Source organism: Pseudoxanthomonas jiangsuensis (assembly GCF_010093185.1).
Lineage (GTDB): Bacteria > Pseudomonadota > Gammaproteobacteria > Xanthomonadales > Xanthomonadaceae > Pseudoxanthomonas > Pseudoxanthomonas jiangsuensis.
Window position 1 is genome coordinate 1 of the sequence record NZ_PDWL01000006.1, and the last position, 107,008, is coordinate 107,008.

General features: G+C 69.7%; 121 protein-coding genes and 2 tRNA genes (1 of these 123 cut by a window edge). 74 read left to right on the forward strand and 49 right to left on the reverse strand.

The genetic code is table 11. The annotated features are described in order from the left end of the window. The first annotated feature begins 210 nt into the window (after positions 1 to 210). Positions 211 to 759, forward strand: a complete 549-nt coding sequence (gene purE / locus CSC62_RS05165; RefSeq protein WP_162405108.1) for a 5-(carboxyamino)imidazole ribonucleotide mutase — start codon at positions 211 to 213, stop codon at positions 757 to 759. A gap of 10 nt (positions 760 to 769) precedes the next feature. Next, the gene (locus CSC62_RS05170; RefSeq protein ID WP_162405109.1) at positions 770 to 1,924 is read left to right on the forward strand and encodes a 5-(carboxyamino)imidazole ribonucleotide synthase; all 1,155 of its coding nucleotides are present in this window, start codon (positions 770 to 772) and stop codon (positions 1,922 to 1,924) included. 19 nt (positions 1,925 to 1,943) lie between these two features. On the opposite strand, the gene CSC62_RS05175 is transcribed toward CSC62_RS05170, so the two are convergent. Beyond that, positions 1,944 to 2,522: a superoxide dismutase gene (locus tag CSC62_RS05175; protein ID WP_162405110.1), complete on the reverse strand. Its 579-nt coding sequence runs from the start codon at positions 2,520 to 2,522 to the stop codon at positions 1,944 to 1,946. A 112-nt stretch (positions 2,523 to 2,634) separates the two neighbouring features. On the opposite strand from CSC62_RS05175, the gene grxD reads away from it, so the two are divergent. From grxD to CSC62_RS05235, 12 genes are all read left to right on the forward strand, one after another. Further along, on the forward strand, positions 2,635 to 2,955 hold the full coding sequence (gene grxD / locus CSC62_RS05180; protein WP_162405111.1) for a Grx4 family monothiol glutaredoxin: 321 nt from the start codon (positions 2,635 to 2,637) through the stop codon (positions 2,953 to 2,955). A gap of 2 nt (positions 2,956 to 2,957) precedes the next feature. Then, complete coding sequence (locus tag CSC62_RS05185; RefSeq protein WP_246194223.1) at positions 2,958 to 3,716, forward strand: SDR family NAD(P)-dependent oxidoreductase; 759 nt, start codon at positions 2,958 to 2,960, stop codon at positions 3,714 to 3,716. Beyond that, entirely contained in the window at positions 3,713 to 4,312 is a 600-nt protein-coding gene (locus CSC62_RS05190; protein WP_162405113.1) for a YhgN family NAAT transporter, read from the forward strand. Before CSC62_RS05185 ends, CSC62_RS05190 begins: the two co-directional genes overlap by 4 nt. Positions 4,313 to 4,526: 214 nt before the next feature. Further along, on the forward strand, positions 4,527 to 7,877 hold the full coding sequence (locus CSC62_RS05195; RefSeq protein WP_246194207.1) for a TonB-dependent receptor: 3,351 nt from the start codon (positions 4,527 to 4,529) through the stop codon (positions 7,875 to 7,877). Between the two features lie 131 nt (positions 7,878 to 8,008). Continuing rightward, on the forward strand, positions 8,009 to 9,394 hold the full coding sequence (ppnN, locus tag CSC62_RS05200; protein WP_162405114.1) for a nucleotide 5'-monophosphate nucleosidase PpnN: 1,386 nt from the start codon (positions 8,009 to 8,011) through the stop codon (positions 9,392 to 9,394). 126 nt (positions 9,395 to 9,520) lie between these two features. Continuing rightward, positions 9,521 to 10,024: a GspH/FimT family pseudopilin gene (locus CSC62_RS05205; protein ID WP_162405115.1), complete on the forward strand. Its 504-nt coding sequence runs from the start codon at positions 9,521 to 9,523 to the stop codon at positions 10,022 to 10,024. Beyond that, complete coding sequence (pilV, locus tag CSC62_RS05210) at positions 10,021 to 10,509, forward strand: type IV pilus modification protein PilV (RefSeq protein ID WP_162405116.1); 489 nt, start codon at positions 10,021 to 10,023, stop codon at positions 10,507 to 10,509. The genes CSC62_RS05205 and pilV overlap by 4 nt, the downstream gene beginning before the upstream one ends. A gap of 5 nt (positions 10,510 to 10,514) precedes the next feature. Then, a complete protein-coding gene (locus CSC62_RS05215; protein WP_162405117.1) occupies positions 10,515 to 11,576 on the forward strand; it encodes a PilW family protein in 1,062 nt (353 codons plus the stop codon). 13 nt (positions 11,577 to 11,589) lie between these two features. Next, positions 11,590 to 12,111, forward strand: a complete 522-nt coding sequence (locus CSC62_RS05220) for a pilus assembly PilX family protein (RefSeq protein ID WP_162405118.1) — start codon at positions 11,590 to 11,592, stop codon at positions 12,109 to 12,111. A gap of 22 nt (positions 12,112 to 12,133) precedes the next feature. Continuing rightward, complete coding sequence (locus CSC62_RS05225) at positions 12,134 to 15,922, forward strand: pilus assembly protein (RefSeq protein WP_246194209.1); 3,789 nt, start codon at positions 12,134 to 12,136, stop codon at positions 15,920 to 15,922. Then, positions 15,919 to 16,380, forward strand: coding sequence for a type IV pilin protein (locus CSC62_RS05230; protein ID WP_425501993.1), 462 nt, complete (start codon positions 15,919 to 15,921; stop codon positions 16,378 to 16,380). Before CSC62_RS05225 ends, CSC62_RS05230 begins: the two co-directional genes overlap by 4 nt. Positions 16,381 to 16,467: 87 nt before the next feature. Then, positions 16,468 to 16,544 (forward strand) — tRNA-Asn (locus CSC62_RS05235). A 165-nt stretch (positions 16,545 to 16,709) separates the two neighbouring features. Here the strand turns inward: CSC62_RS05235 and CSC62_RS05240 are convergent. After that, entirely contained in the window at positions 16,710 to 17,240 is a 531-nt protein-coding gene (locus CSC62_RS05240) for a GspH/FimT family pseudopilin (RefSeq protein ID WP_162405120.1), read from the reverse strand. A gap of 196 nt (positions 17,241 to 17,436) precedes the next feature. On the opposite strand from CSC62_RS05240, the gene uvrB reads away from it, so the two are divergent. Beyond that, entirely contained in the window at positions 17,437 to 19,458 is a 2,022-nt protein-coding gene (uvrB, locus tag CSC62_RS05245) for an excinuclease ABC subunit UvrB (protein ID WP_162405121.1), read from the forward strand. A 78-nt stretch (positions 19,459 to 19,536) separates the two neighbouring features. After that, positions 19,537 to 19,611, forward strand: a tRNA-Val gene (locus CSC62_RS05250). Positions 19,612 to 19,644: 33 nt separating this feature from the next. Here CSC62_RS05250 and CSC62_RS17830 read toward each other — a convergent pair. From CSC62_RS17830 to CSC62_RS05370, 25 genes are all read right to left on the reverse strand, one after another. Beyond that, positions 19,645 to 20,562 (reverse strand): tyrosine-type recombinase/integrase, encoded by a 918-nt coding sequence (locus tag CSC62_RS17830; RefSeq protein WP_246194225.1) that lies wholly within the window; start codon positions 20,560 to 20,562, stop codon positions 19,645 to 19,647. Further along, positions 20,559 to 20,876: a helix-turn-helix domain-containing protein gene (locus tag CSC62_RS18000; protein ID WP_162405122.1), complete on the reverse strand. Its 318-nt coding sequence runs from the start codon at positions 20,874 to 20,876 to the stop codon at positions 20,559 to 20,561. Before CSC62_RS18000 ends, CSC62_RS17830 begins: the two co-directional genes overlap by 4 nt. Further along, positions 20,863 to 21,090: a hypothetical protein gene (locus CSC62_RS05265; RefSeq protein WP_162405123.1), complete on the reverse strand. Its 228-nt coding sequence runs from the start codon at positions 21,088 to 21,090 to the stop codon at positions 20,863 to 20,865. Before CSC62_RS05265 ends, CSC62_RS18000 begins: the two co-directional genes overlap by 14 nt. Before the next feature lie 2 nt (positions 21,091 to 21,092). Continuing rightward, positions 21,093 to 21,353, reverse strand: a complete 261-nt coding sequence (locus tag CSC62_RS05270; RefSeq protein WP_162405124.1) for a hypothetical protein — start codon at positions 21,351 to 21,353, stop codon at positions 21,093 to 21,095. Beyond that, positions 21,346 to 21,828: a hypothetical protein gene (locus CSC62_RS05275; protein WP_162405125.1), complete on the reverse strand. Its 483-nt coding sequence runs from the start codon at positions 21,826 to 21,828 to the stop codon at positions 21,346 to 21,348. The genes CSC62_RS05270 and CSC62_RS05275 overlap by 8 nt, the downstream gene beginning before the upstream one ends. Next, positions 21,812 to 21,979 (reverse strand): hypothetical protein, encoded by a 168-nt coding sequence (locus CSC62_RS05280; RefSeq protein WP_162405126.1) that lies wholly within the window; start codon positions 21,977 to 21,979, stop codon positions 21,812 to 21,814. Before CSC62_RS05280 ends, CSC62_RS05275 begins: the two co-directional genes overlap by 17 nt. 50 nt (positions 21,980 to 22,029) lie before the next feature. After that, positions 22,030 to 22,422, reverse strand: coding sequence for a hypothetical protein (locus CSC62_RS05285; RefSeq protein ID WP_162405127.1), 393 nt, complete (start codon positions 22,420 to 22,422; stop codon positions 22,030 to 22,032). A gap of 71 nt (positions 22,423 to 22,493) precedes the next feature. Further along, entirely contained in the window at positions 22,494 to 22,895 is a 402-nt protein-coding gene (locus CSC62_RS05290; RefSeq protein ID WP_162405128.1) for a hypothetical protein, read from the reverse strand. Positions 22,896 to 23,037: 142 nt separating this feature from the next. After that, the gene (locus CSC62_RS05295) at positions 23,038 to 23,337 is read right to left on the reverse strand and encodes a hypothetical protein (RefSeq protein WP_162405129.1); all 300 of its coding nucleotides are present in this window, start codon (positions 23,335 to 23,337) and stop codon (positions 23,038 to 23,040) included. After that, on the reverse strand, positions 23,327 to 24,157 hold the full coding sequence (locus CSC62_RS05300; protein ID WP_246194211.1) for a 5' nucleotidase, NT5C type: 831 nt from the start codon (positions 24,155 to 24,157) through the stop codon (positions 23,327 to 23,329). The genes CSC62_RS05295 and CSC62_RS05300 overlap by 11 nt, the downstream gene beginning before the upstream one ends. Continuing rightward, positions 24,150 to 24,725, reverse strand: a complete 576-nt coding sequence (locus CSC62_RS05305) for a hypothetical protein (protein ID WP_162405130.1) — start codon at positions 24,723 to 24,725, stop codon at positions 24,150 to 24,152. Before CSC62_RS05305 ends, CSC62_RS05300 begins: the two co-directional genes overlap by 8 nt. Next, on the reverse strand, positions 24,722 to 25,000 hold the full coding sequence (locus CSC62_RS05310; protein WP_162405131.1) for a hypothetical protein: 279 nt from the start codon (positions 24,998 to 25,000) through the stop codon (positions 24,722 to 24,724). Before CSC62_RS05310 ends, CSC62_RS05305 begins: the two co-directional genes overlap by 4 nt. Next, the gene (locus tag CSC62_RS05315) at positions 24,997 to 25,266 is read right to left on the reverse strand and encodes a hypothetical protein (RefSeq protein ID WP_162405132.1); all 270 of its coding nucleotides are present in this window, start codon (positions 25,264 to 25,266) and stop codon (positions 24,997 to 24,999) included. The genes CSC62_RS05310 and CSC62_RS05315 overlap by 4 nt, the downstream gene beginning before the upstream one ends. Beyond that, positions 25,263 to 25,430 (reverse strand): hypothetical protein, encoded by a 168-nt coding sequence (locus CSC62_RS17765; RefSeq protein WP_170298353.1) that lies wholly within the window; start codon positions 25,428 to 25,430, stop codon positions 25,263 to 25,265. Before CSC62_RS17765 ends, CSC62_RS05315 begins: the two co-directional genes overlap by 4 nt. Further along, complete coding sequence (gene ssb / locus CSC62_RS05320; RefSeq protein WP_162405133.1) at positions 25,430 to 25,897, reverse strand: single-stranded DNA-binding protein; 468 nt, start codon at positions 25,895 to 25,897, stop codon at positions 25,430 to 25,432. The genes CSC62_RS17765 and ssb overlap by 1 nt, the downstream gene beginning before the upstream one ends. Next, the gene (locus tag CSC62_RS05325) at positions 25,897 to 26,514 is read right to left on the reverse strand and encodes a lambda exonuclease family protein (protein WP_162405134.1); all 618 of its coding nucleotides are present in this window, start codon (positions 26,512 to 26,514) and stop codon (positions 25,897 to 25,899) included. The genes ssb and CSC62_RS05325 overlap by 1 nt, the downstream gene beginning before the upstream one ends. Beyond that, the gene (locus tag CSC62_RS05330; protein WP_162405135.1) at positions 26,498 to 27,343 is read right to left on the reverse strand and encodes a hypothetical protein; all 846 of its coding nucleotides are present in this window, start codon (positions 27,341 to 27,343) and stop codon (positions 26,498 to 26,500) included. Before CSC62_RS05330 ends, CSC62_RS05325 begins: the two co-directional genes overlap by 17 nt. Before the next feature lie 167 nt (positions 27,344 to 27,510). Beyond that, positions 27,511 to 27,747: a hypothetical protein gene (locus tag CSC62_RS05335; RefSeq protein WP_162405136.1), complete on the reverse strand. Its 237-nt coding sequence runs from the start codon at positions 27,745 to 27,747 to the stop codon at positions 27,511 to 27,513. A gap of 45 nt (positions 27,748 to 27,792) precedes the next feature. After that, the gene (locus CSC62_RS05340; protein WP_162405137.1) at positions 27,793 to 28,035 is read right to left on the reverse strand and encodes a hypothetical protein; all 243 of its coding nucleotides are present in this window, start codon (positions 28,033 to 28,035) and stop codon (positions 27,793 to 27,795) included. Next, complete coding sequence (locus CSC62_RS05345) at positions 28,032 to 28,358, reverse strand: hypothetical protein (RefSeq protein ID WP_162405138.1); 327 nt, start codon at positions 28,356 to 28,358, stop codon at positions 28,032 to 28,034. Before CSC62_RS05345 ends, CSC62_RS05340 begins: the two co-directional genes overlap by 4 nt. Then, the gene (locus CSC62_RS05350; RefSeq protein ID WP_162405139.1) at positions 28,355 to 28,741 is read right to left on the reverse strand and encodes a hypothetical protein; all 387 of its coding nucleotides are present in this window, start codon (positions 28,739 to 28,741) and stop codon (positions 28,355 to 28,357) included. The genes CSC62_RS05345 and CSC62_RS05350 overlap by 4 nt, the downstream gene beginning before the upstream one ends. After that, positions 28,738 to 28,971, reverse strand: coding sequence for a hypothetical protein (locus CSC62_RS05355; protein WP_162405140.1), 234 nt, complete (start codon positions 28,969 to 28,971; stop codon positions 28,738 to 28,740). Before CSC62_RS05355 ends, CSC62_RS05350 begins: the two co-directional genes overlap by 4 nt. Then, a complete protein-coding gene (locus CSC62_RS05360; RefSeq protein WP_162405141.1) occupies positions 28,968 to 29,369 on the reverse strand; it encodes a hypothetical protein in 402 nt (133 codons plus the stop codon). Before CSC62_RS05360 ends, CSC62_RS05355 begins: the two co-directional genes overlap by 4 nt. A 143-nt stretch (positions 29,370 to 29,512) precedes the next feature. Continuing rightward, positions 29,513 to 29,830 (reverse strand): hypothetical protein, encoded by a 318-nt coding sequence (locus tag CSC62_RS05365; RefSeq protein WP_162405142.1) that lies wholly within the window; start codon positions 29,828 to 29,830, stop codon positions 29,513 to 29,515. Then, complete coding sequence (locus CSC62_RS05370; protein WP_162405143.1) at positions 29,790 to 30,320, reverse strand: helix-turn-helix domain-containing protein; 531 nt, start codon at positions 30,318 to 30,320, stop codon at positions 29,790 to 29,792. The genes CSC62_RS05365 and CSC62_RS05370 overlap by 41 nt, the downstream gene beginning before the upstream one ends. Between CSC62_RS05370 and CSC62_RS05375 the strand changes: the two genes are divergently transcribed. Next, positions 30,319 to 30,561 carry a helix-turn-helix domain-containing protein gene (locus CSC62_RS05375; RefSeq protein WP_162405144.1) on the forward strand — a complete coding sequence of 81 codons (243 nt, stop codon included), beginning with the start codon at positions 30,319 to 30,321 and terminating at the stop codon, positions 30,559 to 30,561. The genes CSC62_RS05370 and CSC62_RS05375 overlap by 2 nt on opposite strands. 5 nt (positions 30,562 to 30,566) lie before the next feature. On the opposite strand, the gene CSC62_RS05380 is transcribed toward CSC62_RS05375, so the two are convergent. Together CSC62_RS05380 and CSC62_RS05385 are read right to left on the reverse strand one after the other, a co-directional pair. Continuing rightward, positions 30,567 to 30,842, reverse strand: coding sequence for a hypothetical protein (locus CSC62_RS05380; protein ID WP_162405145.1), 276 nt, complete (start codon positions 30,840 to 30,842; stop codon positions 30,567 to 30,569). A 76-nt stretch (positions 30,843 to 30,918) separates the two neighbouring features. Then, positions 30,919 to 31,152 (reverse strand): hypothetical protein, encoded by a 234-nt coding sequence (locus CSC62_RS05385; RefSeq protein WP_162405146.1) that lies wholly within the window; start codon positions 31,150 to 31,152, stop codon positions 30,919 to 30,921. Positions 31,153 to 31,243: 91 nt separating this feature from the next. On the opposite strand from CSC62_RS05385, the gene CSC62_RS05390 reads away from it, so the two are divergent. From CSC62_RS05390 to CSC62_RS05560, 35 genes are all read left to right on the forward strand, one after another. Then, positions 31,244 to 31,636, forward strand: a complete 393-nt coding sequence (locus CSC62_RS05390) for a hypothetical protein (RefSeq protein ID WP_162405147.1) — start codon at positions 31,244 to 31,246, stop codon at positions 31,634 to 31,636. Continuing rightward, positions 31,636 to 31,782, forward strand: a complete 147-nt coding sequence (locus CSC62_RS05395) for a hypothetical protein (RefSeq protein ID WP_162405148.1) — start codon at positions 31,636 to 31,638, stop codon at positions 31,780 to 31,782. The genes CSC62_RS05390 and CSC62_RS05395 overlap by 1 nt, the downstream gene beginning before the upstream one ends. Positions 31,783 to 31,784: 2 nt before the next feature. Then, complete coding sequence (locus CSC62_RS05400) at positions 31,785 to 32,108, forward strand: helix-turn-helix domain-containing protein (RefSeq protein ID WP_162405149.1); 324 nt, start codon at positions 31,785 to 31,787, stop codon at positions 32,106 to 32,108. After that, the gene (locus CSC62_RS05405) at positions 32,105 to 32,284 is read left to right on the forward strand and encodes a hypothetical protein (protein ID WP_162405150.1); all 180 of its coding nucleotides are present in this window, start codon (positions 32,105 to 32,107) and stop codon (positions 32,282 to 32,284) included. Before CSC62_RS05400 ends, CSC62_RS05405 begins: the two co-directional genes overlap by 4 nt. Further along, positions 32,281 to 32,484, forward strand: coding sequence for a hypothetical protein (locus CSC62_RS05410; protein WP_162405151.1), 204 nt, complete (start codon positions 32,281 to 32,283; stop codon positions 32,482 to 32,484). The genes CSC62_RS05405 and CSC62_RS05410 overlap by 4 nt, the downstream gene beginning before the upstream one ends. Continuing rightward, entirely contained in the window at positions 32,484 to 33,206 is a 723-nt protein-coding gene (locus CSC62_RS05415) for a hypothetical protein (RefSeq protein ID WP_162405152.1), read from the forward strand. Before CSC62_RS05410 ends, CSC62_RS05415 begins: the two co-directional genes overlap by 1 nt. Next, entirely contained in the window at positions 33,203 to 34,483 is a 1,281-nt protein-coding gene (locus CSC62_RS05420; protein ID WP_162405153.1) for a replicative DNA helicase, read from the forward strand. The genes CSC62_RS05415 and CSC62_RS05420 overlap by 4 nt, the downstream gene beginning before the upstream one ends. Further along, a complete protein-coding gene (locus tag CSC62_RS05425; protein ID WP_162405154.1) occupies positions 34,480 to 34,659 on the forward strand; it encodes a hypothetical protein in 180 nt (59 codons plus the stop codon). Before CSC62_RS05420 ends, CSC62_RS05425 begins: the two co-directional genes overlap by 4 nt. Beyond that, positions 34,656 to 35,081 (forward strand): recombination protein NinB, encoded by a 426-nt coding sequence (locus CSC62_RS05430; protein WP_162405155.1) that lies wholly within the window; start codon positions 34,656 to 34,658, stop codon positions 35,079 to 35,081. Before CSC62_RS05425 ends, CSC62_RS05430 begins: the two co-directional genes overlap by 4 nt. After that, the gene (locus CSC62_RS05435; RefSeq protein ID WP_162405156.1) at positions 35,081 to 35,470 is read left to right on the forward strand and encodes a Ref family recombination enhancement nuclease; all 390 of its coding nucleotides are present in this window, start codon (positions 35,081 to 35,083) and stop codon (positions 35,468 to 35,470) included. Before CSC62_RS05430 ends, CSC62_RS05435 begins: the two co-directional genes overlap by 1 nt. Next, on the forward strand, positions 35,467 to 36,162 hold the full coding sequence (locus CSC62_RS05440; protein WP_211368933.1) for an HNH endonuclease signature motif containing protein: 696 nt from the start codon (positions 35,467 to 35,469) through the stop codon (positions 36,160 to 36,162). Before CSC62_RS05435 ends, CSC62_RS05440 begins: the two co-directional genes overlap by 4 nt. Next, positions 36,149 to 36,403: a hypothetical protein gene (locus CSC62_RS05445; RefSeq protein ID WP_162405157.1), complete on the forward strand. Its 255-nt coding sequence runs from the start codon at positions 36,149 to 36,151 to the stop codon at positions 36,401 to 36,403. The genes CSC62_RS05440 and CSC62_RS05445 overlap by 14 nt, the downstream gene beginning before the upstream one ends. A 4-nt stretch (positions 36,404 to 36,407) precedes the next feature. Continuing rightward, complete coding sequence (locus CSC62_RS05450; protein WP_162405158.1) at positions 36,408 to 36,752, forward strand: DUF1064 domain-containing protein; 345 nt, start codon at positions 36,408 to 36,410, stop codon at positions 36,750 to 36,752. After that, positions 36,749 to 36,925, forward strand: a complete 177-nt coding sequence (locus tag CSC62_RS05455) for a hypothetical protein (RefSeq protein ID WP_162405159.1) — start codon at positions 36,749 to 36,751, stop codon at positions 36,923 to 36,925. The genes CSC62_RS05450 and CSC62_RS05455 overlap by 4 nt, the downstream gene beginning before the upstream one ends. After that, complete coding sequence (locus CSC62_RS05460; protein ID WP_246194213.1) at positions 36,922 to 37,353, forward strand: hypothetical protein; 432 nt, start codon at positions 36,922 to 36,924, stop codon at positions 37,351 to 37,353. The genes CSC62_RS05455 and CSC62_RS05460 overlap by 4 nt, the downstream gene beginning before the upstream one ends. Positions 37,354 to 37,641: 288 nt before the next feature. Next, on the forward strand, positions 37,642 to 38,106 hold the full coding sequence (locus tag CSC62_RS05465) for a lysozyme (protein WP_162405160.1): 465 nt from the start codon (positions 37,642 to 37,644) through the stop codon (positions 38,104 to 38,106). Continuing rightward, positions 38,103 to 38,396, forward strand: coding sequence for a hypothetical protein (locus tag CSC62_RS05470; RefSeq protein WP_162405161.1), 294 nt, complete (start codon positions 38,103 to 38,105; stop codon positions 38,394 to 38,396). The genes CSC62_RS05465 and CSC62_RS05470 overlap by 4 nt, the downstream gene beginning before the upstream one ends. Then, on the forward strand, positions 38,396 to 38,821 hold the full coding sequence (locus CSC62_RS05475; protein WP_162405162.1) for a hypothetical protein: 426 nt from the start codon (positions 38,396 to 38,398) through the stop codon (positions 38,819 to 38,821). Before CSC62_RS05470 ends, CSC62_RS05475 begins: the two co-directional genes overlap by 1 nt. A 112-nt stretch (positions 38,822 to 38,933) precedes the next feature. Next, positions 38,934 to 39,329, forward strand: coding sequence for a hypothetical protein (locus tag CSC62_RS05480; RefSeq protein WP_162405163.1), 396 nt, complete (start codon positions 38,934 to 38,936; stop codon positions 39,327 to 39,329). Between the two features lie 2 nt (positions 39,330 to 39,331). Further along, the gene (gene lysC, locus CSC62_RS05485; RefSeq protein ID WP_162405164.1) at positions 39,332 to 39,607 is read left to right on the forward strand and encodes an Rz1-like lysis system protein LysC; all 276 of its coding nucleotides are present in this window, start codon (positions 39,332 to 39,334) and stop codon (positions 39,605 to 39,607) included. Positions 39,608 to 39,713: 106 nt separating this feature from the next. Then, positions 39,714 to 40,100 carry a hypothetical protein gene (locus CSC62_RS05490; protein WP_162405165.1) on the forward strand — a complete coding sequence of 129 codons (387 nt, stop codon included), beginning with the start codon at positions 39,714 to 39,716 and terminating at the stop codon, positions 40,098 to 40,100. Next, positions 40,097 to 40,498 (forward strand): terminase small subunit-like protein, encoded by a 402-nt coding sequence (locus tag CSC62_RS05495; protein WP_162405166.1) that lies wholly within the window; start codon positions 40,097 to 40,099, stop codon positions 40,496 to 40,498. The genes CSC62_RS05490 and CSC62_RS05495 overlap by 4 nt, the downstream gene beginning before the upstream one ends. Continuing rightward, positions 40,495 to 41,814 carry a phage terminase large subunit gene (locus CSC62_RS05500; protein ID WP_162405167.1) on the forward strand — a complete coding sequence of 440 codons (1,320 nt, stop codon included), beginning with the start codon at positions 40,495 to 40,497 and terminating at the stop codon, positions 41,812 to 41,814. The genes CSC62_RS05495 and CSC62_RS05500 overlap by 4 nt, the downstream gene beginning before the upstream one ends. Before the next feature lie 50 nt (positions 41,815 to 41,864). Next, on the forward strand, positions 41,865 to 43,868 hold the full coding sequence (locus tag CSC62_RS05505; RefSeq protein WP_246194215.1) for a portal protein: 2,004 nt from the start codon (positions 41,865 to 41,867) through the stop codon (positions 43,866 to 43,868). A 27-nt stretch (positions 43,869 to 43,895) separates the two neighbouring features. Beyond that, positions 43,896 to 44,849, forward strand: a complete 954-nt coding sequence (locus CSC62_RS05510; protein ID WP_162405168.1) for a hypothetical protein — start codon at positions 43,896 to 43,898, stop codon at positions 44,847 to 44,849. Between the two features lie 20 nt (positions 44,850 to 44,869). Beyond that, positions 44,870 to 46,075: a P22 phage major capsid protein family protein gene (locus tag CSC62_RS05515; RefSeq protein ID WP_162405169.1), complete on the forward strand. Its 1,206-nt coding sequence runs from the start codon at positions 44,870 to 44,872 to the stop codon at positions 46,073 to 46,075. 15 nt (positions 46,076 to 46,090) lie between these two features. Beyond that, a complete protein-coding gene (locus CSC62_RS05520; protein ID WP_162405170.1) occupies positions 46,091 to 46,294 on the forward strand; it encodes a hypothetical protein in 204 nt (67 codons plus the stop codon). A 49-nt stretch (positions 46,295 to 46,343) separates the two neighbouring features. Next, positions 46,344 to 46,592 (forward strand): hypothetical protein, encoded by a 249-nt coding sequence (locus CSC62_RS05525; protein ID WP_162405171.1) that lies wholly within the window; start codon positions 46,344 to 46,346, stop codon positions 46,590 to 46,592. Between the two features lie 47 nt (positions 46,593 to 46,639). After that, positions 46,640 to 47,038, forward strand: a complete 399-nt coding sequence (locus CSC62_RS05530; RefSeq protein ID WP_162405172.1) for a packaged DNA stabilization gp4 family protein — start codon at positions 46,640 to 46,642, stop codon at positions 47,036 to 47,038. Further along, complete coding sequence (locus tag CSC62_RS05535; protein WP_162405173.1) at positions 47,038 to 49,401, forward strand: putative Ig domain-containing protein; 2,364 nt, start codon at positions 47,038 to 47,040, stop codon at positions 49,399 to 49,401. Before CSC62_RS05530 ends, CSC62_RS05535 begins: the two co-directional genes overlap by 1 nt. A gap of 3 nt (positions 49,402 to 49,404) precedes the next feature. After that, complete coding sequence (locus CSC62_RS05540) at positions 49,405 to 49,626, forward strand: hypothetical protein (protein WP_162405174.1); 222 nt, start codon at positions 49,405 to 49,407, stop codon at positions 49,624 to 49,626. Next, on the forward strand, positions 49,623 to 50,066 hold the full coding sequence (locus tag CSC62_RS05545) for a hypothetical protein (protein ID WP_162405175.1): 444 nt from the start codon (positions 49,623 to 49,625) through the stop codon (positions 50,064 to 50,066). Before CSC62_RS05540 ends, CSC62_RS05545 begins: the two co-directional genes overlap by 4 nt. Beyond that, complete coding sequence (locus CSC62_RS05550; RefSeq protein WP_162405176.1) at positions 50,063 to 50,665, forward strand: hypothetical protein; 603 nt, start codon at positions 50,063 to 50,065, stop codon at positions 50,663 to 50,665. The genes CSC62_RS05545 and CSC62_RS05550 overlap by 4 nt, the downstream gene beginning before the upstream one ends. Next, a complete protein-coding gene (locus tag CSC62_RS05555; protein ID WP_162405177.1) occupies positions 50,665 to 52,173 on the forward strand; it encodes a hypothetical protein in 1,509 nt (502 codons plus the stop codon). The genes CSC62_RS05550 and CSC62_RS05555 overlap by 1 nt, the downstream gene beginning before the upstream one ends. Next, positions 52,163 to 54,244 (forward strand): hypothetical protein, encoded by a 2,082-nt coding sequence (locus CSC62_RS05560; RefSeq protein ID WP_211368934.1) that lies wholly within the window; start codon positions 52,163 to 52,165, stop codon positions 54,242 to 54,244. The genes CSC62_RS05555 and CSC62_RS05560 overlap by 11 nt, the downstream gene beginning before the upstream one ends. Here CSC62_RS05560 and CSC62_RS05565 read toward each other — a convergent pair. Further along, on the reverse strand, positions 54,179 to 54,373 hold the full coding sequence (locus CSC62_RS05565) for a hypothetical protein (protein WP_162405178.1): 195 nt from the start codon (positions 54,371 to 54,373) through the stop codon (positions 54,179 to 54,181). The two genes, CSC62_RS05560 and CSC62_RS05565, sit on opposite strands and share 66 nt — an antisense overlap. A gap of 58 nt (positions 54,374 to 54,431) precedes the next feature. Here CSC62_RS05565 and CSC62_RS05570 point away from each other — a divergent pair, with 58 nt between their 5' ends. The 4 genes from CSC62_RS05570 (at position 54,432) to CSC62_RS05585 (ending at position 60,453) form a co-directional block, all read left to right on the forward strand. Continuing rightward, positions 54,432 to 55,247 carry a hypothetical protein gene (locus CSC62_RS05570; RefSeq protein WP_162405179.1) on the forward strand — a complete coding sequence of 272 codons (816 nt, stop codon included), beginning with the start codon at positions 54,432 to 54,434 and terminating at the stop codon, positions 55,245 to 55,247. Beyond that, on the forward strand, positions 55,247 to 56,248 hold the full coding sequence (locus CSC62_RS05575; RefSeq protein ID WP_162405107.1) for a hypothetical protein: 1,002 nt from the start codon (positions 55,247 to 55,249) through the stop codon (positions 56,246 to 56,248). Before CSC62_RS05570 ends, CSC62_RS05575 begins: the two co-directional genes overlap by 1 nt. Positions 56,249 to 57,217: 969 nt before the next feature. Next, positions 57,218 to 57,712, forward strand: coding sequence for a type II secretion system protein (locus CSC62_RS05580; RefSeq protein WP_162405180.1), 495 nt, complete (start codon positions 57,218 to 57,220; stop codon positions 57,710 to 57,712). Between the two features lie 5 nt (positions 57,713 to 57,717). After that, complete coding sequence (locus tag CSC62_RS05585) at positions 57,718 to 60,453, forward strand: putative bifunctional diguanylate cyclase/phosphodiesterase (protein ID WP_162405181.1); 2,736 nt, start codon at positions 57,718 to 57,720, stop codon at positions 60,451 to 60,453. A 39-nt stretch (positions 60,454 to 60,492) separates the two neighbouring features. Here the strand turns inward: CSC62_RS05585 and CSC62_RS05590 are convergent, their stop codons facing one another. Further along, positions 60,493 to 62,949 (reverse strand): glycoside hydrolase family 127 protein, encoded by a 2,457-nt coding sequence (locus tag CSC62_RS05590; protein ID WP_162405182.1) that lies wholly within the window; start codon positions 62,947 to 62,949, stop codon positions 60,493 to 60,495. A gap of 105 nt (positions 62,950 to 63,054) precedes the next feature. Then, entirely contained in the window at positions 63,055 to 64,779 is a 1,725-nt protein-coding gene (locus CSC62_RS05595) for an IlvD/Edd family dehydratase (RefSeq protein WP_162405183.1), read from the reverse strand. 152 nt (positions 64,780 to 64,931) lie between these two features. Between CSC62_RS05595 and CSC62_RS05600 the strand changes: the two genes are divergently transcribed. Further along, positions 64,932 to 65,885 (forward strand): Gfo/Idh/MocA family protein, encoded by a 954-nt coding sequence (locus tag CSC62_RS05600; protein ID WP_211368936.1) that lies wholly within the window; start codon positions 64,932 to 64,934, stop codon positions 65,883 to 65,885. A gap of 45 nt (positions 65,886 to 65,930) precedes the next feature. Here the strand turns inward: CSC62_RS05600 and CSC62_RS05605 are convergent, their stop codons facing one another. Then, positions 65,931 to 66,911: a LysR family transcriptional regulator gene (locus tag CSC62_RS05605; RefSeq protein ID WP_162405185.1), complete on the reverse strand. Its 981-nt coding sequence runs from the start codon at positions 66,909 to 66,911 to the stop codon at positions 65,931 to 65,933. 119 nt (positions 66,912 to 67,030) lie between these two features. Here CSC62_RS05605 and araD1 point away from each other — a divergent pair, with 119 nt between their 5' ends. From araD1 to CSC62_RS05650, 9 genes are all read left to right on the forward strand, one after another. Then, complete coding sequence (araD1, locus tag CSC62_RS05610) at positions 67,031 to 68,038, forward strand: AraD1 family protein (RefSeq protein WP_162405186.1); 1,008 nt, start codon at positions 67,031 to 67,033, stop codon at positions 68,036 to 68,038. Between the two features lie 37 nt (positions 68,039 to 68,075). Then, positions 68,076 to 69,515: an aldehyde dehydrogenase family protein gene (locus CSC62_RS05615; protein ID WP_162405187.1), complete on the forward strand. Its 1,440-nt coding sequence runs from the start codon at positions 68,076 to 68,078 to the stop codon at positions 69,513 to 69,515. 88 nt (positions 69,516 to 69,603) lie between these two features. Next, positions 69,604 to 70,578 (forward strand): ABC transporter substrate-binding protein, encoded by a 975-nt coding sequence (locus tag CSC62_RS05620; protein WP_162405188.1) that lies wholly within the window; start codon positions 69,604 to 69,606, stop codon positions 70,576 to 70,578. A 123-nt stretch (positions 70,579 to 70,701) separates the two neighbouring features. Continuing rightward, entirely contained in the window at positions 70,702 to 72,201 is a 1,500-nt protein-coding gene (locus tag CSC62_RS05625) for a sugar ABC transporter ATP-binding protein (RefSeq protein ID WP_162405189.1), read from the forward strand. Continuing rightward, the gene (locus CSC62_RS05630) at positions 72,201 to 73,277 is read left to right on the forward strand and encodes an ABC transporter permease (protein WP_162405190.1); all 1,077 of its coding nucleotides are present in this window, start codon (positions 72,201 to 72,203) and stop codon (positions 73,275 to 73,277) included. Before CSC62_RS05625 ends, CSC62_RS05630 begins: the two co-directional genes overlap by 1 nt. Next, on the forward strand, positions 73,274 to 74,281 hold the full coding sequence (yjfF, locus tag CSC62_RS05635; RefSeq protein ID WP_162405191.1) for a galactofuranose ABC transporter, permease protein YjfF: 1,008 nt from the start codon (positions 73,274 to 73,276) through the stop codon (positions 74,279 to 74,281). Before CSC62_RS05630 ends, yjfF begins: the two co-directional genes overlap by 4 nt. After that, the gene (locus tag CSC62_RS05640; RefSeq protein WP_246194216.1) at positions 74,278 to 76,386 is read left to right on the forward strand and encodes a glycoside hydrolase family 43 protein; all 2,109 of its coding nucleotides are present in this window, start codon (positions 74,278 to 74,280) and stop codon (positions 76,384 to 76,386) included. Before yjfF ends, CSC62_RS05640 begins: the two co-directional genes overlap by 4 nt. 100 nt (positions 76,387 to 76,486) lie before the next feature. Then, positions 76,487 to 77,053, forward strand: a complete 567-nt coding sequence (locus CSC62_RS05645; RefSeq protein ID WP_162405192.1) for an ECF-type sigma factor — start codon at positions 76,487 to 76,489, stop codon at positions 77,051 to 77,053. Between the two features lie 25 nt (positions 77,054 to 77,078). Next, positions 77,079 to 79,841 carry a serine/threonine-protein kinase gene (locus CSC62_RS05650; RefSeq protein WP_162405193.1) on the forward strand — a complete coding sequence of 921 codons (2,763 nt, stop codon included), beginning with the start codon at positions 77,079 to 77,081 and terminating at the stop codon, positions 79,839 to 79,841. A gap of 6 nt (positions 79,842 to 79,847) precedes the next feature. On the opposite strand, the gene parE is transcribed toward CSC62_RS05650, so the two are convergent. After that, complete coding sequence (gene parE, locus CSC62_RS05655; RefSeq protein WP_162405194.1) at positions 79,848 to 81,737, reverse strand: DNA topoisomerase IV subunit B; 1,890 nt, start codon at positions 81,735 to 81,737, stop codon at positions 79,848 to 79,850. Between the two features lie 222 nt (positions 81,738 to 81,959). On the opposite strand from parE, the gene CSC62_RS05660 reads away from it, so the two are divergent. From CSC62_RS05660 to truD, 8 genes are all read left to right on the forward strand, one after another. Continuing rightward, positions 81,960 to 82,232 (forward strand): hypothetical protein, encoded by a 273-nt coding sequence (locus CSC62_RS05660; protein WP_162405195.1) that lies wholly within the window; start codon positions 81,960 to 81,962, stop codon positions 82,230 to 82,232. Between the two features lie 153 nt (positions 82,233 to 82,385). Beyond that, positions 82,386 to 84,062, forward strand: a complete 1,677-nt coding sequence (pyrG, locus tag CSC62_RS05665) for a CTP synthase (protein ID WP_162405196.1) — start codon at positions 82,386 to 82,388, stop codon at positions 84,060 to 84,062. After that, entirely contained in the window at positions 84,059 to 84,892 is an 834-nt protein-coding gene (gene kdsA, locus CSC62_RS05670; protein WP_162405197.1) for a 3-deoxy-8-phosphooctulonate synthase, read from the forward strand. Before pyrG ends, kdsA begins: the two co-directional genes overlap by 4 nt. Before the next feature lie 170 nt (positions 84,893 to 85,062). Further along, a complete protein-coding gene (gene eno / locus CSC62_RS05675; RefSeq protein WP_162405198.1) occupies positions 85,063 to 86,355 on the forward strand; it encodes a phosphopyruvate hydratase in 1,293 nt (430 codons plus the stop codon). 12 nt (positions 86,356 to 86,367) lie between these two features. Continuing rightward, positions 86,368 to 86,733, forward strand: a complete 366-nt coding sequence (ftsB, locus tag CSC62_RS05680; protein WP_162405199.1) for a cell division protein FtsB — start codon at positions 86,368 to 86,370, stop codon at positions 86,731 to 86,733. Next, positions 86,733 to 87,428 carry a 2-C-methyl-D-erythritol 4-phosphate cytidylyltransferase gene (gene ispD / locus CSC62_RS05685; protein WP_162405200.1) on the forward strand — a complete coding sequence of 232 codons (696 nt, stop codon included), beginning with the start codon at positions 86,733 to 86,735 and terminating at the stop codon, positions 87,426 to 87,428. Before ftsB ends, ispD begins: the two co-directional genes overlap by 1 nt. Positions 87,429 to 87,854: 426 nt before the next feature. Then, on the forward strand, positions 87,855 to 88,349 hold the full coding sequence (ispF, locus tag CSC62_RS05690) for a 2-C-methyl-D-erythritol 2,4-cyclodiphosphate synthase (protein WP_162405201.1): 495 nt from the start codon (positions 87,855 to 87,857) through the stop codon (positions 88,347 to 88,349). A 29-nt stretch (positions 88,350 to 88,378) separates the two neighbouring features. Next, entirely contained in the window at positions 88,379 to 89,419 is a 1,041-nt protein-coding gene (truD, locus tag CSC62_RS05695; protein WP_162405202.1) for a tRNA pseudouridine(13) synthase TruD, read from the forward strand. A 187-nt stretch (positions 89,420 to 89,606) separates the two neighbouring features. On the opposite strand, the gene bamA is transcribed toward truD, so the two are convergent. From bamA to CSC62_RS05770, 15 genes are all read right to left on the reverse strand, one after another. Further along, positions 89,607 to 92,060: an outer membrane protein assembly factor BamA gene (gene bamA, locus CSC62_RS05700; protein ID WP_162405203.1), complete on the reverse strand. Its 2,454-nt coding sequence runs from the start codon at positions 92,058 to 92,060 to the stop codon at positions 89,607 to 89,609. Between the two features lie 71 nt (positions 92,061 to 92,131). Next, positions 92,132 to 93,490, reverse strand: coding sequence for an RIP metalloprotease RseP (rseP, locus tag CSC62_RS05705; protein ID WP_162405204.1), 1,359 nt, complete (start codon positions 93,488 to 93,490; stop codon positions 92,132 to 92,134). A gap of 27 nt (positions 93,491 to 93,517) precedes the next feature. Next, positions 93,518 to 94,717 (reverse strand): 1-deoxy-D-xylulose-5-phosphate reductoisomerase, encoded by a 1,200-nt coding sequence (locus tag CSC62_RS05710; protein ID WP_162405205.1) that lies wholly within the window; start codon positions 94,715 to 94,717, stop codon positions 93,518 to 93,520. A gap of 17 nt (positions 94,718 to 94,734) precedes the next feature. Then, positions 94,735 to 95,598 (reverse strand): phosphatidate cytidylyltransferase, encoded by an 864-nt coding sequence (locus CSC62_RS05715; RefSeq protein ID WP_162405206.1) that lies wholly within the window; start codon positions 95,596 to 95,598, stop codon positions 94,735 to 94,737. Then, positions 95,595 to 96,341, reverse strand: coding sequence for a polyprenyl diphosphate synthase (gene uppS / locus CSC62_RS05720; RefSeq protein ID WP_162405207.1), 747 nt, complete (start codon positions 96,339 to 96,341; stop codon positions 95,595 to 95,597). The genes CSC62_RS05715 and uppS overlap by 4 nt, the downstream gene beginning before the upstream one ends. A 25-nt stretch (positions 96,342 to 96,366) precedes the next feature. Continuing rightward, a complete protein-coding gene (gene frr, locus CSC62_RS05725) occupies positions 96,367 to 96,924 on the reverse strand; it encodes a ribosome recycling factor (RefSeq protein ID WP_162405208.1) in 558 nt (185 codons plus the stop codon). 87 nt (positions 96,925 to 97,011) lie between these two features. Further along, positions 97,012 to 97,734, reverse strand: coding sequence for a UMP kinase (gene pyrH, locus CSC62_RS05730; protein ID WP_162405209.1), 723 nt, complete (start codon positions 97,732 to 97,734; stop codon positions 97,012 to 97,014). 89 nt (positions 97,735 to 97,823) lie between these two features. Next, positions 97,824 to 99,323 (reverse strand): GGDEF domain-containing protein, encoded by a 1,500-nt coding sequence (locus tag CSC62_RS05735; protein ID WP_162405210.1) that lies wholly within the window; start codon positions 99,321 to 99,323, stop codon positions 97,824 to 97,826. Positions 99,324 to 99,500: 177 nt separating this feature from the next. Beyond that, positions 99,501 to 100,376 (reverse strand): translation elongation factor Ts, encoded by an 876-nt coding sequence (gene tsf, locus CSC62_RS05740; protein WP_162405211.1) that lies wholly within the window; start codon positions 100,374 to 100,376, stop codon positions 99,501 to 99,503. Positions 100,377 to 100,533: 157 nt separating this feature from the next. Then, positions 100,534 to 101,358: a 30S ribosomal protein S2 gene (gene rpsB, locus CSC62_RS05745; RefSeq protein WP_162405212.1), complete on the reverse strand. Its 825-nt coding sequence runs from the start codon at positions 101,356 to 101,358 to the stop codon at positions 100,534 to 100,536. Positions 101,359 to 101,680: 322 nt separating this feature from the next. Beyond that, on the reverse strand, positions 101,681 to 102,409 hold the full coding sequence (locus CSC62_RS05750; protein ID WP_162405213.1) for a fimbrial biogenesis chaperone: 729 nt from the start codon (positions 102,407 to 102,409) through the stop codon (positions 101,681 to 101,683). Beyond that, the gene (locus CSC62_RS05755; protein WP_162405214.1) at positions 102,409 to 102,717 is read right to left on the reverse strand and encodes a hypothetical protein; all 309 of its coding nucleotides are present in this window, start codon (positions 102,715 to 102,717) and stop codon (positions 102,409 to 102,411) included. Before CSC62_RS05755 ends, CSC62_RS05750 begins: the two co-directional genes overlap by 1 nt. 162 nt (positions 102,718 to 102,879) lie before the next feature. Further along, on the reverse strand, positions 102,880 to 103,881 hold the full coding sequence (locus tag CSC62_RS05760; RefSeq protein WP_162405215.1) for a Csu type fimbrial protein: 1,002 nt from the start codon (positions 103,879 to 103,881) through the stop codon (positions 102,880 to 102,882). Next, complete coding sequence (locus tag CSC62_RS05765) at positions 103,878 to 106,307, reverse strand: fimbria/pilus outer membrane usher protein (protein ID WP_211368937.1); 2,430 nt, start codon at positions 106,305 to 106,307, stop codon at positions 103,878 to 103,880. The genes CSC62_RS05760 and CSC62_RS05765 overlap by 4 nt, the downstream gene beginning before the upstream one ends. After that, positions 106,264 to 107,008: the 3' portion of a fimbrial biogenesis chaperone gene (locus CSC62_RS05770; protein WP_162405217.1), read on the reverse strand. It continues 86 nt past the right edge of the window; only the last 745 of its 831 coding nucleotides appear in the window; its start codon lies beyond the right edge, outside the window; it ends in the stop codon at positions 106,264 to 106,266. Before CSC62_RS05770 ends, CSC62_RS05765 begins: the two co-directional genes overlap by 44 nt.

A 107,008-nucleotide genomic window follows, 5' to 3' on the forward strand; every position in this document is an offset into this window, starting at 1 on the left:
GCGGGCGCGGACACTGGCGGCAGGTTTCCTCCGACGCCACCACTGGGGATGCCGCGCCCGCCGGGTGGTGCGCCACGTGGCCGGCGTAACATCCGCCATCGGCGGCGCCGTTCGGTTCCCGGCGGGGGATTGCCGCGGCCCGCGGGTGCAGCACAAGGAGATCGCGATGTCCCGTTCCTCCCCCCGCGCCGTCCGCCGGCTCATGCCGGCATGGCCTCGCGCCCCGCCCGCATCGCCCGCTGTGGCTGGCCCGGGCCCGCAGCCTCCGCCACGGCCCCCCTGGTCGGGGTGGTGATGGGGTCCCGTTCCGACTGGGAGACCATGCAGCACGCCGTGCAGAAGCTCGACGCGCTGGGCGTGCCGCACGAAGTGAAGGTGGTCTCCGCCCACCGCACGCCCGACGTGCTGTTCGACTACGCCGCCAGCGCCCAGGCGCGCGGCCTGCGCGCGATCATCGCCGGCGCCGGCGGCGCGGCCCACCTGCCGGGCATGCTCGCCTCCAAGACCGCGGTGCCGGTGCTGGGCGTGCCGGTGCAGAGCAAGGCGCTCAACGGCATGGACTCGCTGCTGTCGATCGTGCAGATGCCGGCCGGGATCCCGGTGGCGACCTTCGCCATCGGCAATGCCGGCGCGGCCAACGCCGGGCTGTTCGCCGCCGCCCTGCTGGCCGCCGACCACCCGGCGATCGGCGAGGCGCTGGCCGCCTTCCGCCAGCGCCAGACCGACGACGTGGTCGCCCACGACGATCCGCGGCAGTGAGGCGCCCGGCATGAGCACCCGTACCACCGTCGGCATCCTCGGCGGCGGCCAGCTGGCCCGCATGCTGGCCCTGTCCGGCGCGCCGCTGGGCCTGCGCTTCCTGGTGATGGACACCGTGGCCGACGCCTGCGCCGGGCAGTTCGCGCCTTTGCTGGTCGGCGACTACCGCGACGAGGCCGCGCTGGCGCAGTTCGCCGGCAAGGTCGACGTGGCTACCTTCGATTTCGAGAACGTGCCGGCCGAGAGCGCCGAGTGGCTGTCGGCGCGGGCGCAGGTGTTCCCGAACCCGCGCGCGTTGGCCGTGGCCCAGGACCGGCTGGCCGAGAAGACCCTGTTCCGCGAACTGGACATCCCGGTGCCTGAGTTCGCCACGGTCGCCAGCCGCCAGGACCTGGAGCGGGCGCTGGACGCGGTCGGCGTGCCCTGCATCCTCAAGACCCGCCGCCTGGGCTACGACGGCAAGGGCCAGTTCCGGATCCGCGGCTACGGCGACGCCGACGCGGCCTGGGAGGCGCTGGGCGCGCAGGCGGCCACGGTCGGCCTGATCGTCGAGGCCTTCGTCCCGTTCGAGCGCGAGCTGAGCGTAGTGGCCGTGCGCGGCCGCGACGGCGAGTTCCGCACCTGGCCGCTGACCGAGAACTGGCACGTCGATGGCGTGCTCTCGGCCAGCCTGGCGCCGGCGCGGGTCGAGCCGGAACTGGCGCGGAGGGCGGTGGAGCACGCGCGCAGCCTGGCGCAGCGGCTGGACTACGTCGGCGTGTTCGCGCTGGAGCTGTTCTGCCGCGGCGGCGAACTGCTGGCCAACGAGATGGCGCCGCGGGTGCACAACTCCGGGCACTGGACCATCGAGGGCGCGCAGACCTCGCAGTTCCAGAACCACCTGCGCGCGGTGCTGGGCCTGCCGCTGGGCGATACCGGCGCGATCGGCCACGCCTGCATGCTCAACTGGATCGGGCAGATGCCGGACGCGGGCGCGGTCCTGCGCGAGGCCGGCGGCCACTGGCACGACTACGGCAAGGAGCCGCGCGCCGGGCGCAAGGTCGGGCACGCCACCCTGCGTGCGGATGCGCCGGCGGCGCTGGCCGATGCCCTGGAGCGGGTCGGTCGCACGCTGGGCCGCGAATCGCAGGTCGCCCCGCCGGTCGCCGCGCTGCGCGGCCTGTAGCCGCCGGCTTGCGGTTGCCTCAGCGCAGCCGCGCCGTCACCGCGTTCCAGTCCACGACCTTCCAGAACGCTTCCAGGTACTGCGCCCGGTCGTTCTGGCGGTCCAGGTACCAGGCGTGTTCCCACAGGTTGCAGGCCAGCAGCGGCCGGTCGCTGCCGGTCAGCGGGTTGTTGGCGCCGTGGGTGGCGACGATGCCCGGCGAACCGTCCGCGCGCTGCACCAGCCAGACCCAGCCCGAGCCGGACAGGCCCATCGCCACCCGCGCGAACTCGTCGCGGAAACGCGCGTGGTCGCCGTACTGGCGCGCCAGCAGTTCGCCCAGGCGGGCGCCGGGTTCGCCGCCGCCGCGCGGCGACAGGCAGGTCCAGTAGAACCCCAGGGTCCAGGCCTGCGCGGCCTGCTCGAACAGCGCGCCGCGGGCCCGGCGGACGATCTCCTCCAGCGCCAGCTCCTCCAGGCCGCTGCCCGGCAGCAGGCCGTTGGCCGCGTCCACGCAGGCGCGGTGCACGCCGCCGTGCAGCGCGTCCAGGGTCGCGGCCGAGAGGTGCGGCTCCAGCGCGGTGCGGGCGTAGGGCAGGGCGGGCAGTTCGATCGGCATCGGGACGGCGGTTCCGGTCGGGGGGCGTCGGCGCGGCGGCGCGCAGGGATTACAATTGCAACTTCAGTTTAGCCGACGGCGGGCCGGTCCCCGCCGTCCAGGGAGAGTCGCAATGGCGGTGATGGAGCGCATCCAGGCCGAGGTCGAGGGCCACCCGATCGTGCTGTTCATGAAGGGCACGCCGGCGTACCCGATGTGCGGCTTCTCCGCGCGCGCGGTGCAGGCCCTGCAGGCCGCCGGCGCCGATGGCCTGCACACGGTCAACGTGCTCGAGGAGCCAGAAGTGCGCGCCAACCTGCCGCGGTTCTCCAACTGGCCGACCTTCCCGCAGCTGTTCCTGCATGGCGAGCTGATCGGCGGCTGCGACATCACCCTGGAGCTGCTGGAGTCCGGCGAGCTGCAGCGCATGGTCAGCGAAGCGCAGTCGCAGTGAGCCTGCTCGACCTGCCCGTCGCCTCGCCCCGGCCGCTGGCCGGCCGCGTGGTCCTGCTCAGCGGCGCCCATGGCGGCCTCGGTGCGGCCGCGGCCGAGGCCTGCGCCGCCGCCGGCGCCACCCTGGTCCTGCTCGGACGCCGCCTGCCCAGGCTCAACCGGGTCTACGACGCCGTGGCCCAGGCCGGCCCCGAGCCCCTGCTGTATCCGCTGGACCTGGAAGGCGCCGGCCCGGACGACTACGCCGAACTGGTCGACCGCCTGCAGGCGGAGCTGGGCCGGCTCGACGGCCTCCTGCACTGCGCCGCCGACTTCCGCGGCCTGACCCCGCTGGAACACATCGATCCGGCCTCCTTCGCCCGCAGCATCCACGTCAACCTCACCGCGCCCTGGTGGCTGGTCCAGGCCTGCCTGCCGCTGCTGCGGCAGGCGGACGATCCGGCAGTGGTGGTCACGGTCGACGATCCCGCCCGGGTCGGCCAGGCCTACTGGGGCGCCTACGGCGTGGCCCAGCACGGCCTGCGCGCGCTGGTCGGGATGCTGGCCGCCGAACTGGCCGGCACCCCGGTACGGGTCGCCGGCCTGCAGCCCGGGCCGATGCGCACGCCGCTGCGCGCCCGCGCCTACGCCGACGACCTCGGCGAGGGCGTGGCCGACGCCCGCGACCGGGCCGCGGCCTGCGTCATCCTGCTGTCGGCGGCCGGCGCCGCCCATCGCGGCGCCATCTGGGATGCCGCCGCCACCGGGAGCCTGCCCGCATGACCATCCTGTCCGCGGCCCTGCTGCTGTTCCTGATCCTGGACCCGCTGGGGAACGTTCCCGTGTTCCTCAGCGTGCTCAAGCCTTTGCCGCCGGCCCGGCAGCGGGTGGTGCTGATCCGCGAGCTGCTGATCGCCCTGGCGGTGCTGATGCTGTTCCTGTGGTGCGGCAAGTACGCCCTGGAGCTGATGCACCTGCGCCAGGAATCAGTGTCGATCGCCGGTGGCATCGTCCTGTTCCTGATCGGCATCCGCATGATCTTCCCGCGCCCGGAAGGGCTGATGGGCGAGATCCCGGATGGCGAGCCGTTCATCGTGCCCCTGGCCATTCCCCTGGTCGCCGGCCCGTCGGGCATGGCCGCGGTGATGCTGATGGGCAGCAGCGAGCCGGACCGGCTGGGGGAGTGGAGTCTGGCCCTGCTCCTGGCCTGGGGCGCGACCTCCGCCATCCTGCTGGCGTCCCCGTTCCTTTACCGGCTGCTGGGCCGGCGCGCGCTGTCGGCGATCGAGCGCCTCATGGGCATGCTGCTGGTCGCCATCTCCGTGCAGATGCTGCTGGATGGCCTGACCGCTTATCTCGGCCTGACCCCCGCCTCCTGAGAACCCGCACCGGCGGCCCGGGGAACGCCACCATGCACGCGACGGATCGGCTTGCTGCACCGCAATAGAAATTTGTCATATCGCGGTCACACCCTGTCATTAGCATGTTAATCTGGTGTTAACCCCTGCGCCTCCGTATGCAGGGAAGCCCTTGATTCGCATAGCCCATTCCGGGCACGCCCCTTTTCCAGCCATCCTGTCAGAGGCAGATCCCATGACCGATTCCCGTCGACTCCGGATGTCCAAGCTCACCCTGGGCCTGGCCATCGCGCTCGCCGCCGCCCCCGCCTTCGCCCAGAGCACCTCCTCCGGCGTCGGCGGCACCGTGACCTCGGCCGCCGGCCAGCCGGTCGCAGGCGCCGAAGTCACCATCACCCACGTCGAGTCGGGCACGGTCAGCCGCGCCACCACCGATGCCAGCGGCCGCTACAGCGCCCGCGGCCTGCGCGTCGGCGGTCCCTACACCGTCACCATCAACAAGCCGGGCGAGGGCACCAAGACCGAGGAAGGCATCTACCTGAGCCTGAACCAGGTCAGCACCGTCAATGCCGCCCTGACCGGCGACGTGACCACCCTGGAAAGCGTCAGCGTGGTTGGCGTGTCCGGTGGCTCGGCCGTGTTCAGCGCCACCAAGATGGGCTCCGGCACCAGCGTCGACCGCCAGGAAATCGAGGCCCTGCCGTCCGTGGGTGGCAACATCCAGGACTACATGCGCATGGACCCGCGCGTGGCGTTCACCGACCGCGCCTCGGGCAGCATCAGCGCCGGCGGCATGAACCCGCGTTACAACAAGATCACCATCGACGGCGTCTCGGCCAGCGACACCTTCGGCCTGGAAGGCAACAACATGCCGACCATGCGCCAGCCGGTGTCGATGGAGGCCATCGAGGCCATCGACGTCAACCTGTCCAACTATGACGTCACCATGTCCGGCGCGGCCGGCGCCAACGTCAACGCGGTCACCAAGTCCGGTACCAACGAGTTCCACGGCTCGGTGTACGGCAAGTACCGCGACGGCGACTGGTTCGGCGACTACCCGGCCCGCGTGGCCGGTGCCAGCACCGACATCACCGGCCTGCCGTTCGACGAGTTCACCAAGGACACCACCTACGGCATGACCCTGGGCGGCCCGGTCATCCAGGACAAGCTGTTCTTCTTCGCCAACTACGAGAAGACCGTCCAGGCCGACATCGGCACCCCGGGCGGCAGCCAGGGCACCAACCCGCTGGATGCCGGCGCGGACTTCAACGCCGCCGACGTGGCCGAAGTGCAGCGCATCGCGCGCGAGGAGTGGGGCTTCGAGCCGGGCGCGCTGAGCGGCAGCGGCGACACCGAGCTGGAAGAGTACGCGCTGAAGCTGGACTGGAACATCAACGAGGACCACCGCGCCAGCCTGCGTTACAGCAAGCTGGAGCAGAACCGCGTCCGTCCGGAGGCGTCCACCAGCAGCGTGCTGGCGCTGAGCTCGAACTGGTACAACCACGCCAAGACCGTGGAAAGCTACGTCGGCCAGCTGTTCAGCGACTGGAGCGACACGTTCTCCACCGAGTTCAAGGCCTCGTACCGCGACTACTCGGCCATCCGCATCAGCCCGACCACCGCGCCGACCATCCAGGTCTACTTCGACGACGGCAACGCCACGAACCAGATCACCAACGGTGACCTGATCCGCCTGGGCACCGAGCGCAGCTCGCCGGGCAACACCCTGCTGACCGAGACCTGGAACTACTTCGGCGCCGCCACCTGGACCCTGGGCGACCACGACGTCAAGTTCGGCTTCGAGTACAACGAAAGCGACATCTACAACTACTTCCTGCAGGATTCGTGGGGCAACTTCAGCTTCTACGTGCCGCGGGTGAACGGCGTGGCCGATTTCGGCAACCTGATCCGTGGCCAGTACTTCGACTACGACCTGCAGGCCAACCCGACCGATCCGGACGCGATCGCCGCGCAGTACAAGAACAAGAGCCTGGGCTTCTTCGTCCAGGATACCTGGTATGTCACGCCGAACCTGACCCTGACCCTGGGCCTGCGCGCCGACAAGCCGGAGGCCAGTCCGGATGCGCCGTACAACGAGTGCTTCGCCGCTGCGCCGGGCACCGCCAACGCCGCCTGCGGTACCGGCTACACCGGTGGCTTCGGTCTGGACAACAGCAACACCTACAACGGCGACTACATCATCCAGCCGCGCTTCGGCTTCAACTACACGTTCGACACCGAGCGTCCGATGCAGCTGCGCGGTGGCGTGGGCCTGTTCCAGGGTGACGCGCCGCAGGTGTGGGTGGGCAATGCCTACAGCAACACGGGCATGAACTACATCTCGTACCAGAACCTGACCGACTGGCAGAACATCCCGTTCAGCGCCAACGGCCTGAACCCGACGATCCCGGCGACGGGCACGGGCGTGCGCAACGTCAACGTGATCTCCGACGACTTCGAACTGCCGTCTGTGTGGAAGGCGAACCTGGGCATCGACGTCGAGACCCCGTGGTACGGCATCGTCGCTTCGGCGGAACTGCTGCTGACCGACGTCAAGAACGGGCTGTTCTACCGTTCGCTGAACGTCGGCCCGGGCTACGAGGGCCCGGATGGCCGCACCCTGTACTGGAACCCGGCCTACCGCGGCACCCTGCCGAGCTCGGGCTCCGCGTACACCAACAACTCGCGCTACGGCCGCAACACCTACTTCGGTGACGTGTACCTGCTGGAGAACTCCAACAAGGGCAAGGGCCAGCAGCTGACGTTCTCGCTGAGCCGTCCGTTCAGCGAAGAAAGCGACTGGTCCTGGATGCTGGGCTACACCTACACCAATGCCGAGGAAGTGGGCGCGCTGACCAGCTCGACCGCCGGTTCCGGCTTCGGTGGCCAGTACGGCTTCAACATCAACGAAGTGGCTTCGTCCACCGCCCGCTACGAGATCAAGGACCGCATCAGCGGCGCCCTGAACTGGTCGCACAAGTTCTTCGGTGACCACGCCACCCAGGTCGGCCTGTTCTATGAAGGCCGCAGCGGCCGTCCGTACAGCTACATCTTCACCGGCGACGCGAACGGCGACGGTCGTACCTTCAACGACCTGTTCTACGTTCCGAACCGCGGCGACGTGCTGTTCGGCAGCCTCAGCTCGACCGGCGCCTTCACCGCCAACCCGGCGATGGAGCAGGCGTTCTGGAACTGGCTGGACGCCAACCCGGAGCTCAAGAAGTACCAGGGCACCTACGCGCCGGAGAACGAGTTCCGCGCGGGCTGGGTGAACACCTTCGACCTGCGCATCAGCCAGGAACTGCCGGGCTTCTTCGACGGCCACAAGTCGAAGGTCTGGGTGGACATCCAGAACGTCGGCAACCTGCTGAACAAGGACTGGGGCCACATCGTCGACTACGGCTTCAACGCCAACGAGGCCGTGGCCGCCCTGCAGGGCATCTACAACGGCAAGTACGTGTACGGCTACCGCAGCGGCACCCAGTTCGGCCAGCCGACCGCCGAAGGCATGCCGACCTCCAGCGACGGCCAGACCAACGGCGTCTCGCAGTGGTCGGTCCAGGTGGGCCTGCGCTACGACTTCTGATCCCCTGATCGGAGTCGATGCTTGATGGAACGGCCGGGGCGACCCGGCCGTTTCCTTTTGTGGGGGAGGGCGCCCGGCCTCGCCTGGGTTACAGTCCGCGACCGGATGCGGAAGACAGGACAGGACGAACAATGAACGAGACGGCGACCACCAGCACCCTGCCCGTGCAGGACGCACGCATCTACCCGCGCGGTGGCCTGGACGTGCTTTCGCGCACCGAGGTGGCCCGCCTGCGCGATGCCTCCAGTGGCGGCATGCACGAACTCCTGCGCCGCTGCGCGCTGGCCGTGCTGACCAGCGGCAGCGCAAGTGACGACCCGCGCGCGGCGCGCGACCTCTATCCCGATTTCGACATCCAGGTCGCGCAGCAGGACCGCGGCGTGCGCATCGACCTGAAAAGCGCGCCGGCCATGGCCTTCGTCGACGGCGAGATCATCCGCGGCGTGGCCGAACTGCTGTTTGCCGTGGTCCGCGACCTGGCCTGGACGGCGATCGAGCTGGGCCCGGAGTACGCCCAGGACCTGGAGACGCCGGCCGGGATCACCGACGCGGTGTTCGGCCTGCTGCGCAACGCGCGGGTGCTGCGCCCGGCCGATCCCAACCTGGTGGTGTGCTGGGGCGGGCATTCGATCTCGCGCGAGGAGTACATCTACACCAAGCAGGTCGGCTACGAGCTGGGCCTGCGCGGGCTGGACATCTGCACCGGCTGCGGCCCGGGCGCGATGAAGGGCCCGATGAAGGGCGCCACCATCGCCCACGCCAAGCAGCGCAAGGCCAGCAGCCGCTACATCGGCATCACCGAGCCGGGCATCATCGCCGCCGAGTCGCCCAACCCGATCGTCAACGAGCTGGTGATCATGCCGGACATCGAGAAGCGGCTGGAGGCGTTCGTGCGCCTGGGCCACGGCATCATCGTGTTCCCCGGCGGCGTCGGTACGGCCGAGGAGATCCTGTACCTGCTCGGCATCCTCATGCACGAGGACAACGCCGACCTGCCGTTCCCGTTGATCCTCACCGGGCCGACCATCGCCGCGCCGTACTTCGAGCAGATCGACCGCTTCCTGCGCCTGACCCTGGGCGAGGCGGCCACCTCGCGCTACGAGATCATCGTCGGTGACCCGGCCACGGTGGCGAAGAAGATGGCGGCCGGCATCCGCAAGGTGCGCGAGGCGCGCATCGCCCACAAGGATTCGTTCTACTTCAACTGGGCCCTGCGCATCCCGGCGGAGTTCCAGCACCCCTTCGTGCCCAGCCACGAGGCCATGGCCGCGCTGGACCTGCACCACGGCCGGCCGCCGTCGGCGCTGGCGGCCGACCTGCGCCGCGCCTTCTCCGGGATCGTGGCCGGCAACGTCAAGGAGGAGGGCATGCGCCGGATCGAGGCCCATGGCCCGTTCGAGATCCATGGCGCGCCGGACATGATGCTGGCCCTGGACGGCCTGCTGCGCGCCTTCGTCGAGCAAAGGCGGATGAAGATCGCCGGCGAGTACCGGCCGTGCTACCGGGTGGTGGCCTGAGGGCGGCGCCGGCCTCCCCCGGGCAGGCGACCGTCCCTCCCGCCACTCCGACCGCTCGTCCCGGCGCGCCTTGCGCCGGGCCCGGGCCCGGCTAGGCTGCTGGCATCACGCTGGGGAGCGATGCGCATGCGGCCCGACCGCCAGACCGGTTTCACCCTGATCGAGCTGATGGTGACCCTCGCCATCCTGGCGGCCCTGCTGTCCCTGGGCCTGCCGAGCTTCCAGGGCAGCCTGCGTTCCAACCGGGTGGCCACCACCACCAACGAAATGCTGGCCTCGCTGTCGCTGGCCAGGACCGAGGCGCTCAAGGGCCTGGGTCCGGCAGGGGTCTGCGCTTCCACCGACGGCGCCACCTGCGCCGCCGCCACCGACTGGTCGGGCGGCTGGCTGGTGTGGCGCGAGGAGCGCACGGCCAGCGGCGTCGACACCGTGGTGGTGCGCTACATCCAGGCCAAGTCGAAGATGACCGTGACCGGCCCCGAGGACGGGATCGAATTCACGACCCAGGGCCGGTCGGAAACCGGGGCCGAGCAGATCGACCTGGCGCCGGACGACGCCGGCACGCCGCTGCGCTGCATCGCGCTCAACGCCACCGGCCAGACCCGCACCCTGCAGGAGGCCTGCCCATGAACCGGCGTTCCATCGGCCGCGGTCACGGCCGCGCGGGCGGCTTCAGCCTGATCGAGGTGATGATCGCCATCCTCGTGCTCGGCGTGGGCCTGCTCGGCTTCGCCCTGCTGCAGACCATGAGCGTGCGCTTCACTCAGAGCGCCAACCAGCGCACCCAGGCCACCAACCTGGCGTCGGACATGCTAGACCAGATGCGCGCCAACCGCCTGGTCGCCGCCCAGTACGCAGGCGATTACGATGCCAGCACCACGGCCAGCGAATGCGAACCCGACGACGACATCAGCGTCGAAAAGTACAAGACCATCTGGGAATGCCGCTTGGGCATGGCGCTGGGGGCCGACGCGAGCGCTAGGGTGACCTTCAACGACGGCGTGGCCAACGTCGACATTACCTGGGGCGACCAGCGCTGGAACGACGCCGACAACGACGGCACGGTGTCCGATGCGGAGAAGAACGTCAGCTTCGCTACGGAGACCCGCCTGTGAAGCCGATGCCATCCTCCCGCCGGCAGCGCGGACTTTCCTTGGTCGAGTTGATGGTGGCGCTGGTCATCGGCCTGATCCTCGTGCTGGGCCTGGTTGAGGTGTTCGGGGCTTCGCGCGCCGCCTACCAGCTTTCCGAAGGCATGGGCCGGGCGCAGGAAAATGGGCGGTTCGCCATCGATTTCCTGCAGCGCGACATCCGCATGGCCGGTCATTTCGGGTGCGTCAACGACCAGGCGCGGCGCCTGACGGACGACGCATTCAACTCCCACTTCGGCGTGGACGGCGCCCTCGACTTCGGCTATTCGATCCGCGGCTATGAAGATGCGTCACCGGACGACATCGACCTCAGCCCCGAGCGCATCGACGGGACCGACACCCTGGTGCTGCGCTTCCTGCGCGGCAACGGGGCGCCGATCCTGACGGTCGATACCAGCAACCCGGCGGCGCCGTTCGCCACCGTGGATCCGGCGAAGTGGAGCGTGCTGCAGGACAGCGGCGTGGCTTCTCCGGAGATGTTCGGGGTTGCCGACTGCGCCTATGCGGACGTGTTCTCGGCCGACGCGGTGGATGCCGCGTCCGGCAAGGTCACCGCGCCGGCGGGCGTGGACCTGGGCCGCTACGGCACCAGCCCCGGCGGTGGGCCGGCGATGCTGTACCGCGCCGAGGTGGTCGTGTACTACATCGGCTTGGGCGCCGGCGGACAGCCCTCGCTGTGGCGCGCGCGCCTGAACGGCGATGGGGACGTTGCGTCGGAGGAGCTGGTCGAGGGCATCGAGAACCTGCAGTTGCGTTATGGGATGGACCGCAACGACGCCACCGATCCGACCGGATTCATGGACACCCAGGGCACGGCCGACGATGTCGGCGATGCCGACCTCGACTGGCGGGCGGTCGGCCAGGTCCAGGTGGCGCTGCTGGCAGCCAGCCCGGCACCGGCGGCGGCCGCGCAGGCCAGCCAGGTTGAGCCCAACCTACTCGGCGAGGCGGTCGATGCCCCGGACGACGGTCGCTATCGCGCCGTCTATGAAACCACGATCGCCCTGCGTAACCGCCTGTATGGCAACTGAGCGGACCATCACGATGCGCGCACAACGCCTCCTTCCCCGGCATGCCCGACCCGCCACCCGCCAGGGGCAGCAGGGAGCGGCGCTCTACGTCGCTCTGATGATGCTGATCCTGCTGGCGCTGATCGGCATCGTCGGCATGCAGGTGGCCGGCCTGCAGGAGCGCATGGCCGCCAATTACCTCAACACCAACCTGGCCTTCCAGACCGCCGAAGCCGATGCGCGCGAGCACGAGTGCTACCTGGAAGGCCTGGTGAACCGCACCGGCACCTGCGCCGCGGCGGCCGTGGACGTCAGCCAGATCTGCGATGACGGCTTCGATGCCGGGAGTTGGGCTGCGGCGAAGTCGGTCGACGTGCCGCAGGCCAACCGGGTGAGCGTGCGCGAGATCGGGCCATGCATATCCGGCAACAGCAGCCTTGCGATGGGCACGGCACCGGTCAGCGAGGACCCCAACCCGGTCTACCAGATTACCGTCTATGCCACCAACGAGGCCGCGTCCGCGAACGCCGCCATCGATACGATCTTCAGGCCCTGAGGACACTATGCATACCCGGACCATGAAACTGCTCGCACTGGCATCGTTCGCCGTGCTGGGAACGGCAGGTTACTACCTCTACTCCGTGCGCGCCCAAGCCACGCCTCCCGACCTGGCGCAAGCTCCGCTGCATGTTTCCAAGACGATTCCCACGGCTTTCATCATGGCCTTGGATGATTCGGGTTCGATGGTCTGGGAGATGCTCAACAACACCCGCGACGGCGTGTACGTGTGGAACGGGACGAGCTTCTACAACGGCAGCGAGGCGTGGGGTTACGACAGCGCGCCCGCGGGTGATGCGCGCTTCTATTACAACTTCCCGGTCGCCGGGCATAGCGATGATTCGGTCATGCCGCCGATCGACGCCTTCGGCTTCGCCCGCTCGCCGGACGTGAATACGGCGTACTTTGACCCTCGCATCACTTACTCGGCTTGGAAGAATGGAGATGGAACCAATTACCTCGCTTCGATCGATCCTGCCGCCGCACCTGTTGATCCGCGTCCCACGGGCTCGGAGGGCAAGACCACCGCGACCCTGGACCTGACCAGCGTCGTGGCCTACACGGGGAACGACAACAACCGCAGGTTTCGTGTCCGCGCTGGCATGGTCCTGCCGGTGGGCGCCGAAGTGCGTGGCAACTGCAACAGCACGCCGGCACTGCCGGCCTACACCGGTGACTGGCGGATCCTGACCCAGGTCACCACCATCAACCAGAGTTGCCGGCTGTCCTTCAAGTACTACCCGGCGACGTTCTACTTGGCCGACCCCGATACCTTGCCGGCCAGCTACGGCTATACCGCCACGCCGGTGGCGGTGACCGACCCGGCCGGTGGCCGGCCCGGGACCTTGTACCGCTATGAAATCAAGCTGGCGAACTTCAATAACGACACGGCGGCCTATGGCGCGGCGATGCAGAACTTCGCCAGCTGGTTCAGCTACTACCGCAGCCGCCGTGAGGGCCTCATCGGCTCGGTCACCAATGCACTGGGCGACGTGTCGAAGATGCGGGTCGGTTGGTTCAGGATTAGCAACCGTGTCGACGTCACCATGCGTGACATGTCGGACACCACCGAGCGCAATGCGCTGTTCTCCGAGATCCACCGGATGCGTGCGTCCGGGTCGACGCCGAACCGTCGCGCGGTGCGCCATATCGGCGAGCAGTTCAAGCGCAGCACCGGGACCAACCTGCCGGTGGTGTCCGCCTGCCAGAAGAACGCCGGCATGCTGTTCACGGACGGCTACATCAACGAAGAGGGCAACAGTCCCGATGTCGGCGGCAACTTGGATGGGACGCGCATGCCGACCGCGCCGTTCAGCGATACGGTCGACAACACCATGGCCGACATCGTGGTGCCGTACTACCTGGACTCGCTGCGCCCCGACATCGACACCAACGAAGTGCCGGTGCCCGGGGGCTGTTCGGCCACGACGCCGGACCCCAAGCTGGATTGTCAGACCAACCTGCACATGAACTTCTACGGCATCACGCTGGGTACGCGTGGCCGCCTGTTCGACGTGAGCTATTTGGCGGATGCGAACGATCCCGCCAAGGTCACGCCGGATCCGTATGCCAATCCGCCGACTTGGCACACCGCGCGCGAAGACCTCAATCCCAACGCCGTGGACGAGATGTGGCATGCCACCCTCAACGCGCGCGGCATGATGGTCAATGCCCGCTCGCCAGCGGCGGTGACCGAGGCCATGCGCCGCATCCTGGCCTCGGTGGGCGATGGCTCGTCGCCGTCGGGCACGCTGTCGCTCACCGGCTCGCGCATCGGCACCGGCTCGCTGGTGGTGGAACCCAGCTACACCGCGTTGGCCGATGGTGACACCCCGCCGCTGGACTGGTACGGCGAACTGAGGGCGAGTACCGCGATCGCCAATCCGCTTACCGGCCATGTCACCACGACTCAGGCGTGGGAGGCTGGCAACGAGCTGCCGGCGCACGGTGCGCGCAACATCAGATTCGGCATGACGTCCAGTTCCGTGGTTCCGACGGTTGCGGCATTCAGCGATACCAACCTGACGGCCGCCGGCGTCGATCTGGCGGGACTCTGCGCGGGCGAACTGGCACCCGGTGCATGCGCCACCTATATCGGCAGCCTCGGTGTCAACCTCGGGCAGGCGGTCAACTACCTGCGCGGCGACCAGTCGCTGGAGGGCACCCGTTTCCGCACCCGCACCAAGGTGCTTGGCGACATCGTCAACTCCACTCCGGTGGTGACGGCAGGCCGCGTGATCACCTCAACGCCTACCGTCGTGCGAACCGTTGACGATTACGGCTATCGCGCGCTGGGCGGGACGTATGCGACCACCTACGCCGCCTACCTGGCAACCAAGCGCAGCTCCGGTAAGCAGATGGTCTACGTCGGCGCGAATGACGGCATGCTGCACGCATTCGATGGCGAGACGGGCGAGGAGACCTTCGCGTACATCCCCGCGACGGCCGTCGGGCACCTGGGCAACCTGCTGTTTCCCTATGACGCCGCCCGCGGCGCCAACCAGAACTTCCAGCACCGGTACTACGTCGACGGGCCGGTAACCATTTCCGACGTCTTCGACGGAACGTCCTGGAAGACCGTTCTGGTAGGCACGTCCGGCGCTGGCGGCCGCAGCGTGTTCGCTCTGGATGTGACCGACCCCGATGACATCTCGGTGCTGTGGGAAGTCAACGACCTGATCACCGGCCATACGACCATCAGCGAGAACATCGGTTACGTGCTGGGCAAGCCGGTGATCGTGCCGATCAAGGGCGTGGATGGGTCGGGTAACCCGGTCGTCTCCTGGAAGGTGGTCTTCGGCAACGGCTACAACAGCGCCAGCCAGACCGCGTCGCTATTCGTCGTGGATGCGATCACCGGGGCCACCAGCGTGGTTACCGCCGCCGAAGATCCGGACGGGAACGATCTGCTGGGCTACAACGGCATGGGCAACGTGGTGGTGGTCGACATGCAGCGTCGCACCTATGCCAATGATGCCTGGACGGCGGGCCGCGACGGCTTCGCCGATACGGTGTACGCCTCCGACCAGAACGGCGCCGTGTGGAAGTTCAACCTGGTCTCGAGCACCACCGGCCTCACCGAGCCGTTCTACGTGGCCCGCGACGCATCTACCCAGCGCCAGCCGATTACTGGTGGGCTGGATGTCGCCGCCGGCCCGGGTACCGCCTCGATGGTGTTCTTCGGCACCGGTAGCTATTCGTTCGAGAACGACAGCGGCAGCAGCGGCGTGCAGACGTTCTACGCGATCATGGACCGGCCCGTTACAGGCTATTCGGTCAGCGGTCGCGGCGACCTGCTTGCGCAGTCCGTGGGCTCGGATACCGGTGACTTCAGGGCTACCAGCACCAATGCGATCACGGGCGCTCACAAGGGCTGGTACATCGACCTGCCCGCGGGCGAGCGCATGATCGGGTATCCAAGGGTGGAGAGCGGCGTCATCTTCTTCCCAACCTATGCTCCACCGGCCGGTTCGAGCAGCCTGTGTGGCCTGGGGGGCGACAACTACCTCTACGGCCTCAATGCCCTGAGTGGTGCTGCGGCACTGACCCGCGTGCGGATGGGCTCGCCCGATGGAACCCAGCCCGCGAGCAGCACCGGTGCGATCAAGCTGGATGCAGGCGATGCACCGGTGAAGGACGTGGCGGTGATGACCACCCCGCGCGTGTCGCCGCTGTCCGGGGCGGCCACGGACGATGACGTGGACGACGCCCTGGGCGCCCGCTGCTCAATGGTGATCAACGTGGCCGGTGCACCGCTGATGTACCTGCCGCGCCCGTGCGGGCGCCAATCCTGGAGACAGGTGCGATGAGCGCGGCCATCATCAGTTCACCCCTGCCTTCCAACGCCTTGCGGAACGCGCGTATGCACACCAGGTCCAAGGGCTTCACCTTGATCGAACTTATGATCGTGATCGCGGTGATCGCGATCCTCACCGCGCTGGCATACCCGGCCTACCAGGACCAGGTGCGCAAGTCGCGGCGGGCGCAGGCCAAGGCGGACCTGGTGGAGTACGCGCAGGAGGCGGAACGGTGGTTCACCGCGAACAACACCTACACCGGCTACGTGCCGCCCGCGCAGTCGCCGCGCCAGGGAACGTCCTTCTACACGATCTCGCCCACGCCGTTCGGCGCCACCGAGGCGTCCGCATTCACCCTTACGGCCACGGCGACCGGTGACCAGGTCAAGGACCGGTGCGGCAACCTCACGCTCACCAGCACCGGGCTGAAGGGCCGGTCGGGTTCGGTGGACCTGTCGGAGTGCTGGTAAGGGCTGCGTGGGCGATGTCGGACCGGAAGGAATTCTTGTCCGGCGTCTTGCCCACCGCCGCGATCTGCCCTTACAATGCGCGCCCCCGCCCGAATAGCTCAGCCGGTTAGAGCACTTGACTGTTAATCAGGGGGTCGTTGGTTCGAGTCCAACTTCGGGCGCCAGAAAAATCAAGGGCTTGCGAGTGATCGCAAGCCCTTTTTCTTTGCCCAGGAAGCGTCCATCTGGCGGGCTGGGGACTGGATCGGCAGGGCTCTAGCCGCCGCAGGAGCGGCAGGGCGCGCAACGCAGTTGGTACGGTGCATTTCGGTTGCGATCAGGGAGGCAGTTCAGCTGGCCGGGCAGGGCGTAGCGACCACCGGCTTCCGGGTCCTCACCCGGCCTACGTTGTTCACGATCACCTCGCCGTCCAGGCGTGCGTCCTGGCACACGCGCAGGGTCAAGTTGCTGCCGCCGCTGCGGCCATCGGGCTGGTAACGGACTCGCAGGCGGCCGCCGCTGGAGTGGACCTGGACCGAGGCCGCAAACGGCTGTCGCACGTCGCGCAGGATGTCCGCTGCCGTCACGGGCTGGTTGCGCCGTTGCGGATCGCGGTAGAGCAGCCACCCGCCGCTCCAGTCGGGCGCATCGTGGCAGCGGCCGTCACCCTGGGAGGGGCACAAGGTCACCGGCTGGCGCTGCATGACCGCCGTCGCCCGCGCCTGAGCCAGCTGCGCGCTGACCAGGTGCAGAGCGGTGGTGGCGCGCTGGCGCCGGAGGGTGTCCTGGAAGCCGGGCAGGGCCAGGCCGCAGAGGACGGCGAAGATGGCGAGCACGGTGAGGCACTCGACCAGGGTAAATCCCGGCGCATCCTTGCGCATGGGCGAATCCTTTCGCTCGGGAGCGGGAACAGGATCGCGCCGCGACCGGGCGCCGGTAATCGCCGCGCCGCCGAACCGCCTGTAGGAATTCGCGGCGCTCTTTTGTAAGGGCCGGAGCCCAGCCCGCCCCCACCGACACGGCCTGCACCCGGCGCCTGCCTATACTGTCCGGTCCCCTCCAAGCTCCGTCCTACCCATGAGCGAGCGTTTCGAACTGGTCTCCCCCTACGCGCCAGCCGGCGACCAGCCGCAGGCGATCGAGAAGCTGGTGGCTGGCTTCGACGCGGGCCTGGCCAGGCAGGTTTTGCTCGGCGTGACCGGCTCGGGCAAGACCTACACCATCGCCAACGTGGTCCAGGCGGTGCAGAAGCCGACCCTGGTGATGGCGCCGAACAAGACCCTGGCCGCGCAGCTGTACGGGGAGTTCAAGGCCTTCTTCCCCAACAACGCGGTCGAGTACTTCGTCAGCTACTACGACTACTACCAGCCCGAGGCCTATGTCCCCTCGACCGACACCTTCATCGAGAAGGACAGCTCGATCAACGACCATATCGAGCAGATGCGGCTGGCGGCGACCAAGGCGCTGCTGTCGCGCCCGGACGCGCTGGTGGTCGGCACCGTGTCGGCGATCTACGGCCTGGGCGCGCCCGAGGACTACCTGTCGCTGCGGCTGATCCTGTCGCGCGGCGAGCGTCTGGACCAGCGCGACCTGCTGCGCCACTTGACCCAGCTGCAGTACACCCGCAACGAGTACGAGTTGCAGCGCGGCACGTTCCGCGTGCGCGGCGAGGTGATCGACGTGCATCCGGCCGAAAGCGACGCCGAAGCGGTGCGCATCGAACTGTTCGACGGCGAGATCGAGAACATCGCCCTGTTCGACCCGCTCACCGGCGAGGTCCTGCGCCGGCTGCCGCGCTACACGATCTACCCCAAGACCCACTACGCGACCACCCGCGAGCGGGTGCTCACCGCGATCGAGACGATCAAGGTCGAGCTGAAGGAGCGGCTGGAGCAGCTGTACGCGCAGAACAAGCTGGTCGAGGCGCAGCGCCTGGCCCAGCGCACCCAGTTCGACCTGGAGATGATGGCCGAGGTGGGCTACTGCTCGGGCATCGAGAACTACTCCCGGCACCTGACCGGCAAGGCCGCGGGCGAGCCGCCGCCGACGCTGTTCGACTACCTGCCCGCGGACGCGCTGCTGGTGGTGGACGAGTCGCACGTGACCATTCCGCAGATCGGCGCGATGTACAAGGGCGACCGCTCGCGCAAGGAAACACTGGTGGAATTCGGCTTCCGCCTGCCGTCGGCGCTGGACAACCGGCCGCTGAAATTCGAGGAATGGGAGGCGAGGGCGCCCCGCTCGATCTACGTGTCGGCCACGCCCGGCCCGTACGAGAAGCGCGAGGCGGCCGACCAGGTGGTCGAGCTGGTGGTGCGCCCGACCGGCCTGGTCGACCCCAAGGTCGAGATCCGCCCGGTCGCCACCCAGGTCGACGACCTGATGTCGGAGATCAACCTGCGCGTGGCCGACGGCGACCGCGTCCTGGTCACGACCCTGACCAAGCGCATGGCGGAGAACCTGACCGACTACCTGTCCGAACACGGCATCCGCGTGCGCTACCTGCATTCGGACGTGGACACGGTCGAGCGCGTGGAGATCATCCGCGACCTGCGACTGGGCAAGTTCGACGTGCTGGTCGGCATCAACCTGCTGCGCGAAGGCCTGGACATGCCGGAGGTGTCGCTGGTGGCGATCCTGGACGCGGACAAGGAGGGCTTCCTGCGCTCGACCGGCTCGCTGATCCAGACCATCGGCCGCGCCGCGCGCAACCTGCGCGGCACCGCGATCCTCTACGCCGACACGATCACCCGCTCGATGCAGGCGGCGATCGAGGAGACCAACCGCCGTCGCGAGAAGCAGGAGGAACACAATGCCGCCCACGGCATCGTGCCGCGGCAGGTCGTTCGCCCGATCATGGACGTGATGGAAGGCGCCCGCGCCGAGGCGGGCGAAACCCGCGGCAAGGCCGGCCGTGGCAAGGCCCGGCAGGTGGCCGAGCCGGCTGCCGACTACGCGGTCATGGACCCGGCGAAGGCGGCCGCGCGCATCCAGGAGCTGGAGCAGCGCATGTACCAGCACGCCCGCGACCTCGAGTTCGAGGACGCAGCGCGGATCCGCGACCAGATCCGCAAGCTGAAGGAGGCCAGCCTCGGGTGAGGGCTGGTTGTGCCGCCCCGGCCGCCGGGGTAGAATGCGCGCCCTGCCGCGGGCAATCCGCGCGGGAATGCAACATCCGGGCGGTTAGCTCAGCGGTAGAGCACTACCTTGACATGGTAGGGGTCACAGGTTCGAACCCTGTACCGCCCACCAATCCTATCAGGCACTTACGGCCGGTGGATTGGGTTATGACTCCGGGACTAGCACGGCGCTAACACGAAGCCGTGACATGTACCCCTCGATCACGCCGACGGCTTCGCCCAGGTAATCCGGGCGGTACTTCGCGTACACCTCCGTCCGGCCGCCGTAGGCCCGGTGCCCCAGCATCCCCTGAATCTCTGCCTCGGGCACGCCAGCGGCGCGCAGCTCGGTCGCCATCGTGTGCCGGATCGTCTTGGGCACCACCTCCTGCCCCAGCCCGGCCCGGCGCCGGATGCCCCGCCACGCGGTCTTGAAGCTGGCGATGGGCTTGCCGCGCCACTGCACCAGCGGGCCGGCAGGGGCCGCTTCCAGCAGCGGGCGAAGGAATGGGGTCACCGGGACGGTTGGGCGGTACTTGCGCGTCTGCTTCCGCCCTGGCGGGTTCTGGGCCAGCAGCCACCGGTCGAAGTCCACCGATGCCCGGGTCAGGTCCAGGGCCGCCTCAGGGCGCGCCAGCGTGCCGTACAGCAGGGCGAGCATCATCCGCTCGTGCGGCAGCTCCGTCGCGCGCCACAGGGCCGCAGACTCGGCCACGGACAGCACCCGGTCGCGCGGCGGTGCATCCTCTCCGGGCAGGATGTACGGGACGGTCGATATCTCGCCCTCGCGGTAGGCGTGGTTCAGCGCCGCCTTGCCCACGGTCAGAATCCGCTTGATGTAGCCGGGCGACTTGCCGGCCAGTGACGCGACGAACTCGCGCTGTCTCGCGGTCGTGACCTCGGCCACCGTTGCCTCGCCCCAGAAGTCTGCCCAGTACCGCAGGGCGATCTTGGCGAACTCAGCGGACGGCAGCGCGTTGGCGTGCCGCTCCCAGTACCGCACCAGCACCATCGCCAGTGCCGCGTCCTGCGGCTGCTGCTGGCCGATCCTCCCGTGCTTGGCGAACCACTCCCACAGCCTCAGCTTGCCTTCCTGAAAGTCTGCTGTGCCAAGAGACTCGCGGCGTGTCTGTCGAGTGGCGGCGTCGTACCAGGTTCGACACCACTGCTCCGACCCGCGGCGCTTGCTGAGCCAGTAGTCTCCGATTTGGCCGGGGCGTTCCTGCATTGCTGGCGATACTCGTCAAGGATCTCGTCGGTGTAGCGGATGATGCGCGGGCCGATTCTCATGGGGTGAATCTGGCCCGCCAGTCTCAGGCGCGCCAGGGTGGGCTTGCTGATACCCAGCTTGCGCGCTGCCTCGGCCTCGCTAAAAGGGATTTTCTCAGCGGCCCCCATCGGGCACCTCCTGCGGGGTGGGGTAGTCGGGTATGTAGGACAGCTCCCAAGTTGGATGGAAAGGCATGGTGTGCTTTACCCCATCCAGCTGCACATTGAGGCGACCATTGCTGGCGGACTTGATCGTGCCGTACTCGGCGCGGCCACAGCCGGTATAGAGGACGCGCCCGCCGCGCTTCGCCGGGACGCGGTAGTTCCTGCGGACCCACGCCATGCTCACTCCCCACCCCCCTTCCCAGCCTCGGGCACGAGGCGGACGCGCTTGCCGTCCAAGCCCCACCTCTCGGCGGCCGCGGCGCTGATCGTGAGGGTGGCGCCATACAGCGCCGGCCCGGGGCGTGTGGGCAGCTCGATGACCGGTGCCCACTCGACCCTGCGCGCCAGTTCCTCGCACTCGCGCAGCACTGCCGCGAGGCTGGACGTGCTCGGCCAGCAGCCCATCTCCGACCGGATGCGTTCGCTCAGCTTCTCAGCCATTCCCGTTCTCCTTCCCGCGCGCCTGGTCGATGGCGTCCTTCATGGCGGCATAGGTCAGTGGAGCCTTACGGCCCTTCGACCAGTCGATGCCAACCTCGCCGGCCATCGTCGTGGCAAGCTCGTCCCACCGCTCCGCAAGCGCCGCCCAAATTGGCGAGTACCGCGCCATCTCCCCCATGCGGGGCTTCCACTCCGGGAACAGCTCCAAGAGGCGCAGGCACCGTCCGAGGTCTGCGGGATCCCACGGGAAGCTGCCGTCCGACTCCATGCCCAGCATGTGGTGGCAGATCGCCTCGCTCGACATGCCGCTATCGCCGCCCGCAAGCCACAGCAGCGCGCGCTTCTCCGTGGACGCATCCTCCCGCGCCGCTTCGAGGGCGGCGGCGGCTTCGCGGAGTAGGGCGGCTAGGTCGGTGCTGCCCATCTTGTTCGCGTGGACAAGCTCGGCCGATAGCCTCTCACTCAGCGTCTTCATCGTTCCTCCTGGCTGCGTCGATGGCGGCGAGCCGCTTCTCCGCCCACAGAACCACGTTGACGGGCACGCCGTCGCCGTCCGGAGTCTCCCCGCCTGCCAGGATGCGCAGGTCGGCGATCAGGGCCAGCGCCTCATTAGTCGTCATCTCCATAAATAGCCTCTGTTATCCGATATCGGGGGGTGTAGGGGGTCTATTGCGTGTTAGCGCCTATCTCGCTCTCGTTTGAACGCTTCGCCTTCCGTGATTCCATCTCGCAACAACATGCTGCCGTCGCGGTTGAAGTAGCGGACGCCATCCCACATACGCCCAAGAATCTCGGCGCACTTCTCGGCGTCTGCCCGTTCGGTAAACATCCACGTTGCCCATATATGGGGGAGCTGGTGATCCGGAATCCACGCAGCGCGAAAGTTCGCCAGCCGCTTGTAGTGCGTGTATTTGGTCATCGTTCGCCCGCCCTTCGATAACCCACGTACCTGCGGGCAGGATGCGTCGCCATTGCAGCCCAGCACCCACACTTTCGCGCCCGTCCTCAGAACCCGGTCACTCTGCACGTTCGCGACAACACCGTAGCTTCCAAACTCACGCCTATCCATCGCTTCGCCTCCTACGGCGCTAACAATTCGGTGCAGGCTAGGCCGGTTCATTGCCTCGCCAAGTTGTGGGTTCACGCCGGCCCGCCTGACCTCAGGCGTTGGGCCGGCGATTCCTCCGGTGGGATGGGAAGGTGCATCCAGTGGGTCGCATAGGTGAACTTGTAGACGCCGCCAACCGTGAATTGGTTCTTGCGGTAGTCGTACACGAGGACCAGCTCATCCCTCGGCGCCGTCTCGATGGGCCGCCACTCCGGCACCTGCGCAGAGCGGAGGGCGGCGGCGATGCGCTCGACAGACTGGGCGGGGTACACCCAGAAGTTGCCATTGCCATCGGTCACCTCGTAGAACTTGCCGGGGTTCATTCGGCCTCGGCGGATGATGGTGCGCACATACATGCCGTCACGGCGCGGGTTCGATTCGGAGGCATAGATTCCGCGCAGCCATTCACCGAACTTCGGCTCGATCTCGTCCATTACTTCGGCTCCTTTGGTTGCTCAATCTCGATGCGCTGCGTCCCGAGCAGCACAAGCATCCCGGTCAGGAATATGGCGCAGTCAGTTGAGTTGGCCGCGACGTGAGAAAGCCAGCACAGGGCTGCGATTGCGATCCACCTGCTCACGACGCCTTCCCCTGTCCGATGGGTGCGCGGTATTCCACCGCGAACCAATAGTCAGTTTCACCCCATCGCGGGCCGCTGTAGGCTGGCGCACCCACCGCCCTGTAAACCAGAACCGATTTGAAGTGATGCTCTTGACCGCCCAACTTCAGCACGCGGTCACCAGAGGTGTAGGTGTGGTTGGTATCGTTTAAGAAGTGGTGCGACGTCCGAACCGCCTTATACGCAGCCTCTTCAATGGTTTCCGCGTCAACTTCGTACTGCTCCCATCCGTAGTGGTGCTTGAGTTCAACCAACATGGGCCTTCCCCTGTCCGAGCGCGGCGTCCAGGGCGACCGATGTCGCGTTCCAGTCCCCTTCGTGCTTGATCGCCACGCCCCCGGCATCGGCCCATGCAGCGCAGTTCTTCTCGAAGTCATCGATCAGGATGTCGCCGGGCTGGTGCATGAAAAGTGGCTTGTGCCGACCTCCCAACACCGGAAGAACCAGGCACGTCGCCGACAGGTGCTCGCGGACCCACGCGCGCTTTTGGCCTGCGACGTGGGCGTAGTTCGACCTCGGACACGCGGTTAGGATCACCGGGCTCAGGTGCTCGATGCTGCGGAAGAACTCGACGGCGCCAGCCATCGGAGGCAGGTCGCGGAAGAACGATGCGTGGCCGTTGATGTGCCCCCACATTTCGTCGTCCGCGAGCGAGCGGTGATCGAGGCCAAACACGGCCGGAAAGGCGCCGTCGAAGTCAGCCATCACTCCGTCCAGGTCCACGTAGAGCGTGCGCCCCGGAGCCTCGGGCGCAGTCACCCGCACCGCAGGCGCTTGGGCGAGGGCGGATTGCAGCATCCCTGCAAAGCCTAGATAGTTGGCACGTTCGGAAACGGTCAACGTCTCGTCTCTCGATAGCCTGAGCCAGCGAGCCTCCAACTCCCGCACCGCTCCCAGCGCATCGGCGGCGGGTGGCTTGGGTATGTCCCAGAACGTCGGCTCACCCTTCGCCTCCTGCTGCACCTGCGCGGCTGGCGGGGCGGTGAGGGCGTCGTATTCCCGGCGGGCGAGATGTGAGGCAGGAAGGCGCTCCACCCACTCACGCAACGTCATTTCTCTTTGGGCGTTCTCAGCCATGGTCGGACTCCTTAATGCGGCGACGCACCGGGACGAACGCGGCGGGGTCGTAGGCCATCCCTCGCTCCCATCCGCAGAGCGGCCCCCATTCGACACAGTTGTCCTCTAGTATTTCGTCTCCGCGCTGGATGGCCTCCCCTTTTTTCAGGAGCCGCCACTTCCCCTCCGGGATGGCGGGCTGCGGGGCGGTATAGAGGGCCAGATACTGAACACACGGGGTGTCCGCAGGCGGCGGTCCAAACTTGAAGTTCACTCCGGGGCCAATCCACGGCCCGTCGCGCGTCGCCGGAATTTGGGGAGATACGATGCGATACAGATAGCCGAAAGCCTCCTGCGCCGGGGCTTCGGGCTGCTGGGCGAGGGCGGCGCGCACGTAGTCCCATTCCTCAGCCGTCAGCGACGCGAAGCCGCAACTCCCGGGACGCAGGGTGTCCAGCTTCCACTGCAGGTCGCCAGGAAGCGCCCGCACCGGGTCGGTCGTGTTGACCGTCCGCACGCCAGCGGCGTTGAGCGCGTCGGCGGCGCGGAGAAGGTTGGCCTGCTCGCGGTCGTAGGTCGGGGTGGTCATGGCTGCTCCCTCGCCGCGATCAGCGTCGCGCGCTTCTTTTCCAGGGTGGTCTGCCGCTTCGTCAGATTGGCCTGCTGCGCGTCGAGCGCGTCGAGGCCGGCCGCGATGGCGGCGTCCTTGGTCGGGTGCAGGTTGTCGATGTGGTAGGACTTTCCGGAGTCAGAAATGTCCCAAGATACGTCCAGCCAGCTGTCATAGGTCTCAACAAGAGTGACCTCCTTGGGCTTGCCCGACGGCTGGATCACCCACGCCTTGTAGGGGTACGTGCGGCTCATGGCTGGCCTCCGGTGGCTTTGGCGATTGCGGAACGTGCCGCGTCGAACTCATCGGTTGCACGATCCGCAACGCGGAGTACGCCGATCAACGCCTCCAACAACTCCGGCGCGGCGGCGATGAGGCGGGCATTGGCAGATGCTGGCTCGTCATCGCTCCAGCACCCGGAGGCGCTGCGGCATTCGCCAATTGCAGATTTGTGATTAAAGGTGCCGATGTATCGCCCACTTGCGAACCACGGCCCCGGCGTATGCTTCATCTCGCTCATGCTCTCTGCGCCTCCAGGCGCTCAGCCTCGGCCAGGTAGTGCTGGTACCTGGCGGTGTCGTTGGGGAACTGGCGCAGGCTCGTCTCGGCCTGGATTCGGTACAGCTCGGCCATCCGCCGCGGGTCGTCCCGGTAGAGGTCGCGCTGGGTGGTGTCGGATCGCATCACCAATTACCCATCTGGCGGACGAATGGGATGTCCGTATCCTCGAAGGCATCCACCGGGGCATTCGTCGCCCGTTGCGGCCGCTCAGTCGCGCGCGGTGCCGACTGGCGCGGGGTGCCGTTGCCGGAATCCTGCCGACCGCCAAGCATCTGCATCTCGTTGGCGACGATGTCGGTGGTGTGCTTCTCGACGCCATCCTGGCCGGTGAACTTGTCGTAGCGGATTTCGCCCTCCACGTACACCTGCGAACCCTTGCGCAGATACTCGCCAGCGATCTCGCCGAGCTTCCCGAAGAACACCACCCGGTGCCATTCGGTCTTCTCGACTTGGTTGCCATCCTTGTCCTTCCGCACGCTGGTGGTGGCCAGGCTGATGCGGGTCACGGCCATGCCGCCCTGGGTGTACTTGGTTTCCGGGTCGTTGCCGAGGTTGCCGACGAGGATGGCTTTGTTTATTCCGCGGGCCATTAGGCGGCTTCCTTCTTCAGGTCGTGGAGGATGGATTCGATTTCGCTGTTGGCCTGCTCGCACTCGGCGGCGAGCTGGGCGATAGCGCCCTCGTCGCGCTGGACGCGGCAGATGGCGAGCTGAAGGTGTGGCGGGAACCGGGGGTCGAAGCTCACGGCGTCCACCCATGCGCGCCCGGTCACCCAAAGCTGGCCCTGTAGCTGCCAGCGGTACTCCTTGGCGTGGTCATTCGACCGCAGCGCATCCAGGTGCTTGGCCATGTTGGCCGGGCACTTCAGCTCGACCAGCCCGTCATCGCCGAGCAGGCCGTCCGGGGAGACGCCTACGTAGGGCAGGGTGGCGTGCTGGACGAATCCAACTTCCTCGACCAGCTCGCCCGTGTGCGCCTCGTAGGCCGCCCGCGCCGCCGGCTCCAGCTCCGTCCCGCGCCGCATGGCGTCGTTCTGGAACGTCTCGACGCACTCGCCGGTCAGGCGCTCGACGGCCAGCAGGGTGACCAGCTGGCGGCGATTGGCTCCCGGGGATCCGTCCTTCAGGACGTTCATCACGTCCGCGAACTTGGAGGCCGTGAGCTTGCCGGCGCGGGCGCGGAACCAGTCGTCACTGCGCTGCTGCATCGGACACCTCCTCCAGCATCACGTCCGCCGACTCGGCCGACGCCTTGAACTCGGCCATGCGATCGGTCACCAGTGCGCGGCTCTCCTTCGGCCACGCGCCCCAGAAGGCCCGGAAATGTTCGGTGCCCTTGGCTGCTGCCGCCCGCGCCTCGGTCAGCGCGGAGTCGCGCTCGGGGCTGTCCTGCGGCGTTGGGGCCGCGTACTTCGGCGGACGCTGCTGCCCGACAATCTCGGCCACCACGTCCTCCGGCAAATCCTCGATGTCCTGGGTAAACAGGTCGGACGCAGCCGTCACCGTCAGCACGCCGTCGATCAGGCCGCGCTTCTTCGCCATCTTCAAGACGGTGTTGGACACGTCCGCCGGGTTGGTGCGGATCTGCTTCTTCTTCTCGACCTTCCCTTGCCACTTGGAATACTTGATCCGGCGGCGGTTCTCCGGCGTGTCGTCCCATTCCTCGTCGCACAGCGCTGCACGCCAGGCGTACTTCTCTTCGTTGCTGCTGCACTCGCCGATGCCTGCGCCCAGGAACAGGCCGCCGGCCGACATGATCCGCACCTTTACCCGGTAGTGGACCTCACCATCTACGCCCACCTGCTCGACCTCAGGGTCTGCCGAAAGGCGGAAGGTGGACATGATCTTCTCGGCCCCGGCCTTGTACAGGCTGGGCTGCTTCGTGCCGGGGATCACGCCATAGTGCGTGTCCTTCTTCATCACCTCCTGCATCACGTCCTGCATCAGGTTGACCTGAGCGCGAACGTCTGCGGCGGTGAGGGACCGGCTGCCGTAGTTCTCCACGGCGGGCTGGAATGCGACGATGTTGGCTGACATGGGCTTCTCCTGGAATGAATCCGGCTCTACGGCTTACCCGGCCGGCGCGGGCGGGGCAGGGCGAGGGGTGCGCCCTGCGGGGAAGTGGTGGTTGAACTGCGGGCCGTGGAGCAGCGCCCATCGGTAGCGGAACTCGGCCAGCCGCTCGGCGTTGCTCGGGGCGTGCGTTACTCCTGGGGCGGGTTGATGCGGACGAAGGGAGCCGTGCGCTCGGCAGCGCGGGCCTCGGCGGCCGCCTTGCGCCACTCGTGGGCGGTGTCGATCGCGAAGATGAGCGCGACCAGGGCCAGCGCGACGCCCAGGGCATCGGCCCGGGCGTAGAAGCAGACCCCGGCGGCGAAGGCTGCGAACAGGACCACGATCAACGCGGTGAAGGCCGGGGCGAGGGCGTAAAGGCGGGGCATCGGGGAATCTCCTGCCGGGCCAGTCCAGCGCCCGGCGTGTGGGTGTCAGTGGGCGAAGGCCAGCCACGCGAACGCGGCGAAGCAGGCCAGGGAAGCGAGGTCGTGCAGGGTCCAGATGGCCGCCTCGCGGCGCATCTCGGCGGTGACGGGCTGGGGCGGCAGGTCTTCGGGCTTCGGGTACTCCGGCAGCGGCGCGGCGTGGCCGTCTGCGGTGTCTGGCGTGCCCGTCCAGGTGCCGGGGTCGATGCCGTGGTTGCCCAGCTCCAGGACTTCGGGGGCGCGGGTCATTGCAGGCCCGCCTTAGCGCTCTCGACGCTCTTGGTGATCGCGTGCTTTGCGGCCCACGTCCTGATGTCCGCGGCCGATTCATGCCAATCGTTGGCGTGCGCGAGCATGGTCTGGAAGCCGTTGAAGCCAGCCACATCGCCCTTGTCGCAACGGGCCACCAGCTCATGCACAACCGCAGCAGTCTGCATGCACAGAGGGATATGGCCAGCGAGGCGGAACAGCTCGGCGAAGAACGACGCCTGCTGTTCGGCATCCATGTCCCAGTACAGGGCGGCAATCTGCTCGGCGCTCAGGTCCACCTCGGACTCGATGCGGGTGCTCATGCGGCACCGCCTTGGACGCGGGCGAGGGCTTGATGCAACATTTCGCCGAGAATCGCGAAGTCGACCGGATCCTGATGAATCATTTCGTAGGCAGACGAGCAGACTTTCAGTAGGGAATCTCGCTCATCGCGAATTTCCGCAATCGCGGCCAGTATTGGTTCGTGACCTCCGGCATTCGGATCGATGGCGAGACTGTGTGAAACGCGACCAAGTGAGTCACAAGCCGCAATGAAGAGGCGCTCATTTCTGGCGGCGTCCTCTATCGATTTAGCAGCGGCATCACGCGCTTCACGCAGGCGAAGCGCTGGCGCGTTTCCAAACTCATCGCCAACCACGATGACGAACTCGTCCAGCACCGCCAGCACATCGACCGGGCCGCTCATGCCTGCTTCTCCAGTTCGGCGAGGAGGGCGTCGGCATAGGCCACTGCGTTCTGTGCGTCGGTGGCGATCCACTCGGGGCGGAGGCCGCCATCCGCCGGGACAGAGGCAAGCCCCTGCATCGCCATCGCCGCGAACAGCTCGCGCTTGGTGAGGCCTTCCTGCCCGTTGACGTTCGCGTCGTTCGGGACCGGATACGCCGGCTCGCTGCCGGCCTTCGTCTGGGTGCTCATGCCGCAGCCTCCATCCGCGCATCGGCGGCAGTCGGTGCGTTGCGCTCGGCCCGGTCGAACTCGGCCGCTGCGTCGGACTCGGCGTCGTCGCGGATGCGGGCCTCGACGTTCGGGCGCAGGAAGCTCTCCAGCTCCAGGGCCGCGGCGTCCCGGCTGCGATCGGAGGGCGTGTTGGCGCAGGCCAGCAGGAACCGACGCAGCGCCGCCGAGATGCGGCTGTCGTAGTCGTCGGCCAGCAGCGCGTCCAGCGCCTCCTGCACCGGCTCGTCCTCGCGGAGGCGCGCGGCCGTCAGCTCCGCAGTGCGCTCGGCGATCCACTCCTCGCGGCGCTCGTCGGCTTCGTCCGCCGCCTCGTCAGCGGCAGAACGGTCGAGCCAGGTGTCGTAGGCGGCTGGCATCTGTCTGTCTCCCTGCCCCGTCCCCGGATGGGGGTGTCGTGGGGCGATGGGGACAGAATCAGGGAAACTGATTCCTACGTCAACAGGAAAACTGATGAAGAATCAAGAATCCTGATTGGCGTTCAGCGTTCGTTTAGATTCAGTTAGTGCGCAGGCAGGCAGTCGACGAGGCTGGCGCCAATCTCAGCGGCGTCGACGTAGCCTCGCATCCGGTCCAGTAGGTCATCCAGTTGGACGTCGGAGAGATCGGACAGGTAGGAGACGCCCCGGCTGTCCAGGAAGTGCGTGATTGCCGACCGCCAGTCGTACTGGTCCGCGATGTGCACGATCGCCCGCATGGTCCTGGCGCGTGGCGACACATCCACCGGCGGCAGGTCGATGTCTGCGGGGGATGGTGCAGGCGGCATCGCCGCCGCCAGCTCAAGTGCCAGCGATTTCAGAGCTACGGGGTCGAGTGCCATCACGGGTCTCCTTTGCAAGCCAGGCCAGAACGTCGGCCATGGCTTCCCGCGGCGACCCCTCGGCCTTTTTAACGGCCTTGGCGGCTACCTGGATCATGGCCCACGAGGGGCGCGAGAGGCGCTTGTCCTCCGGCCTCGCATCGGCCATCAGGTGCAGCAGCTCAACCCCTTGAGCCAAGTTCTCATTGTCCAGTCCCGCAGGCTGAGACGGGAGGTCGGCGAACAGCTCGCCGGGGTGGATCCCGAGTGCCGCGGCCAGCTTGTAGATCTCAGGCACACGCGGAAAACCGTCTCCGCGCTCGAAGTTTCCGAGCCAGCCTTGGCCGCGCCCGCATGCAGCGGCCAGCTGCTCCTGGCTGAGCTGGGCACGCAGGCGGAAGGCGATCAGGCGTTCACGGAAGTCCATGCGCGGATTGTCCAGCAGGGCGCGCAGCCGCCAATCAGGAAACCTGTTGACAAGCGAATCAGGATGGCTGATAGTTGCCGCCATGGACCGATACCCCGACCTGAAGACCTATCGGACCGCCAAGGGCCTGACACAGGCCCAGCTGGCGGAATTGATTTCGGCTGCCGGGAAGGCAGTCACCCAGGGCCGCGTCTCCCAGTGGGAGAACGGATCGCTTGGGTACACGCCGGAGTGGGCAACGCAGATCGAGGCGGCCACCGGCGGAGCCATCTGCAGGTCCGACCTGATCTTCGGGCCGGCCCCACAGGAAGGGGAGGCGGCCTGAGGTGACTACCTTCGCGTCCCGAATCCGAACGGCATTGCTTCGGGCGTTGTCTCCACGATCCCCACGACTCTGTGATGGGGGATGTGGATGCAAGCGAGCGGCGGACGCGTGGAGTCTTGCTCTGCTGCTTGCGGGACAACCGTCAGGTAGTGCGGCAGCGACATGTCCACCCGACTGCAAAGCCAGTAGGGCGTCGCGTCGAAATTGCCGTCGGGCTTTCGGATGGAAGTGGTGGCGTCGATGAACGCCGGGTCCAGCAGCACCACGAACAGCTTCTTCATGCCCGTCTCCGGTCTCGATGGTGGGGTCGCATCCCCATCGTACCGGCAGGCGGGCGCCTATCCGCTGGCGCACCCGTCAGCCCCTTTCCAAGGCCGGCAGCCCGAGCTGGACAACCTGCGCGCTCCCCTCGCGCGGACTCGGCTTGGGCGCCGGCAGGCGGCGGGCAACCACGTCCGCCCCAACGCGGCGCACCGCCACCACGCCGCCGCAGATGCGGACCAGCGTTGTGACGCCCTCCGCGTCCACCCACAGCTTTCCCTGCCGGCGTTCATCGTCAGGCGTCGGCGGGTCTTTTCTTCCTGAGTTCATGCGGCTCGGTCCTTCGGGGTCGGGCCTTTATTTCGCCCCGATGAGCTTGTCCCACGCAGTCCCACGCGGTGGGACGACCGAGGAAACACCGATGCAGACACCGCAGATGCCGCTGTTCTACGACACCTACGAGGATGCGATCCGCGATTGCGTGACCGCGCTGGGGGGCAACAAGGCCGTGGGCAACATGCTCTGGCCGGCGCTGCCCGCCGACGAGGCCGGCCGGAAGCTGGCGCACTGTCTCAACCCGGAGAAGCGCGAGAAGCTGGACCTCGGCGAGCTGCGCCTGATCCGCCGCGCCGCCCGGCAGGCCGGCGTGCACATCCTGGCGCACTACGAGGCCCGCGACGCCGGTTACACCGAGCCGCAGCCGCTGAACCCGGAAGACGAGGCGGCCCAGCTGCAGCGCGAGTTCATCGCGTCGGTGAAGGCTCTGGAGGCGATCCAGAGCCGCATGGGTCACCTGCAGGGGAGGGCGCGCTGATGGCCAAGAAGCCCCAGCCCCAGCCGGCCAAGCCGAAGGCCACGCCGGCGCACCCGTGGCGCGCGTTCAACCCCGGCTGGCTGCAGTCCAACCCGGACCTGCCTGATCGCATCGCGCCGCTGCACTCGCGGCTGGTGAGGAAATGACCATGACCGCCGTCGTCTCCTTCCACGACACCGTCGGCCTGTCGCCCCGGCAGCTGCTGGCCGCAAACCGCGCCGCCAAGGGCCAGGAGGCGGCCGTGCTGGACGTGTTCCATGCCGCCGGCCGACCGCTCAGCCCGTCCGAGGTCCACGCCCGCATGCCGGGTCGCGTGCTGCTGACCAGCGTGCGGCGGGCCATCTCGAACCTGACCAACGCCGGGGCGCTGGTGAAGCTGGACCAGACCGTGCCCGGGCCCTACAGCATGCCCGAGCACCTGTGGCAGCTGCCGGCCGGGCAGGGCGAGCTGTTCCAGCGGAGGCGGGCGTGAGCACCGACCACGCCTACGAAGCCGGCCGCTACGCCCGCCAGGCCGCACGCGGCCGCGACACCTGCCCGCGCTACGGGATCACGCCCGACGCCCGGCAGGAGGTCGACCGCTGGCGCCAGGGCTGGGATGACCAGGACCGGGAGATGGCCGGCCAGGCCAAGAGGAACAGCGCATGAGCATCTTCCAGCGCGTCTCCGACTGGCTGCGGGAGCGGCGGATCGATCGGCTGGCCGCAGACGCAAAGGCCGCCTACGCGGCAGGGGATCGGCAGCGTGCGCGCGAGCTGTTGGCGCGGCTGGCAGTCGAAAACATGGCGCGCTCGCCGCAGCAGGTGGCGCGCTTGGACCGGGCTCACGGGCTCGACAGGGGCAGGTAATGGCCAGGATTCGCACGATCAAACCCGAGTTCTTCACCAGCGAGGACATCGTCCAGCTGTCGCCGCACGCGCGGCTGCTGTACATCGCCTGCTGGTGCGAGGCGGACAAGGAGGGCCGGCTGCAGTGGAAGCCGTTGACCCTAAAAATCCGCTATTTCCCGGTAGACGATGTCGATATTCGCGCATTGTGCGAGGAGCTGATCGGCGCCGGGCTCGTCGTTCCGTATGGCGATGGCCTGGCCTACATCCCCAAGTTCGGCGCGCACCAGCACATCAACCCACGCGAGAGCGCCTCGCAGCTGCCGGCACCTGCGGGTGACTCACGCGTGCCCGACGTGTCGCTCACGCGTGGAGAACGCGAAGGCGACGCGCCAGCTCCCGTCACTGACGCGCAGGGAGGAAGGGAAGGGAAGGGAAGGGAAAGGAAGGAAGACGCGTCAGGACGCGTCGGGCCGCGCAAGCGCGCCCCCACCAAGCACCCCCTGCCTGACGGATTCGGGATTTCGGATCGGGTCCAAGCCTGGGCAGCGGACAAGGGGCACGATCGGCTGGACCAGCACCTCGAGTCGTTCCGGGCCAAGGCCCAGGCCAAGGGCTACGCCTACGCCGACTGGGACGCTGCGTTCATGGAGGCGATCCGCGAGAACTGGGCGAAGCTGCCTGCGGCCGGCAGCGCAGCGCCCCCAGACCAACGCCCCGGCGGCGGGAGGCGTGAGCTGTGACTGACACCGCCTACGCCGAGGACGCCGTGCTGGCCGGCCTGATGGCCCGCAACGAGAAGTTCCACGAGGTCGCCCCGATGCTGGGCGAGGAGCAATTCACCACGCCGCGCCGTCGGCGCATCTGGGCCGCCATCCGCGACCGGTTGCGCGAGGGCCAGCCCGCGGACGTGGTCACGCTGTGCGAAGCGCTGCCGGCCGATGCCGACGAGCTGCTCAGCCTGGCCCGGAACATGGCCACGGGGGGCGTGGTGAGCAGCTACGCCGCCGTCGTGCGCGACAACTGGCGGATGCGCGAAGCCGGAGGTATCGCCCAGCGCCTGCTGGCCGGCGCGCGTGACCGCGAGGCAGGAGCGGTTGAGCAAGCCATCGCCGAGCTCATGGCGCTCAACGCCCATCACGCGGTCCACGAGTTCACCGGCAAGCAGATCCTGGCCCTGGCCTTCGAAGTCGCCCAGCAGGCGTACCAGAACGGCGGCGTGATCCCCGGCATCACCACCGGCCTGCAGGAGCTGGACGAGATCCTGGGCGGGTGGCACGACTCGGACCTGACGTTCATCGGCGGCCGCCCTGCGATGGGCAAGACCGCGTTCATGCTTGGCCTGGCCGAGGCGGCGGCAGACGCCGGGCGACGCGTCGGCATCGTCAGCGCCGAGCAGCCGGCCGTGCAGCTTGGCATTCGCCGCGCGGCCCTGGCCTCTGGCGTCGGCGCCCAGTCCATCCGCGCCGGCCAGCTCGAGGACGAGGACTGGGCCAAGATCACCGCGGGCATCTCGAAGGCCCGTGACCGGCACCTGCGGGTGTTCGACCGGTCCGCCGTGTCGCTGGACGAGCTGGTTTCGGTCGCCCGGAAGTGGAAGCACAACGAAGGCCTGGACGTGCTGTTCATCGACTACGCCCAGCGCATCACCGTGCCGGGCGCCGACCGCATAACCGAGGTGTCGCAGATCGCCCGAGGCCTCAAGAACCTGGCCCGCGACCTGAACATCCCGGTCATCTCGCTGGCCCAGGTGGTCAAGGGCGTGGACAGCCGGCCCGACAAGCGCCCCAACGCAGGCGACCTAGCCAACAGCGACGAGCTGACCCGCGAGGCCGACCAGATCCTGATGCTCTACCGCGACGAGGTCTACAACCGTGACAGCAAGGATCCCGGCATCGCCGAGGTCCTGATCGAGAAGAACCGGCACGGACCGACCGGGTTCAAGCGCGTGCGCTTCGTCGCCGAGACGATGGCGTTCCAGAGCTTCAAGCGGGCCAATGACTTCGAGGAGGCCGCATGAACACCGACCAAGCCCGCGCCCAATCCATCGCGCACGCGCGTGAGGCTGGCCGCTGGGCAGCCCAGGCAGGGCGCCCGATTACCAACTGCCCGACCTACGCGATGGGCGAGCTGGGCCGCGAGTGGCGAGAGGCGTGGAAGGCCGGGCACCGGGAAGTGGCGGAGGGCAGGGCATGACGGCCGAACTCTCCCCCGCCGACTGGCGCCTGGACGGCACCGGCCCCATGACCGACAAGCAGCGCCGGATGCTCAACGCCGTCTGCGGCGACCTTGCGGCGCAACTGCAATGGCACGGCAACCGACTGAGCAAGGACGACTGGCGGCACATGCTGTCCGGGACGATGCTGGGCTGGCGAATGATGCCGGCGATTGACCGGGGTGAGGGCGCGGCCGGCTTCATCATGCTTGGCGGGTCGAGCCTTGACCTGAGCAAGTCGCAGGCAGCCGAGGCAATCACGGTCGCGGTGCAGATCGGCGACCACCCGGATGAGCAGGGGTTGCGCGCTCGCCCGGTTCGCTGGTCGGACAAGGTTCTACTTGGCATGGGCTTCAACCCTAACGACTTCTCGGACGCATCGCGCGCGCGGGAGGCTGCGTGATGAATCGCCGATCCCGCGACCTGCGCTTCACCGCCATCCAGGAGATCGGTTGCCTCGCCTGCCGACGCCCGCTGAAAGCCTCGTTCCAGCCCGGCGCATTCGCCCCCGGCGGCTATGTCGAGATCCACCACCTGCTGACCACTGGCCACCACGGCACGGGCAAGCGGCGCGGTGACGACGCGACCATCGGCCTTTGTTCGTGGCACCACCGTGGCGTCATCGGCGAGGGCTACAGCGTCCGCGAGATGGCCGATTGCTACGGCCCCAGCTACGCCCGCGAGCCGCGCAGGTTCCGGGCCGAGTACGGAAGCGACGAGGAGTTGCTGGCCGAGCAGAACACCCTGATCGCCGAGTGGCGGTCCAACGCCATCGGAGCATCCGCCGCGTGACTATCCCCCCATCCCGCGCGAGGAAGGGAAAGGCGCTGGGGCCAACCGGCCCGCGCGTTGACTGGTCCGCCGACGAGGACGCCAAGCTGCGCGCCTTGTACCCGGACACGATGACCAGCGATGTGGCGGTGGCGCTTGGCCGGTCTCTGCAATCTGTGCGCAACAGAGTTGTACGTCTGGGACTGAGAAAGAGCGAGGCGTTCATGGCGAGCAAGCCCGGCGTATTCCGCGACGGGCATACGGCGTGGAACAAGGGCAAGTCCGGGTCCACGGGGAACCACCCCAACTGCCGAAATGGTTGGTTCCGACCGGGCGTTGTGCAGGGCGTCGCCGCACGGTGCTACCAGCGCATCGGTTCGCTGCGGATCAAGGACGGCGTGCTGCAACGCAAGCTGACAGACCGTAAGGACCTGCCCCGTGCCCAGCGCTGGCAGCCGATCCACCGCACCGTCTGGGAGGCGGCACATGGCCCCGTCCCGCAGGGATGGGTCGCGGTGTTCAAGCCCGGCATGGCCACGCTCAACCCCGACGAGGTGACGCTGGACCGGATCGAGTGCGTCAGCCGCGCCGAGAACATGCGCCGCAACAGCCGCCACAACCGATACACGCCAGAGCTGAACCAGCTTATCCAGCTCAAAGGCGTCCTGACCCGCAAGATCAACCAGAAGGAAGGCAAGAGTGAAAGCTACTGACGTTCGAGACTTCGTTGGCAAGATGATCAAGGAGCTGGCCGACAGCACGGCCACTAGCGAAGAGATGGCGCTGACCATCGAGCGCGCCAAGGCTACCGGCGGCCTGGTGCAGCAGTACGTATCTCTTGCCAAGGTGGAGCTGGATGCAGCGAGGCTGTACGCCGAGCACGGGGTGATCCCGGAGAGCATCGAGGCCCCCAAGGATGGACGCCCACAGCTCCGAGCAGTGGGTGGGCGCTAATCCGATGAAGCATTTCGCCCTCGGCCGCATGAAGGCCGGCGTCATGAACAAGACGGAGGCGGACTATGACGCGCACCTTGAGCTGTTGCGTGCGGCGGGGGAGGTGCAGTGGTACCGGTTCGAGGGGGTAAAGCTGCGCCTCGCCGACAACACGTTCTACACCCCGGATTTCGCGGTCATGGCGGCCGATGGCGTCATGGAGATGCACGAGGTCAAGGGGTTCTGGACCGACGATGCCCGCGTGAAGATCAAGGTGGCTGCGGATCAGTACCCGTTCCGGTTCATAGCGTTCCGTCCGCGCCCGAAGTCCAAGGGCGGGGGATGGGACCGGGAGGATTTCGGCCCATGAGCACCGCGATGAACCGCCGCCACCGCAAGCGCTGCAAGGCCCTCACGACACGCGAGCTGCGCACGCTGATCCAGACGCTGGCGCCAGAGGTCCGCATGGCCGTGTCCCTGCTGGAGTGTGCAAAGCAGGAGTTGGCGAAGAGGCCGAAGATTGAACCAGAGGGGGAATCGTGAGCCAAGTTGACCTGTTCGGCGCCTACGTGCGCCGCGAGCTGGACCACTGGGGGCGCGAGTTCGCGCTACACCGGGACTGCGAGTACCTGGGCCACGTCTCGCGCAACATGCTGCAGGTGTTGATCGAGCACAAGGGCGAGATGCCGCCGCCGAACGTGGGCTACAAGCCACTGGAGACGGACGCTCGTGCCCAGCTTATCGAGGACGTGGTAGCCGACATCGCCCGCTCACACCTGGGCATGGCCATCTGCCTGCGCGCCTACCACTGCGGGCAGGGTAGGCGGCGGGTTGAGCGCTGGGAGACCGCCAACCTGCTGCTGGCCAACGCCGGCCTGCCGGTGGTAAGGGCGACCGCGTACATGGACCTTGCCCAGCGCGGGGAGGACAGGGTGTACGGGGTGCTTGCCGGGATGGCGCGGGCCGCTTGACACGTCCGACCTGCGGGGCCATCATCCATGGCACGGTGGGGTAAGTGCCCCACAAGCAACGGCTCGCCCTAACCGGCGGGCCGTTTCCGTTTCCGGGGTTGGGGCTGGTGGAGCCGGCCGACGCAAGGGCTGGGGACTCCCGGCCGCCCCGACCATCCACGCCCGCCGCCCTCGCCAGAGCAACCCTCGTGACCAGCTGGGACGCGGGGCGGGCGACCAATTCCCAAGCTCCCAGTCGTGCCGGCGCCCGGTGCGACGGGGTTCTTTTCGCCTTCGAGGCCCGATCCCATGTCCGCACTCGCTCACGCCGTGGCGCTGATCAAGCGCTGGGAGGGGTGCCGGCTGACCGCATATCCCGACCCCGGCACCGGTGGCGAGCCGTGGACCATCGGCTGGGGCTCCACTGGCCCCGGCATCGGCCCCGGCACGCGCTGGACGCAGGCCCAAGCCGATGACCGGCTGGCGCTGGACGTGGAGCGGTTCATGGCCGGCGTGCGGGCCTCGCTGACCCGGGAGCCGGCGGACAACGAACTGGGGGCGATGACCTCGCTGGCCTACAACATCGGGCTGGGCGCGTTCCGGAACTCAACCCTGCTGCGCCTGTTCAACGCCGGCGACAGGCCAGGCGCGGCCAAGCAATTCGACCGCTGGAACCGCGCCGGAGGCCGGGTCATGAAGGGCCTGGTCCGCCGCCGCGCCGACGAACGCGCCGTGTTCGAGCTGCCGCCCGAGCACGACGAGGCGAGGCCATGACCGTGGACGCCGAGCGCCGCGACGGCCGCTGGCACGTGAGCCTGGGCCCCGTCGAGAAGTCGGTCATGGGGCTGGTCGCGGCCGGCGTAGCGGCGCTGGGCATCTGGCTGGTGACCTCGGTGAACGCGGTACTGACCCAACAGGCCGTGGCGAATACGCAGCTGATCGCGATCCAGGCCCAGTTGACGGGCATCTCCGGCCTGCCGGAGCGGGTCGGCAAGCTCGAAATCCAGGCCGAGACGAACAAGCAGGACATCCGCGAGCTGCGGCAACTGCGAGGGGTGAAGTGATGGACCGGAAGGCGACCATCCTCGCGTTCGTGGGCGCGATCGGCACGCTGCTGACCGCGCTTGCCACGCACGGGACCGGCGCGATCAAGGCGCTGGGCGCGATTCCGGCGATGCTGGCGGCATGGTCCGCCGGCCTGCCGCTGGGCGTGTGGTCGTTCACCGTGGCGCTGCTGCTGGCGACCCTCGTCTGGGTGGCGGCCATCCGGAAGCTGCCGGTGTCGGGCAGCGGCAAGGCCCCGTTCGTGTCGGCCAACGGGCTGGCGCTGATCGTCGGGCCGGCGGTGACGGTGGCCCAGCAGTACCTGGCACCGCCCCGCACGCCGGGCGTCCTGCTGAACGCACTGATCCTGGGGCTGATCGCTGGATTGGCGGCGCCGCACATCGGCGCGCTGATTCGTGGCAAGGCCCGGACGCCAGCCCCGTGAAGCCGATCCTGCGTCGCCTAGCGCTCGCCGCGCTGATCCTGCTGGCTATCCCCGGCGTGATCGTGGTCGGGTACATGGGCTGGATGTGGTGGACCCTGCGGAGCTTCCACTGATGGGCGCCTACGCCGACCTGATCAAGCTGGCCCTGGCGCTGCTGCTGGCCGGCGGCATGGCTGTGTGGGGCCGGAGCTGCGGCAAGGCGACCGGGCTGGAGGACGGGCAGCAGGAGCGCGCCAGCCTGGAGAAGGCGCTGGGCCGGGCCACCCTGGACCTGTCCACCTGCGCCGCGCAGGTCGGGCTGGCCAACAACATCGCCGACCAGGCCGCGGCCGAGGCCATCAAGCAGGACGCGATCGCCCGCGAGGCGGAGCGCCGGGCCGCCCAGGACGCCGCGGTCTCCGAGCTGCGCATCGCTGAGCTGACCCGCCAGCTGCAGGCCGCCCGGCGCAACCCGGACGCGGCCTCGCAGCTGGACATCGTGCTCCACCCGTCGATTCCCCTGAGGTGACCATGCGAGCCCTGATCCTGACGGCGGCCCTGCTGGCGCTGGCCGGCTGCCAGACGTGCCCGGACCGCCCGCAGGTGCCCGAGGTGGTGAAGGTGCCGGTACGGGTGACCGTTCCGGTGCCGCCGGCGCTGACCGACCCGTGCCCCGTGGCCCGGGCCGCCAGCCGGACCGTCGAGTCCGTCGTCCAGGCCTACAACGCGAACGTCGAGAGCCTGGAGACGTGCAACCGGAAGCTGGGCGAGATCCGGGCGCTGCCGACGACGGGTGGGGCGCCATGAAGCGCAGGGCCGCCTACCGCTACCGCAGCGCCGTCACCGGCCGCTACGTGACGCCCGAGTACGCGCGGCGCCATCCCCGCAAGACCGTGCGGGAGCGGGTGCGCTGATGCCTCGCGCGACCACTGCCTACGTCTCCGCGTTCCAGCGCGACCGCCTGCACCAGGCGCAGTTCCGCCGGCGCGAGAGCCGCAGGATCACGGCGGACCTGACCGCAGTGTTGCCGGCGGGCGTGACCGTCACCTCCGTGACCTGGCGCACCACGTCGCCCTGGACGCTACGCATGAGCGACGGGCAGATCGACGGGGCCAAGGTGTCGGTCCGTGCCGACTTCCAGTACGCCGGGTGCGCCGGGCTCAAGGCGCAGGTGACGCTGAGCGATGGCGATGTGCTGAACCAGGCGTTCCTGTTCACCGTGCAGGACGCCCCCTTCTTCTACGACGAGCTGGGCCCGATGACCTCGGGGCCGTACACCCTGACCACTACCGCGCCATGAGCTACGACAAGGTGGTTGCCGACGAGATCATCGCGCGCATCGCCGAGGGCGAGCCGCTGCGCCAGATCCTCCGGAGCGACCCGGGGCGGTTCCCTCGGAAGTCGGCCTGGTACAACTGGTGCGAGGCCGACACGGAGCTGGACCGGCGCTTCAAGGCTGCGCGGGACGATGGGCACGACGCCATCGCTGAGCGCGCCATGGAGACCGCGCGGGGGCGGGGCGATTCAAGCGGCGACGTGCAGCGCGACAAGCTGATCATCGACACCGACCTCAAGCTTCTGGCGAAGTGGGACCCGCGCCGCTACGGCGACAAGGTCGCCATGGAGCACAGCGGCCCCGGTGGCGGGCCGGTCCAGACCGTCACCCGCATCGAGCGGCGCATCGTCAAGCCGGAATGACCGCGCTGGCGATCGACACAGCGGCCGTGTTCGAGCCGCTGCTGGCGCCTGCGCGCTACAAGGGCGCCCACGGCGGCCGCGGCTCGGGCAAGTCCCACTTCTTCGCCGGCCTGGCCGTCGAGGACGCCATCGCCTTCCCGGGCGAGTCAGGCGAGGGCCTGCGGATGGTGTGCATCCGCGAGGTGCAGAAGTCCCTGAAGCACTCCGCGAAGTCCCTGATCGAGGCCAAGCTGGCCGAGTTCGGGCTGCGGGAGGCGGACGGTTTCAAGGTGTTCAACGAGGTGATCAAGACCCCCGGCGACGGGGTGATCATCTTCCAGGGCATGCAGGACCACACGGCCGACTCGATCAAGTCGCTGGAGGGGTTCCACCGGGCATGGGTCGAGGAGGCGCAGAGCCTGTCGAGCACGTCGCTCGGGCTGCTGCGGCCGACGATCCGCTGGGAGGACGCCGCGCGCGGCCTGGCCTCGGAAATGTGGTTCGGCTGGAACCCTCGGCGCAAGACCGACCCGGTGGACGTGCTGCTGCGCGGAGAGAACCTCCCGACCGGCGCGGCGGTGGTGCGGGCCAACTGGTCCGACAATCCGTGGTTCCCGTCGGTCCTGGAGCAGGAGCGCCTGGACTGCCTGCGGGACAGCCCGGACCAGTACGACCACATCTGGGAGGGCGGGTACGCCACGGCGGCCGCCGGCGCCTACTTCGCGCAGGCCCTGGTGACGGCCAAGGCCGAGGGGCGCATCGGCCGGGTCGCTGCTGATCCGCTGATGACGACCCGGGGCTACTGGGACATCGGCGGCACCGGCGCCAAGGCCGACGCCTGCGCCATCTGGATCGTGCAGTTCGTGGGCCGCGAGGTCCGGGTGCTGGACTACTACGAGGCCCAGGGCCAGCCGCTGGCGACCCATGTGGCCTGGCTGCGGTCGCGGGGCTACGAGCGCGCCCAGTGCGTGCTGCCTCACGACGGCGCGGCCAACGACAAGGTGCACCAGGTGAGCTACCAGAGCGCGCTGCAGCAGGCCGGGTTCGACGTGCGGGTGATCCCGAACATGGGCGCCGGCGCGGCCAGCAAGCGCATCGAGGCAGTGCGGCGGCTGTTCCCGTCGATCTACTTCCACGAGACCACCACCGAGCCCGGGCGCGATGCGCTGGGCTTCTACCACGAGCGCAAGGACGACAAGCGCGGCATCGGACTGGGGCCGGAGCACGACTGGTCGAGCCATGCCGCCGACGCCTTCGGCCTGATGGCCGTGGACCACGAACAGAACGGCCCGGATCGAAAGCCGGTCCGCCTCAACTTCACTTCCGAGTTCCGCTGATGGCCGAGAGCAAGCCCGACAGCCCCGGTTACGCCACAGAACGGGCGGGCGTGAACAAAGCCGATCTGCATCGCGAGATGCTGGAGCGGCACCGCACGTGCTGGGACTACTGGAAGCCGCAGTACGACGCCGCGCGGGAAGACGTGGAGTTCGCCTTCACCCCGGACAGCCAGTGGGACGACTGGATGCGCGACACGCGCACCGGCCGGCCCATGTACACCGTGAACCGGCTGCGCCAGGCGCTCAAGCAGATCACCAACGACCAGCGCCAGAACCGGCCGCAGGCCAAGGTGCGCGCGGCTGAGGGCGGCGACGCGGACCTGGCCGAGGTGCGGCAGGGGATCATCCGCGGGATCGACAGCCAGATCGACGCGCAGCGCGCCGTGGACACCGCGTTCCTGTTCGCGGTCGGCGGCGGCTACGGCGTGTGGCGCGTCAACACCCGGTACGCCGACGACGGAGGCTTCGACCAGGTCATCGAACGCGAGGAGATCGCCAACCCGTACTCGGTGGTGTTCGACCAGGCGGCCAAGAAGAAGGACCGGCGCGATGCCCGGTTCGCCTTCGTGGACACCCGCTGGGCGCGATCGGCGTTCCGGGCGCGCTGGCCGGACGCCAAGCTGGTCTCGGTCGATGGGGCCACCGAGGCGACCAAGGACTGGTGGGCAGAGGACGAGGTCACCGTCTCCGAGTACTGGTACAAGAAGGCCGAGCAGGTCGAGATCGTGCTGCTGTCCGACGGCTCGGTGCACGATGCTGATGACCTGGCGCTGATCGTGGACGAGCTGGCCGCGCAGGGCATCACCATCCAGCGCCGCCGCGTGATCGAACGCGACAAGGTCTACCAGTGCATCGTCTCCGGCGCGGAGATCCTGGAAGGCCCGAACGAGTGGGCCGGCAGGTTCATCCCCCTGGTGCCGTGCTGGGGCGAGCTGATCAACGTAAAGGGGCGCGACCAGTTCTTCGGCGCCACGCGCTTCGCCAAGGACGCGCAGCGCATGTACAACTACGAGCGCAGCACGTTCATCGAGACACTGGCCGACCAGCCGTACAGCCCGTTCATGGCCGACGCGGCTTCGATTGAAGGCTACGAGGCGCAGTACCAGTCGCTGCGCACCCGCCGCCCGCCGGTGCTGCTGTACAAGTCCAACCCGGGCCTGCCCAACGGCGGCAAGCCCTCGCGCGAGGCGCCGCCGGCGTTCCCGGCCGCGCTGGCGCAGGCCGCGGCGATCAGCGCCGACGACGTGAAGGCCGCGACCGGAATCCACGACGCCAGCCTGGGCGCGCGCTCCAACGAGACCAGCGGCCGGGCGATCCTGGCGCGGCAGCGCGAGGGCGATGTCGCCAACTTCGACTACATCGACAACCTCAGCTACGCGCTCAAGTACGACTTCGAGATCCTCAACGACCTGATCACCGCGGTGTACGACACCGAGCGGCAGATCCGCATCGTGGGCGATGACGGCGCCGAGCAGGTGGTGGCGGTGAACCGCGTGGTGGTGGACGAGCAGACCGGCCAGCCGGTCACGCTCAACGACCTGACGCAGGGCCGCTACGACGTGTCGGTGACCGTGGGCCCGAGCTACACCACCCAGCGCATGGAGGCCGCCGAGGCCATGATGCAGCTGGCCAACGACCCCTCGCCGATCGGCATGGTCGCCAAGTACGGGTTCATCAAGAACCTGGACGCGCCGATGCTGGAGGACGTGCGCGAGGCCGCGCGGAAGATCCTCGTGGGGCAGGGCCTGCTGGAGCCGGCCGAGGGCGATCAGCCACCGCCCCCGCCGCAGCCCAATCCCAAGGACGTGGCCGGCGCCGAGAAGGACGCCGCCAGCGCCCGCAAGTACAACGCCGAGGCGGAAGGCCAGGAGATCGAGAACCAGGCCGCCGCGTTCCAGTTCGGCGCCCAGCTCGGCGCGCTCGGAATCGCCGGGCCGCCACAACCACCCCCGCCAGCACCAGCCCCGAACCAGCCCCCGCAAGGGGGCTTTTTTGTGGCCGGCGCCGGCGCACCCGCAGCACCCGCACCGGGCGGTTTCCCGGGCCAGCCCTGACCGGGGCAATCCGCCGTGGAGGCGCATGTGACCGACAGCACCAGCGATACCCGCACCAGCACCACCGAAATCAAGCCGCGCGAGCCGGTGGACAACAGCCACCTGGACGCAGGCATTGCCGCGCGTGAGGCCCGCAAGGCCGCCGCCGAGCCGCAGAAGCAGGAAGCCGCACCGCCGGCCGCTGCCGATGCTGGTGACGACGGCCAGGACGAGCCGGCTGACACGCAGAACCAGACCGGGGAATCGGCAGACCCGGATTCGGGCGATGCGCCCGCAAGGCCCCGGAAGAAGCCCGGTGTGCACCAACGCATCGATGAGCTGACCAAAGCGAGGTACGACGCAGAACGCGAGGCGCAGTACTGGCGGGAGCAGGCGATGCGGCAGCAGCCGCAGCAGCCGGCCAAGCCGGGCAGCGACCCCGCGCCGGCGACGGCATCCGCGGCGGCCGACGAGCCCACGCTGGAGTCCTGCGACTTCGACGTGGCCGAGTTCAACCGCCGCCACTACCAGTGGCTGCGGGAGCAGGACAGGAAGCAGGAGCAGGCGCAGCAGCGGCAGCGCACCCTCGCCGAGAAGGTGGAGGCCTTCCGGGCCGAACACCCCGACTACGACGAGGTCGCGCACAACCCGCAGGTCCCGATCACCAAGGCCATGGCCGAGGAGATTCTGGAGACCGACCACGCGCCGGCGATCGCTTACTACCTGGGCCAGAACCCGCAGGAAGCCGCCGAGATCGCGCAGATGTCCGAGCGAGCGATGAGCCGAGCGATCGGCCGCATCGAAGCCCGACTGAGCGCGCAACCCGCGTCGAGCCCGCAGCCAAGTCAGCCGCCCCCCAAGACCGTGACCCGTGCCCCTGCGCCCGTCACGACCCTGTCTGGTGCGCCGGCTGTGACCAAGTCCTACGAGGGCATGTCGCAGCGCGAATACGAAGCGGCGCGCCGGAAGGAGCGTGAGGCCAAGGGGCTGCCTAACCGCTGACCCTACAAGGACTCAATCCCATGGCAAACACCTTCCTCACTACCAGCCTCATCACGCGCGAGATCCTCAGCGCGCTGCGGCAGAAGTTCACCTTCCTCAACCGCATCAACATGGAGTACGCCGACGAGTTCGCCGTCACCGGCGCCAAGATCGGCAGCACCGTCAACATCCGCGTGCCGACCAATGCCAAGGTGCGCAGCGGCCGGATCATGGATGCCGGCAACATGGTCGACAAGACCGTGCCGCTGAGCATCACCGACCAGATGGGCATCGACCTGGTCTACAACAGCGCCGACCTGGCCCTCAACATCGATGACTTCCGCGCCCGCTACCTCGACCAGCCGCTGGCCAACCTGGCCTCGCAGATCGAATCGGCGGTCATCCAGCGCAGCCTCCCGTATGCGGCCAACTTCGTCGCCAACGCGGACGGCAAGCTGGACCTCAAGGACGCCCTGCTGGCCAACAAGCTGCTGACCGACAACCTGGCCCCGACCGAGCGCTTCATGCTCACCAACACCAGCGGCACGGTGCAGGTGATCGACCAGCTCAAGGGCCTGTTCAACAGCCAGAGCCAGCTCAAGCGCCAGTATGAGGAGGGCCTGATGGGTCGGGCCGCCGGCTTCGACTGGTACGAGACGGCGATCATGCCAACGCAGGGTTATGGCGCCAGTGCGATCCCGGGCACCTACGACGTCAACGGCGTGGTGGCCGATGGCGCTACCTCCATCCCGATCGACACCGGCACCGGCACCATCCTGGCCGGCCAGCACGTCACGTTCGCCAACGTGTTCGCGGTGAACCCGGCTACGAAGGAGAGCACCGGCGTGCTGCGGACCTTCGTGGTCACGGCCAACTACGCCGGCGGCTCGGGCAACCTGCAGATCAGCCCTGCCATCGTCGCCAACGGCCCGGAGAAGAACGTCACCGCGCTGCCCGCCGACAACGCCGACGTCGCCGTGCTGGGCGCCAGCACCCAGACCGGCGTCAACCTGGCCTTCGCGCGTGACTTCGTCACGTTCGCGTCCGTCGACCTGCCGCTGCCGGAGAACAAGGACGCCAGCCGCGCCACCATCGGCGGCCCCGGCGGTCTGAGCGTCCGCATGATCCGCGACTACGACACGATCAACGACCAGTTCCTGAACCGCGTGGACATCCTGTGGGGTTCGGCGGTGCTGCGTCCTGAGTTCGGCGTCGTGGTGCCGAACGACCCCACCCTGTTCACCTGATCGAGGAGATCACACATGCCCCTGTCCACTGACACCCAGGCCGCGGCCGCGCAGGAAACTGCGGATGGCACCCTCATCGGCCGCAACGCCACGTCGAAGATCGGATTCTTCGGCACCACCCCGGCGGTCCAGCCGGCCGCGCTCAGCCTCGCCTCGGTCACGGCCGCGCAGCTGGCCACGGCCCTGGCCTCGATGGGCCTGATCAAGACCACCGCGTAACCGCAACAGCGGGGCGCCTCGAGTTGGGGCGCCCTGCGAGGACACAGTCATGACCGAGAAGCACGCGCTGTACCTGGTGAAGGAGGGCGAGAACGACGGCCGCCCGGCCCTGTTCGCTGCCGAGGACGTCGAGGCCGCCAAGGCCAATGGCTGGGCCGAGCCGGACTTCCCGAAGGGCACCGGCGAGCCGTGGAACGCCGAGGATGAGCTGTACGCGCAGGACGCGCTGGCCGAGCAGATCAAGCTCAAGCAGGCGCAGCAGGCCAAGGCCGACAAGGCCGACGGCAAGAAGAAGTAACCCCCAGGGGCCGGCGCAAGTCGGCCCCTTCTCTTTCTGAGGTCCGCATGGCCAAGGTGCAGGAAATCGTTGCGCGGGCGCTCCGCCTGATCCAGGTGCAGGATGCGCGGCAGCCGGTCAAGGCCGTGGACATGCAGACCGGCATCTCGGCCATGAACGCCATGATCGGCCGCTGGGAGGCCAACGGCCTGTCGCTGGGCTGGGCGCCGGTGGCCAACCCCTCCGACGACATGCCGTGCCCGCCGGAGGCTGAGGAGGCCATCGCGGCGAACCTGGCGATCACCCTGGCACCGGAGTACGGCACCGACGTGTCGCCGGTAGTGGCGGCAATGGCTGCCCGCGGCATGTCGGACCTGCGCGCCGACGTGAAGGCGGCGAACCCGCTGCTGCCTGACCGCGGCGTGCTGTCCTACGGCTACGACACGCGCACGGATCGCTGGTACTGATGCGCAACCAGCCTGTCCCGCTCGTCACCGGCTTCTACCGGGACGAGGATCGCCCGTTCTCGCAGCAGGACGTGTGGAACTACCTGCCGTGCAAGACCGAGGCCCAGGGCACGCGCTCGCCGCTGATGCTCAAGACGCCGCCCGGCCTGTTCCCGTGGCTGGAGGTGGCTGGAGCGCCGCCGGTGCGCGGCATCCACGACTGCGAGGGGAAGCTGTACGCGGTCATCGGCACCACCCTGTACCGCATCTCCCTGTCCGGGGTGGCCATTCCGATCGGCACCATCCCGGGCACTGGACGGGTGTCGATGGACCACAACCAGCGCGCCAACGGGCAGCAGCTGACCGTGGTCAACGGGGCATCCGGCTACGTCCTGGACACCTATACCGGGGCGTTCGGCAAGATCACCGACACCGGGTTCCCGGGCAGCGCCGTCATCAAGTTCATGGACGGCTACATGCTGGGCATCGATCCGGCGGGGCGGTTCGCCTTCAACAGCGCGGTGGCCGAGGCGACCGATTACAACACCCTGGATCGGTGGACGTCGGAGTACCGCCCCGACCGTCTCGTCGGCATGGGCCGGCTGGGCGGTGAGCTACTGTTGCTGTCGGCCAACTCCGGCGAGTTCTTCGGCGTCACCAGCACGGCGCAGCAGCCGTACCGGTCGAAGCGGATCTTCATCGACAAGGGCTGCGCGGGGCCGCATACGGTCGTGGAGGCGGACAACTCCGTCTTCTGGCTCGGCTCGGACGGCTATTTCTACCAGCTCGACGGCTACAACCCGCGCCGCATCTCCAAGCGCCCGATCGAGCAGGCGATCCGCGGCATGGACTGGTGGAACGCCTTCGGCTTCGTCTGGGAGTCGGAGGGGCACACGGTCGTCTACTGGACCTTCCTCACCGGCGAGACCTGGGGGTGGGACTGCGCCCAGCAGGAATGGCACCGGCGCGAGTCCTACGGCCTGAAGCGCTGGCGGCCCAGCTGCACGGCCCGCAGCAACGGCAAGTGGTATGCCGGCGACTTCCAGAAGGGGCGCATCTGGCGCATCGATTGGGGTTACGTGTGGGAGGGCGATCAGGAGTTCATCTCCGGCTTCTCCCAGCCGGTCATGCACGACAACCAGAACGAGCTGATCCACAGCCGGGTCGAGCTGGTGATGGATGTGGGGCAGGTAGGGCCGACGCCGGGCGCATTCCCCGAGCAACCGGAGGGGCCTTCGATCAGTGGCGCCGCCCCGGATGGCCTGCGTGGGGCGGCCTACGCCGGCTACACCTACACCGTTACGCCTGGAGATGCCCCGATCTCCAGCACGCTGGTGGTCTCGGGTGAGCTGCCGCCCGGCCTGTCCTTCGACGGGCCAACAGCCACGATTGATGACACGATCCCAACGCAGAACGGCGAGTTCGGCTTCACTCTGCGCACGACCGATACGAATGGCCTGAGTGCAACGCTGGATGACAGCATCAAGATCGCCCAGCCGGTAATGCTGTTCGCCTCCACCCTTGGCGATGACGGCTACGCGGTCATTCCGCCAGACTATTCGCCACTGGCGTGGACGTTCAGTGCCCCGACGATTGCATATCGGGCGAACGCCAGCGGAAACCGAATCCTCACCTATTCGCTAAGCGGCGGAACTCGGAACACAGACAACCTCGGGTCCTCGTGGGCCAATTCCACCGGTGATGTTGGCGTCGGGATCGCGTCTCCGAAGCGCGGATGGGGCGATGGCACCGTCGTTCTGATTCCTGGCGGCCTAAATGGCGGCCTGTATCGAAGCCTCGACAACGGGGCGACGTTCTCCAACCTGAATCCGCCCGCGACATCCGAGGTTGTCGTCAAGGTCGGGAGCAAATGGATCAGCGCTGCTGGCGGGAACAGCAACACGCTGCTTGTTTCAACCGACAACTTCACGTCCTACACGACCGGAGCGACCATTCCATTCAATACGTCCATGTCCGGCTCTCAGGCGTGGTCGGCCGGCGGCGTCGCGCGGTTCGCTGGCAGCATTAATGCGCCCGACAGACTTCGCATGACCTCGACGGAAGATGGTGTGTTGGCCGACACGGAGTCGCTTCCGACTCTCACCGCGACCCACTTTGGCGGCATCTGCGCCAATGGCGATGGCAGCTACTGGATCGCAGGAACCGACCTTGGCGAGATCATCTTCAAGGACGGTGACGACGCCTGGGAGTTGGGCGCGACCGTTACCGGGGGCGTGGTGGACATCAAGCACAACGGCCTGGAGTTCCTGGTCCTGACCGACGCGAACAAGATCTACAGCACGGCCGATGGTGTTGCCATGACCGAGCGCTATACCACGCTTGGACCTGGCCTCACTGGCCGCGCTATGGCAGTCCCGGGGTAACCAATGAGCGATCACGTAATCCGCATGAGCTACTCCGACGACGGCCAGCCCAACTGGTCGGAGTGGGATGAGCAGAGCATCGGCGAGGTGGGGCAGTACGGCCTGCGCGTCGACTGGTCGCGCCTGGGGCGATCCCGCCAGCGCGTCTACCGCTTCGAGTGCAGCAGCCCGCGCAAGCGCGACGTGCTGGCCATGGTCGGGGTGTTCCAGGGGACGGTGGCATGAGCGAGTCCGAGCTGATCCCCGCCGGCCAGGGCCTGGAGTGCCTTCCCGCACGTCCGACCTACGAGCAGATCCGGAGGCTGCAGGCCGTCATGGCCACTATGCCGCAGGTGGAGTGCCAACTGGAACACCACTTCGCGCATGGCGTGTACGGCCGCCTGATGCACGCCAAGGCCGGCACCGTGATCGTCGGCAAGGTGCACCGCTTCTCCACGCTCAACATCCTGCTGGCGGGCGTGATCCGCGTCACCGGCCCGGACGGCGCCGTGCGCGACATGCGCGCGCCCTGCGTGTTCGTCTCACCGCCCGGCTGCAAGAAGGTCGGCGCGGTGATCGAGGACGTGCAGTGGATGAACGTGTTCGCCACCAAGCTGACGGATGTGGCCGCCATCGAAACCCAGTTCACCCTCCCCGAAACCCCACTCATCGAGAGCGCCCCATGAGCATGGTTGCAGTAGCCGTAGGTGGTGCCGTCGTCGGCGCGGCCACGGACATCTACGCAGCAAACAAGTCCGCCAGCGCGGCAAAGGCAGCGGGGCGCAATGCCACCGCGGAGCAGGCGCGGCAGTTCAACCAGACCCGCGAGGACATGATGCCGTGGCTGGAAAGCGGCGAGTGGGCGCTGGACCGACAGCAGCAGGTGCTGAACGGCGACTACTCCGGATTCCTCGCCTCACCGGACTACCAGGCAGCGCTGCAGCTGGGCACCGAGCAGCTGGACGCGGGCGCCACGGCGGGCGGCAACCTCTGGGGCGGCGGCGCGGACGCAGACCGGATCCAGTTCGGCCAGCAGCTCGCCAGCCAGAACCTGGGCAACTACTGGAACCGCCTCGCCGGCCTGTCGCAGACCGGCCAGACCACGGCCAACCAGCTCGGCGCCTACGGCCAGAACTACGCGCAGCAGTACGGTCAGAACCAGTGGGGTGTCGCCAACGCACGATCGTCCGCCTACGGCCAGCAGGCCGACGCGGTGAACAATCTGGCGAACCTGGGCATCAGTGCCTACGGCTACAAGAACGGATGGTTTGGGGGGAAGGCCTGATGGCACAGCGCAACTATTTCGGCTCGTTCATGCAGGGCCAGCAGGCTGGCAGGCAGGCACAGGAGTACGAGCAGAAGCAGCAGGACCGGAACGCCCTGCGCACCTTGGCGCCGCAGATCCTTGCCGGCGACCCGGGCGCATTCGATCAGGCCGCTGCCATCGATCCTCGGGGTGCAACGGCTATCCAGGAGGCCGGGGACAGCCAGCTACGCCGCCTTAAGGGCGCACTGGACTACTTCGGACAAGGCCTGCAGTCCGGCGACGACCGCCTGATCCAGGCCCGGTTCAAGGAGATCAGCCCGTTCATGTCGCGCATCACCGGCAAGGAGGCGCCGCCGGCCTGGACCGCGGACATGATGCCGGCGTTCGAGCAGGCCCGGCAGCGTGTGGCCATGGTGCCGGCAGCGGCCGGCGAGGCCGCGCCCGCCGGCTACCGCCAGTTCGAGATGATGGCCGCCGCCGCCGGCCTCAAGCCAGGGACGCCCGAGTACGCCCACGCCGCCAAGGTCGCGTTGGGCGCCGAGGGCCGCGCATCGAGCGCCGGCTACTCGCAGGTGAAGTTCACCGGAGCCGATGGCCGCGAGCGGATTGGCGTCCTCAACGGCCGCACGGGGCAGATCGACTTGCCGGATGGGACCAGCTTCAACCCTCAAACCGGGCAGATCGCGCCGACGGTGGGCGCGCAGCCGCCGACCCGGTTCCGCAACGCGCAGGGGCAGGTCATGGACCTCAGCCAGGTCGATGATCCGCGCCTGAGGCAGAACATCGCGGAGAACCCCGATGCGTGGGGGCTCGTCCCCGACGGCGGGTCGGTGTCGCTCCCGCCTCAGGCGGCCATGCCGGGAGGCGTAGGTGGCGGCACTGGCGCCTTCGTAGGCCGTTCCGCGGAGGAAGAGACCGCCGCCACCGAGGCCGCCAAGCTGGGCGTGCAGCTGCAGTACCTGCCCCAAGAGCTTGCGCTGCGCAGCCAGGCCGCAGTCGACCAGGCCGTGGGCATCGAGCAGGGGAAGACCGCAGCGGAGAAGGCTGCGGCGGCCCCGGGCACCATCGCTACGCTGCAGGCATCGGTCGACTCCATCGACCAGCTGCTGAACAGCAGAGAGCTCGGCAGCATCGTCGGCCTCGGCAGCCTCAATCCGCTGAATCGAGTCCCCGGCACCGCAGCCCGCGGCCTCATCGCGCGTGCGGACCAGATCGCCGGCCAGGCCTTCCTGGCAGCCTTCAACCAGCTCAAGGGCGGCGGCGCCATCACGGAGCGCGAGGGTGCCGCAGCAACGGCGGCCATGGCGCGCCTGGATCGGTCGCAAAGTGAGGAGGACTACCGCCGTGCGCTGACGGACCTGCGCGACGCGATCACCCCGGCCATCGCGCGTGCGCGGCAGCAGGCGGGCGGCGCAGCGACTTCCGCCGCCGTGGCCCCCGCGGCTGTGCGCCGTGCCCGCAACCCCCAGACCGGCGAGATGCTGGTGCTCCGCAACGGCCAGTGGGTGACCGACGATGGCCGATAACGCCCTGCCGCCGCTGCCGCCGGGTTTCGTGCTGGAGGACGAGGCTCCGCCGCCGCCGAGCCAGGCCCTGACCGCGCAGGCGGACATCCCCCCGTTGCCCCCTGGCTTCGAGCTTTTCGAGGACGATGGCCCCGGCCTGGAGATCGACATCATCGGCGGCACCCGCGAGAGCCAGGCGACGCCTGAGCAGCGATCCGGCAGCCTGGCGCGCGACCTCGGCATGTCCGCCCGCTCGGTCATCCAGGGCGCCGGCGGCCTTCTTGGCGCTGTGGGCGGCGATGCGTTCAACCACTACCTGGTGCCGGGCGATCAGCCGAGCTACCGCGATGCCGCCGCCGGCTTGGCCGACCGGCTGGGCCTGCCGAAGCCGGAGACCGGCCGCGAGCGCGTCATGGGCGACATCGGCGAGGCGCTGACCGGAACCGGCCTCACCATGGGCCTCGGTGGCGTGTTGAACGCCGGCCGGGGTGCGCTCACCGCGCCATCGGTGCGCACCGCCGCTGCCGACCTACTGACCGCCCAGCCGAAGCTGCAGGCGGTCAGCACGGCCACCGGCGCTGGCGCCGCAGGCGTGGCTCGCGAGTCGGGTGCAGGCGAGGGCACGCAGCTGGCCGCCGGCCTGATCGGCGGCCTGGCCCCGGGCGTGGGCTCCGCTGGCACCGCTGCGGCCCTGCGCGGCGCCGTGCGCGGTCGCAGTGGCGAGCAGATGCGCCGCACCATTAACGACTTCGCCCGGGTCGGTGCCACCCCATCCGTGGGGCAGGCGTCGGGCAACTGGTTCGCCCAGGGCGCAGAGAACCTGCTGGCAGGCGGCCCGACCAGCGCCGGCGTGATGAACCGCTTTGCCGAGCGCCAGGCGGATGACATTGGTGCCGGGCTGCGCCAGGTGGCAGACGGCCTGTCGCCGCGGGCAAGCGGCGAGCAGGCAGGCCGTGCGATCGAGCGCGGCGCCCAGTCCCTGCGGAACAACACGAACGCCGTGAAGCGAGCGCTGTACTGGCAGGCAGACCGACTCATCCCCGAGACCACGCCCGCGCCCCTGAGCAACACCTGGCAGACCGTGGTGCGCCTGACGACCCCGGATCCGGGCGCCGCGGCGACTACGGGGGCGCTGGTTCAGCCCAGCATCGCGCGGCTGCGGCAGAACCTTGAGCAGGACCTGGCTGCCGGCGGTGGGGCGCTCACCTACTCGGCGCTCAAGCGCGTGCGCTCGGAGATCGGCGAGGCCATCTCCAACTCGTCGCCCCTCAACCCGACCAGCGACATTCGCGAGCTGCGGCAGCTGTACGGGGCGCTATCGCGCGACATGGAGGCGGTGGCCCAGGCGCAGGGGCCGGAGGCCGTCGCAGCGGCGCGCAGGGCGAACAACTACACCCGCGCGGCGGCAGACCGGCTGGAGCAGGTGGAACGGGTGATCGACAAGAACGGTGGCCCGGAGCGCGTGTTCCAGGCAGCCATGGCCGGCACCCGCGATGGCGGTACCACCCTGCGCGCGGTCATGCAGTCTCTGCCGAAGGACGGGCAGCGCGCCGTCACCGCGGCGGTGATCAAGCGCATGGGCATGCCCACTCCGGGCCAGGCCGGTGCGGAGGCCGCGGAGGAGTTCAGCGCCAGCACGTTCCTCACCAATTGGAACCGGGTCAGCCCGGAGGCGCGGCGCGCGCTGTTCGACCGGCACGGCCCGGGCTTCACCAAGCAGATGGACCGGATCGCCCGGGTGGCGGAGAACCTGCGGGAAGGGTCGCGCGTGTATGCCAACCCCTCCGGCACGGCGAACCGCGCGGCGGCAATGACCTACGGAGCGTCGCTGGTGGGCAGCCTGTTCACCGGGGGCACCGCGGCGCTCGTGGCTGCCGGCGCCGGGGCAAACGCGCTGGCCCGCTGGATGACCAATCCCACCGTGGTGAAGCGGCTCGCCGACGCGACGGTACTGCCCAAGGGCGCAATCCCAGGCGTGATCCAGTCGATGCGCGTGGCCGCCGAGCGCGACGGCGACCAGGGCCTGTCAGAGGTTGCCGCTGTACTGGAGCAGCTTGAACAGGAAGAAGCCGGCGCCGCCCAGCAGAAGTAGGCCGGCGCCAACGATCTTCACAACCATCCCGAGGTCGCCCAGCCAGGCGTCGTCCGAGCCGTCCTGATCCAGCCACGTCTTCGGCCGGCCACCGGGGTTCGACAGGTCGTAGTCGGGCTTCTTGGTCATGCCGCCAACCCTACCACAGCCCCGCTCCGGCGGGGCTTCGTCATTTCCGGAGCCCCAGATGGCCACCTTCCGAATCCTCGACCAGGCCCCCCAGTACCTGCTGCCCGACGGCCGCGTGAATGCCGGGGGCTCGCTGTCGTTCTACGAGACCAACCTGTCCACGCCCAAGCTGACCTGGTCGGACCCGGGCATGGCCACCCCGAACCCGTACACGGTGGCCCTGGACGCCGCCGGCCGCACTGCCACGGACGTTTGGGGCGACGGGGCCTATGGGGTGGTGATGAAGGACGCCGCCGGGGTCACCATCTGGACCCGGAACAACGTGCGGGCGGCCGGCGCGGCGACGCAGGAGATCCCGGCGCTGGTGGTCGGCCAGTTCCTGACCAACGACGGGTCCAACCTGCTGTGGCAGGAGCTGCTGCAGCTGCCCGACCCATCGGGGTCCGGCGGCTACTACCTGTCCACCGACGGCGTGAACGTGCAGTGGGTGCCGCCGCCGGCACCGCCCGAGGCCACGGTGGAGATCACCAGCACGCGGATGGTCCTGACCGGCGAGGACGGCAGCAAGTGGCAGGTGATCCGAGGCACCGCCACCACGTCCTCCGGCGTCGGCACGCTCCAGGCCCAGGGCACGGTGACCTATCCCAACGCCTTCAGCGAGACGGTCTGGCCCGTGGTCACGCCCACCGGCGGCCCCTTCGCGCCTGGCAACGCCTACGGCCCCTACTACGGCGACCTGTCGATCACCGCGGCCAACTCGACCGGGTTCACCTTCATCGTCAACACCAACCACGCCGACCCCGGATCGGCTTCCCAGGAGCAGATCAGCGGCAACATCACGGTCAGCTTCTTCGCGATGGGGCCGATCAGCTGATGGTCGACTCGGTCATCATCCCCCGGCCGTCGGCGCCGCTGCTGGGCCGGGATGGGCTGCCGTCGCGGGAATGGTACGCCTACTGGCAGGCGCTGCTGGACGCGGCCGTGGGCGGCGCGGACGTGTCGGCCCAGCTGGCGGCGATGCAGGCCCAGATCGACGCACTCGGCGGCGGGACCAACCTCACCGGCGACATGTCGGTCGGCGTCACGGGGCAGGGCGACGGCTACCTGCTGCGGCTGCGCGGCGACCAGGCATCTCCGGGCAATACCCGCTACTACGGCACCGGCCCGACGGGGCAGAAGGGGTGGCCCGCGTTGGCCGACGCCTTGGCTGTCGACTCCGGGGAGCTGACCAAGACGGTCGACCCGGTGACGGGCGTGCCGTCGTTCGGCCTGGCCAATACCGCAGTCACGCCCGGCAGCTACACCAGCGCGAACATCACCGTGGACGCGATGGGCCGGGTGACGGCGGCGGCGAATGGATCCGGTGCCGGCGGTGCCATAGCCAAGATCGGGGAGGTTGTGACCAGCGGCTCGCAAGCCGTGGTCACCTTCACGTCGATCCCGGCTACCTATCGGCACTTGGAACTTCGCATTCTCGGCCGGGGGACCGCCTCCGCAGTGGAAGCCAACAGCGCTATCCGTTTCAACGGGGATTCCGGGAACAACTACGATAGCATCCGGGAAAACAGGTTCGGCGCTGGCGCAAGTGGTGTCGCAGTGTCGCGCATCGACGCATTCTCGCTTGCGGCCGCGAACGCTCCTGCTGGCACCGCTTCGCCGGTGACCATCTGCATTCCCGACTATCGCGGCACCACGTTTCACAAATCGATGACTGCGTTGTCCTCGATCAAGCAGGCGAACGCCACGGCGAACGAGTTCATGCAAACCGGTTCTGGCTATTGGCGCAACACCGCGGCGATCACCCAGATTGATATAGCGCTGTCCGCGGGCAACTGGGTCGATGGCTCGGTGGTCAGCCTGTACGGGTTGGCTTAGGACTTCCCCGACCTCGCGCCGCGGCGTCGCCTGATAGGCAACCTCCAAGCAATCCTTGACGATTCAGGGGCCAGCACCGCGCGGTGCCGACCCTCGGAGTCCAGGCCCTCCCACCCCGCGCGGCGCTGGTCTCTTCCTGAGCGACGGCCGCGCGTATCCTGTCGGCATGCTCCCCGACAGCTACCGATGGCACGATGGTCCCGAGGGGTCGCGCCTGTTCTACAACTACGGGTGCGTGGCGACCGTGCGGGCGGGGAGGGTGTCGATCGGCCGGGGCCGGAAGAGGGCGCCCCTGCCGCCGCTGGAGGGTGTGTGCGGGTCAGTGGAGCAGGGGAAGCGGCATGTGGAGCGGTGGGTGATGGCGAGGATGGGGCGACTCACACGCAACTGACACGAGCGCCCGCATCCGCCGCTGTTTCCAAGGCGTCGCCGGCCGCCTCCTGATTGCCTAACTCACTGATTTCCATAGAGTCACCTTAGCTTGACATGGTAGGGGTCACAGGTTCGAACCCTGTACCGCCCACCACTCGAAGAAGCCGGCACGGCCCTTCTCGACTGGTCGACGTTCCACGCACGATACGACAAGCCGTCCTGCAGGACGGCTTTCTCGCTTCTGTGCGCCCCTTCGTCGTTGAGCGGGTTTCAAGCGTGGACGGACGGGCGGCCGCGCGTCGCCAGGCGTCGCCCCGCGCGGCGCGTCCAGCGGGTACGGGGTCGCGCCGCTGGACCGGCTGGTTCAGGTGGGGTACCGCCTCGAAGCTCAAGTCGGCGCGCCGCGGGCCGATCTCTGTTTCGTCACGGCCCTTTCCCGATACTGGGCCCTGGCGCGCATGCAGGTGCACTTCGCGTCGCTGCGGCGCTCGCCGGCTTGACGCCGCGCGTGGGGTGATGGAACGCCTCTGGATGCTATCCGGGTGCCCGGCATGGAGTCGCCGGGATCTGGCTCGATCGCTTACCAGACAGGCAGGAATGAACCGCACAACCCGCTTCCGTCCGCCCGGGCGTCCTCTCAACCACCCGGGGGCGGGCTTTACCCTGCTCGAGCTGATGTTCGCCATCGCCGTGGTCGCGGTCATGGCGATCCTGGCCGCGGGCCAGTTCAGCCAGTACGTCGATCGCGCCAGGAGCGCGGCCGCGGCGGCGGACATCGCGGAGATGGAAGTGCTGATCCTGCGGTACCGGAACGCCCACGATGGCGTCCTGCCCGATTCGCTGGCGGATGTCGGCAAGGGCGCCCTGCTCGACCCGTGGCGACGCCCGTACCACTACACGAACCTGGAAGCGGTGAAGGGCAAGGGGGCGGCGCGCAAGGACAAGCGCCTCAATCCGCTGAACAGCGACTACGACCTTTTCAGCGCCGGCAAGGACGGGGTGTTCAAGCCGCAGGTGAGCCAGAAGGACAGCCTGGACGATGTGATCCGCGCCCGCGACGGCGCTTACATCGGCCCGGCTGCGGATTTCTGAGCCGCATGCACCTGCCCCGCTGGATCGAAGGGACGTTCCTGCGCAGCAGGCTGGGGAGGCGGATCTTCCTGACGTTCTGCGTGGCCGTCGTGGTGCCCGCGGTCGCGGTGTCGTGGCTGGCCTGGCGGACGGCCTCGGCCAATGCGCTGGCCTCGAGCCATGCCGCACTCCGCACCGAGATCAAGCACTACGCATTGAGCCTGTTCGAACGCCTCGATTCGGCCCGCGCGTTGCTGGAGCGGGTGGCGGTCGAGGACGGCTCGATCGCCGGCGATGGCGCCCTGCTGCGGCCGTTCTTCGTACGGATCGAGATCGTGCCGCTGCCGCTTGCGGGTGGACCCGGTTCCGGCCTGGGCCAACGGCTGGCACGGCATGCAGCCGCGCACGGTCCTGCCGTGAAGCTTGTCCTGCTGGCGCCGGACGACACCGCGGCCGACGCCCCCCGGGTCGTCCTGCTGGACCGGCGCCACGGCGCGGAGGGTGAGTACCTGCTCGCGGGGGTGCTGCGCACCGGCTTCCTGTGGGGTGACAGCGACGACCAGGCCTTCGATGGCCGCATCTGCGTGCATGCCGGCAACCAGCGGCTGCACTGCCATGGCGACCTGGCCGAGGCAGACCTGCCCGCCTCGGCGATCCACGACGCGTGGGACCTGTTCCTGGAGCCCGCCTTCGGCGCCGGATCGTGGCGGGTGACGGGAGCGGGCGAACGGCAGCCGGTACTGGCGAGCTACGCGAACGTCCTGGCGCCGCTGGCCGTGGGCCTGCTGCTGCTGGTGCTGATGCTCAGCTCGATCGAGATCCGCCGGATCCTGGTCCCGCTGGAGCGGCTGATGGACCGGATCCGCGGGGTGGGGCAGGGCGCGGCGCAGCCGGTGGACGCGCTCGCGGAGGACGAGTTCGGCGCGCTCACCCACGCCTTCGACGACATGGAGGGCCGGATCCGCCGGCAGCTGGACACGCTGCGGACCCTGTCGCAGATCGATCGCCTGATCCTCGACCGGATGCCCTCGGCCGCCGTGGTCGACATGGTCATTGCGCGCATCCTCGCGATCACCGGCGTGGCCGGCATCGGCCTGTCCCTGCCCGGGCCCGACCCGACCGCGCCCCGGCGGCATTTCCTGCGCATGCGCGGCCAGGCCCAGGTGGAAGCCGATGCAGCGGTGCAGGATCCGATGCACGAAGCCGCCTATGCACTGGAACCGGGGGCCTGGACGCCGATGCGCGAGGTCGGCGACGGCTTCCGGCAGCACGGGGTCACCGACGTCCTGGTGCTCGCGCTGGGCCATCGCGACCAGTCGCGGGCGTGGATCGCGCTGGCCTGCGATGCCGGTACGGCACCCGGCGAGCAGGTCCTGCTCGAAGTGCGTGAACTGGCCGAACGCATCGCCGTCGCGCTCGCGATGGAAGAACACGAGGACCTGCTCCGGTTCCAGGCGCGGCACGACCCGCTCACCGGCCTGGCCAACCGGTTGGCGGCGTTGGAGGCGCTGGCGCTGGCGATCGACAGCGCCGCGGCCAGCGGCGAGATCTTCGCCGCGGTGTTCATCGACCTCGACCGGTTCAAGGCGATCAACGATGGCCTCGGCCACGCCCAGGGCGACCTGGTCCTCGTGCACGCCAGCGAGCGGATCCGGCAGGGCATCGGACCCGACAGCTTCCTGGCCCGGTTCGGCGGCGACGAGTTCTTCGCCATCCTCCGCCACCTGCACTCGCCGGCCGACGCCGCGCGCATCACCGCCGACCTGGCCGCGTCCTTCGAGGCCCCGGTCGCGGCGCACGGTACCGAGCTGGTCGTCGGCTTCAGTGCCGGCGTGGCGATGTATCCCGCGCATGGCCGGCAGGCCCACGAACTGGTCCACAAATCGGACCTGGCGATGTACCGGGCAAAGAAGTCCGGTGGCGGGCGGATGGCCTTCTTCGACGAGGGCATGAACGAGGCGGCGCTGAACCGGGTGCGGCTGGAGAACGACCTGCGCGCGGCCATCCGGGCGGGCCTGCTGGAGGTGCACTACCAGCCGCGGGTGGACGGACGCACGGGACGCATCGTCGGCACCGAGGCGCTGGCGCGATGGACCCACCCGACCCGCGGGCGCATCGCCCCGGACACGTTCATCGGCATGGCCGAGGAGTGCGGCCTGATCGAGGAGCTCGGCGCGTTCGTACTCGGACGGGCCTGCCGGCAGCTGGCCGCCTGGAAATCGGAGGGCATCGATCCGGGGCTCATGGCGATCAACGTGTCCAGCCACCAGTTGCGCACGGGCAACCTGCTGGAGGTGCTGGCGCGCGCCGTGGACGAGTACGGGATCCACTGGCGCGACCTGGAGATCGAGGTGACCGAATCGTTGCTGGTCAGCGGCGGCGGCGTCGCCCTGCAGCAGCTGCGGGCGATCCGCGAGGCCGGCGCCACCGTGGCGATCGACGACTTCGGCACCGGCTACTCGTCGCTCGCCTACCTGACCCGCCTGCCGATCGACACGCTCAAGATCGACCGTGCGTTCATGGCCCACCTCGGCCAGGACCGGGCATCGATGGCCGTGGTGCGCTCGATCGTTGCCCTGGCCAAGGCGCTGGACAAGAAGCTCGTCGCCGAGGGCGTCGAATCGATGGCCCACGTGCGGCTTCTCGACGCACTGGGGTGCCATGTCGTGCAGGGCTATGTGTACTACCCGCCGCTGGAGCCCGGCGCGTGTTCGGTCGAGCTGCGGCACCGGCAGGGTGGCGCGCCCCCGGCGACGGCCTGAGCGTTGCACGCCGCGTGGCGTGCGCGCGCGGGGCGCCGGCTATTCCGGCGTGACCGGCGGCTGCTCGACCAGCCGCAGTTCGAACAGGCGGGCGGTTCGCCTTCCGTCGCGCGCGCGCATGCGCACCTGGATGCCGTCACGCGCGCGGGCAGTCCTGGCCAGCGCGTCGGGCAGGGCGATTTCGCGCGCGAGGAAGTCGTCGGTGCCCGAGCCGTCGAGCTGGACCGTCCCCACCACCAGGCCGTCGACCTCGACGTCCATCGCCACCTGCCAGTCGCCGCCGAACAGGCCCAGCCGCAACGCCAGCGGCACGCCGCCGGCGTGGCCGTGCGGGGCCCGCAACCGGTAGGAGAACGCGCGGCCGGCATCGCGCCAGCGGCGACCCAGCAGCATGCCGGTCGACGAATCCTGTCCCTCGTAGCCATGTTCGACTTCCGGTTGCTGCTCACCCGGTTGCACCTGGTCCAGAGTGCGTGCGTCCAGCGCCTGCCGCTCCCGCTCGGCCGCTTCGATCGACGCGACCACGGCCGGGTATCCGGCCGCCGTGGTGGTGCGCCAGTACGCCATGTAGCGCGCATCGTGGATGCGGTACAGCGGCTCCAGGCGCAGCCCGCGGAACGTCGCCGGCTGCACCAGCGCGTCGGCGCCGAATGCCAGCGGCCGGGCGGGCAGCGGCGTGATCCCGCCCGCCAGCGCATCGCGATCGCCGACCAGCATCGGCGCGGCATCCAGCGGCAGGTAGGCGCCGGGCGCGATGTGGCTGCCGCGGCCGGCATCGGCGATGAGGCCATCGATCCCCTCGTCCCCGGTGCGCGCGGCCAGCAGCAATGGACCATGCATGGCCGCGACCCACTCCGAGCCGTCGGGCAGGGCTTCGATCCGCGTGTGCATCGGGAGTTCGACCTCGACCCGGTCGCCGTTCCTCCAGCGGCGCTCGATGCGCGCGTACGAGGATGGCGTCGAATGCAGCGGCCACGGGCGTCCGTTGACTTTCACCCGTAGTGGTCCGTGCAGCCAGTGCGGATGGCGCAGCTCCAGCGCGAACGACTGCGCGCGCTGCAGCGACAGCCGCAGCGCGGTGCGCGGCTCTTCGGGGAAGGCGGTGCGCTGTCGCAGCTGCAGGCCCCGTTCGGCCCAGTCCAGCTGCGAGTCCATGTACAGGTTGACCCGCAGCACGCCGTCGCCACGGGAGTAGGCGAAGGCGGCGTGGCGGCCGTGGTTCTCGAGGCCGCTGCCCACGCAGCACCAGAAGCATTCCTGCGGTTGCGAATAGACGCGGTAGTGGCGCGGGCGGATCGGGGTGAAGTAGACCAGCCCGCCGTGTCCGGGGTGCTGCGAGGAGAGGACGTGGTTGAACAGCGTGCGCTCGTAGAAGTCCGCGTGCCGCGGGTCCGGGCGCAGCCGTTCCAGCAGCAGGGTGAGCTTGAGCATGTTGTAGCTGTTGCAGGTCTCCGGACCCTCGCGCGACTGGACCATCGGCGCGAAGTCGGCGGCGGGGTTGAAGTGCTCGCGCACGCTGTTGCCACCGAAGGCGATGCTGCGGTGCAGGGCCACGCGCTCCCAGAAGAACCGCGCCGCGTCGATCCACGCCTCGTCGCCGTCGAGTTCGCCGATCCGGGCAAAGCCAATGACCTTCGGGATCTGGGTATTGGCATGCAGGCCGTCGAGCGCGTCCTCGCGGCGCAGCAGCGGGTCGAGCAGGGCACGGTGCGAGAAGCGCCGCGCCAGCGCCAGGTAGCGGCGTTCGCCGGTGATGGCGTACACGTCGGCGAGCACCTCGTTCATGCCGCCATGTTCGGTGTCGAGCACGCGCTGCAACCGGCGGTCGTCCAGGTTGGCAACCAGCCGCTCCACCCAGTCGGCGAACCCGACCAGGGCCTCGCGTGCCTGGCGGTGGCCGGCCAGCCACCAGGCGTCGCGCAGGCCGGCGAAGGTCTTGTGCAGGTTGTAGAACGGCACCCACGCCCCTTCCAGCGAGAAGGACTCGGCGGTGAAGTCGCCGGCGGCGATGCGCGCCCACAGTTTCCGCCCGCCGGGCACGCCGCCGGCGTAGCCGTCGCCGTGGGCGCGCTGGCATTCGGCGATGGCGGCGACCATGTAGTCGAGGCGGTCGCGCATCCGCGTATCGCCCTGGGCCGCCTGCTGCGCCAGTGCGGAGAGGTAGTGCCCTGCGGTATGCCCGTCCAGGCCCATCGACTCCCAGTTCGGATACGCGGGTGCGGGCGAGGGCAGGCCTGCCTCGCGCCGGCACGGCGCCAGCAGCCGGTCCATGTCCAGTGCGGCCAGGTAGCGGAGGTTGAGCGCGCTGGCATGGGCGAAAGGCCCGGACGACAGGTGCACGTCGGCGAGCGGGGCGAACTGCAGCGGGCCGCGCGCCACGGGCGTGGCCACGGCACGCGCCAGGGACAGGGGAGCCAGCGGCAGCAGCGCCGCCGGCACGAGCGCGGCGACCAGCCGGCGCCGGTCGCCGTCCACGTCGCGGCCGTGCGGCCTCATGGCGGGGGATGCCCGCAACACGCCGGTACAGGCGTCGGGAAAAAGTCCCCGCCCCCCACGGGAGTTCCGTTCCGGGCCGGCGAAGGGGCGGGGCAACCCCGGAATTCAGTGCGAGTCGCGGGTGACATCACCGCCACTGCCGCCGACCAGGAAGTCCAGGTCGGCGCCCAGGTGGGCCTGCTGGACGTGGTCGACGTAGAGCTTGGCCCAGCCACGCGCGGGTGCCGGCAGCGGTGTCCACCCGGCACGGCGGCGGGCGAGCTCGTCTTCGGCCACGTCCAGGTGCAGGCGCCGGGCGGCGACATCCAGCTCGATGAAGTCGCCTTCGCGCACCAGCGCCAGCGTCCCGCCCGCGGCCGCTTCCGGCGACACATGCAGGACCACGGTGCCGTAGGCGGTACCGCTCATGCGCGCGTCGGAGATGCGCACCAGGTCGGTGACGCCGCGGCGCAGCAGCTTGGGCGGCAGCGGCATGTTGCCGACCTCGGCCATGCCGGGATACCCGCGCGGGCCGCAGTTCTTCAGCACCATCACGCAGGTCTCGTCGATGTCCAGCGCCTCGTCGTCGATGCGCGCCTTGAAGTCCTCGATGTCCTCGAACACCACCGCCCGGCCACGATGCCTGAGCAGGTGCGGCGAGGCCGCCGACGGCTTGATCACCGCGCCGTCGGGGGCCAGGTTGCCGCGCAGCACGGCGATGCCGGCTTCGGGACGCAGCGGCTGGTCCAGCGGCCGGATCACGTCCTGGTTCCAGCACGGCGCATCGGCGATGTTCTCGCCCAGGCTGCGGCCGGTGACGGTCAGCGCATCCAGGTCCAGGTGCTGCGAGATCTCGCGCAGCACCGCCGGCAGGCCGCCGGCGTAGTAGAAGTCCTCCATCAGGTACTGGCCCGACGGCTTGAGGTTGACCAGGCACGGCAGGCGCGAGCCGATCGCGTCCCAGTCCTCCAGCGACAGCGGCACGCCCAGGCGCCCGGCGATCGCCAGCAGGTGGATCACCGCGTTGGTCGAGCCGCCGATCGCGGCGTTGGCCCGGATCGCGTTGGCGAACGCCTCGCGGGTCAGCACCTTCGACATGCGCAGGTCCTCGCGCACCATCTCCACGATCCGCCGGCCGGACAGGTGGGCCAGGCGGAAACGGCGCGAATCCACCGCCGGGATCGCCGCGTTCTCCGGCAGCGACATCCCCAGGGCCTCGACCATGCTGGCCATCGTCGAGGCGGTGCCCATGGTCATGCAGCTGCCCTTGGAGCGCTGCATGCAGGCCTCGGCCTCGGTGAACTCGGCCTGCGACAGGGTGCCGGCGCGGACCATCTCCGACATCTCGATCACGCCCGTGCCCGAGCCGACCGGCCGGCCGCGCCAGTTGCCCGACAGCGACGGCCCGCCGGAAACGCCTATGGTCGGCAGGTCGACGCTGGCCGCGCCCATCAGCAGCGAGGGCGTGGTCTTGTCGCAGCCCATCAGCAGGACCACGCCGTCGATGGGGTTGGCGCGAATCGATTCCTCCACGTCCATTGAGGCCAAGTTGCGGAACAGCATGGCCGTTGGCCGGACCTGGGTCTCGCCCAGCGACATCACCGGGAATTCCAGCGGGAAGCCGCCGGCCTCGTAGACCCCGCGCTTGACGTGCTCGGCCAGCTCCCGGAACGAGGAATTGCAGGGAGTCAGTTCCGACCAGGTGTTGCAGATGCCGATCACCGGGCGGCCGTCGAACAGGTCGTGCGGCAGGCCCAGGCCCTTGAGCCAGCTGCGGTAGTAGAACCCCTGCTTGCCGTCGCGGCCGAACCACTGCTGGCTGCGGAAAGGCGGTTTCCTGGAGTCGCTCATGTGCGGTCGGGGTCCCTGCCCGGAGGGTGGATGGCCGGGGTGGCGCCGCCCGTGCTGCAGGCATCGGACCCCTTTACCGGCGGGATGCTACCGGGCATATTGATATTGTAAAAATAACAATATCCGATCTATCGATACATGATCGCGTATCGATGATCGCTCCCTGGAGGAAGACACCCGTGGCGAAGATCAACCTGGCAATCGTGGGCATCGGCAAGATCGTGCGCGACCAGCACCTGCCGGCGGTGGCCGGCAACGCGGACTACCGGCTGGTGGCCGCGGCCAGCCGCCACGGCCGGGTCGAGGGCATCGACAACTTCACCACCATCGACGAGATGCTGGCGGCTCTGCCGTCGATCGACGCGGTCTCCCTGTGCATGCCGCCGCAGTACCGCCACGCGGCGGCGGTGAAGGCGCTGGCCGCCGGCAAGCACGTGTTCCTGGAGAAGCCGCCGGGCGCGACCCTGTCGGAGGTCGCCGACCTGCAGGCGCTGGCCGACGCCCACCGGGTGTCGCTGTTCGCCAGCTGGCATTCGCGTTACGCGCCGGCGGTGGAGGCGGCCCGGGAATTCCTGGCCGGCACCCGGATCCGCTCGATGCGGGTGGTCTGGAAGGAGGACGTGCGCCAGTGGCATCCCAACCAGGACTGGATCTGGCAGGCCGGCGGCCTGGGGGTGTTCGATCCGGGCATCAACGCGCTGTCGATCGTCACCCGGATCCTGCCGCGGCCGGTGTTCGCCACCGCCGCGACCCTGGAATTCCCGGAGAACCGCGAAGCCCCGATCGCCGCCTCGATCGCCTTCACCGACGCCGAGGGCCTGGACCTGGAGGCCGAGTTCGACTGGCGCCAGACCGGCCGCCAGAGCTGGGACATCGTCGCCCGCACCGATGCCGGCGAGATGCTGTTGTCCGAAGGCGGTGCCCGGCTGTCGATCGACGGCCGGCTGGTGCACGAGCAGCCGGAACGGGAATACCCGAGGCTGTACGAGCGCTTCGCCGAGATCATCGCGGCCGGCCGTTCGGACGTCGATCTGGCGCCCCTGCGCCACGTCGCCGACGCCTTCCTGCTGGGCCGGCGCAAGGTCGTGGAGGCCTTCCACGACTGACCGGCGGCAACGGGCGGCGGTGCGTCCCGCCGCAGCCCGCCACGCTCAGCCGTAGACCTCCGCGGCGGTCGCCTGCATCGCCTCCAGCACGGTGCGCGCGCCGGGCGAGAGCAGCCAGTCGGTGCGGGTGATGATCCCGAACGAGTCCATCCTGCACGACAGCTCCACCGGCACGATCCCGACCATGCCGAACTGGGCGTAGTGCCGGGCCACGTCCACCGGGACCACGGCCAGGTAGTCGCTCTCGTGCAGCATCTTGGTCAGGAACATCAGCGCGGCGGTGGCCACCACCTGCCGCGGCGGCTGCAGCCCGGCGCTGCGGAACATCAGCTCGAAGCGGTGGCGCAGGACGCTGCCTTCCGGCGGCACGATCCAGCGCGCCGCGGCCAGTTCGGCCAGGCCCGGGTCCTGCACCGACAGCAAAGGATGGCCGGGGCGGGCGATCGCGCACACCTCCTCCTCGGCCAGCGCCTGGTAGTGCAGGTGGCGCTTGTCGTGGCGCTCGAACAGGCGCCCGACCAGGAAGTCGATCCGGTTCTGCTCCAGCCGCTCGAGCAGGACGTCGCTGCTTTCCACCAGCAGGGACACCCGCAGGTCCGGGTGCTGGCTGGTGATCCGCGCCAGCGCCGGCGGCAGCAGGGTCATCGCCGGACCGGCGATCGCGCCGATCGCCACGCTGCCGGACCAGCCGCCCTTGAGCGCCTCGATCTCCGCCCCGGCCTCGGCGAGGCTGGAGAGGGCGATGCGGGCGTGGCGGATCATGGTCTCGCCATACCAGGTCGGGCGCATCCCGCGCGGCAGCCGCTCGAACAGCGGCACCCCCATCATCTCCTCCAGGTCCTTGAGCAGCTTGGAGGCGGCCGGCTGGGACATGGCCAGGGTCTCGGCGGCGCGGTGGATGTTGCCTTCCTCGTCGATGGCGATCAGCAGCATCAGCTGCCGGGTCTTGAGCCGGGCGCGCACGAACCAGGGGATGGATTGCACCGTCGATCTCCATCGATATTGATGTTTGTATATGTTAAGCATGAATTTCGATTGGATGCATATGCGTCCAGTCGGCACAATCCGATCAGGCACGCGTTTTCGCCCCGTCCCCCCTGGGGTGGCGTGTCCTCTCCCATCACTGTCGAGGGCAGGCACGGCCGATGCGACTGATCCAGCTGCGGGACGATTCGGGCAACACGCGTGTGGGCGTCGTCGATGCCGACGGCGGCCAGGTACGGGTGCTCGACGCCCCGCACAGCGTGTACGCGCTGGCGAGCGCGGCGATCGCCGCCGGCCGCGGCCTCGATGAGGAAGCCGCCGCGGCGCCCGGCGCCACCCGGCTCGACTACGCCACCTTGCTGCGCGAGCGCCGGGTGCTCAGCCCCCTGCACCATCCGGACCCGGCGCACTGCCTGGTCACCGGCACCGGCCTGACCCACCTGGGCAGCGCCGCAGCCCGCGACGCCATGCACCAGAACCTGCAGCAGCAGGCCCAGGCCGGCACCCTGACCGACTCCATGCGCATGTTCCAGTGGGGCGTGGAGGGCGGCATCCCGGCACCGGGCACCGCGGGCGCGCAGCCGGAATGGTTCTACAAGGGCGACGGCGCGATCGTGGCCGCGCCGGGCGCGGAACTGGAATCGCCGGACTTCGCCCTGGACGGCGGCGAGGAGCCGGAACTGGTCGGGCTGTACCTGATCGGTCCCGACGGCACCCCGCACCGGCTCGGCTTCGCCATCGGCAACGAGTTCTCCGACCACGTCACCGAGCGCCAGAACTACCTGTACCTGGCCCACTCCAAGCTGCGCGCCTGCGCGATCGGCCCGGAGCTGCGCACCGGCGCCTTGCCGGCCGACCTGCGCGGGACCAGCCGCCTGCGCCGCGATGGTGCGGTGGTGTGGGAGAAGCCCTTCGTCACCGGCGAGGCCAACATGTGCCATTCGCTGGAGAACCTGGAATACCACCACTTCAAGTACCCCGCGCACCGGCGCCCGGGCGACGTCCACCTGCACTTCTTCGGCACCGCCACCCTCAGCTTCGCCGACGGCGTGCGCGCGCAGCCGGGCGACGTGTTCGAGATCGCGCTGCCGGAATTGGGCGCGCCGCTGGCCAATCCGCTGCGCACGGTCGCCGCGGGTTTCGCCGCCGGTGGGGTGCGCGCGCTGTGACCGCGGCGCGACCGCAACAGGCAACAGGAGAACCATCGTGAGCGAACCGCGCTTCAGCAGTCTCATCGCCGGCCAGTGGGTCGAGGGCGACGGCGGCCACGCCGACGAGAATCCGTCCGACCTGGCCAGCCCGGTCGGCCTTTACGGCACGCTCGACGCCGCGCGCGCCGCGCAGGCGGTGGACGCGGCGGCCGCGGCCGCGCCGAAGTGGGCGCTGTCCAACCCGCAGCAGCGCGCCGACATCCTCGACGCGGTCGGCAGCGAGATCCTCGCCCGCAAGGAGGAACTGGGCCGGCTGCTGGCGCGCGAGGAGGGCAAGACCCTGGCCGAGAGCATCGGCGAAGCCGCCCGCGCCGGGCAGATCTTCAAGTTCTTCGCCGGCGAGGCCCTGCGCATCCCCGGCGAGAAGCTGGCCTCGACCCGGCCGGGCGTGGACGTGGAGATCACCCGCGAGCCGGTCGGCACGGTCGGCATCATCGCGCCCTGGAACTTCCCACTGGCGATCCCGGCCTGGAAGATCGCCCCGGCCCTGGCCTACGGCAATACCGTGGTGTTCAAGCCGGCCGAGATCGTGCCCGGCTGCGCCTGGGCGATCGCCGAGATCCTCTCCCGCGCCGGCCTGCCGGAGGGCGTGTTCAACATGGTCCTGGGCAGCGGCCGCACCGTCGGCCAGGCGATGATCGAACACAAGGGCCTGGATGCGCTGACCTTCACCGGCTCGGTGCCCACCGGCCACGCCCTGTTGAAGCAGGCCGCCGCGCGCGCGCTCAAGGTGCAGATGGAGATGGGCGGCAAGAACCCGCTGGTGGTGCTGGCTGACGCCGACCTGGACAAGGCGGTGGAATGCGCGGTCAACGGCGCGTTCTTCTCCACAGGCCAGCGCTGCACCGCCTCCAGCCGGCTGATCGTGGAGAACGCGGTGTACGACGCGTTCGTGGCCAAGATGCAGGCGCGGCTGGCCAAGGTGAAGGTCGGCGATCCTTTGGAGCCAGGCGTGGACATCGGCCCGGTCGCCAGCCAGGCGCAGCTGGATACCGACCTGGGCTACATCCGGGCCGGCCACGACGATGGCGGCGAACTGCTGGCTGGCGGCGAACGCGTGGAGTGGAAGACCCGGGGCCACTTCCTGGCACCGACCCTGTTCGCGGCCAGGCCCACGGACCGGATCGCGCGCGAGGAGATCTTCGGCCCGGTGGCGGCGGTGCTGCGCGCCGACGACTACGACCACGCGCTGGCGCTGGCCAACGATACCGAGTTCGGCCTGTGCGCCGGCATCTGCACCACCTCGCTCAGGCACGCCACCCACTTCAAGCGCCACGCCCAGGCGGGCATGGTGATGGTCAACCTGCCGACCGCAGGCGTGGACCCGCACGTGCCGTTCGGCGGGCGCAAGGCGTCCAGCTATGGTCCGCGCGAGCAGGGCCGCTACGCGGTGGAGTTCTACACCACGGTCAAGACCGCCTACACCGCGGCCTGAGGCCGCATCCGCGGCTGCCGTGCGCTGGAGGGCGTGCGGTAGCCTGCCCGCGAAGGGCGGCGGATCCACAACGAATCGGGAGGGAGCGATGAACAGGTTTCTTGCGACGGCGGCGTTCTGTGCGATGGCGCTGGCCGCGTGCTCGGGCGGCGGCGGCGAAGGTGGCCAGGCCGCGGGCGGCGACGCGATCACCGTCGGCTTCAGCCAGGTCGGCGCCGAGAGCGAATGGCGCACCGCCAACACCCGCTCGGTGAAGGAGGCGCTGGCCGCGCCGGAGTTCCGGCTGAAGTTCTCCGACGCCCAACAGAAGCAGGAGAACCAGATCAAGGCCCTGCGCAGCTTCGTCGCCCAGAAGGTGGACGTGATCGCGTTCTCGCCGGTGGTCGAGTCCGGCTGGGAGACGGTGCTGCGCGAGGCCAAGGCCGCCGGCATCCCGGTGGTGCTGACCGACCGCGCGGTCAAGGTCTCGGACGAGTCGCTGTACGCCACCCTGATCGGCTCGGACTTCGTCGAGGAGGGCCGGCGCGCGGCGCGCTGGCTGATCGACGACAGCCAGGGAACGGCCGGCCCGATTCGGGTGGCCGAACTGCAGGGCACGGTCGGCTCGGCCCCAGCCAACGACCGCATGCGCGGGTTCAAGGAAGTGATCGAAGGCGACAGCCGCTTCCAGGTCGTGCGCTCGCAGAGCGGCGACTTCACCCGGGCCAAGGGCAAGGAAGTGATGGAGGCCTTCCTCAAGGCCGAGAACAACAGGATCGACGTGCTGTTCGCGCACAACGACGACATGGCCATCGGCGCGATCCAGGCGATCGAGGAGGCCGGACTGAAGCCGGGCCAGGACATCCGCATCGTCTCCATCGACGGCGTGCGCGGCGCGTTCGAGGCGATGAAGGCCGGCAAGCTCAACGCCACGGTCGAGTGCAATCCGCTGCTCGGCGCGCAGCTGGCGCAGCTGGTGCGCGATGTGCATGCCGGCAGGGAGGTGCCGAAGCGGGTGATGGTCGAGGAGGGCGTGTTCACCCGCGACCAGGCGGCGGCGGAACTGCCGAACCGCAGGTACTGAGCGGCGTGCAGCTTCGCCCTCATCCGCCCTTCGGGCACCTTCTCCCGGCGGGAGAAGGAACGACATGCTTTCCCTTCTCCCGCCGGGAGAAGGTGGCGCGCAGCGCCGGATGAGGGCCGGGCCATGAGCGATGCCATCCTCCGCGCCGAAGGCCTGCGCAAGCGCTACGGCGCCACCCTGGCCCTGGACGGCGCCGCGCTGGAACTGCGCGCGGGCGAGATCCACGCCCTGATGGGCCAGAACGGGGCCGGCAAGTCGACCCTGATCAAGCTGCTCACCGGGGTGGAGACGCCCGACGCCGGCGCCATCGCGCTGGACGGCCGCGCCATCGCACCGGCCACGCCGCTGCAGGCGCAGCAGGCGGGAATCAGCACGGTCTACCAGGAAGTGAACCTGTGCCCGAACCTGTCGGTGGCCGAGAACCTGTACGCCGGCCGCTACCCGCGCACCCGGCTCGGCCTGGTCGACTGGAAGCAGGTGCGCGCAGGCGCCCGCGCCCTGCTGCGCGAACTGGACCTGGACCTCGACGTGGACCTGCCGCTGGCCGGCTTCCCGGTGGCGGTGCAGCAGATGGTGGCGATCGCAAGGGCATTGGGCGTATCGGCGCGGGTGCTGATCCTGGACGAGCCGACCTCCAGCCTGGACGAGGACGAGGTGCAGGCGCTGTTCGCGGTGATGCGGCGGCTGCGCGGGCGCGGCATGGCGATCCTGTTCGTCACCCACTTCCTCGACCAGGTCTATGCGGTGTCCGACCGGATCACCGTGCTGCGCAACGGTGCCCTGGTCGGCGAATACCTGCCGGCGCAGCTGCCGCAGGCGGCGCTGGTGGCGGCGATGGTCGGGCGCGAGGTGGCGCTGGCCGCCGGGCGCGGCGCGGCATCGCAAGCGCGCGACGATGCGCCGGTGGTGGTCGAGGCCCGGGGCCTGGCCCGTCGCGGCAGCCTGCAGCCGGTGGACCTGCAGCTGCGCGCCGGCGAGGTGCTGGCCCTGGGCGGGCTTCTCGGCTCCGGCCGCACCGAGCTGGCGCGGCTGCTGTTCGGCCTGGACCGGAGCGACCGCGGCGAGCTGCGGATCGGCGGGGAGGCGGTGGACCTGAGGCATCCGGCGCAGGCGATCGCCCGCGGCCTGGCCCTGTGCCCGGAGGAGCGCAAGACCGAAGGCATCGTCGCCGGCCTGTCGGTGCGCGAGAACATCGTGCTGGCCCTGCAGGCCCGGCGCGGCTGGTGGCGCGCCTTGCCGCGCGCACGCCAGGGCCAGCTGGCGCGGCAGTACGTGCGGCTGCTGGGGATCAAGGCCGGCGACATCGAGACGCCGGCCGGCGCGCTGTCCGGCGGCAACCAGCAGAAGGTGGTGCTGGCGCGCTGGCTGGCGACCGCGCCGAAGCTGCTTATCCTGGACGAACCGACCCGCGGCATCGACATCGCCGCCAAGCAGGAAATCATGGCCGAAGTGGTGCGCCTGGCGCGCGAGGGCATGGCGGTGCTGTTCGTGTCCGCCGAGATCGAGGAGCTGACCCGGCTGGGCGACCGGATCGCGGTCATGCGCGAGCGGCGCAAGGCCGGCGAGCTGCCCGGCGGCAGCGATGGCCAGCAGGTGCTGGACCTGATCGCGGGGCACGGCTGATGGCCGCCGCCGACGACGCTCCGCGACAGGCGGCGCAGCGGCCTTCGCTGCCGCGGCGGCTGTTCGCCCATCCGCTGTTCTGGCCGGTGCTGGCGCTGGCCCTTCTGCTGCTCGGCAACGGCCTGCTCAATCCCGGCTTTCTCGCCCTGCAATGGCGCGATGGCCACCTCTACGGCAACCTGGTCGACATCGCCAACCGCGCCGCGCCGCTGGTGCTGGTGTCGCTGGGCATGACCCTGGTGATCGCGGTGCGCGGCCTGGACATCTCGGTCGGCGCGGTGCTGGCGATTGCCGCCACGGTCGCGGCCTGGACCCTGGGCCGGGTGCAGGGCAATGGGGGCGAGAGCCTGGCGCCGCTGTTCGCCGCGATCGCCGCCGCACTCGGCGCGGCCCTGCTGTGCGGACTGTGGAACGGCCTGCTGGTGGTGAAGCTGGGCCTGCAGCCGATCATCGCCACCCTGGTGCTGATGGTCGCCGGCCGTGGCATCGCCCAGCTGCTCAGCGACGGCCAGATCCTGACCATCTACCACGCGCCCTATGCCTTCCTCGGCGGCGGCTTCCTGCTCGGCCTGCCGTTCGCGGTGTTCGTGGCCGCGGCGGTGTTCGCGGCGTTGAAGCTGCTGCTTGACCGCACCGCGCTGGGCCTGTTCGTCAGCGCGATCGGCCACAACCCGGTGGCCGCGCACGTGGCCGGGGTGCGGGCGCGGGCGATCACCCTGGCTGCGTACGTGTTCTGCGCCTTCAGCGCCGGCCTCGCCGGGCTGCTGGTCAGCTCCAACGTCGCCAGCGCCGACGCCAACAACGCCGGCCAGCTGCTGGAATTGGACGCGATCCTGGCGGTGGCCCTGGGCGGGACCTCGCTGGCCGGAGGCCGCTACAGCCTGGCCGGCAGCCTGGTCGGCGCGCTGATCATCCAGACCCTGACCACCACCATCTACGCGATCGGCGTGCCGCCGCAGGTCAACCTGGTGGTCAAGGCAGTGCTGGTGCTGGCGGTGCTTTTGCTGCAGTCGCCGGAGTTCCGCGCCCGGGCACGGGCGTTGGTACTGCGGCCGGCGGCCAGGGAAGGCGCATGAGCGGTGCCGTCGCCACGGCGCGGCCAGCGCCGGCCCGCCGCCGGCCCTGGCGCGACCCGCGCCGGCTGGCGCTGGCGGTGACCATCGCCCTGTTCGTGGCCATGTCCGCCGCCGGCGGGGTGCTGTACGAGGGCTTCCTGTCGCCGCAGGTATTCCTCAACCTGTTCATCGACAACGCCTTCCTGCTGGTGGTGGCGGTGGGCATGACCTTCGTGATCCTGACCGGCGGGATCGACCTGTCGGTGGGCGCGGTGATCGCCTTCAGCACGGTGCTGCTGGCGGCGCTGGTCGAGCGCCACGGCTGGCATCCGCTGCCGGCGATCGCCGTGGTCCTGGCGCTGGGCACCGGCTTCGGCGCGCTGATGGGGACGCTGATCCAGCGCTACCGGCTGCAGCCGTTCGTGGTCACGCTCGCGGGCATGTTCCTGGCCCGCGGCGCGGCCACCCTGGTGAGCGTGGACTCGATCGACATCGCCCATCCCTTCCACGTCGCGGTAGCCAACTGGCGGCTGCCGCTGGGCGGCGGCGCTTCGCTCTCGGCCGGGGCGCTGGTCGCGCTGGCGGTGGTGGCGGCCGGGGCGGTGCTGGCGGGCATGACCCGCTTCGGCCGCAGCGTGTACGCGATCGGCGGCAGCGAGCATTCGGCCCTGCTGATGGGCCTGCCAGTGACTTCGGTGCTGGTGCGGGTATACGCGCTGAGCGGCTTCTGCTCGGCCCTGGCCGGGGTGCTGTACACGTTCTACATGCTCAGCGGCTACAGCCTGCACGCCAGCGGCCTGGAGCTGGACGCGATCGCCGCGGTGGTGATCGGCGGCACCCTGCTGGCCGGCGGCCAGGGCTACGTCATCGGTACCGTGTTCGGGGTGCTGATCCTGGGCCTGATCCAGACCCTGATCGCCTTCGACGGCACCCTCAGCTCGTGGTGGACGAAGATCGCCATCGGCGCCCTGCTGCTGGCGTTCTGCCTGCTGCAGCGGCTGCTTGCCCGGGTGCGGACAGCGTGAGCGCGCGCATGGTCGTCGCGCGCCTGCTGCTGGCCACCCTGCCGGCCTGGGGGCCGGTGCAGGCCCTGGCAGCGGCCACGACCTGGATGGCCGACAACGGCAACGGCACCTACACCAACCCCCTGTTCCACGATGAGTTCTCCGATCCGGACATCATCCGGGTCGGCGACTGGTTCTACATGACCGGTACCACCATGCACGCGGTGCCGGGCCTGCCGGTGCTGCGGTCGCGCGACCTGGTGAACTGGCAGTTCCTGGTCTACGCAATGCCCGACTTCCCGGCGGGCCCGGAGTACCGGCTGGAGCAGGGCCTGGACGTCTACGGCCAGGGCATCTGGGCGCCGAGCCTGCGCTACCACGACGGCGTGTTCCATATCTTCGCCAACATCAACGGGCGCGGGCTGCAGGTGTTGCGGGCCACCAATCCTGCCGGACCGTGGACGCGCACCGCGATGGACCGCAACCTTCACGACCTGTCGGTGCTGTTCGACGATGACGGCCGGGTCTGGGCGGTGTTCGACTACAACGAAGTACGCCTGGTCGAACTCGAGCCAGACCTGAGCGGCGTGGTCCAGGGCAGCGAGCGGGTGATCATCCCGGCCGGCAACGGCATGGGCGAGGGCCATCACTTCTACAAGGTGGACGGGCGCTATTACATCATCAGCGCCAACTACGCGCCGGTGGGGCGGATGCAGGCCGCTCGCGCCGAGCGCCTGGACGGTCCCTGGGAGACGGTGGCCATCAGCGCCAGCGAGACCTCGGGCACCCAGCGCGGCTGGTGGGAAGATGGCGTGGGCCAGCGCACGCCGGTGCCCACCGGCGCCACCGCGTTCTCGATGCACAAGCCCGGGCCCAACGAGATGGGGGCGGTGCCGCTGCACCAGGGCGGGATCGTCCAGCTCCCGAACGGCGACTGGTGGGGCTTCTCGATGATGGACCTCAAGTCCGTCGGCCGCACCACCTTCCTCTCGCCGGTGACCTGGCACCAGGGCTGGCCGTATTTCGGCATCGCTGGAAACCTCGGCCGCAGCCCGCGTACCTGGTTCAAGCCGGACGTGGGCGTGGCGACCGGCCCGCACGCCACCTACGTGCGCAGCGACGATTTCTCCGGCCCGCGGCTGGCGGCGGTGTGGCAGTGGAACCATGAGCCGGTGCCCGGGAAGTGGTCGCTGGCCGACAAGCCAGGCTCGCTGCGCCTGCACGCGCTGCCGGCGCGCGACTTCCTGTGGGCGCGCAACACCCTGACCCAGCGCGTGATCGGGCCCGAATCCGTGGCCACGGCCGTGCTCGATCCATCGGGCATGCGGCCTGGCGACATCGCCGGCCTGGGCTTGCTGAACATGCCCGCGGCCTGGCTGGGCGTGGTCCGCGGCGCGGACGGCGCGGTGCTGCGCTGGTATGCCCAGCACGGCGACCGGCGGGTCGAGGTGTCTTTGCCGCCGGGCAGGCTGCACCTGCGCGCCAGCGGCGACTACGAGGACGATCTGGCGCGCTTTTCCTACAGCCTGGACGGGGAGCATTACCAGGCCATCGGCGAGCCGGTGCGCCTGCCCTACCAGCTCAAGACCTTCCAGGGCACGCGCTATGCGCTGTTCGCCTTCAGCACCACCGGCGGTGAAGGCGGCCATGCCGATTTCGAGGACTTCCGCGTGGACGAGCCGCTGGCCGACCGCTCGCGCAACATTCCCTTCGGTCAGGTGGTTTCGCTTTCCAATCTCGGCGACGGCAGCGTGGCGCGGGCGCATCCGCTGGGCGTGCTGCAGCCGGTGGCGGCCGGATCGGCCGAGGCGACGGCAGTGGGGGCGCGCTTCCGGGTCCACGATCGGGGCCGCGGCCGGGTCGCGCTGGAGGCGCTGGACGGCAGCGGCTTCCTGACCGTGGTCGGGATCGGCCTGTCGGCCGACGTGCGCCTGCTGCCGGAGTCGGTCGACAGCCTGTTCGTGTGGCAGGACCTGCTGCGCGGGAAATGCATGCTGCTGTCGCTGAAGACCGGTCGCTACCTGGGCATCGTTCCCGGCAGCGGTGAACCATACGCCGCCGACCGGCCCGGCGCCCACCCCGATCGTCGCGACGGCAGCGTACTGCGATGGACGGTCGCTCCCTGACGACCGACGCCCGGCCGCATTCAACGGGGATGCGCCGCGACTGCCTATAATCGCCGTGCAACCCGGCGCGTTCGTGCCTGCGCCCGCTCTCCCACGGGGTATGGATTTGTCCGACGACATCACCCGACTGCTGCATTCCTGGCGAGCCGGCGACCTGCAGGCGCGCGAATCCCTGTTCGACGCGGTCTACGCGATGCTGCGCGACATGGCCGCCTCGCGCCTGGGATCGCCGCGCGACGACCTGACCCTGCGCCCGACCTCGCTGGTCCACGAGGCGCTGCTGCGCATGCTCGGCCGCGACGTCGGCTTCGCCGACCGCGCCCACTTCTTCGCCCTGGTGGCGCTGAAGATGCGCGCGGTGCTGGTGGACTACGCGCGCTCGCACGTGGCGGCCAAGCGCGGCGGCGGCGCGGTCAACGTCACCCTGTCACACGTGGACGCCGGCGGCGTCCACCGCGAGGACATCGGCGACTACGACGTGCTGGCCCTGCACCAGGCGCTGGAGCGGCTCAGCGGCTACGACGAGCGCGCCGGCCGCGCGGTCGAGCTGGCCTACTTCGGCGGCATGTCGCACGAGGAGATCGCCACGGTGCTGGAGGTCTCCGTGCCCACGGTGGATCGCGACCTGCGCTTCGCCAAGGCCTGGCTCAACCGCCAGCTCACCTGACGGCCGGCATCATGGGGGGAAGGGGATGGACGACGACCGCTGGCAGCAACTGCGCGAACTGTTCGATGCGGTCTGCGACCTGCCGCCCGACGCCTGGCGCGGCGAGCTGGAGCGCCTGACCCAGGACCCGGAGCTGCTGCGCGAGACCCTGGACCTGCTGCAGGCGCAGACCTCGACCCTGGAGCGCGCACGGGCGCCGCTGGACGGTCTGCTGGCGCGCATCGCCGGGCCGGAACTGCAGCCGGGCGACACCCTCGGCCCATGGCGGCTGACCGAGCGCCTGGCCTCCGGCGGCATGGGCGTGGTCTACGCCGCCGAGCGCGCCGACGACCTCTACGCGCGCAAGGTCGCGGTCAAGCTCCTGCGCGGCCTGGCCGACCCGCGCACCGCCCAGCGCCTGGCCGAGGAACGGCGGATCCTGGCCAGCCTGCAGCATCCCAACATCGCCCGCCTGTACGACGGCGGCACCACCGCCGCCGGGCTGCCGTACCTGGTGATGGAGTTCGTCGACGGCCAGCCGCTGGACGCCTACTGCCGCGCCCGCGCGCTGGACCTGCGCCAGCGCCTGGCGCTGTTCGTGCGCATCTGCCGCGCCGTCCAGGCCGCGCATGCGCGCCTGGTGGTCCACTGCGACCTCAAGCCCGGCAACATCCTGGTCCGCGCCGACGGCGAGCCGGTGCTGCTGGACTTCGGCATCTCCCGCCTGCTGGACGAGGGCGGCGAGGGCGAGCGCCTGGTGTTCTGCACTCCCGCCTACGCCGCGCCGGAGACCCTGGCCGGCGAGCCGGTCGGCATGGCCAGCGATGTGTTCAGCCTCGGCGTCCTGCTGCTGGAGCTGCTGGCCGACCGCAACGTCGAGCGCGGCGCCGACGACCGCGCCCGGCCGTTGCCTGCGCCCAGCCAGTGGGCAGCGCCGGCTTGTCACTGGCGCGCGCGCCTGCGCGGCGACCCGGACGCGATCGTGGCCCGGGCCTGCGCGCTGGATGCCGCGGCCCGCTACGCCTCGGTCGACGCCCTGGCCAACGACGTCCAGCGCTACCTCGACCACCGCGCGGTGGCGGCCCGCCAGGGCGGACGGCTGTACCGGCTCGGGCGCGTCCTGCGCCGGCACTGGCAGGCGGCTTCGGTGGCGGTGCTGGTGCTGGGCCTGAGCATCGGCTTCGTCTGGCGACTGGGGGAGGAGCGCGCACGGGCGCAGGAGGAAGCGCAGGTGGCCGAGCAGGTCGGCCAGTTCATGCTGCAGGCGTTCGAGGCCGCCGACCCGCGCAAGCGCGGCAAGGGCGAGGCGGAGGCGACCGCGCGCGAGGTGCTGGATGCGGGCGCGGCGCGGATCGACACGGAACTGGCGGGTTCGCCGGCGATGCGCGCACGGGTCCAGCATGTGATCGGCCAGGCCTACATGAACGTCGGCCAGAGCCAGCGGGGCGAGGAATTGCTGCGGGTGGCGGCCGAGTCGCTGCTGACGCCGGAGGTGGACCGGCCGCTGGAGGCGGTGGCTGCGCTGAACGAGCTGGCGGTGATCCTGGCCAACGGAAGACGCGGCGAGGAGGCCGAACAGGTGGCGCGCAGGGCGCTGGCCGTGGTGGAAACGCAACCGCCAGGCGAGGAAGCATCGATCATGCGCGCCCGGGCGTTTAACTCGCTGGGCCTGGCGCTGATGAACCAGGAACGCTTCCAGCCGGCGCTCGACGCGTTCGAGGAGTCGTTGCGCCTGCGCCAGGGCACGCCCGACTGGATGCGTCGACGGGCCGTGGTCATGAACAACATCGGGCTGCTCTACCGCCGCTGGGACAAGCTGGAGCAGGCGCAGGAACTGCTGGAGCAGACGCTGGCCCTGCGGGCCGAGCTGGAGGGGGCGGAGTCTTCCGGCGTCTGGCATGCCCGCCATGCGCTGGCGATGACGATGTTCGAGCAGGGCCACCTGCGCGAGGCCGAAACCCTGCACAAGCAGAACCTGGCGCTGGCGCTGAAGCTGTTCGGCGACAACAGCGACAACACCGCCACGGTCTACAACGAACTGGCCGGCATCAGCCAGGACCTGGGCGACTACCGCGCCGCGAGCGCCTACTACGGCCGTGCACTGGAGATCGAAGGCCGGGTGCTGGGCGAGGACAGCGCCGACTACGCGGTCACCCTCAACAACTTCGCCAGCCTGGAGGAGTCGCGCGGCAACGCGGAAGGAGCGCTGCAGATGTACCGGCGCTCCCTGGAGGTGCGCAAGGCCGTGCTGGGGCCCGACAACGGCGCCACCCTGCGCGCGGAGGCCAACCTGGGCCGGGCGCTGATGCGCCAGGGCGAACTGGCCGCGGCCGAGCCGCTGATCGGCCACGCCCTGGAAGTCTGGTCCTCGCGGCTGGAGCCCGACGCCAGGGACGTGCTGATCACCCGCCTGGGCGTGGCCGAGTGGCAGATCCGCAGCCGACGCTTCGCCGCCGCGCATGCCGCATTGGACGAGTTGGAGCCTTTGCTGGCCGGCAAGCCGCCGCAGCTGGCGTTCCGGCGCCAGTCGCTGCTGGCCGAGCTGCTGCAGCGCGAGGGCAAGGCCGCGGAGGCGGTGCAGGCCTGGCAGCAGGCAGTGGCCATGGCCGAGGCCCAGTACGGTAGCGACACGATTTCCACCGCACGCCATCGCGTGCCGCTGGCCGAGGTCCTGCTGGAGGCCGGCCGCCCGGCGCAGGCGCGCGAGCAGGTCCGTCGCGCCGCGCCCTTGCTGCGCGAGCAGCTGGTGCCGGAATCGGAACTGCCGCTGCGGCTGGCGCGGCTGGAGTCGCGGCTGGGTGCGGGCTGAGTAGACTCAGACTTCCAGCGACGCCAGGTCGCCCTTGGTTTCCAGCCATGCCTTGCGGTCGCCCGCCCGCTTCTTCGCCAGCAGCATGTCCATCAGCGAACGCGTCTGCTCGCCGTCGTCCACGGTCAGCTGGACCAGGCGGCGGGTGTCGGGATGGATCGCCGACTCGCGCAGCTGCTGCGGGTTCATCTCGCCCAGGCCCTTGAAGCGGGTGACGTTGACCTGACCCTTGATTTTGTCGCGGGCGATCTTCTCCAGCAAAAGCCGCTTCTCCTCCTCGTCCAGGGCGTAGAACACCTGCTTGCCCACGTCCACGCGGAACAGCGGCGGCATCGCCACGAACACGTGGCCGGCGGCGACCAGCGCCGGGAAGTGGCGCAGGAACAGCGCCGACAGCAGGGTGGCGATGTGCAGGCCGTCGGAGTCGGCGTCGGCCAGGATCACCACCTTGCCGTAGCGCAGGCCGGAGATGTCGTCCTTGCCCGGGTCGCAGCCGATGGCCACCGCCAGGTTGTGCACTTCCTCCGACGCCAGCACGGTGCCGCTGGCCACTTCCCAGGTGTTGAGGATCTTGCCGCGCAGCGGCAGGATCGCCTGGAAGTCCTTGTCGCGCGCCTGCTTGGCGCTGCCGCCGGCGGAGTCGCCCTCGACCAGGAACAGCTCGGTGCGCGACAGGTCCTGGCTGATGCAGTCGGCCAGCTTGCCCGGCAGGGCCGGGCCCTGGGTGACCTTCTTGCGCACCACCTGCTTCTCGGTCTTCAGCCGCGCGCTGGCGCGCTCGATCGCGAGCTGCGCGATCCGCTCGCCCAGTTCCACGTGCTGGTTGAGCCACAGGCTGAAGGCGTCGTGGGCGGCGCCCTCGATGAAGCCGGCGGCCTGGCGCGAACTCAGCCGCTCCTTGGTCTGGCCGCTGAACTGCGGGTCGGTCATCTTCAGCGAAAGCACGAAGGCGACCCGGTCCCAGACGTCCTCCGGCGCCAGCTTGACCCCGCGCGGCAGCAGGTTGCGGAAGTCGCAGAACTCGCGCAGGGCGTCGGTCAGGCCCGAGCGCAGGCCGTTGACGTGGGTGCCGTGCTGGGCGGTCGGGATCAGGTTGACGTAGCTCTCCTGCACAAGCTCGCCCTCGGGGATCCAGGCCACGGCCCAGTCCACCACCTCGGTGTCCTTCTTCAGCGCGCCGCTGAACAGCTCCGGCGGCAGCAGCTCGCGCCCGGCCAGTTCGCCCTTCAGGTAGTCGCGCAGGCCGTCCTCGAAATGCCAGCGGTCGCGCTCGCCGCTGGCCTCGTCGAACAGGGTCACGGTCAGGCCCGGGCACAGCACCGCCTTGGCCCGCAAAAGGTGGCGCAGGGCGCGCACGGCGAACTTCGGGCTGTCGAAATACTTCGGGTCCGCCCAGAAGCGCACCCGGGTGCCGGTGTTCTTCTTGCCGACCGTGCCGACCACTTCCAGCGGGGTGGCGCGGTCGCCGTTGCGGAAGGTGATCCGGTGCTCGGCGCCCTCGCGCTTGATGTGGACCTCGACCAGGGTCGACAAGGCGTTGACCACGCTCACGCCCACGCCGTGCAGGCCGCCGGAGAAGGTGTAGTTCTTGTTGCTGAACTTGCCGCCGGCGTGCAGGCGGGTGAGGATCAGTTCCACGCCCGGGATCTTCTCCTCCGGGTGGATGTCCACCGGCATGCCGCGGCCGTCGTCGGACACCTCGCAGCTGCCGTCCCTGTACAGGGTCACCTCGATTGATCTGGCATGGCCGGCCAGGGCCTCGTCCACCGCGTTGTCGATCACTTCCTGGGCCAGGTGGTTGGGCCGGGTCGTGTCGGTGTACATGCCCGGACGGCGCTTGACCGGGTCCAGGCCGGAGAGGACTTCGATGTCGGCGGCGTTGTAGCGGCTGCTCATGGACTCGTTGCGGTGCTGCAGGAAGCGGCCCGGAAGTGTGCGGCCTGGCCCCGGTTTTTGCACCCCTGGCCGGCCGGATCGTCCGTTCAGGGGGGCGCAGGCCCGGCCGGCGTATAAGGCGGGCGAGGCTGGAGGCCTGGAATCCGGGACATCCGGACCCATGTCTCTCATCAGGTCCGGTGGCCCACCACCGTTGCCGACGTGGAGAATGAGGAGGAACGCATGAACCGACGTCTTTTCTGGGGTGCTCTTGCCGTTGGGGTGGCAGCCGTGGCCGTCGCCCTGCCGCTGATGGCGCAGAACCGCCAGGGCGCGCAGTCCCAGGCGCAGGGCCAGCAGGGCGCCCTGGCCGAGCACAAGGCCCAGGAGCAGCGCGACCGCGACGAGGCCGCCGAGCGTGCCCGCCGCCGCGAGGCCGCCCGCGCCGGCCAGGACAACCGCGACAAGGCCAGGCCGCAGAAGGAAGAGGAAGAGGAAAAGCGCGATCCGCGCTGATCTCGACCAAAGCCTTGTGCCGCAAGCATCTTCACCGGCCCGCCGGCCTCGCCGGCGGGCTTTTCCATGGTCGCCGCCACTGCTCCGCGGCACGCTTCCGGCTTGGGCAATCGGCGGCCAGCCGGTAAACTACGGGTTTCCGGAGCCCCGCCCATGACTCCCCTCATCTTCGTTACCGGCGGCGTCGTGTCCTCGCTAGGCAAGGGCATCGCCGCCGCTTCGCTCGCGTCCATCCTCGAGACCCGTGGCCTGAAGGTCACGATGATGAAGCTGGACCCTTACATCAACGTCGACCCGGGCACCATGAGCCCGTTCCAGCACGGCGAGGTATACGTCACCGACGACGGCGCCGAGACCGACCTGGACCTGGGCCACTACGAGCGCTTCGTCCGCACCCGCCTGAGCCGCAGGAACTCGGTCACCACCGGCCGGATCTACGAGGCGGTGATCCGTAAGGAGCGCCGCGGCGATTACCTCGGCGCCACCGTGCAGGTGATCCCGCACATCACCGACGAGATCAAGCGCTGCATCGACGAGGCCACCGAAGGCTACGACGTGGCCCTGGTCGAGATCGGCGGCACCGTGGGCGACATCGAGTCCTTGCCGTTCCTGGAGGCGATCCGCCAGATCCGCGCCGAGCGCGGCCCGGACAAGGCGTTGTTCATGCACCTGACCCTGGTGCCGTGGATCGCCGCCGCCGGCGAGCTGAAGACTAAGCCGACCCAGCACTCGGTCAAGGAACTGCGCTCGATCGGCATCCAGCCCGACGTGCTGCTGTGCCGTTCCGAGCAGCCTTTGCCGGACGGCGAGCGGCGCAAGATCGCGCTGTTCACCAACGTCCCCGAGCGCGCGGTGATCTCGGTGCAGGACGTGGACGTGCTCTACAAGCTGCCGATCGAGCTGCACGCCCAGGGCCTGGACGCGCTGGTCGCCGAGCGCCTGCGTCTGCAGCCGACCCGGCCGGCCGACCTGTCCGAATGGGCGGCGGCGGTCGACGCCACCGTGCATCCGGTGGACGAGGTCACGATCGCGGTGGTCGGCAAGTACGTGGACCACAAGGACGCCTACAAGTCGGTCGGTGAGGCGCTCAAGCACGGCGGCCTGCGCCAGCGCACCCGAGTCAACCTGAAGTGGCTGGAATCCCAGGACGTGGAGAACGGTGCCGACGCGCTGCTCGGCGACGTCGACGGCATCCTGGTGCCGGGCGGCTTCGGCGACCGCGGCTTCGAGGGCAAGGTGATGACCGCCCAGTACGCGCGCGAGCGCGGGGTGCCGTACTTCGGCATCTGTTACGGCATGCAGGCGGCGGTGGTCGACTACGCCCGGCACAAGGCCGGCCTGGAAGGCGCCAACAGCACCGAGAACGACAAGCAGTGCACGCACCCGGTGATCGGCCTGATCACCGAGTGGCGGACCAATACCGGCGAGGTCGAGAAGCGCGACGAGAAATCCGACCTGGGCGGCACCATGCGCCTGGGTCTGCAGGAGCAGCGGCTCAAGCCCGGCACCCTGGCCCGCGAGCTGTACGGCAAGGACGTGGTCGCCGAGCGCCATCGCCACCGCTACGAGTTCAACAACCGCTACCGCACCCAGCTGGAGGACGCCGGCCTGGTCATCTCGGCCAAGTCGATGGACGACCTGCTGGTGGAGATGGTCGAGCTGCCGCGCACGGTGCATCCGTGGTTCCTGGCCTGTCAGGCGCACCCGGAGTTCTTGTCCACGCCGCGCGAGGGGCATCCCCTGTTCGTCGGTTTCATCCGCGCCGCGCGCGAGTGCAAGTCGTTCAAAAGCGGGGCCGACCGCAAGCTGCTGAAGGAGGCACGGGCATGAAACTGTGTGGATTCGAGGCCGGCCTGAACCAGCCCCTGTTCCTGATCGCCGGTCCCTGCGTGATCGAGTCGATGCAGCTGCAGCTGGACGTGGCCGGGCGGCTGAAGGAGATCACCGGCAAGCTGGGGATGAACTTCATCTTCAAGTCCAGCTTCGACAAGGCCAACCGCACCTCCGGCACCAGCTTCCGCGGCCCGGGCATGGAGGAAGGGCTGAAGGTGCTGGCCGAGGTGAAGCGCCAGATCGGCGTGCCGGTGCTGACCGACGTGCACGAGTACACGCCGATGGACGAGGTCGCCGCGGTGGTGGACGTGCTGCAGACCCCGGCCTTCCTGGTCCGCCAGACCGACTTCATCCGCAAGGTGTGCGCGGCCGGCAAGCCGGTGAACATCAAGAAGGGCCAGTTCCTGTCGCCCTGGGACATGAAGTCGGTGGTGGAGAAGGCCAGGTCCACCGGCAACGAGCAGATCATGGTCTGCGAGCGCGGCGCCAGCTTCGGCTACAACAACCTGGTCAGCGACATGCGCTCGCTGAGCGTGATGCGCGACACCGGCTGCCCGGTGGTGTTCGACGCCACCCATTCGGTACAGCTGCCCGGTGGGCAGGGCACCAGCTCCGGCGGCCAGCGCGAGTTCGTGCCGGTGCTGGCGCGGGCGGCGGTGGCGGTGGGCGTGGCCGGGCTGTTCGCCGAGACCCATCCCGATCCGTCCAAGGCGCTGTCCGACGGCCCCAACGCCTGGCCCCTGGACAAGATGGAGGCGCTGCTGGAAACCCTGCTGGCGCTGGACTCGATCACCAAGAAGCACGGCTTCGTCGAGCAGACGCTGTAACGCGCCGTCGCCGCTGTACACAGGCAGGCCTGCAACGGCGTCTCGCGATGCTTTCCCTGGCAACCGACCCTCCACGCGCATGTGGCGGAAAGCCGGGGCAAAACCCGGCAGGCCGCGCCCGCCTCCGTTAAACTTCCGGCCGACTCCACCCACCGGACGTTTGCGCCTCCATGACCAGCATCGCCAAGATCCACGCCCGCGAGATCCTCGACAGCCGCGGCAATCCCACCCTCGAAGCCGAAGTCACCCTGGCCGACGGTTCCTTCGGCCGCGCCGCCGTGCCCTCGGGCGCCTCGACCGGCACCAAGGAAGCGGTGGAACTGCGCGACGGCGACAAGACCCGCTACCTGGGCAAGGGCGTGAAGAACGCGGTCGCCAACGTCAACGGCGCGATCGCCCAGGCCCTGGCCGGCTTCGACGCCGCCGACCAGCAGGGCCTGGACCGCCGCCTGATCGACCTGGACGGCACCGAGAACAAGGGCCGCCTCGGCGCCAACGCCCTGCTGGGCGTGTCGCTGGCCGCCGCCCATGCCGTGGCCGCCTCGAAGAAGCAGCCGCTGTGGCAGTACCTGTCGACGATCACCGAGTCCGACGTGGCCCTGCCGGTGCCGATGATGAACATCATCAACGGCGGCGCCCATGCCGACAACAACGTCGATTTCCAGGAGTTCATGGTCCTGCCGGTCGGCGCGTCCTCGTTCTCCGAGGCTTTGCGCGCCGGCACCGAGATCTTCCATTCGCTCAAGTCGGTGCTGAAGGGCCACGGCCTGAGCACCGCGGTCGGCGACGAGGGCGGCTTCGCCCCGGACTTCCGCAGCAATGTCGAGGCGCTGGACACCATCCTCGAGGCGATCGGCAAGGCCGGCTACACCGCCGGCGAGGACGTGCTGCTGGGCCTGGACGTGGCCTCCAGCGAGTTCTTCGACAACGGCAAGTACCACCTGGTCGGCGAGAACAAGCGCCTGAGCAGCGAACAGTTCGTCGACTTCCTGGCCGACTGGGCCGCGCAGTACCCGATCATCACCATCGAGGACGGCTTGGCCGAGGACGACTGGGCCGGCTGGAAGCTGCTCACCGACCGCGTCGGCGCCAAGGTGCAGCTGGTCGGCGACGACCTGTTCGTGACCAACCCGAAGATCCTCAAGCAGGGCATCGACTCGGGCACCGCCAACGCGATCCTGATCAAGGTCAACCAGATCGGCACCCTGACCGAGACCCTGGATGCGATCGCCCTGGCGCACAAGGCCGGCTACGCCTCGATCGTTTCGCACCGCTCGGGCGAGACCGAGGACACCACGATCTCCGACATCGCCGTGGCCACCACCGCGACCCAGATCAAGACCGGCTCGCTGTGCCGCAGCGACCGCGTGGCCAAGTACAACCAGCTGCTGCGGATCGAGGAAGCGCTGGGCGCTTCGGCCCGCTATGCCGGCCGCGACGCCTTCGTCTCGCTCAAGCGCTGACGCAGGACGGCAATGCGCGCCATGCGCTGGGTGCTGCTGGGGCTGGTGCTGCTGCTGGGATGGCTGCAGTACCGGCTCTGGTTCGGCATCGGCAGCGCGGGCGAGGTGGCGGCGCTGGAGTCCCAGGTGGAGCACCAGCGCCGCGAGAACGGCGGCCTGCAGGAACGCAACGCGGCCCTGGCGGCCGAGGTGCGCGACCTCAAGGAGGGCGTGGCCGCGGTCGAGGAGCGCGCGCGCAGCGAGCTGGGCATGATCAAGCCGGGCGAGGTGTTCTACCGGGTGGTCGAGGATCCGGCGCGCAGCCCGGCGGCGGTCGGTCCGGCCGATCCGGGAGCCGGTGCCGCCGAGGCGGCCACCGCCGAGCCGGAGCAGGACTGATGGCACAGGTCTGGGCGGTGGTGCCCGCCGCGGGCCGCGGCGCCCGCTTCGGCGGCGAGGTGCCCAAGCAGTATCTGGAAGTGGGCGGCAAGCCCTTGCTGGTGCATACCCTGGACGCGCTGCTGGCGCATCCGGCGGTGTCCGGCGTGGTCCTGGCCCTGGCCGGGGACGATCCGCGCTGGCCGGGCTGGCACGAATACGCGGGCAAGCCCCTGCTGGCCTGCGCCGGCGGCGACAGCCGCGCGGAATCGGTGCTGGCGGCGCTGGAGGCTTTGCCGGAGTCGGTGCGCGCCGACGATTTCGTCCTGGTCCACGACGCCGCGCGCCCGAACCTGGCCTTGTCCGACCTCGACCGGCTGCTGGAGCTGGGCCGGGCCGATCCGGTCGGCGCGATCCTGGCCGCGCCGGTGCGCGACACCCTCAAGCGCGCCGGCGACGACGGCGGCATCGACGGTACCGAGCCGCGTGAGCGGCTGTGGCGTGCGCTGACCCCGCAGCTGTTCCGCCGGCTGCAGTTGACCCGCGCACTGCAGGCCGCGGCCGGCGCCGGTATCGAGGTCACCGACGAGGCGATGGCGCTGGAGCGCCAAGGCCTGCGTCCGCTGCTGGTGGAAGGCCGCGAGGACAACTTCAAGGTCACCACGCCGGCCGACCTGGCCCGCTTCGAGTTCGAGCTCGCGCGCCGTCCTCTGTAGGAGCCGGTCTTGCCGGCGACCGTGGAGGCGGACGCATCACTGGCACCCGGTTTCACGCAGACGCATCCGCCATGGCGGTCGCCGGCAAGACCGGCTCCTACAAAAAGCCAAGCCAAAGCCGGAAGAGCAGAAGCATCAGAAGCGGTGAACCCCAACGCCCGCAGAGGCTGTCGTGCCTTGGGTCTGCGGGGCAAGTGGCACAGGGACGTGCCACGGCCGCGCGTTGCGGGCAGGACGCCCGCCCGAGCGGTGCCCCGCAGACCCAAGGCACGGCGGCCCCGGCCGAAGACAGCGCTCCTACGCCTTCTCCCATGCCAGGGCCATCAAGCATCGGGGAGGCGACCCACTCCCCTTGTGGTTCGCGCGGAGGGAACGTGGGCTGCACAATACGGCGCGCGACATTCCAGCATTAGAGAAAGAGCAGCCATGGCAGACCCCAGTCCCCCCTTCCGCATCGGCCAGGGCTATGACGTGCACGTGTTCGGCGAAGGCGACCACGTCATGCTCGGCGGCGTGCGGGTGCCGCATGAACGCGGCGTGGTCGCGCACAGCGACGGTGACGTGGTCCTGCATGCACTGTGCGACGCGATCCTGGGCGCGCTGGCGCTGGGCGACATCGGCGTGCATTTCCCGCCGTCCGACGAGCGCTGGCGCGGCGCCGACAGCCTCGGCCTGCTGCGTCATTGCGTGGCCCTGGCCGGCGAGCGCGGCTGGGCATTGGGCAACGCCGACGTCACCGTGGTCTGCGAGCGGCCCAAGGTCGGTCCGCATGCGCCGCTGATGCGCGAGCGGATCGCCCAGGCCTGCGGCGTGGCGCTCGACGCGGTCAGCGTCAAGGCCACCACCAGCGAGAAGCTGGGCTTCACCGGCCGCGGCGAAGGCATCGCCGCGCAGGCGGTGGCGCTGATGGTGCGGGCGTGAGCCCCGGCGCGGGTGCCGATGCGGGCGGGATGCCGTTGGCATTCGGCGCGCCGGTGCTGACGGCGCGGATCCGCAGCGCGCCGGAGGACTTCCGGGTCGAGGAGATCGACGGCTTCGAGGCCAGCGGCGAGGGCGAGCACCTCTTGCTGACGATCGAGAAGCGCGGTATGAACACCGGCTTCGTCGCCGGCCTGGTCGCGCGCTGGGCCGGCGTGGCCGAGCATGCGGTCGGTTACGCCGGCCTGAAGGACCGGCATGCGGTGACCGTGCAGCGCTTCAGCGTGCAGCTGCCCGGGCGCGAGGCGCCGGACCTGGCCTTGCTGGAACAGGACGGCCTGCGGGTGCTGGCCCAGGCCCGGCACCGGCGCAAGCTGCCGCGCGGCGCGCTGGCCGGCAACCGTTTCGTGCTGGCTTTGCGCCAGGTGTCCGGCGAGCGCGCGGCGATCGAGGCGCGGCTGGCGGCGGTCGCCGCCCGTGGCGTGCCCAATGCCTTCGGCGAGCAGCGCTTCGGCCATGGCGGAGGCAATGTCGGCAAGGCGCTGGCGATGTTCGCCCAGGGCGCGCGTGGCAAGCGCATGGGGCGCGAGCAGCGCTCCATGCTGCTGTCGGCGGCGCGCTCGGCGCTGTTCAACCGGGTGCTGGCGGCGCGGGAGGCCGACGGCAGCTGGGAGCGCGGGCTGGAGGGCGAGGTCTGGGCGCTGTCGGGCAGCCGCAGCGTGTTCGGTCCGGAGCCGTTGAGCGAGGCGCTGCAGGCGCGGCTGGACGCCGGCGACATCCATCCCAGCGGCCCGCTGTGGGGCCGGGGCGCGCTGCGCAGCGAAGGCGCCTGCCGCGAGCGGGAACTGGCGGCGCTGGCCGACGATGAGTCGCTGGCCCTGCGCGACGGCCTGGAGCGGGCCGGGCTGGAGCAGGAGCGGCGCGCCTTGCGGATCAGGCCGGGCGACTTCGCCTGGCGCTGGGAGGCGGACGACGCGCTGGTGCTGTCCTTCGCCTTGCCGCCGGGCAGCTACGCGACGGCGGTGTTGCAGCAGCTGGGCCGGATCATCGACGCCGCAGGTGCCCCCTTGTAGGAGCCGGTCTTGCCGGCGACCGTGAAGGCGGACGGATCACTGGCACCCGGTTTCACGCATCCGCATCCGCCATGGCGGTCGCCGGCAAGACCGGCTCCTACAGTGCGTCGCCGATGTCGGGGAAATCCTAAAAGGAACGGGCGCCTGCGAGGGCGCCCGTTTCGTTACACCTGTCTGCAGCTCCCGGTCAGAAGCCGCCGCCGAAGGTGAACTGCAGGCGCTCGATCTCGTCGCCTTCCTTCTTCTTGAAGGGGTAGGCGTAGCTGATCGAGATCGGGCCGACCGGCGCGCGCCAGAGCAGGGCCACGCCGGCCGAGGCGCGCAGTTCGCCCGCGTCGAAGTTGTCGATGCCGTCGTAGACGTTGCCGAAGTCGACGAAGGCCGACACGCGCGCGGCCTTGCTGTCGAACAGCTTGGGGAACACCATCTCGATCTGGCCGACGGTCTTGAGCGAACCGCCCAGCGGCTGGCCCTCGTAGCCGGCGATGATCTCCGAGCGCGGACCCAGGGTGTTGTCGCGGAAGCCGCGCACCGAACGGGTGCCGCCGGCGTAGAAGTTCTCGAAGAACGGCAGGCCCGAGGCGGTGACGGTCTTGTCGTAGTCCGGCGAGGTCGGCAGGCAGGGGCTGCTGGGATCCGGGCCGGGCACGTAGGTATCCATCGTGCCGTCGCCATTGCTGTCCACGTAGGAACCGGGAGTCCAGCACAGGTTGCGGACCTTGTCGCTGCCGTAGCTGTCGCCGTAGCCCAGGTCCAGGCCGGTGCGCAGGACGAAGGCCGGGCTCAGCTGCCAGTACTTGGAGAACTCGTAGTTGAGCTTGAAGTACTCGACCGTGGAGCCGGGCAGGGTGGTTTCCAGGCCGATGCGCTGGTACATGCCGCGGGTCGGCATGAAGTAGTCGTTGCGGGTGTCGCGCGCCCAGCCCAGCTCGCTGCGCCAGGCGTGGAAGGTGCGCTGGCCGACCGCGTTGACGTAGTCGATGATCGACTTCGGGGTGTAGCCGGCGTAGGTCTGGATCTGGTTGCTGTCGATGCCGAACAGCAGGGAAACCGTGCTGTTCTCGGTCAGCGGTAGGCCCAGCACGGTCTGCGCGGCGGCGTTGGTGCTGTTGTACTGGGCGGTGTTGAAGTCGGAGTAGTCCAACTCGCGCCACCACAAGTTGTAGCCCAGCGAGACGCCCTCGTCGGTGAAGAACGGATTGACGTAGGAGAACGAGTAGCGCTGCAGGTAGTCGCTGCGCTGGGCCTCCACCGACACCCGGTTGCCGCCGCCGAGGAAGTTGTTCTGCGACAGCTGGATCGAGGTGGTCATGCCGGCCAGCTGCGAGTAGCCCAGGCCGAACACGAAGCTGCCGGAGGTGGTCTCCTTGACGTTGTAGACCACGTCCACCTGGTCGCCGCTGCCGGGCACGGCGGGGGTCTCGACCTCGACCGTCTCGAAGTAGCCCAGGCGCTGCAGGCGGATCTTGGAGCGGTCGATCGCGGCCTGGGAGTACCAGCTGTTCTCGAACTGGCGCATCTCGCGGCGCAGGACCTCGTCGGAGGTGCGGCTGTTGCCCTTGAACACGATCCGGCGCACGTTCACGCGCGGGCCGGGGACGACCTGCAGGTTGATGGCCACGGTGCGGTCGGCGCGGTTCGGGGTCGGGATCGGGTTGACTCGGGCGAAGGCGTAGCCGATGTTGCTCAGGGTGTTGGTGATGCCGTCGGCGGTGGCCTCCAGCAGCACCCGCGAGAAGGTGTCGCCGGCCTTGGGGATGACCATGCGCTCGACCTGCTCCTGCGGCAGGATCGTGTCGCCGGTGACCTTGATCTCGGAGATCTTGTAGACCTCGCCCTCGGTGACCGAGGCGGTGAGGTACATGTCGCGCTTGTCGGGGCTGATCGACACCTGGGTGGAGTCGATGCTGAAGTCCACGTAGCCGCGGTCCAGGTACCAGGAGTTGAGCTTCTCCATGTCGCCGGAGAGCTTCTCCTTGGAGTACTGGTCGTCGCGGCGGTACCAGGACAGCCAGCTGCTCTCGCGCGATTCCCAGTTCTCGACGATCTCCTCGTTCTCGTAGGTCTCGGTGCCGATCAGGTTGACGTGGCGGATCTTGGCCGCCTTGCCTTCCTTGATGTCGATGGTCACGTCCACCCGGTTGCGGTCCAGGCGGCTGACGGTCGGGACGATGCTGACGTTGTACTTGCCGCGGTTGTTGTACTGGCGGTTCAGTTCCTGGGTGACCCGGTCCAGGGCCAGGCGGTCGAAGGTCTCGCCCTCGGCCAGGCCGATGTCCTGCAGGCCCTTGGTCAGGTCCTCGGTCTTGATGTCCTTGTTGCCGTTGAGCGTCAGCTTGTTGATCGCCGGGCGCTCGGTCACGGTGACCACGAGGATGTCGCCCTGGCGGTCCAGGCGCACGTCCTCGAAGAAGCCGGTGCGGTACAGGGCGCGGATGGTCTCGCCGGCGTTGGCCTGGGTCAGGGTCTCCCCGCGCTCGACCGGCAGGTAGGTGAACACGGTGCCGGCGGCGATCCTCTGCAGGCCGTCGATGCGGATGTCGCTTACGGTGAACGGCTCGACCGATTGCGCCAGTGCCGGCAGGCTCAGCGAGGAAGCGAGGGCGAGGGCGAGCAGGCGGCGCACGGGGAATCGCGTCATGTCACATCCGGTGGAAAGCAGGTGTTCGGCCAGGGAGCGCGGGTTGGCGCCGGAAAGCGGGGAGCGGGTCGTCATCGCGGCATCAGGCCCAGTATGTCGTTGTAGAAGGCCAGGCCCATCAGTCCCGCCAGCAGGGCCAGGCCGACGTACTGTCCGGCGACCATCGCGCGCTCGCTCAGGGGGCTGCCCTTGACCAACTCGATAAGGTAATACAGCAGGTGACCGCCGTCCAAGATCGGGATCGGCAGCAGGTTGATGATGGCCAGGCTCAGCGAGAGCAGGGCCAGGAAGTACAGGAACCAGTCGGCGCCGCGCTTGGCCGAGGCGTTGGCCGCCCGGGCGATCGTGACCGGGCCGGACAGGTTCTTGACCGAGGCCTCCCCGGTCAGCATCCGCCGCATCATGCCCAGCGAGTCGGAGGCCAGGCGGCCGGTCTCGCGGACCGCGGCCGGGACCGCGGCCAGCGGGCCGAAGCGCTGCACGGCGTCGTATTCGGGCGCCTGCGGCGGGGCCCTGGCGATGCCCAGCTCCCCGGCGCCGGCGCGGCGCGGGTCGGTGCTGCGCCGCGGCTGCAGCTCCAGCGCCAGGCGCTCCCCGTCGCGCTCGACCTCGACCATGCCCGGGCCGCCGCGCTCGCCCAGGGCCTGGACCTGCGGGGCCACGCCGTCGGCGGCGTCCACCGGCTGACCGTCCACCGCCAGGACCAAGTCGCCCGGCAGCAGCACGCCATGGGCCGGGCCGTCCTCGCGCACGCTGTCGATCCGCGCCGGGGCCAGCAGGAAGTGCCAGGTGAAGCCGGCCTGCTCGGGGATCCGGCGTTCGTCCAGGTCGGCCGGCAGCTGCGACAGGCGCAGGGTGCGCACCGCTTCGCGGCCCTCGGGGTCCTCGGCGCGCACCTCGATGTCGCGGCGGTCCAGGGCCGGGGCGGCCATGGCCATGGCCACCTCGGTCCAGGTGGCGACCGGGCGGCCGGCCACCTCGACCAGGCGGTCGCCGGGCCGGAAACCGGCCTCGGCCGCGACCCCGCCGCTGCGCCCGACCAGCGGTGCGTAGTCCTGGCGGCCGACCAGGAACATCACCCACAGCAGGGCGATGCACAGCAGAAGGTTGGCCGCCGGCCCGGCGGCGACGATCGCGATCCGGCGCCACACCGACTGGCGGTTGAAGGCGTGCGCCTGGCGCTGGACCGGGACCTCGGCCTCGCGCTCGTCGAGCATCTTCACGTAGCCGCCCAGCGGGATCGCCGCCAGCGCGAACTCGGTGCCGTGGCGGTCGCGGCGCGACCACAGGGGCCGGCCGAAGCCTACCGAGAAGCGCAGCACGTCCACCCCGCAGCGGCGCGCCACCCAGTAGTGGCCGAACTCGTGGAAGGTGACCAGCAGGCCGAGGCTGACGGCCAGCCACCACAGGGAACCGATGAAATCACCCATGGGCTTGGTCCGGAAGGGCGGTGGCGCTCATGCGGGGGCGGTTCCGGGGCAAAGCCTGGCGATCTGCTGGCGGGTGAACCGGCGCGCGTCCGCGTCCGCCGCCAGCAGCGCCTCCAGCGAACCGGCAGGCGCCGCGGGCAGGGCGGCGAGGGCGTCCTCGACCAGCTCGGGGATGGCTAGGAAACCGATCCGGCCCTGAAGAAAGGCTGAAACGGCTTCTTCGTTGGCGGCGTTGAGCACCGCCGGGGCGGTGCCGCCGGCATCCATGGCGGCCCTGGCCAGGGTCAGGCAGGGGAAGGCGTCGGTGTCCGGGGCTTCGAAATCCAGCCGACCCTGGGTCAGCAGGTCCAGTCCGGACACGCCCGAATCGATCCTTTCCGGCCAGCCCAGGCCCACCGCCAGCGCGGTGCGCATGTCCGGCAGGCCGAGCTGGGCTAGGGTCGAACCGTCGACGTACTCGACCAGGGCGTGAACCAGGCTCTGCGGATGGACCAGCACCCCGATCCGCTCGTCGGGCAGGCCGAACAGGTGGTGGGCCTCGATCACCTCCAGGCCCTTGTTCATCAGGGTGGCCGAGTCGACCGAGATCTTCGGGCCCATCGACCACTTCGGGTGGGCCACGGCCTGGGCCGGGGTGACCTGGGCCAGATGCGCGCGGTCCCAGCCGCGGAACGGGCCGCCGGAGGCGGTCAGCACGATCCGGCGCACGTCCCCGGCGCGGCAGGCGTGCAGGCACTGGAACACCGCGCTGTGCTCGCTGTCGATCGGCACGATCTGCGCCCCTGCTCCGCGCGCGGCGGCCATCACCAGCTCGCCTGCCAGGACCAGCGATTCCTTGTTGGCCAGCAGCAGGCGCTTGCCGGCGCGGGCGGCGGCCAGGGTCGAGCCCAGGCCGGCGGCGCCGACGATCGCGGCGACCACGGTGTCGCATTCCGGGCCGGCCGCCAGCGCTTCCAGCGCCTCGGTGCCGGCATGGGCGCGGGTGGCCAGGCCGGCCGCCCGCAGGCCGTCGCGCAGGCGCGGGAAGGCGTCGGGGTCGGCGACCACGGCATGGTCGGGGCGATGGACCGCACACAGCGCGAGCAGCGCGTCGACCTTGCTGCCGGCGGCCAACACGCTGGCGCGCAGGCGATCGGGATGGCGCGCGATCACGTCCAGCGCCGAGGCGCCGATCGAGCCGGTGGCGCCGAGCACGGCGACCTGGCGCATGTCCGCGGGCGATGGCATGTGCGGGCCTGGGCCGGTCAGAAGCCGAAGATGTCCTTGCCGATGGCGAACACCGGCAAGGCGGCGAGGACGCCGTCGATCCGGTCGAGCACGCCGCCATGGCCCGGAATCAGGTCGCCGGAATCCTTCACCCCGGCCTGGCGCTTGAGCAGGCTCTCGATCAGGTCGCCCAGGATCGAGGCCAGGACCGTGGCCGCCGCGACCAGGGCCAGGGCCGGCAGCTGCGCCAGCCCGGCGCCGGCGAAGCTGCCGAAGGCCAGGGCCACCGCCAAACCGGCGACCAGGCCGCCGAGGGCACCCTCGAGCGTCTTGTTCGGACTGATGGTCGGCGCCAGCTTGCGCCGGCCCCAGGTACGGCCGGCGAAATACGCGCCCGAATCGGCCGCCCAGACCAGGGCCAGGGCGGTCAGCAGCCAGCGGTGGGCGCCGGGATCGCCGCCGCCGGACAGCCCGGCGAAGTTGTCCGAATGGATCAGGCACAGCGCCGCCCAGGCCGGGACCGTGGCCAGGGTCCCGGCGGCCAGCTTGAAGGCTCGGGTCCACGGCCGGTGGCCGGCGCTGAAGCCCGGCCGCCACAGCCACAGCAGGGCCGCTCCCCAGCCGATCGCGCCGGCCAGGGTGGCCAGCTGGAACAGCACCGGCGAGAAGCCTTCATCGCTGCGCGAGGCCCACACCAGCAGCACCATCAGCAAAAGGTTCAGGCCGACCAGCACGGTGCGCGGCAGGCTGTCGTCGATCTCGGCCAGCTTCAGCCATTCCCACAGCCCGGCCAGCATGATCAGCGCGGCCAGCGCCGCCAGCCACGGGGTGGGCAAGAGCAGGATCGCGGCGATCGCGGTCGGGGCCATCACCAGGGCCGCGATGACACGGGTACGGGTCATGCGGAAGCCTCCACGGGGGCGATCTGGGCGCTGGTCAGGCCGAAGCGGCGTTCGCGCCCGGCATAGTCGTCGAGGGCCTGTTGCAGCACGCCGGCGTCGACGTCCGGCCACAGGGTCTCGGTGAACCACAGCTCGGTGTAGGCCAGCTGCCACAGCAGGAAGTTGCTGATCCGCCGGTCGCCGCCGGTGCGGATGAACAGGTCCGGCGCCGGCAGCCCGGCCAGGGCCACGTGCGCGCCGACCATGGCCTCGTCGATGCTGTCCGGATCCAGGCGCCCGGCGGCCGCTTCACGGGCCAGGGCACGGGCGGCGGTGGCGATGTCCTGGCGGCCGCCGTAGCTGGCGGCGATGTTCAGCTGCAGCCGCGCGTTGCCGGCGGTCTGGGCCTCGGCCGCGGCCATGCGCTGGGCGATCGCCTCGGCGAAGCGCCCGCGCTCGCCGATGAAGCGCACCCGCACCCCGCGCCGGTCGAGCTCGTCGACCTCGCGTTCCAGGGCGTTGAGGAACAGCTTCATCAGCGCGCCGACTTCCTCCTCCGGCCGGCCCCAGTTCTCGCTGGAGAAGGCGAACAGGGTCAGCACCTCGATCCCTTGGCGCAGGCAGAAGTCGATGGTCAGGTTGACCGCGCGCGCGCCGGCGCGATGGCCGACCACGCGCGGCCGGCGCCGGCGCTGCGCCCAGCGGCCGTTGCCATCCATGATGACGGCAAGGTGGCGCGGAACCGGGGCGCTGGCGGGAGGCATGGCCGTCATGCGGACTGCAGACCGCTCAGACCGCCATCAGTTCCTGTTCCTTGGCCTTGACCACCTCGTCGACGTCCTTGATCGCCTTGTCGGTGATCTTCTGGATCTCCTCCTCGGCGCGGCGGACCTCGTCCTCGGTCACCTGCTTTTCCTTCAGCAGGTCCTTGACCTGCTGGTTGGCGTCGCGGCGGATGTTGCGCACGGCGACCTTGGTGTCCTCGCCCTCGCCGTGCACGACCTTGGTCAGCTCGCGGCGGCGCTCCTCGGTCAGGGCTGGCAGGTTGAGGCGGATGGTGGTGCCGGCGGTGTTCGGGGGCAGGCCCAGGTCCGAAGCCAGGATCGCCTTCTCGACCGCGCCGACCATGCCCTTGTCCCACGGGTTGATCACCAGCGAGCGGGCGTCGGCGACCGAAACCGCGGCCACCTGCGAGAGCGGCACGTCGCTGCCGTAGGCATTGACCCGGATGGTGTCCACCAGGCCGGTGGAGGCGCGACCGGTGCGGACCTTGACCAGGTTGTGGCGCAGGGCCTCGATGCTCTTGGTCATGCGGGTCTGCGCGTCTTGCTTGATCTGGTTGATCATCGGCGGGGCTTCCGTCTTTGTGCCTGAATCGGCCGATTATACGGGTTTGCCGGTAACGGCCGGTGCGGGGACGGCGGCCGGCCGGGCTCAGCCGCGGCCGCGGACCAGGGTGCCGACGTTCTGGCCGCGCAGGATCCGCATCAGGTTGCCCGGGACCGAGACGTCGTAGACCCGCAAGGGGATGCCGTGGTCGCGGCACAGGGCGAAGGCGGCGGTGTCCATCACCTGCAGGTCGCGGGCGATGACCTCGTCGTGGTCCAACTCCTCGAAGCGCACCGCGTCGCTGTGCTTCTTCGGGTCCTTGTCGTAGACGCCGTCGACCTTGGTCGCCTTCAGCAGCAGGTCGGCGTTGATCTCGATCGCGCGCAGGGCGGCGGCCGAGTCGGTGGTGAAGAACGGATTGCCGGTGCCGGCGGCGAAGATCCCGATCCGGCCCTTCTCCAGGTGGCGCACGGCGCGGCGGCGGATGTAGTCCTCGCACACGTCGTTGATCTTCAGCGCGCTCATCACCCGGACCTTGCCGCCGAGCTTCTCCAGCGCGTCCTGCATCGCCAGGGCGTTGATCACCGTGGCCAGCATGCCCATCTGGTCGCCGGTGACCCGGTCCATGCCCGAGGCGGCCAGGCCGGCGCCGCGGAAGATGTTGCCGCCGCCGATCACCAGGCCGATCTCGGCGCCGGCTTCGCGCGCCTCCATCACCTCGCGGGCGATGCGGCCGATCACCACCGGGTCGATGCCGTAGTCCTCGGCTCCCATCAACGCCTCGCCCGAGAGTTTCAGCAGGACGCGACGGTGGGCGAGCTCGGACATGGGGGGCCTCGGCAGGTGGAAAACGCGCGGATTCTAGCGGAAAGCGCCTGCAGCCGGGCCGCGCGCCGGGGCCGCCGGCACGTCGCCGTTCATTGCCGGTGCGGGCTGACCCGGTTGCGGCCTTCGCGCTTGGCGCCGTACAGGGCGTCGTCGGCGGCCTGCAGAAGGCTGCGGGCGTCTTCGAAGCGGGTGCCGGCGCTGTCGTGGGTGGCCAGGCCGGCGGAGAAGGTCACGTGCAGCGGCTGTTCCTCGACCACGGCCATCGGCAGGCGCGAGACCTCGTCGAGGATGCGCTGCAGCACGCGCGAGGCGGCGGCCTCGTTGGAATGGCTGAGCACGACCAGGAATTCCTCGCCGCCGTAGCGGGCGATCAGGTCGGTGCTGCGCAGCATCCTCTGCAGGGTCTGGGCGAACTGGCGCAGGACCTGGTCGCCGACCAGGTGGCCGTGCTGGTCGTTGATCCGCTTGAAGTCGTCCAGGTCGATGAAGGCGATCGACAGGGGCTGCTGCAGGGCCACGGCGGTGGCGAACTCGCGCTCGAGCACCTCCTCCATCTGCAGCCGGTTGTAGACCCCGGTCAGCGGGTCGCGCCGCGACTGCTCGGTCAGCCGGCGCATCCGCTCCTCGGAGGCTTGGACGTCGTGGCGGGCCTGGCTGGCCTCCTGGATCTCGCGCAGGTTGCGCAGGATCAGCAGCTCCTTGGCGTGCTCGGAGATCGCTTGCAGGTGCTCGGGGCGGTTGATCCGCACCTCGAACAGGGCGCTGATCTCCGGCAGGGCGGCGGCGATCTGCACCAGCAGTTCGTCCAGCACCGGTGCCTGCTTGCCGGTGGCCATGCCGACCCCGGCCTCGGCCGCCGCGCGGAGCCGGCCGTCCGGGTCTTCCGTGGCCAGCCACAGGTCGGCCACCGCACCGGAGGCGACCACACTGGCGAGGAAGGGGTCGTCGGCCGAGACGGCCGCGCCGGCCTCGCTGGCGGCGATCGCTTCGGCCAGGTAGGCCGGCAGCTGCCACTGCCGCGCCAGCCAGGCGCCGACCTTGGCGTGGTCGCTGCCGAACACCTCGCGCTCCAGCGCCAGCAGCGCGGCGTTGTCGCCGACGCGGCCGCGCAAGGCGGTGTATTCGGCCGGCGCGGCCTGGAGCAGGGCCAGGCCGCCGATGTCCTGCAGCAGCCCGGCCAGCATCAGGTCCTCGAGGCGGGCCGCGCCGGCCTGCTGGCCGACCAGGCGCGCGGCCAGCGCCGCCAGCACGCTGCGCCGCCAGATCTTCTCCTGCTCGGCCGCGGTGCCGTTCTTGCCGCGCAGGCCCTGGACCAGGGAGAAGCCCAGGGCCAGGCTCAGGGTCGCGTTGAGGCCGAGCATGGTCATCGCCTGGCCGAGGTTGTCGACCCGGCGGCGGCCGGCGTACAGCGGCGAGTTGGCCACCCGCAGCATCCGCGCGCTCAGCGCCGGGTCCATGCCGATCACCCGCGCGGTGGCGTTGATGTCGACGTTCGGGTCCTGGGCCAGGTCGATGATCTGCAATGCCACGCCGGGCGGCGAGGGCAGGTTGCGGCAGTGCAGGAGGCTGGCTTCGAGTTCCGGTCGCATCGGCGGTCGGTCGGTTCCGGTCCTTGGAGTATGCCGGCAAATGCCGGTGCCGATAAGCAGGGTACGCCGGCGGGCGGCGCACGCCTACCGTTTCGGCGGAAAGAGTGGCGGGGACGGGCGCATAAAAGGAAAGCCGCGGCGGGCCGCGGCTTTCCGGGTGCTACGGGTGCGGCGCGATCAGACCTGCATCGCCTTGGCGACTTCGGCGGCGTAGTCCTCGACCACCTTCTCGATGCCCTCGCCGACCACCAGGCGCTGGAAGCCGACCACGTCGGCGCCGGCGGCCTTGACCACCTGCTCGACCGACTTGTCGCTGTCGAGCACGTACGGCTGGCCGTACAGGGTGACCTCGTTGACGATCTTGTTGATCTTGCCGGAGATGATCTTCTCCAGGATCTCGGCCGGCTTGGCCTTGTCCTTCTCGGACATCTTGGCCAGCTCGATCTCCTTCTCCTTGGCCACGAACTCGGCCGGCACGTCGGCCGCCTTGTTGTGCGGCGGGTTCATCGCCGCCACGTGCATGGCCAGGCCGCGGGCCAGCTCGGCGTCGCCGCCGGCCAGTTCCACCAGCACGCCGATCTTGCCGCCGTGGACGTAGGCGGCGACGTTGTTGGCCGAGTCGATGCGGGCCAGGCGGCGGATCTGGATGTTCTCGCCGAGCTTGGCCACGGCCGCGGCGCGGGCTTCCTCCACGGTGGCGCCGGAGGCCAGCTTGGCGGCCTTCAGGGCTTCCACGTCGGCGGCGCCGGAGGCCAGCGCGGCCTGGGCGACGGTGTCGATGAAGGCGATGAAGTTCTCGTCCTTGGCGACGAAGTCGGTCTCGGAGTTGACCTCGACCAGCACGGCCTTGCCGCCGTCCTGGGCCACCGCGATGCGGCCTTCGGCGGCGACGCGGTCGGCCTTCTTGTCGGCCTTGGCCAGGCCCGACTTGCGCAGCCACTCGGCCGCGGCGTCGATGTCGCCGGCGTTCTCGGTCAGCGCCTTCTTGCACTCCATCATGCCGGCGCCGGTGCGCTCGCGCAGATCCTTGACCAGGGAAGCAGTGATTTCCACGGGAATACCTCGTTATGGGATGGGTTCGGCTCCGTGTCGCGACGGAGCGGGGCGGGAGGCCATCGCGCGCGGCGCGCGCCATGGCCAGGCCCCGGTGCGGACGGCGCAGGGCGCCCGTCCGCACGGAGAGGGCGGCCGCACGCGGCCGCCGGGTGGATCACTCGGCCGCGGCGGCGGTCTCGCCTTCCTCGGCCTTGCCGCCCTTGCGGGCCGGGCCCTTGCGGGCCGGAGCGCGGCGCGCGCCCTTGCCGTCCTCGGCCTCGGCGAAGTCGCCCTCGGTCACGGTGGCGGCGTGCGGGGCGGCGGCCTTGCCTTCCAGCACGGCGTCGGCGGCGGCGCGGGCGTACAGCTGCACGGCGCGGATGGCGTCGTCGTTGCCCGGGATGGCGTAGTCGACCAGGGCCGGATCGTAGTTGGTGTCGACCACCGCGATCACCGGGATGCCGAGCTTCTTGGCTTCCTTGATCGCGATGTCCTCGTGGCCGATGTCGATCACGAACAGGGCGTCGGGCAGGCGGTTCATCTCCTTGATGCCGCCCAGCGAGGCCAGCAGCTTCTCGCGCTCGCGGCGCAGGCCCAGCACCTCGTGCTTGACCAGCTTCTCGAAGGTGCCGTCGGTCTCGGCCGCTTCCAGCTCCTTCAGGCGCGAAACGGACTGCTTGACGGTGCGGAAGTTGGTCAGGGTGCCGCCCAGCCAGCGCTGGGTCATGTACGGCTGGCCGCAACGCTCGGCCTCTTCCTTGATCGCCTCGCGCGCGCTGCGCTTGGTGCCGACGAACAGGATGGTGCCGCGCTTCTGGGCGATGGCCGAGATGAAGTTCATCGCGTCCGAGAACAGCGGGACGGTCTTCTCGAGGTTGATGATGTGGATCTTGCCGCGGGCGCCGAAGATGTACGGGGCCATCTTCGGGTTCCAGTAGCGGGTCTGGTGGCCGAAGTGGACGCCGGCTTCCAGCATCTGGCGCATGGTGATCTGGGGCATTGCTCGTAACTCCTGATGGTGGAATCGCGTCGTGTGCGGCTTTTCTTGGACAGTCCGCACATGGACCGGTGCGCGCCGCGGGGGCGTGCACCGACGATTCCGGGGTTGGGCCTCCCTGGCGCTTCCGTGGCCGAACCCGTTCCTGCGATCGGAACGGGCACCCCGGCACGGGGATGGGCGTCAGGTGTGTATTCGCCTGGGGCCGGAAGAACCGGCCACCCTGCGCCCGGCGTGGGCGGTCCCCCGGCAGGCGGGGGACGGACAGAGCCGCGGAAGTATAGCGGCCGGCCCGGTTCCGGGCAAACGGCCGGGGCCGGGCGGATCAGCGGCCGCCGAACAGGTCCGGGGCCGGCACCAGCACGGTGGGGGTGCCGTCGACCTCGGCCTGGAAGCGGCCGTAGGGCGGCTCGCCGGCATCTTCCGGCATCGGCCAGTGCTTGTAGCGCCCGGGCAGGACGTAGCCGGCCAGGTTGGGCGCGAGCAGGTACTCGCGGCCGCCGGTGCCGACGAAGCTGAGGTTGGCGATGCGGGCGTGGCGGTCGCCGCTGTTGTCCACCCGCAGGTGGCGCTGGCCGCGGCCGTCCGCCTCGATCCGGGCGCTCAGCCGCGGTCCGGCGACCGCGGCGGCCGGGGCCAGGAACACCGGGATCGAGTAGCGCAGCCGGCCGGCATCGGTGGCGCCGGCCGCGGGCAGTTCGTCGACGATCAGGCGGTAGGCGGTCTCCGTGGCCGGCCCGGCCGGAGCCAGCCGCACCACCCGGACCAGCTGGCGTCCCTGCCCGGGAACCTGGAGCAGGGGCGGACTGACCGCCAGGTCGCGGGTCGCCGCGAGCACCTCGCCGCCGTCCTGCTGGGTCCAGGCGAAGATCCGCACCTGGGCGTGCAGCGGCGCCTGGCGGCCGTTGCTCAGCCACAGGCTGGCCGCGCCGGCGTCCGGCGCCAGGGTCAGCGAGACCGGTTCGATCCGCAGGTCGCCGGACGGGGCGGCGGCCGCGATGCCCAGCCAGAGCGCCAGGGCCAGGCCCCAGCGGGCGTGCTTCGGGGCGGCCATCAGAACACGACGGTGGTCACCCGCGAGCCGTCGTCCGCGTCGCTGTGCGGTACCGGCAGGTGCGTGGCGTGGGAGGTGCCGCCGGTCTGGACCAGGGCGCTGGGCGGGATGGCCGCGGTGGCCGGCGTGGCCAGGGCCCAGGGGATCCCGGCGCTGCAGTCCACGCTGGGGACGGCGTCGGCGGCGCGGATGTCGCAGCGTTCGAGCACGGTCATCGAGATCCGCAGGGTGGTGCGCGCGCTGGAGGCCTGCACGGCGCCGACTGCCAGGACCAGGGCAGCCAGGATCAGGACTTTGCAGGCACGCATCGGCGACTCCGTGCCGACAGGACGTTCGGCGTTCAGTCACGCTTTCGGCGGATGCCCTCGAAAGTTGAGGCGACGATGCGGCCAGGCCGGTGATCGGAACGTGATCTGCCAACCCGGTCACGGAAGGCGGCCGTGGCGGTCCGTGCCGGCCGGCAGCGGGCCTCAATAGGTCAGGGTGACGGTGACCGTGTCCGAATAGGTGCCCGGGGCCGCCACCGCCTGCGCCGGCACGCGGCCGTACACGACCAGGGTCTGGACGCTGTTGTCGCCGGTGCCGGTGCGGTCGTTGGGACTGGTCGACCAGGCCTGGGTGCGGGCGCTGTCGCGGTAGAGCTCGTAGCCGATGTGGCCGCCCGGGCCGGCCATGCGCCGGTTGCCGCCGCTGGCATGGCTGCCGTTGTCCAGCGCCACCCGCCAGGCGGTGCCGGCGGGGCAGTGCAGGCTGATGGCGGAGGTCTGCTCGCGGGCGCTGGACAGCCGGGTGACCGTGCCGAAGTCCAGGTCGGTGGCGGTGCTGATGTAGCAGCTGTTGGCGAAGCTGGTCCGGACCTCGGTGTAATGGGTGCTGGCGCTGCCGCTGGCCGCGCACTGTTCGGGGCTGGGCGCGGTGCCGCCGGCCTGGGATGCGAAGCGCAGCACCGAGGTGATCTGGCTGACGTAGTTGCCGGCGGCCACGGTCTGCCCGGCGGGCAGCCTGGCGTGGATCTGCATCGACCCGCTGGCCTGGCCGTCGGCGGTCATCGTCAGCACCGTGCTGAAGACTGGATGGCCGCTGCCGTCGGCGCCGAGCAGCTGGGTGTGGGACGGATTGGCGTAGAGGTCGTAGTCCAGGTAGGCGTTGGGGGTGACGCTCCAGTTGATCATCCGCCGCGGCGCCACCCCGCCGGGGGTGTTCGGGTTCATCGTCAGGCACACCCGGTGGCTGAGCGTGGCATGGGTGTAGTTGTTGCAGATGAAGGTCAGGGTCCCGTTGCCGGTGGCGCCCGAGGCGTTGGCCGAGCCGAAGGACAGGGTCGGCGAGCTGTTGATCCAGCAGGTCTGGGCGCGGGCGGCGGCCGGAAGCAGCCATGCGCACAGCGCGCACAGGGCCAGCGCCAGCAGCCGGCGCGGGAATGGCGCCGGCCGGCGGACGCAGGCGGGCGCGGGCCAGCTCGTGGTGTTCATCGGCATACCACTCCTTGCAGTTCCACCAGGCCGCGGTCGGCGCTCACCGGTGGCAGCGTGGCTTCGCAGAAGCCGCCATTCTGGCCGATCCGCAGGCGCGCATCCGCCGGCGGATCCTCGAGGTAGAGCAGGCCGTCGTAACCGACCACGGTCAGCGGCGGGGCGCTGGCCGGGTCGGCGTCGTGTAGCCACACGGGACTGCCGGCGGCCAGCGGCCGGCCATCCGCACCGGTCAGGCCGACCTGCAGGGAGAGCACCGGGCGCATCGGGAAGCGCGCCAGCATGCCGCTGCGGCTCTCGGGCACGGCCAGCAGCTCGGTCCGGCCCAGGCTCACGTCGGCCGGCGCCTGCAGCGGGTCGATCGACAGGCGGTTGTTCTGCCAGGCGTTGAGCCGGCTCACCAGCAGCAGGCCGTGGGCGTCGGTGCGGCCGACCAGGCGGTTCTCCAGCAGGATCGGCACGTCGGCGATGCCGTCGGTGGAGACCAGGGCGAAGGCGTCGTCGACCCGGCGCATGCCGAACAGGTGACCCTGCATCAGCAGGACGCTGCCGCTGGCGCTGGCATAGCCGGTGTTGCGGCCGCCTTCGCCGCCGGTGTGGTGGACGCCGGCGGCCCATTCGCCGTGGGCGCCGAGGCGGTTGATCTCCGCCTGCGCGCTGGCCGCGTCGCCGGCGCTGGCCTGGGCGCGCCAGCCCCAGCCGCCGCGGTCGTAGTCGACGCTGCGGTTGGCCTCCACGGTCAGGCCGTCGGTGCCGGACGCGTGGCGCGCGCTGGCCGAGACCGAGGTGCGGCGGTCCAGCGGCATCGACCAGTACAGGTAGGCGTGGTCGCTGTCTTCGCGTTCCAGGTCGCGGTTGAGGTTGACGCTGAGGTAGCCGGCGCGCGGCAACTGCCAGGACAGCGACAGGTTGGCGTAGCGCGCGCGCGGCTGCTGCGCCCGGTCCTGGCGCAGGTAGCTGGCGCCGATCTGGACCCGGCCCAGGCTGACGCCGGCGAAGGCGCGGTCGCTGCGCCGCGCCAGCGGCGAATCCTCCAGGCTGGCCACGTCGGCGAACGCGGCGTCGCGGCGCAGGCTGGAAAGGGCGAGGTTGAAGCGCGGCGAGGCCCACTGCCAGCCGCCGCCGTACTGGCGACCGGCGCGTCCCTCGTGGCGGCTGCCGGCCAGCGACAGGTCGAGCACGCCGCCGCGGCGGCCGAGCATCACCTGGGCGCCGGCGCCGGCCATGGCCAGCTCGGCGGTGCCCTCGGCGTGCGCTTCCACGGTGAGCAGGTCGTTGACGCCGTGGCGCAGGGTGGCGCTGGCCATCGGCTCGTCGGCATAGGCGAACGAGCGCAGGCCGTAGTCGCGCCGGACCAGGCCCGCCTCCAGCGACCAGTCGCTCAGCCCGGCCTGGAGCAGCTCGGCGCTGCTGTACAGGCTGAAATCGACCACCCGGCTCTGGCCGTTGATGTCGGTGATCACCATCTGCGCCTGGCCGGCGCCGCTGACCCGCGGCAGGCTGTCGATCTGGAACTGCCCCGGCCGCACCTGCTGGCTGGACTGGCGGATGCCGTCGATGAACAGGTCCACCGTGGACGGCAGGGCCGCCTCGCCGGCGAACGAGGCCAGCGGCGTGGTCACCCGGTAGGGCTGCAGGGCGAAGTCGCGCGCGATCCGCACGCCGCCGATCCGGGTCGGGCGGGTCCATTGCAGCGCGCCGGTGTAGGTGTCGCCGGCGATCACGGACACCATGCTGTCCTGCAGGTCCAGCCGCCAGGCGGTGTCCAGGCGGACGGTGTCGTTGTCGTCCGTGTCCGGGCCGCGGACGACGCGGCTGACCACGCTGTTGCTCCACAGGCCGGGACCGAACCCGAACAGGCGCAGTTCGTGCCAGCCGCTGACCGAGCGGTGGTCGCCGTCGCCCTGGGCGTAGAGGTCGTAGTTGAGCAGCAGGCCGGGGGCGCGGCTGGCCGGGTCCACCCGTGGCGGCGGCGCGGCGGACGGGCCGAAATGTTCGCGTTCGGCCGACAGGGCCTCCAGCGGCACGGTCAGCGCCAGATGCTGGCGGCCGGCGTCGTAGCGGGCCTGCAGGCCGGGGATGGCGTCCAGCGCGACCAGGCGGCTGCCGGCGTCGTCGCTGCCCGGCCACTGCAGGCCCAGCCCGCGCAGGGTCGCGGCGCTGGCGTGCAGGCGGCCGTCGAGCATCAGGAAGCGCGCCAGCTGGCCGGTCACCGACTGGTTCAGCGAGACCTCCAGGTACAGCTCCTCGGCCCCTGCCGGCACGGGCAGGCGGTCGTCCTCGGCATCGACCAGGTCCAGGGTCGAGGGGCTGGACAGCCCGGGGGAGGCGGGAACGGCGGGCGCGGCCAGGGATCCGAAGGGCGCGCAGGCCGCGGCGACGCTAGCGGCCAGCGCCGTCCAGCGGCAGGGCCTGGTCGCTCGCATCGTCATTGAACCTGACCCTCAACTGGCCGCCGCGGGCGGTGGTGGCGGTGGGCAAAGGAACCGGCCACTGCATCTGCTGGCCGGCCAGGACGTAGCCCAGCAGGCCGGGAACCAGCTCGGTGCGCTGGCCCTGGCCATCGACCCAGGCCAGCCCGCTGAGCCGGACCCGCTGGCGGCCCGGATTGGCGACCACCAGCAGGCTGCCCGCCTCGTGCGGCTGCAGGCTCGCGGCCAGGGCCGGACGGGTGTCCGGGCGGGCCTCGGTCTGCCGCGAGGGACTGAGCGGCCCGGTGCCCTCGGCCAGCACGAACGCCGGGATGGAATAGCGCAGCAGGAACTGCAGGCCCGGGTCCTGGCCGCGCTCGCGCTCGTGCGGCAGCTCGTCCACGGTCAGGCGGTAGGCGGCTTCGGCCTGCAGGGGCGCGGCCTGCGGGCGGATCAGGCGGACCAGCTGCTGCTCGCCCGCGGCCACTTCCAGGATCGCCGGGCTGGCGACCAGGTCGCGGCTGGGCTCGAGCTGCTCGCCGCCGTCGCCCTGGGTCCAGCGCGACACCCGGACCTGGGCGCGCAGCGTCCCGGTCCCGGTGTTGGTCAGCCACAGCGCCTGCGAGCGCTCGCCGGGCGCGAACTCGACCAGGATCGGATTGACCTGCAAGTCGGCCGCCTGCGCGGCCGGCCCGGTCCAGGCCAGGCCGGCCGCC

What these genes read in the sequence shown, in the direction of transcription:
- ssb (WP_162405133.1), bottom strand. Translation starts at nt 25,897, where the DNA reads ATGGCCCGCGGAATAAACAAAGCCATCCTCGTCGGCAACCTCGGCAAC.
- CSC62_RS05305 (WP_162405130.1), bottom strand. Translation starts at nt 24,725, where the DNA reads ATGACCACCCCGACCTACGACCGCGAGCAGGCCAACCTTCTCCGCGCC.
- CSC62_RS05390 (WP_162405147.1), top strand. Translation starts at nt 31,244, where the DNA reads ATGCAGACACCGCAGATGCCGCTGTTCTACGACACCTACGAGGATGCG.
- CSC62_RS05750 (WP_162405213.1), bottom strand. Translation starts at nt 102,409, where the DNA reads ATGGCCGCCCCGAAGCACGCCCGCTGGGGCCTGGCCCTGGCGCTCTGG.
- CSC62_RS05575 (WP_162405107.1), top strand. Translation starts at nt 55,247, where the DNA reads ATGGTCGACTCGGTCATCATCCCCCGGCCGTCGGCGCCGCTGCTGGGC.
- CSC62_RS05550 (WP_162405176.1), top strand. Translation starts at nt 50,063, where the DNA reads ATGAGCATGGTTGCAGTAGCCGTAGGTGGTGCCGTCGTCGGCGCGGCC.
- CSC62_RS05225 (WP_246194209.1), top strand. Translation starts at nt 12,134, where the DNA reads ATGAAACTGCTCGCACTGGCATCGTTCGCCGTGCTGGGAACGGCAGGT.
- CSC62_RS05360 (WP_162405141.1), bottom strand. Translation starts at nt 29,369, where the DNA reads ATGCCAGCCGCCTACGACACCTGGCTCGACCGTTCTGCCGCTGACGAG.
- CSC62_RS05345 (WP_162405138.1), bottom strand. Translation starts at nt 28,358, where the DNA reads ATGAGCACCCGCATCGAGTCCGAGGTGGACCTGAGCGCCGAGCAGATT.
- CSC62_RS05285 (WP_162405127.1), bottom strand. Translation starts at nt 22,422, where the DNA reads ATGGATAGGCGTGAGTTTGGAAGCTACGGTGTTGTCGCGAACGTGCAG.
- CSC62_RS05330 (WP_162405135.1), bottom strand. Translation starts at nt 27,343, where the DNA reads ATGTCAGCCAACATCGTCGCATTCCAGCCCGCCGTGGAGAACTACGGC.
- uppS (WP_162405207.1), bottom strand. Translation starts at nt 96,341, where the DNA reads ATGCCTCCCGCCAGCGCCCCGGTTCCGCGCCACCTTGCCGTCATCATG.
- CSC62_RS05470 (WP_162405161.1), top strand. Translation starts at nt 38,103, where the DNA reads ATGACCGTGGACGCCGAGCGCCGCGACGGCCGCTGGCACGTGAGCCTG.
- CSC62_RS05450 (WP_162405158.1), top strand. Translation starts at nt 36,408, where the DNA reads ATGAAGCATTTCGCCCTCGGCCGCATGAAGGCCGGCGTCATGAACAAG.
- CSC62_RS05415 (WP_162405152.1), top strand. Translation starts at nt 32,484, where the DNA reads ATGGCCAGGATTCGCACGATCAAACCCGAGTTCTTCACCAGCGAGGAC.
- CSC62_RS05410 (WP_162405151.1), top strand. Translation starts at nt 32,281, where the DNA reads ATGAGCATCTTCCAGCGCGTCTCCGACTGGCTGCGGGAGCGGCGGATC.
- bamA (WP_162405203.1), bottom strand. Translation starts at nt 92,060, where the DNA reads ATGACGCGATTCCCCGTGCGCCGCCTGCTCGCCCTCGCCCTCGCTTCC.
- ispD (WP_162405200.1), top strand. Translation starts at nt 86,733, where the DNA reads ATGGCACAGGTCTGGGCGGTGGTGCCCGCCGCGGGCCGCGGCGCCCGC.
- CSC62_RS05265 (WP_162405123.1), bottom strand. Translation starts at nt 21,090, where the DNA reads ATGGCGTGGGTCCGCAGGAACTACCGCGTCCCGGCGAAGCGCGGCGGG.
- ispF (WP_162405201.1), top strand. Translation starts at nt 87,855, where the DNA reads ATGGCAGACCCCAGTCCCCCCTTCCGCATCGGCCAGGGCTATGACGTG.
- CSC62_RS05310 (WP_162405131.1), bottom strand. Translation starts at nt 25,000, where the DNA reads ATGAGCCGCACGTACCCCTACAAGGCGTGGGTGATCCAGCCGTCGGGC.
- CSC62_RS05195 (WP_246194207.1), top strand. Translation starts at nt 4,527, where the DNA reads ATGACCGATTCCCGTCGACTCCGGATGTCCAAGCTCACCCTGGGCCTG.
- CSC62_RS05370 (WP_162405143.1), bottom strand. Translation starts at nt 30,320, where the DNA reads ATGGCGGCAACTATCAGCCATCCTGATTCGCTTGTCAACAGGTTTCCT.
- CSC62_RS05645 (WP_162405192.1), top strand. Translation starts at nt 76,487, where the DNA reads ATGGATTTGTCCGACGACATCACCCGACTGCTGCATTCCTGGCGAGCC.
- yjfF (WP_162405191.1), top strand. Translation starts at nt 73,274, where the DNA reads ATGAGCGGTGCCGTCGCCACGGCGCGGCCAGCGCCGGCCCGCCGCCGG.
- uvrB (WP_162405121.1), top strand. Translation starts at nt 17,437, where the DNA reads ATGAGCGAGCGTTTCGAACTGGTCTCCCCCTACGCGCCAGCCGGCGAC.
- CSC62_RS05580 (WP_162405180.1), top strand. Translation starts at nt 57,218, where the DNA reads ATGAACCGCACAACCCGCTTCCGTCCGCCCGGGCGTCCTCTCAACCAC.
- CSC62_RS05430 (WP_162405155.1), top strand. Translation starts at nt 34,656, where the DNA reads ATGACGGCCGAACTCTCCCCCGCCGACTGGCGCCTGGACGGCACCGGC.
- CSC62_RS05190 (WP_162405113.1), top strand. Translation starts at nt 3,713, where the DNA reads ATGACCATCCTGTCCGCGGCCCTGCTGCTGTTCCTGATCCTGGACCCG.
- CSC62_RS05280 (WP_162405126.1), bottom strand. Translation starts at nt 21,979, where the DNA reads ATGGAGATGACGACTAATGAGGCGCTGGCCCTGATCGCCGACCTGCGC.
- CSC62_RS05375 (WP_162405144.1), top strand. Translation starts at nt 30,319, where the DNA reads ATGGACCGATACCCCGACCTGAAGACCTATCGGACCGCCAAGGGCCTG.
- CSC62_RS05495 (WP_162405166.1), top strand. Translation starts at nt 40,097, where the DNA reads ATGAGCTACGACAAGGTGGTTGCCGACGAGATCATCGCGCGCATCGCC.
- CSC62_RS05350 (WP_162405139.1), bottom strand. Translation starts at nt 28,741, where the DNA reads ATGAGCGGCCCGGTCGATGTGCTGGCGGTGCTGGACGAGTTCGTCATC.
- CSC62_RS05295 (WP_162405129.1), bottom strand. Translation starts at nt 23,337, where the DNA reads ATGTTGGTTGAACTCAAGCACCACTACGGATGGGAGCAGTACGAAGTT.
- CSC62_RS05540 (WP_162405174.1), top strand. Translation starts at nt 49,405, where the DNA reads ATGAGCGATCACGTAATCCGCATGAGCTACTCCGACGACGGCCAGCCC.
- CSC62_RS05585 (WP_162405181.1), top strand. Translation starts at nt 57,718, where the DNA reads ATGCACCTGCCCCGCTGGATCGAAGGGACGTTCCTGCGCAGCAGGCTG.
- CSC62_RS05315 (WP_162405132.1), bottom strand. Translation starts at nt 25,266, where the DNA reads ATGAGCGAGATGAAGCATACGCCGGGGCCGTGGTTCGCAAGTGGGCGA.
- pyrG (WP_162405196.1), top strand. Translation starts at nt 82,386, where the DNA reads ATGACTCCCCTCATCTTCGTTACCGGCGGCGTCGTGTCCTCGCTAGGC.
- CSC62_RS05220 (WP_162405118.1), top strand. Translation starts at nt 11,590, where the DNA reads ATGCGCGCACAACGCCTCCTTCCCCGGCATGCCCGACCCGCCACCCGC.
- CSC62_RS05760 (WP_162405215.1), bottom strand. Translation starts at nt 103,881, where the DNA reads ATGAACACCACGAGCTGGCCCGCGCCCGCCTGCGTCCGCCGGCCGGCG.
- purE (WP_162405108.1), top strand. Translation starts at nt 211, where the DNA reads ATGGCCTCGCGCCCCGCCCGCATCGCCCGCTGTGGCTGGCCCGGGCCC.
- CSC62_RS05595 (WP_162405183.1), bottom strand. Translation starts at nt 64,779, where the DNA reads ATGAGCGACTCCAGGAAACCGCCTTTCCGCAGCCAGCAGTGGTTCGGC.
- CSC62_RS05590 (WP_162405182.1), bottom strand. Translation starts at nt 62,949, where the DNA reads ATGAGGCCGCACGGCCGCGACGTGGACGGCGACCGGCGCCGGCTGGTC.
- eno (WP_162405198.1), top strand. Translation starts at nt 85,063, where the DNA reads ATGACCAGCATCGCCAAGATCCACGCCCGCGAGATCCTCGACAGCCGC.
- CSC62_RS05300 (WP_246194211.1), bottom strand. Translation starts at nt 24,157, where the DNA reads ATGGCTGAGAACGCCCAAAGAGAAATGACGTTGCGTGAGTGGGTGGAG.
- CSC62_RS05710 (WP_162405205.1), bottom strand. Translation starts at nt 94,717, where the DNA reads ATGCCATCGCCCGCGGACATGCGCCAGGTCGCCGTGCTCGGCGCCACC.
- CSC62_RS05535 (WP_162405173.1), top strand. Translation starts at nt 47,038, where the DNA reads ATGCGCAACCAGCCTGTCCCGCTCGTCACCGGCTTCTACCGGGACGAG.
- CSC62_RS05765 (WP_211368937.1), bottom strand. Translation starts at nt 106,307, where the DNA reads ATGCGAGCGACCAGGCCCTGCCGCTGGACGGCGCTGGCCGCTAGCGTC.
- ftsB (WP_162405199.1), top strand. Translation starts at nt 86,368, where the DNA reads ATGCGCGCCATGCGCTGGGTGCTGCTGGGGCTGGTGCTGCTGCTGGGA.
- CSC62_RS05650 (WP_162405193.1), top strand. Translation starts at nt 77,079, where the DNA reads ATGGACGACGACCGCTGGCAGCAACTGCGCGAACTGTTCGATGCGGTC.
- CSC62_RS05475 (WP_162405162.1), top strand. Translation starts at nt 38,396, where the DNA reads ATGGACCGGAAGGCGACCATCCTCGCGTTCGTGGGCGCGATCGGCACG.
- CSC62_RS05525 (WP_162405171.1), top strand. Translation starts at nt 46,344, where the DNA reads ATGACCGAGAAGCACGCGCTGTACCTGGTGAAGGAGGGCGAGAACGAC.
- CSC62_RS05755 (WP_162405214.1), bottom strand. Translation starts at nt 102,717, where the DNA reads ATGCGTGCCTGCAAAGTCCTGATCCTGGCTGCCCTGGTCCTGGCAGTC.
- rseP (WP_162405204.1), bottom strand. Translation starts at nt 93,490, where the DNA reads ATGGGTGATTTCATCGGTTCCCTGTGGTGGCTGGCCGTCAGCCTCGGC.
- CSC62_RS05660 (WP_162405195.1), top strand. Translation starts at nt 81,960, where the DNA reads ATGAACCGACGTCTTTTCTGGGGTGCTCTTGCCGTTGGGGTGGCAGCC.
- CSC62_RS05270 (WP_162405124.1), bottom strand. Translation starts at nt 21,353, where the DNA reads ATGGCTGAGAAGCTGAGCGAACGCATCCGGTCGGAGATGGGCTGCTGG.
- CSC62_RS05170 (WP_162405109.1), top strand. Translation starts at nt 770, where the DNA reads ATGAGCACCCGTACCACCGTCGGCATCCTCGGCGGCGGCCAGCTGGCC.
- CSC62_RS17765 (WP_170298353.1), bottom strand. Translation starts at nt 25,430, where the DNA reads ATGCGATCCGACACCACCCAGCGCGACCTCTACCGGGACGACCCGCGG.
- parE (WP_162405194.1), bottom strand. Translation starts at nt 81,737, where the DNA reads ATGAGCAGCCGCTACAACGCCGCCGACATCGAAGTCCTCTCCGGCCTG.
- CSC62_RS05290 (WP_162405128.1), bottom strand. Translation starts at nt 22,895, where the DNA reads ATGGACGAGATCGAGCCGAAGTTCGGTGAATGGCTGCGCGGAATCTAT.
- CSC62_RS05355 (WP_162405140.1), bottom strand. Translation starts at nt 28,971, where the DNA reads ATGAGCACCCAGACGAAGGCCGGCAGCGAGCCGGCGTATCCGGTCCCG.
- pilV (WP_162405116.1), top strand. Translation starts at nt 10,021, where the DNA reads ATGAACCGGCGTTCCATCGGCCGCGGTCACGGCCGCGCGGGCGGCTTC.
- rpsB (WP_162405212.1), bottom strand. Translation starts at nt 101,358, where the DNA reads ATGCCCCAGATCACCATGCGCCAGATGCTGGAAGCCGGCGTCCACTTC.
- CSC62_RS05240 (WP_162405120.1), bottom strand. Translation starts at nt 17,240, where the DNA reads ATGCGCAAGGATGCGCCGGGATTTACCCTGGTCGAGTGCCTCACCGTG.
- CSC62_RS05465 (WP_162405160.1), top strand. Translation starts at nt 37,642, where the DNA reads ATGTCCGCACTCGCTCACGCCGTGGCGCTGATCAAGCGCTGGGAGGGG.
- CSC62_RS05340 (WP_162405137.1), bottom strand. Translation starts at nt 28,035, where the DNA reads ATGACCCGCGCCCCCGAAGTCCTGGAGCTGGGCAACCACGGCATCGAC.
- CSC62_RS05480 (WP_162405163.1), top strand. Translation starts at nt 38,934, where the DNA reads ATGGGCGCCTACGCCGACCTGATCAAGCTGGCCCTGGCGCTGCTGCTG.
- pyrH (WP_162405209.1), bottom strand. Translation starts at nt 97,734, where the DNA reads ATGTCCGAGCTCGCCCACCGTCGCGTCCTGCTGAAACTCTCGGGCGAG.
- CSC62_RS05365 (WP_162405142.1), bottom strand. Translation starts at nt 29,830, where the DNA reads ATGGCACTCGACCCCGTAGCTCTGAAATCGCTGGCACTTGAGCTGGCG.
- CSC62_RS05520 (WP_162405170.1), top strand. Translation starts at nt 46,091, where the DNA reads ATGCCCCTGTCCACTGACACCCAGGCCGCGGCCGCGCAGGAAACTGCG.
- CSC62_RS05605 (WP_162405185.1), bottom strand. Translation starts at nt 66,911, where the DNA reads ATGCTTAACATATACAAACATCAATATCGATGGAGATCGACGGTGCAA.
- CSC62_RS05175 (WP_162405110.1), bottom strand. Translation starts at nt 2,522, where the DNA reads ATGCCGATCGAACTGCCCGCCCTGCCCTACGCCCGCACCGCGCTGGAG.
- CSC62_RS05600 (WP_211368936.1), top strand. Translation starts at nt 64,932, where the DNA reads ATGATCGCTCCCTGGAGGAAGACACCCGTGGCGAAGATCAACCTGGCA.
- CSC62_RS18000 (WP_162405122.1), bottom strand. Translation starts at nt 20,876, where the DNA reads ATGGGGGCCGCTGAGAAAATCCCTTTTAGCGAGGCCGAGGCAGCGCGC.
- CSC62_RS05385 (WP_162405146.1), bottom strand. Translation starts at nt 31,152, where the DNA reads ATGAACTCAGGAAGAAAAGACCCGCCGACGCCTGACGATGAACGCCGG.
- CSC62_RS05215 (WP_162405117.1), top strand. Translation starts at nt 10,515, where the DNA reads ATGCCATCCTCCCGCCGGCAGCGCGGACTTTCCTTGGTCGAGTTGATG.
- CSC62_RS05435 (WP_162405156.1), top strand. Translation starts at nt 35,081, where the DNA reads ATGAATCGCCGATCCCGCGACCTGCGCTTCACCGCCATCCAGGAGATC.
- CSC62_RS05335 (WP_162405136.1), bottom strand. Translation starts at nt 27,747, where the DNA reads ATGCCCCGCCTTTACGCCCTCGCCCCGGCCTTCACCGCGTTGATCGTG.
- truD (WP_162405202.1), top strand. Translation starts at nt 88,379, where the DNA reads ATGCCGTTGGCATTCGGCGCGCCGGTGCTGACGGCGCGGATCCGCAGC.
- CSC62_RS05530 (WP_162405172.1), top strand. Translation starts at nt 46,640, where the DNA reads ATGGCCAAGGTGCAGGAAATCGTTGCGCGGGCGCTCCGCCTGATCCAG.
- CSC62_RS05500 (WP_162405167.1), top strand. Translation starts at nt 40,495, where the DNA reads ATGACCGCGCTGGCGATCGACACAGCGGCCGTGTTCGAGCCGCTGCTG.
- CSC62_RS05275 (WP_162405125.1), bottom strand. Translation starts at nt 21,828, where the DNA reads ATGAAGACGCTGAGTGAGAGGCTATCGGCCGAGCTTGTCCACGCGAAC.
- CSC62_RS05425 (WP_162405154.1), top strand. Translation starts at nt 34,480, where the DNA reads ATGAACACCGACCAAGCCCGCGCCCAATCCATCGCGCACGCGCGTGAG.
- CSC62_RS05380 (WP_162405145.1), bottom strand. Translation starts at nt 30,842, where the DNA reads ATGAAGAAGCTGTTCGTGGTGCTGCTGGACCCGGCGTTCATCGACGCC.
- grxD (WP_162405111.1), top strand. Translation starts at nt 2,635, where the DNA reads ATGGCGGTGATGGAGCGCATCCAGGCCGAGGTCGAGGGCCACCCGATC.
- CSC62_RS05545 (WP_162405175.1), top strand. Translation starts at nt 49,623, where the DNA reads ATGAGCGAGTCCGAGCTGATCCCCGCCGGCCAGGGCCTGGAGTGCCTT.
- CSC62_RS05400 (WP_162405149.1), top strand. Translation starts at nt 31,785, where the DNA reads ATGACCGCCGTCGTCTCCTTCCACGACACCGTCGGCCTGTCGCCCCGG.
- frr (WP_162405208.1), bottom strand. Translation starts at nt 96,924, where the DNA reads ATGATCAACCAGATCAAGCAAGACGCGCAGACCCGCATGACCAAGAGC.
- CSC62_RS05570 (WP_162405179.1), top strand. Translation starts at nt 54,432, where the DNA reads ATGGCCACCTTCCGAATCCTCGACCAGGCCCCCCAGTACCTGCTGCCC.
- CSC62_RS05560 (WP_211368934.1), top strand. Translation starts at nt 52,163, where the DNA reads ATGGCCGATAACGCCCTGCCGCCGCTGCCGCCGGGTTTCGTGCTGGAG.
- CSC62_RS05515 (WP_162405169.1), top strand. Translation starts at nt 44,870, where the DNA reads ATGGCAAACACCTTCCTCACTACCAGCCTCATCACGCGCGAGATCCTC.
- CSC62_RS05625 (WP_162405189.1), top strand. Translation starts at nt 70,702, where the DNA reads ATGAGCGATGCCATCCTCCGCGCCGAAGGCCTGCGCAAGCGCTACGGC.
- araD1 (WP_162405186.1), top strand. Translation starts at nt 67,031, where the DNA reads ATGCGACTGATCCAGCTGCGGGACGATTCGGGCAACACGCGTGTGGGC.
- CSC62_RS05620 (WP_162405188.1), top strand. Translation starts at nt 69,604, where the DNA reads ATGAACAGGTTTCTTGCGACGGCGGCGTTCTGTGCGATGGCGCTGGCC.
- kdsA (WP_162405197.1), top strand. Translation starts at nt 84,059, where the DNA reads ATGAAACTGTGTGGATTCGAGGCCGGCCTGAACCAGCCCCTGTTCCTG.
- CSC62_RS05230 (WP_425501993.1), top strand. Translation starts at nt 15,919, where the DNA reads ATGAGCGCGGCCATCATCAGTTCACCCCTGCCTTCCAACGCCTTGCGG.
- CSC62_RS05735 (WP_162405210.1), bottom strand. Translation starts at nt 99,323, where the DNA reads ATGCGACCGGAACTCGAAGCCAGCCTCCTGCACTGCCGCAACCTGCCC.
- CSC62_RS05395 (WP_162405148.1), top strand. Translation starts at nt 31,636, where the DNA reads ATGGCCAAGAAGCCCCAGCCCCAGCCGGCCAAGCCGAAGGCCACGCCG.
- CSC62_RS05565 (WP_162405178.1), bottom strand. Translation starts at nt 54,373, where the DNA reads ATGACCAAGAAGCCCGACTACGACCTGTCGAACCCCGGTGGCCGGCCG.
- CSC62_RS05715 (WP_162405206.1), bottom strand. Translation starts at nt 95,598, where the DNA reads ATGACCCGTACCCGTGTCATCGCGGCCCTGGTGATGGCCCCGACCGCG.
- CSC62_RS05455 (WP_162405159.1), top strand. Translation starts at nt 36,749, where the DNA reads ATGAGCACCGCGATGAACCGCCGCCACCGCAAGCGCTGCAAGGCCCTC.
- CSC62_RS05490 (WP_162405165.1), top strand. Translation starts at nt 39,714, where the DNA reads ATGCCTCGCGCGACCACTGCCTACGTCTCCGCGTTCCAGCGCGACCGC.
- CSC62_RS05630 (WP_162405190.1), top strand. Translation starts at nt 72,201, where the DNA reads ATGGCCGCCGCCGACGACGCTCCGCGACAGGCGGCGCAGCGGCCTTCG.
- CSC62_RS05205 (WP_162405115.1), top strand. Translation starts at nt 9,521, where the DNA reads ATGCGGCCCGACCGCCAGACCGGTTTCACCCTGATCGAGCTGATGGTG.
- CSC62_RS05325 (WP_162405134.1), bottom strand. Translation starts at nt 26,514, where the DNA reads ATGCAGCAGCGCAGTGACGACTGGTTCCGCGCCCGCGCCGGCAAGCTC.
- lysC (WP_162405164.1), top strand. Translation starts at nt 39,332, where the DNA reads ATGCGAGCCCTGATCCTGACGGCGGCCCTGCTGGCGCTGGCCGGCTGC.
- ppnN (WP_162405114.1), top strand. Translation starts at nt 8,009, where the DNA reads ATGAACGAGACGGCGACCACCAGCACCCTGCCCGTGCAGGACGCACGC.
- CSC62_RS05555 (WP_162405177.1), top strand. Translation starts at nt 50,665, where the DNA reads ATGGCACAGCGCAACTATTTCGGCTCGTTCATGCAGGGCCAGCAGGCT.